The 108,956-nt window shown below is 63.7% G+C and carries 120 protein-coding genes and 2 tRNA genes (1 of these 122 running past the window's edge); 54 read left to right on the top strand and 68 right to left on the bottom strand.

All coding sequences use genetic code 11. The annotated features are described in order from the left end of the window. The 8 genes in view from NUH86_RS16450 to NUH86_RS16415 are tightly spaced (at most 13 nt apart) and all read right to left on the bottom strand, a layout consistent with a single transcriptional unit that may run on beyond the window. Positions 1 to 686, bottom strand: the 5' portion of a protein-coding gene (locus NUH86_RS16450) for a flagellar hook-length control protein FliK (RefSeq protein WP_267250486.1). Its footprint begins 1,093 nt before the window's first position; only the first 686 of its 1,779 coding nucleotides appear in the window; the start codon lies at positions 684 to 686; its stop codon lies off the left edge, out of view. After that, positions 679 to 1,104, bottom strand: coding sequence for a hypothetical protein (locus tag NUH86_RS16445; RefSeq protein WP_267250485.1), 426 nt, complete (start codon positions 1,102 to 1,104; stop codon positions 679 to 681). Before NUH86_RS16445 ends, NUH86_RS16450 begins: the two co-directional genes overlap by 8 nt. Continuing rightward, positions 1,101 to 2,429: a FliI/YscN family ATPase gene (locus NUH86_RS16440; RefSeq protein ID WP_267250484.1), complete on the bottom strand. Its 1,329-nt coding sequence runs from the start codon at positions 2,427 to 2,429 to the stop codon at positions 1,101 to 1,103. The genes NUH86_RS16445 and NUH86_RS16440 overlap by 4 nt, the downstream gene beginning before the upstream one ends. Then, positions 2,426 to 3,058, bottom strand: a complete 633-nt coding sequence (locus tag NUH86_RS16435) for a flagellar biosynthesis protein (protein ID WP_267250483.1) — start codon at positions 3,056 to 3,058, stop codon at positions 2,426 to 2,428. Before NUH86_RS16435 ends, NUH86_RS16440 begins: the two co-directional genes overlap by 4 nt. After that, entirely contained in the window at positions 3,045 to 4,055 is a 1,011-nt protein-coding gene (gene fliG, locus NUH86_RS16430; RefSeq protein ID WP_267250482.1) for a flagellar motor switch protein FliG, read from the bottom strand. Before fliG ends, NUH86_RS16435 begins: the two co-directional genes overlap by 14 nt. Beyond that, the gene (fliF, locus tag NUH86_RS16425) at positions 4,048 to 5,790 is read right to left on the bottom strand and encodes a flagellar basal-body MS-ring/collar protein FliF (protein WP_267250481.1); all 1,743 of its coding nucleotides are present in this window, start codon (positions 5,788 to 5,790) and stop codon (positions 4,048 to 4,050) included. The genes fliG and fliF overlap by 8 nt, the downstream gene beginning before the upstream one ends. Before the next feature lies 1 nt (position 5,791). Next, a complete protein-coding gene (fliE, locus tag NUH86_RS16420) occupies positions 5,792 to 6,151 on the bottom strand; it encodes a flagellar hook-basal body complex protein FliE (protein WP_176596689.1) in 360 nt (119 codons plus the stop codon). A gap of 13 nt (positions 6,152 to 6,164) precedes the next feature. Continuing rightward, the gene (locus tag NUH86_RS16415) at positions 6,165 to 7,448 is read right to left on the bottom strand and encodes a sigma-54 interaction domain-containing protein (protein ID WP_267250480.1); all 1,284 of its coding nucleotides are present in this window, start codon (positions 7,446 to 7,448) and stop codon (positions 6,165 to 6,167) included. A 337-nt stretch (positions 7,449 to 7,785) separates the two neighbouring features. Here NUH86_RS16415 and NUH86_RS16410 point away from each other — a divergent pair, with 337 nt between their 5' ends. From NUH86_RS16410 to mdoH, 3 genes are all read left to right on the top strand, one after another. After that, entirely contained in the window at positions 7,786 to 8,652 is an 867-nt protein-coding gene (locus tag NUH86_RS16410) for a flagellin (RefSeq protein ID WP_267250479.1), read from the top strand. 235 nt (positions 8,653 to 8,887) lie between these two features. After that, entirely contained in the window at positions 8,888 to 10,372 is a 1,485-nt protein-coding gene (locus tag NUH86_RS16405; protein ID WP_267250478.1) for a glucan biosynthesis protein, read from the top strand. 72 nt (positions 10,373 to 10,444) lie between these two features. Beyond that, complete coding sequence (mdoH, locus tag NUH86_RS16400) at positions 10,445 to 12,343, top strand: glucans biosynthesis glucosyltransferase MdoH (protein ID WP_267250477.1); 1,899 nt, start codon at positions 10,445 to 10,447, stop codon at positions 12,341 to 12,343. Positions 12,344 to 12,407: 64 nt separating this feature from the next. Here mdoH and NUH86_RS16395 read toward each other — a convergent pair whose 3' ends face one another. From NUH86_RS16395 to NUH86_RS16360, 8 genes are all read right to left on the bottom strand, one after another. Continuing rightward, positions 12,408 to 13,052 (bottom strand): FliA/WhiG family RNA polymerase sigma factor, encoded by a 645-nt coding sequence (locus NUH86_RS16395; RefSeq protein WP_416365371.1) that lies wholly within the window; start codon positions 13,050 to 13,052, stop codon positions 12,408 to 12,410. 105 nt (positions 13,053 to 13,157) lie between these two features. Then, a complete protein-coding gene (flhA, locus tag NUH86_RS16390) occupies positions 13,158 to 15,290 on the bottom strand; it encodes a flagellar biosynthesis protein FlhA (protein WP_267250475.1) in 2,133 nt (710 codons plus the stop codon). Between the two features lie 9 nt (positions 15,291 to 15,299). Next, positions 15,300 to 16,121 carry a lytic transglycosylase domain-containing protein gene (locus NUH86_RS16385; protein WP_267250474.1) on the bottom strand — a complete coding sequence of 274 codons (822 nt, stop codon included), beginning with the start codon at positions 16,119 to 16,121 and terminating at the stop codon, positions 15,300 to 15,302. Between the two features lie 159 nt (positions 16,122 to 16,280). Beyond that, positions 16,281 to 16,589, bottom strand: a complete 309-nt coding sequence (locus tag NUH86_RS16380) for a hypothetical protein (protein WP_267250473.1) — start codon at positions 16,587 to 16,589, stop codon at positions 16,281 to 16,283. A 5-nt stretch (positions 16,590 to 16,594) separates the two neighbouring features. Beyond that, positions 16,595 to 16,876, bottom strand: coding sequence for a flagellar biosynthesis anti-sigma factor FlgM (flgM, locus tag NUH86_RS16375; RefSeq protein ID WP_267250472.1), 282 nt, complete (start codon positions 16,874 to 16,876; stop codon positions 16,595 to 16,597). Positions 16,877 to 16,921: 45 nt separating this feature from the next. Then, the gene (locus NUH86_RS16370; protein WP_267250471.1) at positions 16,922 to 17,470 is read right to left on the bottom strand and encodes a flagella basal body P-ring formation protein FlgA; all 549 of its coding nucleotides are present in this window, start codon (positions 17,468 to 17,470) and stop codon (positions 16,922 to 16,924) included. A 63-nt stretch (positions 17,471 to 17,533) separates the two neighbouring features. Continuing rightward, positions 17,534 to 18,019, bottom strand: a complete 486-nt coding sequence (locus tag NUH86_RS16365; RefSeq protein WP_267250470.1) for an OmpA/MotB family protein — start codon at positions 18,017 to 18,019, stop codon at positions 17,534 to 17,536. After that, positions 18,016 to 18,684, bottom strand: a complete 669-nt coding sequence (locus NUH86_RS16360; protein ID WP_267250469.1) for a MotA/TolQ/ExbB proton channel family protein — start codon at positions 18,682 to 18,684, stop codon at positions 18,016 to 18,018. The genes NUH86_RS16365 and NUH86_RS16360 overlap by 4 nt, the downstream gene beginning before the upstream one ends. A gap of 262 nt (positions 18,685 to 18,946) precedes the next feature. Here NUH86_RS16360 and flgB point away from each other — a divergent pair, with 262 nt between their 5' ends. From flgB to NUH86_RS16285, 15 genes are all read left to right on the top strand, one after another. Beyond that, positions 18,947 to 19,315 (top strand): flagellar basal body rod protein FlgB, encoded by a 369-nt coding sequence (flgB, locus tag NUH86_RS16355; RefSeq protein ID WP_267250468.1) that lies wholly within the window; start codon positions 18,947 to 18,949, stop codon positions 19,313 to 19,315. A 2-nt stretch (positions 19,316 to 19,317) separates the two neighbouring features. Further along, a complete protein-coding gene (flgC, locus tag NUH86_RS16350; protein ID WP_267250467.1) occupies positions 19,318 to 19,728 on the top strand; it encodes a flagellar basal body rod protein FlgC in 411 nt (136 codons plus the stop codon). Beyond that, positions 19,725 to 20,381, top strand: coding sequence for a flagellar hook assembly protein FlgD (locus NUH86_RS16345; protein WP_267250466.1), 657 nt, complete (start codon positions 19,725 to 19,727; stop codon positions 20,379 to 20,381). The genes flgC and NUH86_RS16345 overlap by 4 nt, the downstream gene beginning before the upstream one ends. A gap of 36 nt (positions 20,382 to 20,417) precedes the next feature. Continuing rightward, positions 20,418 to 21,260 (top strand): flagellar hook-basal body complex protein, encoded by an 843-nt coding sequence (locus NUH86_RS16340; RefSeq protein ID WP_267250465.1) that lies wholly within the window; start codon positions 20,418 to 20,420, stop codon positions 21,258 to 21,260. 144 nt (positions 21,261 to 21,404) lie between these two features. Then, positions 21,405 to 22,145: a flagellar basal body rod protein FlgF gene (locus NUH86_RS16335; protein WP_267250464.1), complete on the top strand. Its 741-nt coding sequence runs from the start codon at positions 21,405 to 21,407 to the stop codon at positions 22,143 to 22,145. A gap of 67 nt (positions 22,146 to 22,212) precedes the next feature. Beyond that, complete coding sequence (gene flgG / locus NUH86_RS16330; RefSeq protein ID WP_267250463.1) at positions 22,213 to 23,001, top strand: flagellar basal-body rod protein FlgG; 789 nt, start codon at positions 22,213 to 22,215, stop codon at positions 22,999 to 23,001. A gap of 167 nt (positions 23,002 to 23,168) precedes the next feature. Continuing rightward, complete coding sequence (locus NUH86_RS16325; protein WP_267252168.1) at positions 23,169 to 23,783, top strand: flagellar basal body L-ring protein FlgH; 615 nt, start codon at positions 23,169 to 23,171, stop codon at positions 23,781 to 23,783. Between the two features lie 14 nt (positions 23,784 to 23,797). Next, complete coding sequence (locus tag NUH86_RS16320; RefSeq protein ID WP_267250462.1) at positions 23,798 to 24,895, top strand: flagellar basal body P-ring protein FlgI; 1,098 nt, start codon at positions 23,798 to 23,800, stop codon at positions 24,893 to 24,895. After that, a complete protein-coding gene (locus NUH86_RS16315) occupies positions 24,895 to 25,209 on the top strand; it encodes a rod-binding protein (RefSeq protein WP_267250461.1) in 315 nt (104 codons plus the stop codon). Before NUH86_RS16320 ends, NUH86_RS16315 begins: the two co-directional genes overlap by 1 nt. Next, positions 25,206 to 26,546 (top strand): flagellar hook-associated protein FlgK, encoded by a 1,341-nt coding sequence (flgK, locus tag NUH86_RS16310; protein ID WP_267250460.1) that lies wholly within the window; start codon positions 25,206 to 25,208, stop codon positions 26,544 to 26,546. Before NUH86_RS16315 ends, flgK begins: the two co-directional genes overlap by 4 nt. A 17-nt stretch (positions 26,547 to 26,563) precedes the next feature. Then, complete coding sequence (locus tag NUH86_RS16305; RefSeq protein WP_267250459.1) at positions 26,564 to 27,409, top strand: flagellin; 846 nt, start codon at positions 26,564 to 26,566, stop codon at positions 27,407 to 27,409. A gap of 222 nt (positions 27,410 to 27,631) precedes the next feature. Continuing rightward, positions 27,632 to 28,495 carry a flagellar motor stator protein MotA gene (gene motA, locus NUH86_RS16300; protein ID WP_267250458.1) on the top strand — a complete coding sequence of 288 codons (864 nt, stop codon included), beginning with the start codon at positions 27,632 to 27,634 and terminating at the stop codon, positions 28,493 to 28,495. A 3-nt stretch (positions 28,496 to 28,498) separates the two neighbouring features. Then, on the top strand, positions 28,499 to 29,554 hold the full coding sequence (locus NUH86_RS16295) for a flagellar motor protein MotB (RefSeq protein ID WP_267250457.1): 1,056 nt from the start codon (positions 28,499 to 28,501) through the stop codon (positions 29,552 to 29,554). A gap of 444 nt (positions 29,555 to 29,998) precedes the next feature. Further along, positions 29,999 to 31,114, top strand: a complete 1,116-nt coding sequence (locus NUH86_RS16290; protein WP_267250456.1) for a GNAT family N-acetyltransferase — start codon at positions 29,999 to 30,001, stop codon at positions 31,112 to 31,114. After that, positions 31,111 to 31,971: a cupin-like domain-containing protein gene (locus tag NUH86_RS16285; protein ID WP_267250455.1), complete on the top strand. Its 861-nt coding sequence runs from the start codon at positions 31,111 to 31,113 to the stop codon at positions 31,969 to 31,971. Before NUH86_RS16290 ends, NUH86_RS16285 begins: the two co-directional genes overlap by 4 nt. Here the strand turns inward: NUH86_RS16285 and NUH86_RS16280 are convergent. The 3 genes from NUH86_RS16280 to NUH86_RS16270 all read right to left on the bottom strand — a co-directional run bounded on the left by NUH86_RS16280 (position 31,949) and on the right by NUH86_RS16270 (position 34,543). Then, positions 31,949 to 33,004, bottom strand: coding sequence for a GNAT family N-acetyltransferase (locus tag NUH86_RS16280; RefSeq protein WP_267250454.1), 1,056 nt, complete (start codon positions 33,002 to 33,004; stop codon positions 31,949 to 31,951). The genes NUH86_RS16285 and NUH86_RS16280 overlap by 23 nt on opposite strands. A gap of 136 nt (positions 33,005 to 33,140) precedes the next feature. Continuing rightward, a complete protein-coding gene (locus tag NUH86_RS16275; protein ID WP_267250453.1) occupies positions 33,141 to 33,506 on the bottom strand; it encodes a DUF962 domain-containing protein in 366 nt (121 codons plus the stop codon). A 65-nt stretch (positions 33,507 to 33,571) separates the two neighbouring features. Next, positions 33,572 to 34,543, bottom strand: a complete 972-nt coding sequence (locus tag NUH86_RS16270) for a serine hydrolase (protein WP_267250452.1) — start codon at positions 34,541 to 34,543, stop codon at positions 33,572 to 33,574. Between the two features lie 79 nt (positions 34,544 to 34,622). On the opposite strand from NUH86_RS16270, the gene ung reads away from it, so the two are divergent. The 6 genes from ung to NUH86_RS16240 all read left to right on the top strand — a co-directional run bounded on the left by ung (position 34,623) and on the right by NUH86_RS16240 (position 42,802). Beyond that, entirely contained in the window at positions 34,623 to 35,321 is a 699-nt protein-coding gene (gene ung / locus NUH86_RS16265) for a uracil-DNA glycosylase (protein ID WP_267250451.1), read from the top strand. Next, positions 35,318 to 35,581, top strand: a complete 264-nt coding sequence (locus NUH86_RS16260; RefSeq protein WP_087575341.1) for a hypothetical protein — start codon at positions 35,318 to 35,320, stop codon at positions 35,579 to 35,581. The genes ung and NUH86_RS16260 overlap by 4 nt, the downstream gene beginning before the upstream one ends. Before the next feature lie 38 nt (positions 35,582 to 35,619). Next, positions 35,620 to 36,051 (top strand): DUF488 family protein, encoded by a 432-nt coding sequence (locus NUH86_RS16255; protein ID WP_267250450.1) that lies wholly within the window; start codon positions 35,620 to 35,622, stop codon positions 36,049 to 36,051. A gap of 66 nt (positions 36,052 to 36,117) precedes the next feature. Beyond that, entirely contained in the window at positions 36,118 to 39,447 is a 3,330-nt protein-coding gene (locus tag NUH86_RS16250; RefSeq protein WP_267250449.1) for a DUF2126 domain-containing protein, read from the top strand. Further along, on the top strand, positions 39,444 to 41,915 hold the full coding sequence (locus NUH86_RS16245) for a circularly permuted type 2 ATP-grasp protein (protein ID WP_267250448.1): 2,472 nt from the start codon (positions 39,444 to 39,446) through the stop codon (positions 41,913 to 41,915). Before NUH86_RS16250 ends, NUH86_RS16245 begins: the two co-directional genes overlap by 4 nt. Next, the gene (locus NUH86_RS16240) at positions 41,912 to 42,802 is read left to right on the top strand and encodes a transglutaminase family protein (protein WP_267250447.1); all 891 of its coding nucleotides are present in this window, start codon (positions 41,912 to 41,914) and stop codon (positions 42,800 to 42,802) included. Before NUH86_RS16245 ends, NUH86_RS16240 begins: the two co-directional genes overlap by 4 nt. 98 nt (positions 42,803 to 42,900) lie before the next feature. On the opposite strand, the gene NUH86_RS16235 is transcribed toward NUH86_RS16240, so the two are convergent. The 8 genes from NUH86_RS16235 to NUH86_RS16200 form a co-directional block, all read right to left on the bottom strand. Continuing rightward, positions 42,901 to 43,731, bottom strand: coding sequence for a sulfite exporter TauE/SafE family protein (locus NUH86_RS16235; RefSeq protein ID WP_267250446.1), 831 nt, complete (start codon positions 43,729 to 43,731; stop codon positions 42,901 to 42,903). Positions 43,732 to 43,977: 246 nt separating this feature from the next. Further along, positions 43,978 to 45,339, bottom strand: a complete 1,362-nt coding sequence (locus NUH86_RS16230) for an ATP-binding protein (protein ID WP_267250445.1) — start codon at positions 45,337 to 45,339, stop codon at positions 43,978 to 43,980. After that, complete coding sequence (locus tag NUH86_RS16225) at positions 45,336 to 46,055, bottom strand: response regulator (RefSeq protein ID WP_267250444.1); 720 nt, start codon at positions 46,053 to 46,055, stop codon at positions 45,336 to 45,338. Before NUH86_RS16225 ends, NUH86_RS16230 begins: the two co-directional genes overlap by 4 nt. Positions 46,056 to 46,127: 72 nt before the next feature. Further along, entirely contained in the window at positions 46,128 to 46,745 is a 618-nt protein-coding gene (locus NUH86_RS16220; protein WP_267250443.1) for an EF-hand domain-containing protein, read from the bottom strand. A 137-nt stretch (positions 46,746 to 46,882) separates the two neighbouring features. Beyond that, the gene (locus NUH86_RS16215) at positions 46,883 to 48,100 is read right to left on the bottom strand and encodes an argininosuccinate synthase (protein WP_267250442.1); all 1,218 of its coding nucleotides are present in this window, start codon (positions 48,098 to 48,100) and stop codon (positions 46,883 to 46,885) included. 160 nt (positions 48,101 to 48,260) lie between these two features. Beyond that, positions 48,261 to 49,121: a hypothetical protein gene (locus tag NUH86_RS16210; protein WP_267250441.1), complete on the bottom strand. Its 861-nt coding sequence runs from the start codon at positions 49,119 to 49,121 to the stop codon at positions 48,261 to 48,263. Positions 49,122 to 49,323: 202 nt separating this feature from the next. Beyond that, entirely contained in the window at positions 49,324 to 49,518 is a 195-nt protein-coding gene (locus NUH86_RS16205; RefSeq protein WP_267250440.1) for a DUF4169 family protein, read from the bottom strand. A 28-nt stretch (positions 49,519 to 49,546) separates the two neighbouring features. Next, positions 49,547 to 49,620: transfer RNA gene (locus NUH86_RS16200), tRNA-Gly, on the bottom strand. Positions 49,621 to 49,730: 110 nt separating this feature from the next. Here NUH86_RS16200 and NUH86_RS16195 point away from each other — a divergent pair. The 4 genes from NUH86_RS16195 (at position 49,731) to NUH86_RS16180 (ending at position 55,133) form a co-directional block, all read left to right on the top strand. After that, positions 49,731 to 50,651: a LysR family transcriptional regulator gene (locus tag NUH86_RS16195; RefSeq protein WP_267250439.1), complete on the top strand. Its 921-nt coding sequence runs from the start codon at positions 49,731 to 49,733 to the stop codon at positions 50,649 to 50,651. 127 nt (positions 50,652 to 50,778) lie between these two features. Next, positions 50,779 to 52,893, top strand: coding sequence for a TonB-dependent receptor domain-containing protein (locus NUH86_RS16190; RefSeq protein WP_267250438.1), 2,115 nt, complete (start codon positions 50,779 to 50,781; stop codon positions 52,891 to 52,893). Between the two features lie 105 nt (positions 52,894 to 52,998). Continuing rightward, positions 52,999 to 54,114, top strand: a complete 1,116-nt coding sequence (locus NUH86_RS16185; RefSeq protein WP_267250437.1) for a DUF47 family protein — start codon at positions 52,999 to 53,001, stop codon at positions 54,112 to 54,114. Positions 54,115 to 54,131: 17 nt separating this feature from the next. After that, a complete protein-coding gene (locus NUH86_RS16180; RefSeq protein ID WP_267250436.1) occupies positions 54,132 to 55,133 on the top strand; it encodes an inorganic phosphate transporter in 1,002 nt (333 codons plus the stop codon). A 61-nt stretch (positions 55,134 to 55,194) separates the two neighbouring features. Here NUH86_RS16180 and NUH86_RS16175 read toward each other — a convergent pair whose 3' ends face one another. Continuing rightward, entirely contained in the window at positions 55,195 to 55,362 is a 168-nt protein-coding gene (locus NUH86_RS16175) for a hypothetical protein (protein WP_267250435.1), read from the bottom strand. Between the two features lie 123 nt (positions 55,363 to 55,485). Here NUH86_RS16175 and NUH86_RS16170 point away from each other — a divergent pair, with 123 nt between their 5' ends. The 3 genes from NUH86_RS16170 to NUH86_RS16160 all read left to right on the top strand — a co-directional run bounded on the left by NUH86_RS16170 (position 55,486) and on the right by NUH86_RS16160 (position 59,043). Next, a complete protein-coding gene (locus NUH86_RS16170) occupies positions 55,486 to 56,889 on the top strand; it encodes a helix-turn-helix domain-containing protein (RefSeq protein ID WP_267250434.1) in 1,404 nt (467 codons plus the stop codon). A gap of 371 nt (positions 56,890 to 57,260) precedes the next feature. After that, entirely contained in the window at positions 57,261 to 58,151 is an 891-nt protein-coding gene (locus NUH86_RS16165) for a type IV toxin-antitoxin system AbiEi family antitoxin domain-containing protein (protein WP_267250433.1), read from the top strand. Further along, positions 58,144 to 59,043, top strand: coding sequence for a nucleotidyl transferase AbiEii/AbiGii toxin family protein (locus NUH86_RS16160; protein ID WP_267250432.1), 900 nt, complete (start codon positions 58,144 to 58,146; stop codon positions 59,041 to 59,043). The genes NUH86_RS16165 and NUH86_RS16160 overlap by 8 nt, the downstream gene beginning before the upstream one ends. Before the next feature lie 122 nt (positions 59,044 to 59,165). Here the strand turns inward: NUH86_RS16160 and NUH86_RS24760 are convergent, their stop codons facing one another. Beyond that, positions 59,166 to 59,996 (bottom strand): cold-shock protein, encoded by an 831-nt coding sequence (locus NUH86_RS24760; RefSeq protein WP_323748995.1) that lies wholly within the window; start codon positions 59,994 to 59,996, stop codon positions 59,166 to 59,168. A gap of 245 nt (positions 59,997 to 60,241) precedes the next feature. Between NUH86_RS24760 and NUH86_RS16145 the strand changes: the two genes are divergently transcribed. The 3 genes from NUH86_RS16145 to NUH86_RS16135 are packed head-to-tail and all read left to right on the top strand — an operon-like array spanning position 60,242 to position 62,073. Next, positions 60,242 to 60,859: a ribonuclease D gene (locus NUH86_RS16145; RefSeq protein WP_267250431.1), complete on the top strand. Its 618-nt coding sequence runs from the start codon at positions 60,242 to 60,244 to the stop codon at positions 60,857 to 60,859. Positions 60,860 to 60,865: 6 nt separating this feature from the next. Then, positions 60,866 to 61,513 (top strand): LPS export ABC transporter periplasmic protein LptC, encoded by a 648-nt coding sequence (locus NUH86_RS16140; protein WP_267250430.1) that lies wholly within the window; start codon positions 60,866 to 60,868, stop codon positions 61,511 to 61,513. Next, positions 61,513 to 62,073, top strand: coding sequence for an LptA/OstA family protein (locus NUH86_RS16135; protein ID WP_267250429.1), 561 nt, complete (start codon positions 61,513 to 61,515; stop codon positions 62,071 to 62,073). Before NUH86_RS16140 ends, NUH86_RS16135 begins: the two co-directional genes overlap by 1 nt. Positions 62,074 to 62,110: 37 nt before the next feature. Here the strand turns inward: NUH86_RS16135 and NUH86_RS16130 are convergent, their stop codons facing one another. From NUH86_RS16130 to NUH86_RS16115, 4 genes are all read right to left on the bottom strand, one after another. Then, positions 62,111 to 62,701: a histidine phosphatase family protein gene (locus NUH86_RS16130; protein ID WP_267252167.1), complete on the bottom strand. Its 591-nt coding sequence runs from the start codon at positions 62,699 to 62,701 to the stop codon at positions 62,111 to 62,113. Positions 62,702 to 62,712: 11 nt separating this feature from the next. Beyond that, positions 62,713 to 63,525 (bottom strand): 3-deoxy-manno-octulosonate cytidylyltransferase, encoded by an 813-nt coding sequence (locus NUH86_RS16125; RefSeq protein ID WP_267250428.1) that lies wholly within the window; start codon positions 63,523 to 63,525, stop codon positions 62,713 to 62,715. Positions 63,526 to 63,574: 49 nt separating this feature from the next. Then, positions 63,575 to 64,582, bottom strand: a complete 1,008-nt coding sequence (locus tag NUH86_RS16120; RefSeq protein WP_267250427.1) for a KpsF/GutQ family sugar-phosphate isomerase — start codon at positions 64,580 to 64,582, stop codon at positions 63,575 to 63,577. Between the two features lie 298 nt (positions 64,583 to 64,880). Then, on the bottom strand, positions 64,881 to 65,882 hold the full coding sequence (locus tag NUH86_RS16115) for an NAD-dependent epimerase/dehydratase family protein (protein WP_267250426.1): 1,002 nt from the start codon (positions 65,880 to 65,882) through the stop codon (positions 64,881 to 64,883). 193 nt (positions 65,883 to 66,075) lie between these two features. Between NUH86_RS16115 and bla the strand changes: the two genes are divergently transcribed. Further along, entirely contained in the window at positions 66,076 to 66,969 is an 894-nt protein-coding gene (bla, locus tag NUH86_RS16110) for a class A beta-lactamase (RefSeq protein ID WP_267250425.1), read from the top strand. Between the two features lie 107 nt (positions 66,970 to 67,076). Here bla and ald read toward each other — a convergent pair whose 3' ends face one another. Next, positions 67,077 to 68,192, bottom strand: a complete 1,116-nt coding sequence (gene ald / locus NUH86_RS16105; protein ID WP_267250424.1) for an alanine dehydrogenase — start codon at positions 68,190 to 68,192, stop codon at positions 67,077 to 67,079. Positions 68,193 to 68,371: 179 nt separating this feature from the next. Between ald and NUH86_RS16100 the strand changes: the two genes are divergently transcribed. From NUH86_RS16100 to NUH86_RS16080, 5 genes are all read left to right on the top strand, one after another. After that, a tRNA-Ser gene (locus NUH86_RS16100) sits at positions 68,372 to 68,462 on the top strand. 157 nt (positions 68,463 to 68,619) lie between these two features. After that, entirely contained in the window at positions 68,620 to 69,894 is a 1,275-nt protein-coding gene (locus NUH86_RS16095) for a tyrosine-type recombinase/integrase (RefSeq protein ID WP_267250423.1), read from the top strand. Between the two features lie 682 nt (positions 69,895 to 70,576). Beyond that, complete coding sequence (locus NUH86_RS16090) at positions 70,577 to 70,930, top strand: hypothetical protein (protein WP_267250422.1); 354 nt, start codon at positions 70,577 to 70,579, stop codon at positions 70,928 to 70,930. A 5-nt stretch (positions 70,931 to 70,935) separates the two neighbouring features. After that, a complete protein-coding gene (locus NUH86_RS16085; RefSeq protein WP_267250421.1) occupies positions 70,936 to 71,478 on the top strand; it encodes an ImmA/IrrE family metallo-endopeptidase in 543 nt (180 codons plus the stop codon). A 390-nt stretch (positions 71,479 to 71,868) separates the two neighbouring features. Next, positions 71,869 to 71,994 carry a hypothetical protein gene (locus tag NUH86_RS16080; protein WP_267250420.1) on the top strand — a complete coding sequence of 42 codons (126 nt, stop codon included), beginning with the start codon at positions 71,869 to 71,871 and terminating at the stop codon, positions 71,992 to 71,994. A 79-nt stretch (positions 71,995 to 72,073) separates the two neighbouring features. Here the strand turns inward: NUH86_RS16080 and NUH86_RS16075 are convergent, their stop codons facing one another. The 3 genes from NUH86_RS16075 to NUH86_RS16065 all read right to left on the bottom strand — a co-directional run bounded on the left by NUH86_RS16075 (position 72,074) and on the right by NUH86_RS16065 (position 76,322). Continuing rightward, positions 72,074 to 72,496: a hypothetical protein gene (locus NUH86_RS16075; RefSeq protein ID WP_267250419.1), complete on the bottom strand. Its 423-nt coding sequence runs from the start codon at positions 72,494 to 72,496 to the stop codon at positions 72,074 to 72,076. Between the two features lie 2 nt (positions 72,497 to 72,498). Continuing rightward, the gene (locus NUH86_RS16070; protein WP_267250418.1) at positions 72,499 to 73,098 is read right to left on the bottom strand and encodes a hypothetical protein; all 600 of its coding nucleotides are present in this window, start codon (positions 73,096 to 73,098) and stop codon (positions 72,499 to 72,501) included. A 197-nt stretch (positions 73,099 to 73,295) separates the two neighbouring features. Then, positions 73,296 to 76,322 carry a tape measure protein gene (locus tag NUH86_RS16065; protein ID WP_267250417.1) on the bottom strand — a complete coding sequence of 1,009 codons (3,027 nt, stop codon included), beginning with the start codon at positions 76,320 to 76,322 and terminating at the stop codon, positions 73,296 to 73,298. Positions 76,323 to 76,418: 96 nt separating this feature from the next. On the opposite strand from NUH86_RS16065, the gene NUH86_RS16060 reads away from it, so the two are divergent. Further along, positions 76,419 to 76,634: a hypothetical protein gene (locus tag NUH86_RS16060; RefSeq protein ID WP_267250416.1), complete on the top strand. Its 216-nt coding sequence runs from the start codon at positions 76,419 to 76,421 to the stop codon at positions 76,632 to 76,634. A 308-nt stretch (positions 76,635 to 76,942) separates the two neighbouring features. Here the strand turns inward: NUH86_RS16060 and NUH86_RS16055 are convergent, their stop codons facing one another. The 24 genes from NUH86_RS16055 to NUH86_RS15940 all read right to left on the bottom strand — a co-directional run bounded on the left by NUH86_RS16055 (position 76,943) and on the right by NUH86_RS15940 (position 93,997). Continuing rightward, entirely contained in the window at positions 76,943 to 77,299 is a 357-nt protein-coding gene (locus NUH86_RS16055; RefSeq protein ID WP_267250415.1) for a hypothetical protein, read from the bottom strand. Beyond that, complete coding sequence (locus tag NUH86_RS16050) at positions 77,299 to 77,739, bottom strand: phage tail tube protein (protein ID WP_267250414.1); 441 nt, start codon at positions 77,737 to 77,739, stop codon at positions 77,299 to 77,301. Before NUH86_RS16050 ends, NUH86_RS16055 begins: the two co-directional genes overlap by 1 nt. A gap of 13 nt (positions 77,740 to 77,752) precedes the next feature. After that, positions 77,753 to 78,145, bottom strand: coding sequence for a tail completion protein gp17 (gene gp17 / locus NUH86_RS16045; protein WP_267250413.1), 393 nt, complete (start codon positions 78,143 to 78,145; stop codon positions 77,753 to 77,755). Then, positions 78,145 to 78,651 (bottom strand): HK97-gp10 family putative phage morphogenesis protein, encoded by a 507-nt coding sequence (locus tag NUH86_RS16040; protein ID WP_267250412.1) that lies wholly within the window; start codon positions 78,649 to 78,651, stop codon positions 78,145 to 78,147. Before NUH86_RS16040 ends, gp17 begins: the two co-directional genes overlap by 1 nt. Beyond that, positions 78,651 to 78,911, bottom strand: a complete 261-nt coding sequence (locus NUH86_RS16035) for a hypothetical protein (RefSeq protein ID WP_267250411.1) — start codon at positions 78,909 to 78,911, stop codon at positions 78,651 to 78,653. Before NUH86_RS16035 ends, NUH86_RS16040 begins: the two co-directional genes overlap by 1 nt. After that, positions 78,908 to 79,072: a hypothetical protein gene (locus tag NUH86_RS16030; protein ID WP_267250410.1), complete on the bottom strand. Its 165-nt coding sequence runs from the start codon at positions 79,070 to 79,072 to the stop codon at positions 78,908 to 78,910. Before NUH86_RS16030 ends, NUH86_RS16035 begins: the two co-directional genes overlap by 4 nt. Further along, entirely contained in the window at positions 79,069 to 79,389 is a 321-nt protein-coding gene (locus NUH86_RS16025) for a head-tail adaptor protein (protein WP_267250409.1), read from the bottom strand. Before NUH86_RS16025 ends, NUH86_RS16030 begins: the two co-directional genes overlap by 4 nt. Beyond that, positions 79,386 to 79,670 (bottom strand): phage head-tail connector protein, encoded by a 285-nt coding sequence (locus NUH86_RS16020; protein ID WP_267250408.1) that lies wholly within the window; start codon positions 79,668 to 79,670, stop codon positions 79,386 to 79,388. Before NUH86_RS16020 ends, NUH86_RS16025 begins: the two co-directional genes overlap by 4 nt. Then, complete coding sequence (locus NUH86_RS16015; RefSeq protein WP_267250407.1) at positions 79,670 to 80,224, bottom strand: hypothetical protein; 555 nt, start codon at positions 80,222 to 80,224, stop codon at positions 79,670 to 79,672. Before NUH86_RS16015 ends, NUH86_RS16020 begins: the two co-directional genes overlap by 1 nt. Then, entirely contained in the window at positions 80,217 to 81,584 is a 1,368-nt protein-coding gene (locus NUH86_RS16010; RefSeq protein ID WP_267250406.1) for a phage portal protein, read from the bottom strand. The genes NUH86_RS16015 and NUH86_RS16010 overlap by 8 nt, the downstream gene beginning before the upstream one ends. Beyond that, on the bottom strand, positions 81,581 to 81,814 hold the full coding sequence (locus NUH86_RS16005) for a hypothetical protein (RefSeq protein WP_267250405.1): 234 nt from the start codon (positions 81,812 to 81,814) through the stop codon (positions 81,581 to 81,583). Before NUH86_RS16005 ends, NUH86_RS16010 begins: the two co-directional genes overlap by 4 nt. 50 nt (positions 81,815 to 81,864) lie before the next feature. Further along, complete coding sequence (locus tag NUH86_RS16000) at positions 81,865 to 83,277, bottom strand: phage major capsid protein (protein ID WP_267250404.1); 1,413 nt, start codon at positions 83,275 to 83,277, stop codon at positions 81,865 to 81,867. A gap of 17 nt (positions 83,278 to 83,294) precedes the next feature. Beyond that, positions 83,295 to 83,825 carry an HK97 family phage prohead protease gene (locus NUH86_RS15995; RefSeq protein WP_267250403.1) on the bottom strand — a complete coding sequence of 177 codons (531 nt, stop codon included), beginning with the start codon at positions 83,823 to 83,825 and terminating at the stop codon, positions 83,295 to 83,297. A gap of 126 nt (positions 83,826 to 83,951) precedes the next feature. Continuing rightward, complete coding sequence (gene istB / locus NUH86_RS15990; RefSeq protein ID WP_067739292.1) at positions 83,952 to 84,812, bottom strand: IS21-like element helper ATPase IstB; 861 nt, start codon at positions 84,810 to 84,812, stop codon at positions 83,952 to 83,954. Beyond that, positions 84,809 to 86,071, bottom strand: a complete 1,263-nt coding sequence (istA, locus tag NUH86_RS15985; RefSeq protein WP_067739295.1) for an IS21 family transposase — start codon at positions 86,069 to 86,071, stop codon at positions 84,809 to 84,811. The genes istB and istA overlap by 4 nt, the downstream gene beginning before the upstream one ends. Before the next feature lie 224 nt (positions 86,072 to 86,295). Beyond that, entirely contained in the window at positions 86,296 to 87,972 is a 1,677-nt protein-coding gene (locus NUH86_RS15980; RefSeq protein ID WP_267250402.1) for a terminase large subunit, read from the bottom strand. After that, entirely contained in the window at positions 87,972 to 88,532 is a 561-nt protein-coding gene (locus NUH86_RS15975; protein WP_267250401.1) for a hypothetical protein, read from the bottom strand. Before NUH86_RS15975 ends, NUH86_RS15980 begins: the two co-directional genes overlap by 1 nt. A gap of 236 nt (positions 88,533 to 88,768) precedes the next feature. Then, positions 88,769 to 89,149, bottom strand: coding sequence for a hypothetical protein (locus tag NUH86_RS15970; RefSeq protein ID WP_267250400.1), 381 nt, complete (start codon positions 89,147 to 89,149; stop codon positions 88,769 to 88,771). Next, complete coding sequence (locus tag NUH86_RS15965) at positions 89,146 to 89,493, bottom strand: HNH endonuclease (RefSeq protein WP_267250399.1); 348 nt, start codon at positions 89,491 to 89,493, stop codon at positions 89,146 to 89,148. Before NUH86_RS15965 ends, NUH86_RS15970 begins: the two co-directional genes overlap by 4 nt. A gap of 398 nt (positions 89,494 to 89,891) precedes the next feature. Next, complete coding sequence (locus tag NUH86_RS15960) at positions 89,892 to 90,788, bottom strand: hypothetical protein (protein ID WP_267250398.1); 897 nt, start codon at positions 90,786 to 90,788, stop codon at positions 89,892 to 89,894. Positions 90,789 to 90,951: 163 nt separating this feature from the next. Continuing rightward, on the bottom strand, positions 90,952 to 91,458 hold the full coding sequence (locus NUH86_RS15955; protein WP_267250397.1) for a hypothetical protein: 507 nt from the start codon (positions 91,456 to 91,458) through the stop codon (positions 90,952 to 90,954). Beyond that, positions 91,448 to 92,272 carry a DUF1376 domain-containing protein gene (locus tag NUH86_RS15950; RefSeq protein WP_267250396.1) on the bottom strand — a complete coding sequence of 275 codons (825 nt, stop codon included), beginning with the start codon at positions 92,270 to 92,272 and terminating at the stop codon, positions 91,448 to 91,450. Before NUH86_RS15950 ends, NUH86_RS15955 begins: the two co-directional genes overlap by 11 nt. After that, positions 92,265 to 93,674: a replicative DNA helicase gene (locus NUH86_RS15945; protein WP_267250395.1), complete on the bottom strand. Its 1,410-nt coding sequence runs from the start codon at positions 93,672 to 93,674 to the stop codon at positions 92,265 to 92,267. Before NUH86_RS15945 ends, NUH86_RS15950 begins: the two co-directional genes overlap by 8 nt. Positions 93,675 to 93,685: 11 nt before the next feature. Next, a complete protein-coding gene (locus tag NUH86_RS15940) occupies positions 93,686 to 93,997 on the bottom strand; it encodes a hypothetical protein (protein WP_267250394.1) in 312 nt (103 codons plus the stop codon). Between the two features lie 85 nt (positions 93,998 to 94,082). Between NUH86_RS15940 and NUH86_RS15935 the strand changes: the two genes are divergently transcribed. The 10 genes from NUH86_RS15935 (at position 94,083) to NUH86_RS15890 (ending at position 101,519) form a co-directional block, all read left to right on the top strand. Continuing rightward, positions 94,083 to 94,856 carry a helix-turn-helix domain-containing protein gene (locus NUH86_RS15935; RefSeq protein ID WP_267250393.1) on the top strand — a complete coding sequence of 258 codons (774 nt, stop codon included), beginning with the start codon at positions 94,083 to 94,085 and terminating at the stop codon, positions 94,854 to 94,856. A gap of 169 nt (positions 94,857 to 95,025) precedes the next feature. Continuing rightward, positions 95,026 to 95,532: a hypothetical protein gene (locus NUH86_RS15930; RefSeq protein WP_267250392.1), complete on the top strand. Its 507-nt coding sequence runs from the start codon at positions 95,026 to 95,028 to the stop codon at positions 95,530 to 95,532. 284 nt (positions 95,533 to 95,816) lie between these two features. Further along, positions 95,817 to 96,239: a hypothetical protein gene (locus NUH86_RS15925; protein WP_267250391.1), complete on the top strand. Its 423-nt coding sequence runs from the start codon at positions 95,817 to 95,819 to the stop codon at positions 96,237 to 96,239. A 342-nt stretch (positions 96,240 to 96,581) separates the two neighbouring features. Beyond that, complete coding sequence (locus tag NUH86_RS15920) at positions 96,582 to 96,980, top strand: hypothetical protein (protein WP_267250390.1); 399 nt, start codon at positions 96,582 to 96,584, stop codon at positions 96,978 to 96,980. Next, positions 96,977 to 97,333: a hypothetical protein gene (locus NUH86_RS15915; protein ID WP_267250389.1), complete on the top strand. Its 357-nt coding sequence runs from the start codon at positions 96,977 to 96,979 to the stop codon at positions 97,331 to 97,333. Before NUH86_RS15920 ends, NUH86_RS15915 begins: the two co-directional genes overlap by 4 nt. 136 nt (positions 97,334 to 97,469) lie before the next feature. Then, positions 97,470 to 99,521: a hypothetical protein gene (locus NUH86_RS15910; RefSeq protein ID WP_267250388.1), complete on the top strand. Its 2,052-nt coding sequence runs from the start codon at positions 97,470 to 97,472 to the stop codon at positions 99,519 to 99,521. Next, on the top strand, positions 99,487 to 99,741 hold the full coding sequence (locus NUH86_RS15905) for an AlpA family transcriptional regulator (RefSeq protein WP_323748994.1): 255 nt from the start codon (positions 99,487 to 99,489) through the stop codon (positions 99,739 to 99,741). The genes NUH86_RS15910 and NUH86_RS15905 overlap by 35 nt, the downstream gene beginning before the upstream one ends. Before the next feature lie 8 nt (positions 99,742 to 99,749). After that, entirely contained in the window at positions 99,750 to 100,208 is a 459-nt protein-coding gene (locus NUH86_RS15900) for a hypothetical protein (protein ID WP_267250387.1), read from the top strand. 254 nt (positions 100,209 to 100,462) lie between these two features. Continuing rightward, on the top strand, positions 100,463 to 101,125 hold the full coding sequence (locus NUH86_RS15895; RefSeq protein WP_267250386.1) for a tyrosine-type recombinase/integrase: 663 nt from the start codon (positions 100,463 to 100,465) through the stop codon (positions 101,123 to 101,125). Next, positions 101,094 to 101,519: a tyrosine-type recombinase/integrase gene (locus tag NUH86_RS15890; protein WP_267250385.1), complete on the top strand. Its 426-nt coding sequence runs from the start codon at positions 101,094 to 101,096 to the stop codon at positions 101,517 to 101,519. Before NUH86_RS15895 ends, NUH86_RS15890 begins: the two co-directional genes overlap by 32 nt. Here NUH86_RS15890 and NUH86_RS15885 read toward each other — a convergent pair. The 3 genes from NUH86_RS15885 to NUH86_RS15875 are packed head-to-tail and all read right to left on the bottom strand — an operon-like array spanning position 101,474 to position 103,557. After that, the gene (locus tag NUH86_RS15885; RefSeq protein ID WP_267250384.1) at positions 101,474 to 102,070 is read right to left on the bottom strand and encodes an isochorismatase family cysteine hydrolase; all 597 of its coding nucleotides are present in this window, start codon (positions 102,068 to 102,070) and stop codon (positions 101,474 to 101,476) included. The genes NUH86_RS15890 and NUH86_RS15885 overlap by 46 nt on opposite strands. A 30-nt stretch (positions 102,071 to 102,100) precedes the next feature. Beyond that, complete coding sequence (locus NUH86_RS15880; RefSeq protein WP_267250383.1) at positions 102,101 to 102,775, bottom strand: glutathione S-transferase family protein; 675 nt, start codon at positions 102,773 to 102,775, stop codon at positions 102,101 to 102,103. Positions 102,776 to 102,798: 23 nt separating this feature from the next. After that, positions 102,799 to 103,557, bottom strand: a complete 759-nt coding sequence (locus tag NUH86_RS15875; protein ID WP_267250382.1) for an SDR family NAD(P)-dependent oxidoreductase — start codon at positions 103,555 to 103,557, stop codon at positions 102,799 to 102,801. A 167-nt stretch (positions 103,558 to 103,724) separates the two neighbouring features. Between NUH86_RS15875 and NUH86_RS15870 the strand changes: the two genes are divergently transcribed. Further along, positions 103,725 to 104,624 carry an AraC family transcriptional regulator gene (locus NUH86_RS15870; RefSeq protein WP_267250381.1) on the top strand — a complete coding sequence of 300 codons (900 nt, stop codon included), beginning with the start codon at positions 103,725 to 103,727 and terminating at the stop codon, positions 104,622 to 104,624. A gap of 42 nt (positions 104,625 to 104,666) precedes the next feature. Here NUH86_RS15870 and NUH86_RS15865 read toward each other — a convergent pair whose 3' ends face one another. After that, entirely contained in the window at positions 104,667 to 105,089 is a 423-nt protein-coding gene (locus NUH86_RS15865) for a nuclear transport factor 2 family protein (RefSeq protein WP_267250380.1), read from the bottom strand. Positions 105,090 to 105,132: 43 nt separating this feature from the next. Then, positions 105,133 to 105,813, bottom strand: a complete 681-nt coding sequence (locus NUH86_RS15860) for a nitroreductase (protein ID WP_267250379.1) — start codon at positions 105,811 to 105,813, stop codon at positions 105,133 to 105,135. Positions 105,814 to 105,903: 90 nt separating this feature from the next. Between NUH86_RS15860 and NUH86_RS15855 the strand changes: the two genes are divergently transcribed. Next, entirely contained in the window at positions 105,904 to 106,341 is a 438-nt protein-coding gene (locus tag NUH86_RS15855) for a MarR family winged helix-turn-helix transcriptional regulator (RefSeq protein WP_267250378.1), read from the top strand. Between the two features lie 32 nt (positions 106,342 to 106,373). Next, positions 106,374 to 107,054: a glutathione S-transferase family protein gene (locus NUH86_RS15850; RefSeq protein ID WP_267252165.1), complete on the top strand. Its 681-nt coding sequence runs from the start codon at positions 106,374 to 106,376 to the stop codon at positions 107,052 to 107,054. 120 nt (positions 107,055 to 107,174) lie between these two features. Here the strand turns inward: NUH86_RS15850 and NUH86_RS15845 are convergent, their stop codons facing one another. Further along, positions 107,175 to 107,915 carry an SDR family NAD(P)-dependent oxidoreductase gene (locus NUH86_RS15845; RefSeq protein ID WP_267250377.1) on the bottom strand — a complete coding sequence of 247 codons (741 nt, stop codon included), beginning with the start codon at positions 107,913 to 107,915 and terminating at the stop codon, positions 107,175 to 107,177. After that, positions 107,912 to 108,583 (bottom strand): TetR/AcrR family transcriptional regulator, encoded by a 672-nt coding sequence (locus NUH86_RS15840; RefSeq protein WP_267250376.1) that lies wholly within the window; start codon positions 108,581 to 108,583, stop codon positions 107,912 to 107,914. The genes NUH86_RS15845 and NUH86_RS15840 overlap by 4 nt, the downstream gene beginning before the upstream one ends. Positions 108,584 to 108,956 lie beyond the last annotated feature (373 nt).

Below are 108,956 nucleotides of genomic sequence, written 5' to 3'. Positions count from 1 at the left end.
AGCGGAAGCGGCGCGGCTTCGGCCTGTTCTTTCGGCTTGTCCTTGTCGCCCTGATCGGCCTTCACCGGCTCATCGGTCGCAGGGGCTTCGGGCAGTTCCAGCTTGGCATCCTTGATGGGACGGACTACCTTGGGCTGCTCTGGAGGCTTGATGTCGGGCAGTTCCGGTGCGTCGACTTCGCCATCCTCTACAGCCACTGGCACTGGCGCGGGCGTTTCCACGGCGACCTCTTCGACAGGCTCGCCATCCAAAACAGGTGTCGAAACAGCATCGACAGGCTCAGCGGACGCTTCGATTTTCCTGGCAAGGCCGGGCGGAAGCGGCAGCGTCTCCTTGCGATGGCTCTGCACGGCCTGCAAGGCGTTCGCCAGGCCGAAGGGCAAGGGAGCGGTTTCAACCTCGCCCTTTTCGGCCTTGGTGGGTGCGCCGCTCGCGCCTTCCATCTCCTCGTCTTCGACCGCAACACCATCAGCCGCGACAGTCGGGGCAGCTACCTGCGGGAGGCTCGGCACCGCCGCCTGCTTTCCTTCGGGCGCGGCTTCCATCGTGCCGTTCAGCAGCTTGGCGAAATCCACCGCGCCTTCTCCCGGCACAGCAAGCGCGCCCGCGCCATCGGCGGGAATTTGCGTCGATGCCGACGAAAAGAGCAGCGCCTTGAGGCTGGTCATCATGTTCACGTCAGACATCTCCTGTCCTCTGCATCCGGCGATAGCGCGGCAGGGCCGCGAGTTTATTCTCCCGCCATTCCTCCAGGTCCGCGCGGGCGCGATCCTTGAGCTTCACGGCGATTTCGCGATCCCGATTGGCCGCGAGGGAAAGGCCTTCCTTGACCTCCACCTTGCGGCGCGCATCGTAGAGCGCACCGTCCAACTGACGCCCCGCCTGTTCCAGACGGCCCGCCAATTCCTGCATCGCTGCAAAATTCGCGCCAGTTGCGACGCCCTGCCCGGTAAAAAGATCATCGCGCACGTTGCGCAGCCTTTCGGCGTTACGGGCAATGCCCTCTGCCTCATCGCGGGCGCGGGCGGTTTCGGCCATGGCCATGGCATGCTGCACATGGCGGACGCGCAGCACGCGCTGGCGACGGGCGACCTCTCCCTTCACGCGCCGAACTCGGCGATCAGGGCGTTGGCGCTGGTATCAAGGTCGATGAAGCTCTTCTGATCCTGCCGGATGAAGTCGAGGATATCCTGGCGGCGCTGCACGGCTTCGTCGATCACCGGATCGTTGCCGGGGCGATAGGCGCCCATCAGGATGAGGTCGCGATTTTCCTCATAGGCGGCCCAGAGGCGGCGATAGGCGGCGGCGGCCATGCGATGCTCGTCCGGCACCACATCGGCCATGACGCGGGAGAGCGACTTGCCGACGTCGATGGCGGGGAAGATCGCCTGCTCCGACAAATGGCGCGACAGGACGAAATGGCCGTCCACGATGGCGCGCGCGGCGTCAACGATGGGGTCGTCGGTATCGTCGCCGTCGGCCAGCACTGTATAAAGCGCGGTGATCGATCCGCCGCTCCGGCTATCGACGCCAGCGCGCTCCACGAGGCGCGGGATCAGCGCGAGGGCGGAGGGCGGATAGCCCTTCATCGCGGGCGGCTCGCCCAGGGCAAGGCCGATTTCGCGCTGGGCATGGGCGCAGCGGGTCAGGCTGTCGATCAGCAACAGCACCTTCTTGCCCCGCGCCCGGAAATATTCGGCGATGGCGGTGGCGCGGGCGGCGGCGCGCAGGCGCAGCACCGGCGGATGGTCGGCGGGCACGGCCACGACGATGCTCTTGTGCATCGCGCCTTTCAGCTTGGTTTCCAGGAAGTCGCTGACCTCGCGGCCACGCTCGCCGATCAGGCCCGCGACGACGATGTCGGCTTCGGCGCCCTGGATCATCTGGCCCATCAGGACCGATTTGCCCACGCCCGAACCCGCGATGATGGCGATGCGCTGGCCGCGCCCGGCGGTCAGCAGCGCGTTGACGGCGCGGACGCCCAGATCGAAGGGTTCGGTCACGCGGCCGCGGTCGAGCACATTGCCCTTCACGCCGTTGAGCGGCCACGAACCGCCCGCGATGATCGGCCCCTTGCGGTCCAGCGGCTGTCCCATGGCGTCGATGACGCGGCCGATGAGGCCGTCGCCGACCTGCACCATGGTCGCCTGGCTGTCCGGTTCCACACGCGCCCCATTTTCCAGCGGCGCGTCGGCGTCGAGCGGCACCAGCAAAGTCTTGTCGCCGCGAAAGCCCACCACTTCGGCACGGCAGATCGTCCCGTCCGACGCGATCAGCCGCGCTCCCGCGCCGATGGGGCGGCGGAATCCGGTGACTTCCAGCATGCCCGCATCATGGCTGACCAGCCGGCCCACATGGCGGGGCGCGCGGTTCTGCACCTGCATATGGTCGAACAGCGTCTCCGCCTGGGCCAGCGCGGCGCGGATCATGCCTTTCCTTCCATGTCGTCGAGCAGCGATCGCAGGCGGGACAGGCGCACATCCGGGCCATCCTCCACCCAGCCGTCGGCGGTTTCCAGGCGCACGCAGCCGCGCTGCATGGCCTGGTCCGCGACCAGCTTCACGCCGATCTCCTCCCCTTGCAGCAGTTCGATATCGCCCGGATGCAGGTGCAGCGCGCCTTTCGCGTCATTTTCCTCGATGAAGGCGGCGACGCTGTCGCAGCGCTGGACCAGCCGTTCGATGTCGATCTCCACCTCGCCCACAATCTGTTCGACCAGCCGCACCACCGTGGCGGAGAGCATGGTGGAGAGCATGCCGCTGGGCGCCGGAGCGAGCAGTTCCAGCGCTTCGGCCAGCCGCTGGCGCGCTTCGCCGTCCGCCGCATTGGCCTCCGCCGTCACGCGGCTGCCTTCGTCGAAACCCATGGCGAAGGCCTCTATCCGGGCCTGTTCCAGCACGTCTTCCTCGGTTTCCGGCACGCTGTCGTGCACCGCATGGCCGGATGGGGAACGCATCGGCGCGAACAGGCTGCGGAAGCCCCCGCTCGTCACCTGACCCATGCCGCCCAGGGGCACGCTGGCGACGTCCGCATTGGTCCAGAGCTTAGACAAAATCATTCCCCTTGCCGCCCAGCATGATGGTGCCCGCGTCCGCCATGCGGCGCGCTGTGGCGATGATCAGTTTCTGCGCGTCGATGACTTCGGCCAGGCGGATCGGCCCGCGTTCCTCGATCTCGTCGGCGATGGCCTGCGCGGCGCGGGCGGACATGGAACCGAAGATCTTCGCCTTCAGCATGTCGTTCGCGCCCTTCAGCGCCACGACCAGCACGGCGCTGTCGACGGTGCGCATCAGCGTGCCCATATTCTTGTCGTCCATGTCGATCAGGTTGTCGAAGACGAACATCTCCTCCTCGATCGTCTGGGCGACCATCTTGTCCCGCTTGGCCAGCGCCTTGATGATGCGCTGCTCATTGTCCTTGCGGACATTGTTCATGATCGCCGCGGCCTCCACCGTGCCGCCGCGCTGGGAAGCGCCGCCCTGCTTCTTCGCCATGTTGCCGCGCAGCAGCAGTTGTTCCAGATCGTCCAGCGCCTCGTTCGACACGGGGCCGAGCGTGGCGATGCGATAGACGATCTCCTCCTGATATTCGGTCGGCAGCAATTGCAGCACGTCGGCGGCGATCGGCGCCTCCAGATGGGCGAGCACGATCGCCATGATCTGCGGATGTTCCGCCTCGATCAGCGAGGCGATCTCCCTGGCGTCCATCCATTTCAGCATTTCAAGCTGGGTCGAACGGGTCGGCGGGGTGATGCGGGCGAGCATATTCTCCGCCCGCTCCTCGCCCAGCGCCTTGGTCATCGCGCCGCGAATATGGCGGGTCGCGCCGTAACCGATGGTGGTGCGCTTCTTCGCCTTGGTAACGAAATGGTCGAGCGCCTCGTTGACTTCCTCCACCTGCACGTCGGCCACGTCATACATGGCGTAGCCAAGCTGGCGGACCTCGTCGGGTTCCAGGCGGGAGAGGATCTGCGCGGCTTCATCCTCATCGAACAGCATCAGCAGGACGGCGGCGGCGGCGCTGCCCTTGAGCGCCGGGGTGGCGGCTTCAGGCATTTTCCTTCTTCCCTTCCTTCAGAAGGTCGCGGACGACCAGGGCGGCGCGGTCGGGATCCTGCTTCACGAAATTGCGGATCAGGTCGGCGCGCTGGGCATAGTCATAGGTGGAGGAGATCATGTCGAGCGTGACCGGCGTCGACCCGTCGGGGTTGACGGTCGCCTGTCGGGTGATCTCGGTCGAGATTTCGCGGCCGATCTTCTGGCCGACGACGGCGGTCTGTTCGGCGGCGGCGGCCTGCGCGGCGGCGCGGCGTTTCAGCAGCGGGCGGCCAATGCCGAAGATCACCAGCAGGGCGACCAGCAGGGCGGAGACGTTGCGCACCAGCGGCGACACCCATTCGGCCTCATACCAGGGCGCCTGAACCACTTCCTCCTTGGCGAAGCTGCGCGAGGACAGGGCCACCACGTCGCCACGGGCCTGGTCGAAACCGACCGCACCCTTCACCAGAGCCTCCAGAGCGGCGATTTCCTGCGCACTGCGCGGCTTGCCGTCCGGGCCGTTGTCCAGCGCGACGGCGACCGACAGGCGTTTCACCGTGCCGATGGCGTCCTTGGTCACGGAAACTTCGCGCCCCAGTTCGAAGCTGCGGTTGAAGGTCTCTTCCGTCTTCATCGGCGGATTGGGCGGCGTGCCGGGCTGGGCAGCGGCGGCAGTGCCCTGGGCGACGGCCTGACCGTTGGGATTGGTCTGGGTCACGGTCGGGTTGACCGGCGCCTGGTTGCTGAGCGCGCCGGGAATGCCGCTCGCCTCGCCACCGGCGCCCTGGCCGCGCGGGTCGGACTGCCAGCTTCCGGTTTCGGTGCGCAGGCGCGCCTCGTCCTGCGGATAGGTTTCGCGGGTCGCCTGACGCTCGGCAAAGTTGAGTTCGGTATGCACCTCGGTCGAGAATTTGCCCGCGCCCAAAATCGGGGTCAGCAGCGCGATCACCGACTGGCGATAGCGGTCCTCCATCCTGGTCTGGACGGCAAGCTGCCGGTCGTCGGCGGCGTTGCCGTCATTATTGCTGATCAGGCGGCCATTCTGGTCGACCACCGAAATATCCTCCGGATTGAGTTCCGGGATGGAGGAGGCGACCAGATGCACGATGGCGCTCACCTGCGCGTCGGTAAGCTGGCGGCCCTGGGCCAGACGCAGCATCACAGAGGCGGACGGCTTGGCCCGTTCGCGCAGGAACACGCTGGGCGGCTCGACCGCCAGGTGGACCTTGGCGCTCTCCACGCTGTCGATCGCCTCTATAGTGCGGGCCAGGTCCATTTCGCGGGCGGAGCGCAGCTTTTCGCCTTCCACGGCGCGGCTGGCGCCCATGGGCAGGCTGTCGATCATGCTGTTGCCGTCGGGCGCGCTCTTGGGCAGGCCTTGGGCGGCGAGCATCATCTTCGCCTTGAAATAATCGTCCTCGCCGACGGTCATGCCGCCGCTCTTGTCGAAGTCGTAGCGTATGCCGCTCTGGTCCAGCACCTGCGCGACGGCCGATTTGTCGGCATCGGGCAAGGCGCGGAACAGGTCGCGCTGCGGCGGTTCGCGCAGCGCCAGCCAGGCGGCGCCCGCCGTGGCGACGACGCCCAGCAGGCCCAGCAGCGGCAGGCTCTTCGCCACGGCGGGCTGCCTGATGAAGCCGGTGAAGCGCGCCTTCAGCGCGTCGACGCCCTTCGCACCGCCAAAAGATGCAGGGCTGGTGGCGGGGAGAGCGGCGGCGCCGCCGATGGAGGGGGTGAGTGCGTTCTCGCTCATATTACACCGGCATGCTCATGATGTCCTTGTAAGCGGACAGCAATTTGTTGCGGACCTGAAGGGTGGCTTCGAAACTGACGGAGGCCTGCTGCTTGGCCAGCATGACCCCGGCAATATCGGTGGTTTCCCCCCGTTCGAACGAGGCGGCTGCTTCACCCGCCTGATTTTGCAGGCCGTTGACCTGCTCCAGCGCCGATTTCAGCGCGTCGGTGAAACCGCCCGGCGCGGTGGCGCCGTTGGTGCCGACGGCGGCAGGGCCGCCGGTGTTGCCGGTCTGCGCGACATCGCGCAGCGCGGCGTTCTTCTGGAGGATGGCGTTGCGGATCGCCATCACGCTGTCGGTCGGAGAAATGCCGGTCATGCCCTATTTCCCCTCAAGCGGCCAGTTCGCGCATCTCGGCAAGCCGATAGCGAAGCGTGCGTTCTGAAATGCCCAGCTTGCGGGCGGCGGCGGCGCGGTGGCCGTCCGTCTCGCGCAGCGCGGCGCGGACAGCCTCCAGCTTCGAATGATGGGCTACGTCGCGCAGGCGGATCGGATCGGCGGGCGCCAGAACCTCCTCCACGATGCGCAACTGCGGCGCGCCGGTGATGTGCAGGTCGTGGGCGTCGATCCGGTCGCCGTCCCGCAGGACGACGGCACGCTGGAGGACATTGCCCAGTTCGCGGGCATTGCCGGGCCAGACATGGGCGGTCAGCTTTTCCAGAGCGGCGGCGGTCGGCCAGACGAAGGCGTCCTTCGCCATATCCCGATGCCGCAGCAGCATGGCGGCGGCGATGGCGGTGATGTCGCCCGGACGCTGGGCCAGCGGGCGCAGGTCCAGCGGCATGACGTTGAGGCGCCAGTAGAGATCCTCGCGGAACCGCCCGGCGGCGACTTCGGCGGCAAGGTTGCGGTTGCAGGCCGCGATGATGCGAACATTGACCGGCACCGGATGAGTCGCGCCGACGGGCAGCACTTCGCCTTCCTGAAGGGCGCGCAGCAGCTTCGCCTGAAGGGCAAGCGGCAGTTCCGCGATCTCGTCAAGGAACAGCGTGCCGCCGTCCGCCGCCAGGAACAGACCTTCCGAAGCATTGGCCGCGCCGGTGAAGCTGCCTTTCTTGTGACCGAAGAGCATCGCTTCCATCATGGTTTCGGGCAGCGCCGCGCAGTTGACGGCGATGAAGTCATGGGCGATGCGGCCCGACTGGGCATGGAGGAAGCGCGCCATGCCTTCCTTGCCGGTGCCGGTGTCGCCCTGGATCAGCACGGTGGCGTCGCTGCGGGCCACGCGGCCCGCCAGCGTCATCAGGCGGGTGCTGGCATTGTCGCCCACCGCCGGAACCGCAGCCGGGCGGGCCAGCTCCGCGATCAGCGCGAAGGCGAAACCCATATCTTCCAGGCCGAATGCCACGCGGGCGGGCAGGCCGTTGGCGGCGGGCGCCAGCGAAGGCGCGCCGTCCACCAGATTGATCAATATGTCGCGATGGGTCGCATGGCCGATCTCCGTCGCCAGCAGGACGCGGCGCCTGTCCCGTTCGGTGCTGTCCCGTGCAGCGCCTTCCCGCTCACGCGGGCTTTGCGCATCCACGATACGGACGGTAAAGAACGCATTCTCCAGCCAATGCTGCAGGCCCGGAACGAGCGCGCAGACTCCTCGGCTCACGTCCAAAGATGACATGAACTTGTCCCCATGTTTTGGCTGGCTTGTGCCCCCGCACGCCCCTAACCCTTCGATAGTTAAAGGACTGCCCGAATGTGGTTATCATATGGTTAATGCGGCAAACCCCTTGCCGTATAACGGCAATTTTTTTCCGCCTTGCCGGAACCTTTTGGCGGCAATTGTATATCAACCCGCCCGGACGCACTCATCAAAGCCCGATTTCCGGGGCTTTTCCGAAAAATTCCAGAAAAAATCACGTCGGCCCTAAAAGCTTTTTTCGCCGCGCCGTTATCCCCTTTCGAGGCCGCAAGCAGCCTGATGGCAGCGACCTGATAGTGAACGGAAAGGGATTATCATGACTGTTATCGGAACCAACTCTTCGGCGCTGCGCGCCACCAACGCTTCGGCCGTTTCCAGCAAGGCGCTGAGCACCGCGATGGAACGCCTGTCGACCGGCAAGCGCATCAACTCGGCCAAGGACGACGCCGCCGGCCTCGCCATCGCCTCCACCATGACCGCGCAGATCAAGGGCATGACCCAGGGCATCCGCAACGCCAATGACGGCATCTCGCTCGCCCAGACGGCGGAAGGCGCGCTCGGCGAAGTCAGCAACATGCTGCAGCGTATGCGTGAACTGACGGTCCAGGCTTCGAACGACACCAACGGCGCCGATTCGAAGGCGAACATCAAGTCGGAAATCGACGCGCTCAGCACCCAGATCGGCAAGGTTCTGACCAACTCCAGCTTCAACGGCATCAAGCTGTTCGACGGCACCGGCGGCGCGGCAGCCGACGGCGTGATCAACATCCAGGCCGGCGCCAACTCGGCCGATGCGGTGACGATCAACCTCGGCGACCTGACCGCCGCCGCCAGCGTGACCGCCGTGCTGACGCCCGCCACCGGTGTCACCACCGCCGCCATGGACGTCACCGCCGCCGCCTTTTCCTCGGCGACCGCGCTCACCAACTATGACAATGTCCTGAAGGCAGTCGACACGGCCCGTGCCGGCCTGGGTGCGGCGCAGAACCGTCTGGAATCGACGGTCAACACCCTGACGGCCAACGTCACCAACCTGACGGACGCCCGCAGCCGCATCGAGGACGCGGACTTCTCGACCGAGACGACCGCTCTCGCCAAGGCCCAGATCCTGAGCCAGGCTTCGACCGCGATGCTGGCCCAGGCCAATCAGAGCCAGCAGAACGTCCTGAAGCTGATCAGCTAAGCTGGGATACAAGATTGACCGGCTGGGGTCTTGGTCACCTCAGCCGGTCATGTCGCCCCCGGCGCATTTACAGTCCCCACCGCGCCGGGGGTAAAAACTTCGATGAAACGACCAGTTCAACGAAGCCTCCGTCCCCCCGGGCGGAGGCTTCATCGCATTTGCCGACCGGCCATTTTCCAGTTAGTGCGGGATCGAAACGCTTGCATTGGCGGTTGTCGCATCCATGATAACGGCCATGAACAAGATTGATCGGCGCGCGATGATCGCCGCCTCCGGCGCGGCGCTGCTGTTTCCCCTTTCGGCCCTGGCGCAGAACCGGGCGGAATCCTTTTCCTGGAACAGGGTGATCGCCCGCGCGCAGCGGCTGGCCCGCGCGCCCTTCGCCGTGACACCCTTTTTCCCCGGTGCGGACAAGATCGGCTATGACGCCTTCAACCAGGCGCGCTTCCGCGACGAGCGGACGATCTGGAACGACAAGGGCGACGACACCGGCATCCGCCTTTTCCCGCTCAGCAGCACGGTGCAGCAGCCGGTCGAGATCGCGCTGGTGGAAAGGGGCCAGGCCACGCCGCTCCGCTACGATCCCGACATGTTCGACGCCCCGCCCGGCAATGCGGTGCGCGATCTTGGCCCCGGCGCGGGCTTTGCCGGTTTCCGCATCATGAACGCGGCGCGGGACGGCGACTGGCTGTCCTTCCTGGGCGCGACCTATTTCCGGGCGCCAGCCGAAAAGCAGTTCGGCCTGTCGGCCCGCGCCGTCGCGATCAACACCAGCATCGCGGGCAGGGAGGAATTTCCCCGCTTCACGCATTTCTGGCTGGAACGCACCGGGCGCAGCAGCGTCACCGTCTATGCATTGATGGACAGCGCGTCGCTGACAGGCGCCTTCCGCTTCGCCAACGAACTGACGCCGCAGGGCGTGCGGCAGGATGTCGATGCCGTGCTGTTCGCGCGCAAGGCAATCGGCGAATTGGGGCTGATGCCGATGACCAGCATGTTCTGGTACGATCAGGCCGACCGCGCCAGACGCACCGACTGGCGTCCGGAAATCCATGACAGCGACATGCTCTCCATCGCCAGCGCCGACGGCACCGTCCATTGCCGCCCGCTGGTCAACCCCTCCGCGCCCCGCGTCGACGTCTTTGCAGAGCGCAATCCCAAGGGTTTCGGCCTGCTCCAGCGCGACCGCGATTTCGATCATTATCAGGATGACGGCGTCTTCTACGAACGGCGGCCCTCGCTCTGGGCGACCAGCCGCAAACCGATGGGCGCGGGACAGGTCAGGCTCTACGCCTTTCCGACCGACAGCGAATATACCGACAATGTCGCGGCCTATTGGACCCCCGCCGCCCCGACCCGCGCAGGCAGCCGGATCGAGGCCAGCTACCGGCTGGACTGGTCGGCGGCGCGCACACCCGGTTCCAGCGGCCTCGCCACGGTCGAGAATATATGGACCGGGCAATCAGGCGAAGCGGGGGTCGACCGCTTCCTGGTCGACTTCGCCGGAGTTCCAACCGGTGCGAAGCCCGACATCTGGGTCGACTTGTCGGGAGGAACGCTGGTCAAGAAGGCGGGCTATCCCGTGCTGCACCAGAAGGACATGTTCCGGATGGTCCTGGATATTCGTCGGGAAGGCGGCAGGCCGACCGACATTCGCGCCCAACTTCGCGCTGGCAATCGCCCGTTCAGCGAATATGTGCATTACCCACTGGGCGCCTGAAAGCAGGCGAAGGGAACCGGCAGGGCTATGAGGCGGTTCTGGTGAAGGTTTCCAATCCAAAATGGGACAGGCATGAAAGCAACGGGCGGCATGCATAGCGATCAGGCGAGCGGATCGGCGCCAGGCCGGGCGTTCGAACATCTGCCGCCGGAAAGGCCGTTGGCCATGCCCGTGCAGGATTTCGCCGCGCCCCCCCGCGACGTGCCGCATCGCCCCTTCAACATCGACCTTTGGTCCCGGCGGACGCTGGTCGTGCTGCTGGCCCTGCTGCCGGCATCCATGGCGGCGCATGAGATGCGTCGATCGATCGGCCTGGACGGCATTTCAATGTGGGAGGGGGTTTACCTGGCCCTGTTCATCCCGCTGTTCGCCTGGATCGCCTTCGGCTTCGCCACCAGCCTGATCGGCTTTCTGCTGCTGACCATGGGCAAGGGACAGGGCGTCCGCCCCTATCGCGCACGTCCTGCGACGCCGCTGCGCAGGCGGACCGCCGTGCTGCTGCCGGTCTGCAACGAGGATTTCCAGGGCGTGCTGGGCCGCCTGTCGGTCATGGAGCGCTCCCTGGCGCAGGTGATGGGCGGGGAACGCTTCGAATTCTTCATCCTGAGCGATTCCAACGCCGACAATGGCGAGATCGAGCGCACCGCCTATCTGAAGATGCGCAAGGGCTTTTCCCGTCCCGTCCATTATCGGCGGCGCGCGCTGAATATCGGCCGCAAGCCGGGCAATATCGCGGAATGGGTGCAACGCTTCGGCGCGGCTTACGACACTATGATCGTGCTGGACGCTGACAGCGTGATGAGCGGCCAGACCATGGCGCGCCTGGCATCCGATATGGAGCGGCATCCCCATGTCGGCCTGATCCAGACCGTGCCGTCGATCGTCGGGGCCACGACCTTCTTCGCCCGCTGGCAGCAATTCGCCAGCCGCCTCTTCGGCCCGATCTCCGCCGCCGGCATGATCTGGTGGGCGGGATCGGAAGGCATGTTCTGGGGCCATAATGCGATCCTGCGGACCAAGGCCTTCGCGCAGAGCTGCGGCCTGCCCGAACTGCCGGGCCGCGCACCCTTCGGCGGCCATATCATGAGCCACGACATGGTGGAGGCCGCACTGCTGCGCCGTCGCGGCTGGGACGTGCATATCGTCATGGCCGACGACAGTTTCGAGGAATTTCCACCCTCCCTGCCCGATCTCGCCACCCGCGACCGGCGCTGGTGCCAAGGCAATATCCAGCATGTTCCCCTGCTCACGAAGATCAAGGGCATGCACCCGGTCAGCAAGTTCCAGCTTTTTGTCGGCGCTTCGGCCTATTGCACCTCGCCGCTCTGGCTGGCGCTGATGCTGGTGGTGCTGGGCGGCGCGGCGTCGGGCGTCTGGCCGCCAAGCGCGATCCTGCCCTCCGGCGGATTGCTGGCGCTGACCGCCGTGCTGCTGTTCGGGCCGAAGCTGCTGGCGCTGCTCTGGGCGCTGGCCGATCCGGCGCGGCGCATCGGCTTTGGCGGCGGCGTCAGGATGGTGCGCGGGGTGATCGCGGACATCGCGCTGTCGATCCTGATGGCGCCCGTCAGCATGCTGACCCAGACCATCAACCTGTTCGGCATAGCGATGGGCCGCAAGAGCAGTTGGAACGGCCAGACCCGCGACCGCGACGGCATGGCGATACTGCCCGCGATCTGGCTGTTCAAATGGCATATAGTGCTGGGCGCGGGGCTGACGCTGCTGGCGGTCAAGTCCGGCACGTCGCTCGGCTGGATCATGCCGGTGGTGGTTGGGCTGGCGCTGGCGCCCCTATTCGCTGCCTTCACGGCACGCAAGGATCTGGGCGCGCATGTCGCGAAAAGCGGGCTGTTCCAGGTGGCTGAACCCTGGTGGCGGACGCAGAATTATCAGAAGACGCGCTATCGCCAGCTTCAACTGGACAATGCGAAGCCGCCCTTCGATGGATTGTCCAACCCGGCGAACGATAGCTGACCGTTAGAAGATCATGTTCCTGCGAAGGCGGGAGCACGGTGCGCTTAATGGCTCCGTCGAAAATTCAATCCCAATCGCGCAGCTTCTCGCGCAATTTGTCCAGCGCCGCCTTCTTGATCTGGCAGACCCGCGCCGCGCCGATGTCCAGCGTCACGCCGATTTCGTCGAGATTGAGTTCCTCGACGAAATAAAGCTGAAGCACCAAAGCCTCGCGCTGCGGCAATTCACCGATGCATTTGGCCAGCGCGCCTTTGAGCGACTCCCGCTCCATCACATCGTCGGCGCGGTCCTCGACATCGGCGAACCACATGGACTGGTCGGAATAGACCTCATCCATGCTGGTATGCTGCACCATCTCGCAACTGTCGGCCACTTCGCGATAGGCGGCGGCGTCCAGCCCCATCTCCACGGACATTTCCGATTCCAGCGGCACACGGCCCAGCTTCTGCTCCAGCCGGTTGCGAATGCCCGCCAACTGCTTGCGCTGCGCCATGGCTGATCGCGTCATGGTCGCATGGCGGCGCAGATGGTCGATCATCGCTCCCCGCACGCGCATCTGCGCATAGGAGGCGAAACCCAGGCCGCGATCCTCGAAGCCATTGGCCGCCTCGACCAGCGCGACCATGCCGATCTGGAGCAAATCCTCGATCTCTATGGCGCTCGATACGCGGCCATGGACATGCCAGGCGGTCTTGCGCACCAGGGGCATATAGCGGCGCGCGAGCTGTTCGGGGGAATTGGCATTACCGGTGCGGCCATAGGTGTTGGCATCGGAACCGGCGACGACCCTGTTCATATACATTGGTCAGGCTCCTCAGGCGACGCGCTCGCGGGCGGCGGACTCTCTGGGCAAGGGATCGTGGCGCGGCGCGGGCCGCTGCTCGCCGCCGACCACGGCGACGACTTCCACGCCCTTGCCATCGGGGATTTCCAGGAAGGACAGTACCGGCGTCTCCGGCAGATGCGGCTTGAACAGGCGGGCCAGCGCGCGGCGCGCGACCGGCGACGTGACGATGGCGAAGTTGCGCGCCTGCCCCAGCAGCGGGCGGGCCGCCGTCACCACCGCCTCTATGATGCGGTTGGCGAGCGCCGGTTCGATCGGGTGACGGGCATCGCCCGCGACGCGCATCGCCTGCGCCAGCAGCGCTTCCAGATCGCCGTCCAGCGTGATCACCGGCAGCGGCATCTTCACCGGCACGAGCCCCTGGATGATGAGCGAACCGATGCGCTGGCGCACCGCTTCGACCAATTGGTCGAGGTTCATGTCCGGACGAGCCGCGTCGACCATCGCCTCGCAAATGCGGCGGAAATCCTTGAGCGCGATGCCCTCCGCCAGCAGGGCGCGGCAGAGCGCGCTGATCTGCGTCAGGTTCAGCAGGCCCGGCGTCAGGCCGTCTACCAGTTGCGGCGCGGCGTCCTTGAGGTTGTCGAGCAGCTTGCGCGCTTCGTCCAGGCCGAACATCTCGCTGGCGTTCATGGCGATGAGCTGGTTGAGATGGGTGGCGACGACCGTCGGCGGATCGACCACGGTATAGCCCGCGACCACCGCTTCGCTGCGCTTGGCGGGCGAAATCCACACGGCGTCGAGGCCGAAGGTCGGGTCTTTGGCTTCACGGCCGGACACCGTGCTCTCCAGCGCGCCGCTGTCGAGCGCCAGCAGATCGTCCGGAAAAATCTCATCCTCGCCCACGACGACACCCGCGATGGTGATGCGATACTGATTCGGCTCCAGCGCCAGATTATCCTTCACGCGGACCATCGGCACGACGAAGCCCAATTCCTTCGAAAGCTGGCGGCGGATGCCGGTGATGCGGGCCATCAGCGGCGCGCCCTTGCGCTCGTCCACCAGCCCGATCAGGCCATAGCCGATCTCCAGCCCCAGCACCGCGCCATCCGACACGTCATTCCATTCGATCAGCGCCGGGTTCGGCGGCGGAGCGGCGGGTTCAGGCTCGGCAGCCTTGCGCTGGCTCGATTTGCGGAGCTGCCAGGCGATGCCTCCCGCGACCGCGGCGGCGGACAGGATGATCATGTGCGGCATGCCCGGCAAAATGCCCAGGAAAGTCAGGATCGCCGCCACCGGGATCCAGGCCTTGCCCGATCCGAACTGGCTGGTGATCTGGCCGCCCAGATCCTGTTCGCTGCCGACCCGGGTGACGATGGCCGCCGCCGCGATGGAAAGCAGCAGCGCCGGAACCTGCGCGACCAGCGCGTCACCGATGGCAAGAACGATATAGGTTTGCGCGGCGTCTCCAATCGACAGGCCGTGGCTGACCACGCCCAAGATGATGCCACCGACGATGTTGATCGCCAGGATCAGGATGCCCGCGACCGCGTCGCCCTTCACGAATTTCGAGGCGCCGTCCATGGAGCCGTAGAAATCCGCCTCGGTCGCGACTTCGCGGCGGCGGACCTTGGCTTCTTCCGGGGTCAGCAGGCCCGCGTTCAGATCGGCGTCGATCGCCATCTGCTTGCCGGGCAAGGCGTCCAGGGTGAAGCGCGCCGACACTTCCGACACGCGGCCCGCACCCTTGGTGATGACGACCAGGTTGATGATCATCAGGATCGCGAAGACGAAGATGCCGACGACATAGTCGCCGCCGATCAGGAAATGGCCGAAGGCTTCGATGACATGGCCTGCCGCGTCCGACCCTTCATGCCCCTGCACCAGCACCACGCGGGTCGAGGCGACGTTCAGCGCGAGCCGGAGCAGCGTCGCGAACAGCAGCACCGTCGGGAAGCTGGAGAAATCGAGCGGTTTCGCGGCGTTCAGCGCCACCATCAGCACGGCCAGGCTGATCATGATGTTGGTGATGAAACCGATGTCCAGCATGAACGCAGGCACCGGCACCATCATGAACAGCACGACCATCAGCGTGGCGATGGGCAGCACCGCCCCCTTGGCGGCGCTCATCCAGATCTTCGCTTTGACTTGGGCGGGTGTCATATCGGGCCGTTACCTTCCGAGGGTGGCGAGCATGAGATAGGCGAGGCGCGCCGTCTGCGGTTCCGGCCGGACGGTGACGTCGGCGGCGGTCGCAAGGCGCTGGGTTTCGATCCGCACATAGTCGGCGGGCTGCACGGTCTTCGCGCCGGAGGGCAGCGCATTGTCTACATATTGAATGTCGCCGCCGTCGATCGAATCGACACCCTTCTGAAGCTTCGACGCAAAGCGGTCGCGGATTTCGGCGAAGCTGCGGGCATTGCCCTGACGGTCGTAGAAGATCGAACGGTTGGCCCGCGCCGCCGCCGGGAACATCGATGCGGCGGACGCACCGGGCGCGCGGTCGTTCATGGCAAGGAATTTGCTTGCCCCGCCAACCCCCAGGAAATGCGCCATGTAGAGATCGACCGGCTCGGCCTCGCGGCCCAGGCGCTGTTCCAGAGTGGCCTTGTTGTCGGCGGCATGTTCGGCGGCCATGACGGAGGCGGTTTCGGGATGCTTGCGCAGGTCCAGTATCTGCTGGCGGAGATCGGGGTCGGACACATGATAATGGCCGTTGCTGCCCCGGCTGATCGCGTCGGCGGCCCAGCCCAGGCCATATTCGCTGCCATGCCGGTCGATGACCGCCAGCCAGCTTTGATCGACGAACTGGTACAGCCCGGTCGCGGACGAAGTCGTCGCGCGGGCGGTGGGGTTCAGGCTGCTCTCGATCTTGGCCTGCCCCAGCAGATAGGCGAAGTCCACGCCCGTCCTGCGGCTGGCCATGGCGATTGCGTTGGTCACGCGATTGCCCGCCGAAGCGCCTGTTGCGGTGATGTCTGCGAAAGCCGACACTGGTTGCTCAAATCCCCGTTGCTATCGGGGGTCTTTAGAGCAAGGGACGTGCCAAGATTTGGTTAACGCGCGCTCATAATTCACTTTTCCGCATTCGATACGACGCAAAAAAGGCGCCCATGGGCGCCTTTTCGGAAACATGCGGAAAATGGCGGTTTTTTAGCGGCCGTAGACCAGCGGCGCGGTTTCCGCGCCCTGAGCGGCGAGAATGGTCAGCCGCTGATTCGCATGATCCGCGAGCAGGTTGGTGCGAATCCGCGCGGATTCGATCAGGGGCTGCAAAGCCTTCAGCCGTTCGCGCACCGCCGCATCGGAACGCCACACGCCAATGGCGCGGACGGCGGAGGCGGCAGCGGCGATCCGGTGGGTCGCGCCCTCTATCGCCGCGACGTCCGTGCCGTCCAGCACCGCCCGCAGCTCCTCGAAAGCCGCGTCCAGTTCATCCAGCGCTGCAAGGCCGAGCGGCATGGAATTCAGTCCGCGACCGGCAGGTCGAGCGCGATCATACGGTCGGCAATGGCCGCCGGATCGACCGGATAATTGCCCGACGCAATCGCAGCCTTGATGGCGGCCACGCGATCCATGTCGACCGGCGCGCCTTCCGCCGCCATGCGGGCAGCGGGGCTGGCGGAACTGGCCGAGGCAGATGCGCTGGCCGTCGAACCGGCCGACGAAGCGCGCGTCGTCTTGCCGCCTTCCTTCAGGCGGGTCGCCTCCAGGGCGGCGCTGATATTCTGGCCGACAGACTTAATCATGATTCCATTCCTTCACTCGTCCCGCACAGCTATATACGGACGAGTTCAAAAATTATTAAATCCCGGAACACGAACTATTCCCATTTCCACCACCTGCGCCAGAATCGGCGCGGCTTTCTTGTCCTCGCGCACGCGGATCGTCTGACCCACGGCACCATCCTCGTCCGCGACCATCATGCGCGAGACGCTGAAACTGGCATTGCCCGCCATCAGTTGGACGGGGTCGCCCTTCTTCACGACGGCTTCCCTGGCGATGGGACGCGCAGCGGGAGCATAGCGGGCGACCGGCCCGGCAGCAGCCGCAGCCCCACCCGCCACCAAAGGCACGCGGATGCGCCAGCCCAGGGCATCGCATTTGACGATGGCCGCGCCGAAGACCGGGCCGTCGACGCCGGGCGTCGTGGGGCAGGCGGCCAGACGCAGCCGCCGGTCCACCGGAGCGATGGGGCCGCCCGGCTCGCCGATATTGGCGCCGACGGTCATCGCGACCAGACTGTCGATACGGTCCAGATTCTCGAACTTCTGCTGCGCCAGCGCAGGATCGGACGCCGATATGGACAGCGCCAGAAGGAGGATCTTGGGGAAATTCGTCACGGTTTCTCTCCGATGAAGCGGACAGCGTTAACCACGACTTACGCAACTATCGTGCCAAATAGCCTACTTATCCGGCATGACGCGGAGGACCTGCCCCTTGCCCGAAGCGCCATCGCGCTGGTCCAGCCCCCGAATGACCAGCCGGTCCCGGTCGACGCCATGGCTCTTCAAGGCCCGCGCCACCGCGCCCAGCCGCGCCGCCGCCAAATCCCATGAATCGAAGCGCTGCCGGCCCGGATCGGTCCCCTGGCTGCTGACCTCCAACCGAGTCCGGCCCGAAGCGAAGCGCCCCGCCAAGGCCGCCAGACGCGCCTCTCCCGCTGGCGTGAGCAGCGCCTCACCCGGCAGGAACAATTCGGACGCCCGTATTTCCGTGGCCTTGGCAGGCGCTCGTCCGCCGAACTGCTGACGCACCTGCACCAACATCGCGTCCCGGCGCTGTCCACTGGCCTGGAGCATCACGAAAAAACCGAGCAGCAACAGCAGCAGATCGGCAAAGCTGATCGCCCAGCGGCTGCGCCGGGCGCCGGAGAATGCCTGGATATTCATGCAACCTCGCGGATCGAGGCGCGGCGCGTCGGCACATTTTCCCGCCGGGCAATCGCCGCCATGCGGTCCGCCACTTCCTTCTGCCAGGCCAGTTCACGCTCCGACAGGTCGGCCAGCCGCGCGGCGATAGGAGCGGCCACGATATTGGCGATCACGACTCCGTAGAAAGTGGTGAGCAGGGCCAGCGCCATGGACGGCCCCAGCTTGGCGGGATCGTCCATGCCCGCGAACATGCCGACCAGCCCGATGATCGTCCCCGCCATGCCCAGAGCGGGCGCGGCATCGGCAATCGAAAGCCAGACGTTGCGGGCGCTCGCATGCCGCTGCGCCCGGTCGGCCAGGGACTGCGCCGCCCATAGCTCGAACTGATCGGTCTTCTCGCAATTGGCGAGCTTGCGCGCCGCCTGGGTCAGGAAGGGATGGGCGGTCTTGACCCGATCCGTGCAGGCCAGGCCGCGCAGTTGCGCCACCTGATCGATCCTGAGCAGCGCCGCCCGCGCCGCGTCGCGATCCCTGGCCGGATCGGCGCTCAGCAATGGCGCCAGCGCCGCGAAGGCGCGGCCCAGCGCCCGCCCGCCATTCTGGAACAGCGCAACGATCCCGATGCCGGCCATCATCGCCAGCAAGGTCAGGGGATCGAACAGATGCGCCAAGATACCGACCATATCACCGTCCCCAATTCGCCCTTCCGGCCATGCGGCAAAGCCCTGCCACCGACCGGCAAATTTCTGCCGCCCTTGCCGTAATGCCCATGCGACCCCCCGGATTTCCGCCATTTCCGCCTTGCCGATGCGTCACCCACGCAAATTGGCACGGCTTTTGCGTATATCGGACTGGATCAGCCGCGGTTCACGCCATCAGGCCTGAGAACGGCGGCTGGATTGGAAGTTTTAGGCCCGGCAGGGCGAAAAAACGGAAAGATTTGAAATGCCGCTGGAAGACGGATTGTTCGGGATACATGGAAAGGCGCTGGCGCTTCGCTCGCAGCGGCTCTCCCTGCTCGCGTCCAACATCGCGAACGCCTCGACCCCCGGCTACAAGGCGCGCGACATCGATTTCGAGTCCGCGCTGAAGGAAGCCACCACCCGGCAGGGCAAATCCGCCGCCGACGTGTCGCAGGCTGTCGACGACAGCATGGGTTACCGCGTGCCGCTCCAGTCGAGCCTGGACGGCAATACCGTCGAACTCAGCACCGAACAGACCTTGTTCGCGGAGAACGCCGTCAAATATCGCACGACCCTCTCCTTCCTGGAGGGCCGCATCAACACCATCAACCGCGCCCTGAAGGGAGAATGAGCATGAGTGGCTCCGGTCCCATGAACGTCTTCGACATCGCTGGCCGCGCCATGAGCGCGCAGTTGGTGCGCCTCAACGCCACCGCGTCCAACATGGCGAACGCGGGCAATGTCACCGGCAGCGCGGCGGAGGCCTATCGCGCGATCAAGCCGGTGTTCCAGTCCGTCACCGACAGCCCCGGCGTCTCGACCGTCAAGGTCCAGAATGTCGTCACCACCAATGCGCAGCCCACCAAGCGCCACGACCCCAACCATCCGCTGGCCGACGCCAATGGCGATGTATGGGAAGCCGCCGTGGATAGCAGCGCGGAACTGGTCGACATGATCGAGACCGCCCGCATGTACCAGAACAACGTGCAGGTGCTGAACACCGCCAAATCCCTGATGCTCGAAACCATAAGGATCGGCAAATGACGACCACGACCGCCACCGACAGCGCGGGCCTGTCCGTCTATAACCCCTATGCCAAGGTCGGCACGGGCAAGTCGGAAATGGGCCAGGCGGATTTCCTGCGCCTGCTGACCGCGCAGATGCAGACGCAGGATCCGTTCGAACCGGTCGATAACGCGCAGATGGTCGCTCAAATGGCGACCATCACCAACAGCAGCGGCATCGCCGAAATGAACCAGACGCTGAAGAATCTGGCTTCGGAAATGAGCGGCAGCCGTTTGGGCGACGCGGCAAGCTGGATCGGCAAGTCCATGCTGGTGCAGAGCAATATCGCCGCGCCGGACGCCGCCGGCCAATATATGGGCCAGGTCAGCTTCGCCGCCCCCACCAGCGGCGCTTCGGTCGACCTGATCGACGGCAACGGCAATGTCCTCAAGACCATCGACCTGGGCGATCAGCCCAAGGGCGACATCAATTTCTATTGGGACGGCAAGGACGAAGCCGGAAACACCATCGCCACCGATGCGCTGAAGATCAAGGTCAACGGCGCCAGCCCCAGCCGCGTCGCGAGCTGGGCCACCATCGCAGCCGTCCAGTCACCCGCTGACGGCAGTTCATCGAAACTCATCACCCCATTGGGCAGCTACAGCCCGTCCGACGCCATTTCTCTCGCCTGATTCAACCCAGTATCCTTTCACCCAAGGAGCAACGCCATGTCCTTTTACATCTCGCTTTCCGGCCTGAAGGCCGCCCAGACCGACCTGTCGACCACGGCGAACAACGTCGCCAACGTCAATTCGACCGCCTTCAAGAAGAGCAAGGCCGTGTTCGGCGACATCTTCGCCGCCGCACCGATGCAGACGACCACGCAGGTCGCGGGCCAGGGCGTCCGCACCCAGGGCATCAGCCAGCAATTCACCCAGGGCACGATTGAAACCACCGACAAGACTCTGGACCTCGCCATCACCGGCGAAGGCTTCTTCACGGTGAAGCGCAGCGCGGACGACCAGATCGGCTATACCCGCAACGGCGCTTTCTCGGTCGAGGAAGACCGCTATGTCGTCGACACCACCGGCGCCCGGCTTCAGGTCATTCCTCTCGATCCGACGACCGGCGCGCCTACCGTGACCGGCACGCTCACTCCCGCGTCGCTCACCGACCTCAAGATTCCGACCAACTGGCCTGATGGCGGCACCGGCAACCAGTTGACCAGCGTCGGCGTGTCGGAAGAAGGCAAGATCACCGGCGTCTATGCCGATGGATCGACCGCCTATCTGGGCGCGACCGCCATCGCCGCCTTCAACAGCCAGGAAGGGCTACGCCAGAGCGGCGACGCCCACTGGACCGCCACCAACGCCAGCGGCGCGCCGATGCTGGGCACCGGCAACAGCGGCCTGTTCGGCTCGGTTCGTTCGGGCGCGCTGGAACGTTCCAACGTCGACATCACCGAAGAACTGGTCAACCTCATCTCCGCCCAGCGGAACTTCCAGGCGAATTCGAAGGCGATCGAAGCGGCCAACACGCTGTCGACCACCATCGTCAACATGCGGACCTGATAATTTTCCGTTCGGGCTGAGCGAAGTCGAAGCCCGCCGCTGAGCAAGGCGAAGCGCTTCGGCGCCGCCTCAGCAGTGCCCTTCGACTTCGCTCAGGGCGAACGGGTTGGATTAACGGTCACCCGCAAGGAACAGGACTCACCCATGGACCGGCTCGTCAATACGGCACTCACTGCGATGCGCGGCGCGATGGCGCGGCAGGCGGCGATCTCCAACAATCTGGCGAACGTCAACACCACCGGCTTCCGCGCCGAAATCGCCAATGCCGAGACGCGCTGGATCAAGGGCGACAGCCTCAACACGCGGGCGCAGGCATCCGAACAGGTGGTCGCCGCCGACATGGCGCAAGGCGCGGTCACCGAAACCGGCAATCCGCTGGACGTGGCCATGAACGGCGATGCGATGCTCGCCGTGCAGGGTCCGGACGGCGGCGAAGCCTATACGCGCCGGGGCGACTTGAAGATCACGGACAGTGGCCTGCTGACCACCGGCGACGGCCTGGCCGTGCTGGGCGAAGGCGGCCCCATCACCCTGCCGCAGATGGACAGCATCTCCATCGCCAGGGACGGCAGCATCTGGGGCGTGCCGCAGGGCGGCGACCCCGCCAATCCGCAGCAGGTCGACAAGCTGAAGCTGGTCAGCCCGGTCGGCTCCAGCATCGCCAAGGGCACGGACGGCCTGTTCCGCGAAGTGAATGGCGGCGCGCTGCCCGACGATCCGCTTGCCAGCGTGACCGGCGGATCGCTGGAAGGATCGAACGTCAACGCCACATCGGCGCTGGTGCAGATGATCGAGGCCAGCCGCGCCTGGGAAACCCAGGTCAAGATGATCGACACCGCCAAGCAGTTGGATGACGGCGGCGCTTCGCTGATGCGCCTGGATTGATGGTTAATATTGGCACGGCTCTTGCTTTTCAATGAGCAAGCCTGACGGCCCTACGGAGATTTGAGCCATGACCAACGCAGCCCTTCACGTCGCCCGCACCGGCCTTGACGCGCAGAACACGAAGATGCGCGTGATCGCCAACAACCTCGCGAACGTCAACACCACCGGCTTCAAGCGCGACCGCGCCGATTTCGAGACGCTGGCCTATCAGCAGATCGTGGCGGCGGGCGCCAACAGCGACAGCGAGAACAAGTTCGCCACCGGCCTCAATCTGGGATCGGGCGTCGCGTTGCAGGGCACCAGCAAGATCAACGCGCAGGGCACGCTGAACCAGACCGGCAACACGCTGGACATGGCGGTCGAGGGGTCGGGCTATTTCCAGGTGCAGCAGCCCGACGGCTCCATCGCCTATACGCGCGCGGGCAATTTCACGACCACGGCGGAAGGCGTCGTCGTCACCAGCGAAGGCCTGCCGCTGATCCCGCAGATCACCGTGCCGGAAGGCGCGACCAGCATCACCATCGGCAATGACGGCACCGTCTCCGCCACGCTTCAGGGCCAGACCGAACCGACCCAGCTTGGCCAGATCGAACTGGCCAGCTTCATGAATCCGGGCGGCCTTCAGTCGGTGGGCGGCAATCTGCTGAAGGAAAGCGCCGCCAGCGGCACGCCGCAGGTCGGCGTCGCTGGGCTGGACGGCCGGGGGGCGATCCGCTCCGGTTATCTGGAAACATCGAACGTCAATGTCGTGGAAGAGCTGGTCGACATGATCGAAACCCAGCGCGCCTATGAGGTCAATTCCAAGATGATCAAGGCGACCGACGAAATGCTCCAATACGCCAACCAGCAGTTGTGAGCCTGACGATGCATAACCCCATCCAAGCGTTCGGGCTGAGCCTGTCGAAGCCTTCCACTGAGCCTGTCGCAGTGGCCTCCCTCTCGGTCGGCCGCATCCTTCGACTTCGCGCAGGACGAACGGCAATTGCCGGCGTCCTGCTCTGCGCCCTCGCCGCCGCCCCAGCCATGGCCGGCAAGAAGCGCGATGCCGAGCGGCAATTTTATGCCCCCTCGGTCGTTGCCGCTCCTGCCGCCCCGGCGGCGAACGGATCGATCTTCCAGGCGTCGATGGGCTATACCCCGCTGACCAGCGGGGCGCGGGCGACCAGCGTGGGCGACATCATCACCATCGTGCTGGTCGAACGGACGCAGGCGACCAAGAGCAACAGCGCCGACACCAGCCGCGACGGCAGCATCGCGCTGACGCCGCCCAGCACCGGCCCGCTCTCCAAGCTATTCTCCGCCAGCGACATCGGCTCCAGCGGCAGCAACGCCTTCACCGGCAAGGGCGCCGCCACCCAATCCAACGCCCTGAATGGCGAGATCACCGTGACCATCGCAGCGACCTATCCCAACGGCACGATGCTGGTGAAGGGCGAAAAGGCGCTGACGCTCAACCGCGGCGACGAATTCATCCAGATCAGCGGCCTCGTCCGTCAGGCAGACATCGGCCCGGACAACCGCATCGCATCGACCCGCGTGGCCGACGCGAAGATCATCTACACCGGCAAGGGGGAAATCGCCCGCGCCAGCCGACAGGGCTGGTTGCAGCGCTTCTTCTCCATGATCAGCCCCTTCTGATGGACATGCACGCCATGACCCGCCTGTTTCGTTTCCTCCTCCCCCTGCTCGCGCTGCTTGCGGCTCCCGCCCATGCGGAGCGGATCAAGGATCTGGGCACATTCCAGGGCGTGCGTCCCAACCAGCTCACCGGCTACGGCATCGTCGTCGGCCTTGCGGGCACGGGCGACGACAGCCTGGACTATGCGACGCAGGGCATGAAGGGCGTCGTCTCGCGCTTCGGCCTGACGCTGCCGCCAGGGATCAATCCGGCGCTCAAGAACGCGGCGGCGGTGCTGGTGACGGCGGACCTGCCCGCCTTCGCCAAGCCCGGCCAGCGGCTGGACGTCACCGTCTCGGCGCTGGGCAAGGCCAAGTCGCTGCGCGGCGGCACGTTGATCATGACCCCGCTGCGCGGCGCGGATAACGAGATTTACGGCATGGCGCAGGGCAACCTCGCCGTCGGCGGCCTGGGCGTTTCCGGCGCGGACGGCAGCCAGGTGTCGGTCAACATTCCCTCGGCGGGCCGCATTCCAGGCGGCGCGACGGTCGAACGCGCCGTCGCCACCGGCTTCGACACCGCCCCAACCCTCACCTTCAACCTGTCGGAAGCCGACCTCACCACCGCCCTGCGCGTGGCGGACGGCATCAACCGCACCTTCGGCGATCGTCGCGCCAGGGCGACGGACGCGGTTTCGGTCTCCATCGACGCAGCGCCGGGCGCGACCGACCGCATCATGATGATGGGCCTGATCGAGAATATCGAAGTCTTGCCCGCCGATGCGCCCGCCAAGGTCATCGTCAACGCCCGCACCGGCACCGTCGTCATCAACGGCGCGGTGAAGATCCACCCCGCCGCCATCGCGCACGGCAAGATCACGGTCAGCGTCAACGAATCGCCCCGCGTCGTCCAGCCCGCCCCCTTCTCGCGAGGGCAGACGGCGGTGGAGCAATCCAGTTCGATTTCGATCGATCAGGAAAAGCGGCCGATGATTAATTTTAAAGGTGGCGCCTCTCTGGCCGATATAGTCAAGGCGGTGAATGCCATCGGCGCCTCCCCCGCGGACATGGTCGCGATCCTCGAAGCGCTCAAGCAGGCAGGCTCGCTCAAGGCTGAACTGGTGGTGTTGTGATGCAGATTGGTGCGACCTCGGCAACGACGGCCCGGACGGGCGGCGCGCAAAGCAAGGCGAGCCTGGAAAAGGCGGCGCAGCAGTTCGAGGCGATCTTCCTGCGCCAGATGATGGGCGCGATGCGCTCGGCCAGCCTGGCCGAGGGCATCAGCGATTCCAGCGCCACCGATCAATTCCGCGACATGGCCGACGCCCGTACCGCCGACAGCATGGCAGGCCGGGGCACGCTGGGCATCGCCGAGATGCTGATGCACCAGTTCGGGGCCAGGACCGGCGCATCCACGCCCGCCAGCCCCACGGATAAGGCGGAATGAGCGACCTCTTCATCATCGGCGCCTCCGGCACAAAGGCCTATCGCACCGCCATGGCGGCAGTGTCGGAGAATATCGCCAACGCCAGCACCGAAGGCTATTCGCGCCGGTCGGTGACGACGGTCGAGTCCGGTTCCTCCACCGCGACCATGGCGGTCTATATTTCCCGCGCCAATTTCGGCGGCACCGACGTCAAGAGCATCAACCGCGCCACCGATCCCTATCTCGACGCGACGGTGCGCTACACCAACACGCAGCTTGGCAGCGCGGTGGCGCGGATGCGCTGGCTGACCGATTCGGAAACGGCGCTGAACGACACGGAAACCGGCGTCGGCCAGCTCATGACCGGCATGTTCCAGAATATGGACAAGCTGGCCGCCAGCCCGAACGACAATTCGCTGCGCGTGACGACGCTGGACAGCATCAGCCGCGTCGCCCAGGCCTTCAATCAGACGGCGGCGGACCTGACGCAAGTGTCCAGCGGCATCTCGACCGAGGCGCAGGCGTCCGTGACCACCATCAATCAGGCGCTCTCCGCACTCGCCGACATCAACAACAGCCTGTTGCGCGCGCAACCGGGCACCTCGGCCTATGCGCAACTGCTCGATGGCCGCGACGCGGCGCTGGGCACGCTGTCGTCCAACCTCAATATCGACGTCAGCTTCGGCGCGCATGACCAGGCGCAGGTGACGCTGAACGGGCAGACGCTGGTGCAGGGCGACAGCGCCACCACCCTGGCGCTCACCACCAATGCCAACGGCACGCTGACACTGGCGACGAGCGGCGGCACCGCCCTTGCCGCGCCGACCAGCGGCGCGCTGGGGGGGCTTTTTTCCGCCGCCGTTACGGTGGCCGATCGCCGCGCCAGCCTGGACACGCTGGCGCAGCAGTTCGTGACGAATATGAACGCCTGGCATGGACAGGGGCTGACCGACGGCAATCCTGGCACGGCCGGCGCGGCGCTGCTGTCCGGAACCAGCGCCGCAACCGTCACCGCGCTGATCAGCGCCCCCGCCCAGCTTGCCGTCAAATCGTCGGACGGCACGCCGAACGGCAATCTGCTGACCGTATCGACCGCATTGCGCGGCAACGGCAGCGTCGAACAGGGGTGGACCGCGCTGATCGCGACCCACGCCAACCTCCTCTCCTCCACCAAGGCGGAACAGACCACGGCGCAGAGCCGCAGCGACCAGGCCGTCGCCGCGCGCGAAACGGTCAGCGGCGTCGACCTGGACATGGAGGCGGCGGACCTGCTGCGCATCCAGCAGGCCTATTCAGGCTGCGCGAAAATCCTTCAGGTGGCGAAGGAAACCGTCGACGCGATCCTGCAGATCATCTGAAGGGCAAGGAACCGAACATGGTAGGCATCACCAACAAGACCCTTCTGGCGGAAATCCGTCGTCAGCAGCAGCTTTCCCAGGACATTGTTGATGGCCAGACCGCCATTTCGACCGGCAAGACTCTCACCAAGCCGTCGGACAACGCGCTTGCCTGGGTGCAGGTGTCGGACATCGGCCGGGCGCAGGCGCAGCAGGCCGCATGGCAGTCCAATGTCAGCACGGGCGCGGCCCGCGCCAACACGGCCGAAGCCAATCTGGGCGAGATGAACGCGCTGCTGACCCGCGCGCAGGAATTGATGACCCGCGCCCGCAACGGATCGCTCAACACCAACGACAAGACGGCGATCGTCCAGGAAATGACGACGATTCGCTCAACCATCGATTCGCTGCTAAACCAGGAAGACTATAGTGGCGTCCCCGCCTTCGACGATGGGCAGAGCGTGCTGGTTCCGGTGAGCCGCGGCCTCAACCTGGCGGTGGTCGGCACGCGGCAGGAAGTGTCCGAAGGGATCATGGTCAACGGCACGCCCATGACGCTGGACGCCATATTGGCCCAAAGCATCACGGCGCTGCAAAGCGGCGTCGACGCCGACGTCGCCACCGCGCTGGACGCCATCAAGGCGGGGCAGAACCATGTCGTGCTGGAACAGACCAAGCAGGGCGTGCGCAGCGACCGGCTGGACGTGATCGCCACGCGCCTCACGGATGTCGACATCGACCTCAAGGAACGGCGCGACGATCTGGAAGCGACCGACCTGACCGAAGTCATTTCCTCGGTTTCCGCCAAGCTGCTCCAGTTGGATGCGGCGCAGTCCGCCTTTGCCCGGATCAACCGGCAGACGCTGTTCGACCTGATCAAATAAGCGAAGTTCCCAAGCGCCCCGTGTTCCTGCCTTCGCAGGAACACGCTGCACTTTGGACGAACTGGCTGAAAGGGAAGCGTTTCCGGTCGAAAACATCGCCACCCTTTTTTCGACCGGCGCCCTAAATCACATCCTGACCAAGCCGTATTAACCAATCGAGAGCGTCGTTCATGCGATGCTTCGATCAAGACGGCGCCTTCGGGCAGAATTTCGGGGATAATCATGTTCGCAATCATCGGCCTGGTCGTGCTGCTCGCCATGGTGTTTGGCGGCTTCATCTTTACAGGCGGCGACATCGGCCCGGTTCTGCACGCCCTGCCCCACGAAATGCTCATCATCGGCGGCGCGGCGGTCGGGGCGCTCATCATCGGCAATTCCGGGGCGGACCTGAAGGCGCTGGTCGGCGGCCTGGCCAAGGTGTTCAAGGGGCCGAAATACAAGAAGCAGGATTTTCTCGACTGCATCTTCCTCGTCTCCAAGCTGATGAAGACGTTGCGCGTCGAAGGCCCGGTGGCGCTGGAACCGCATATCGAGGATCCGGCCAGCTCCGCCATCTTCTCCGAATATCCGCGCCTGATGGGCGACAAGACGCTGATCCACCTGATCAGCGACACGCTGCGCCTGGTCGTGGTGTCGTCAGGCACGCTCGACCCGCATGCGGTCGAGGAGGTGATGGATAATGCGCTCAAGACCCATCATCATGAATCGCTGAAACCCGCCGACAATCTTCAGGGACTGGCCGACGCGCTGCCCGCGCTGGGCATCGTCGCGGCGGTGCTGGGGGTGGTCAAGACCATGGGCTCGATCGACCAGCCCCCGGCGGTCCTGGGCGCCATGATCGGTTCGGCGCTGGTCGGCACATTCCTGGGCGTGTTGCTGGCCTATGGCATGGTCAATCCCTTCGCCAATCGCTGCCGCGCCGTGATCGAGGCGGACGGGTCCATGTACCATGTCGTGAAGCAGATCATCGTCGCGTCGCTGCATGGCCATCCCCAGCCGCTGGTGATCGAAGCGGCGCGCTCCAGCCTGACCCATGCGAACCAGCCGGCCTTCGCCGAAGTGTTCGACGGCATGCGGGGCAAATAAGCCATGGCGGACAAGAAACGCGGCGCGAACGAGCCGGAACCCCGGCCGATCATCGTCAAGAAGATCGTCGTCGAGGGCCATGGCGGCCATCATGGCGGCGCGTGGAAGGTCGCCTATGCCGACTTCGTGACGGCGATGATGGCCTTCTTCCTGCTGATGTGGCTGCTGGGCGCGACCACGGAAAAGCAGCGCAAGGGGCTGGCCGACTATTTCACGCCGACGCTGGTGCAGGTGAAGGAAGGTTCGGCCGGGTCGAACGGCATGTTCGGCGGCGACAGCATGACGGCGAAGGAAAATTATCCGACCACGGGCGGTCAGGGCAATCTCGCCATCACCATCCCGCGCGATGCCAGCGGCACGAAGGATCAGGGCGGCAAGGCCACCAAGGCGGCTGACCGCGCCAAGTTCGAATCGATCAAGAAGGAACTGGAGGCGCGCATGGCCAAGCGTCAGGGCATGGCCAGGCTGCGCAAGAATATCCGCTTCACGGAAACCCGCGAAGGGCTGCGCATCGACCTGATCGACGAGGCTGACTTCGCCATGTTCGCCATGGGCACGGACCGCCTGCTGCCGCAGGCCCGCGGACTGGTGGACGAGGTCGCGAAAACGATCCGGACCATGCCCAATCCGCTGATCGTGCGCGGGCATACGGACGGCCTGCCCTACAGTTCCGGGCAGACGATGAACAACTGGATGTTGTCGTCCGCCCGCGCCGAAGCGACGCGCAAGGCGCTGGCCGCCAGCGGCATCGGCAATGACCGCTTCGCCCGGATCGAGGGCGTGGCCGACCGCGAGCCTTTCGCGAAGGGCGATGTCTATGACCCGCGCAACCGGCGCATGTCGATCATCCTTGGGTGGAGCCGTGGCGCGGGAGGCGGCGCTTCGGACGAACAGGCCGACGCGGAAACCAGGGCGGCGATCAAGGAACGCGACAACCCGCTGACCGTGGCCCAGGCCGAATCGCAGAAGCTGGACATGGGCGGAACGGCCCTGCCGGCGGGGGCGCAGTTGATCAATCCCACGGCCAAGGGAACATCGAGCAAGCCGGGCAAGCATTGAGGGTGAATGACGGCTTGGGGTGAAAAGCGACCCTCTCCTGTTCCTCCCCATCAAGGATGGGGAGGGGGACCGCGCGAAGCGTGGTGGAAGGGAAATACGCAGGTCGTGCCATTTCCCCTCCACCAGCCTTCGGCCGGTCCCCCTCCCCACGCTTCGCGTAGGGAGGATTTTGATAAACCCCACTCAAAATAGGTGGCCCGCCAGCAACAGCCTCCCCAAAAAACATCCTATTCCTCCGACAGGCGTCCATTTCGGCCTGTCCTATTCCACCCCACCGCCCTATCCCCCACCCCTCTTTGAAACGTGCGATGAAAATCCGCCTCGCATACGCGCGCCCAGGCACGCGCGCGCATATGGTGTGAACTTCGACGCAAAACCGCCAAATTTTCCCCTGTTCGCCTGCAATTAGCCTTTCCCTAATCATTGCTGGATATGGCCGGAACCATGGACATGGCTTCCCATCCTGCCCTGACAAGCGCGCACGCCTATGCGCCGGTGCAGCGCGCGCGCTGGGCCGCGCTGGCGGACGAGGCGGCGGAAGCCAATGCCTTCTACATGCCCGAAATGCTGTGCGCGGCGCTGGATCATCTGGCGGGCGGCACGACGGTGCGCGTGCTGGAGGCGCAGCGGGACGGCGACCTGATCGGGCTGATGCCGGTGGTGGTCGCGCCGCGGCATGGGCGGCTGCCGCTACGCTGCGTCACCAACTGGATGCACGACCATTGCTTCTTCGGCGCGCCGCTGATCCGGCGGGGCGAGGAAGTCGCGGCGTGGCGCAGCCTGCTTGGACAGTTGGACGAGGCCCCCTGGGCACCCGGCTTCCTGTATCTGCGCGGGCTGGATGCGGCGGGGGCGAATGCGGCGGCGCTGGAGGCGCTCTGCGTCGAACAGCGGCGCGGACGGCATGAGGTGCATCGCTACGACCGCGCGATGCTGCGGTCGGAACTGGATGCCGACACCTATTGGGAAACCCATGTGCGGGCCAAGAAGCGCAAGGAATTGCGGCGCCTGCAGAAGCGGCTTGCGGAACTGGGCAGGGTCGAAAGCCGGTTGCTGGTCGATGGGGCGGAACTCGCGGCATGGTGCGGGGAATTTCTGGCGCTGGAGGCTTCGGGCTGGAAGGGCAGCGAAGGATCGGCATTGGCCTGCAAGGTCGATGACGCGGCTTTCTTCCGCACCGCCTGCGCGGCGGCGTTCGAAAGCGGACGGCTGCATTTCCTGCGCATGGACCTGGATGGCCGGGCGATCGCGATGCTGGTCAATTTCCGGCATGGCGAAGGCGCCTTTTCCTTCAAGATCGCCTTTGACGAGGCGCTGGGACGCTTTTCGCCGGGTGTGCTGATCGAGATCGCCAATCTGCAAGCGGTTTTGAGCGATCCGGGCATCGGCTGGATGGATAGCTGCGCGGCGGTGGACCATCCGATGATCGACAGCCTATGGGGCGAGCGGCGGACCATCACGCAATATCGGATCGCGCTGCGCGGTGCGGGGCGGAGCTTGGCCTTTGCATTGGCCAATGGCGTGGAGGCGCTGGGGCGTCGACTGAAGGGGCAGATATGAACGCGGTAAGCACCATCGAGGCGGCGGTGTTTCCGGAAGGGGCGCGGGCGGCTTTTACGGCGGCTTATCCTGACCGGGCGGCGAAATTGAGCCATGGGTTGGCGGGGCATGCGTTGCTGACGCTGGAGGCTCTGGCCAGCCTGGCGGAACGGATGCCTGCCGCGTCTGTGGAATATAATCTGGGCAAGCTGCCGCTGGGCGTGCGGGCGGAGGATACGCCCTCCAACGGGCTGACCCTGGGCGAGACGATCCGCACCATCGAGACCAACGGCAGCTGGGCGGTGCTGAAGAATGTAGAGCGGGATGCGGCTTATGGCGCGCTGCTGGACCGGGCGCTGGCCGAACTGGCCCCGCTGGTGGAGCGGGAGACCGGGCCGATGCTGCATCGGGAAGCCTTCATCTTCCTCTCCTCGCCCGGCAGCGTGACGCCGTTCCACATGGACCCGGAGCATAATATCCTGCTCCAGATCAGGGGCGAGAAGACCATGACCGTCTTTCCGGCGGGCGATGAGCAACTGGTGCCCGCCGTGCAGAGCGAGGCGTTCCATGCGGGCGGGCATCGCAATCTGGACTGGCGGGACGGGTTTCGGGACCGGGGCATGGCGGTGACGCTGCTGCCGGGCGACGCCATCCATGTGCCGGTGAAGGCGCCGCATTTTGTCGAGAACGGGCCGTCGGTGTCGATCAGCCTGTCCGTCACCTGGCGGTCGGAGCGGAGCGTGGCCGAGGGTGAGTTGCACAGCCTGAACGCGATGCTGCGGCGGCGCGGGCTGCCGGTCGGGCGGATCGGTGCAAGGCCGGAGGCGCAGGGGATGCGGCGGATGGCCTATCGGATCATGCGGAAGCTGGGCGTCTGAGGAGTTTCCGGAGCCACGCTTCGGCTTCGAGGCGGGGGCTGAACCGGTCGATCTGCCACCATTCCAGCACCTCCTCGCCGGTGGCGAGGCTTTGCTTGTAGCGGTCCTTGCCGGCCAGCAGGGAATAGAGGTGGAAGCCGCGTGCCGCATAATGATCGACGGCGGCGGCGTGGCAAAGCAGGCCGGGCTTGTCCTTGGCGGTGCGAGGGGCGGCGAAGGCGGACTGATAGTTCATCGCCGTGTCGTCGTGGAGGAAATTGAGGAGCAGGCCGACTGTTCCGCCGCTGTCGGTGAAGCGGAGGAGTTCGACAGCCCCCCCCCGGTTTGCGAGCGTGGCGGCGAAGCGGCGGAAGGCGGGGTCATCCCAGGCATTGTCGGCGTGGCGACCGGCGTTGAGGGCCTGCATTTCCTCCAGCCATGGCGCGATGTCGGCTGGGGTGGCCCTGGCGATGCCGGGAAGTGCGCCGCCATGGTCCTTGATGGCGCGGCGGATTTGGCTGCGGCTGTTGGAACTGAGCAGCGACAGATAGTCGGAGGCGCGGACGGCCTCGAGATCGACCTGATAAACAGGAGAGCGGTCGATGCGGGTCTTGCGACGGGCGGGGATTTTAAGAAGCGGGGAGTCCGGGGCGATGCCGCCGAGGCGGAGGGAGCGCCAGTCGTTGCGTTCTTGCAAAGCCTTGAGGGCGGCTTCGGTCGCTTCCTTTTCATGGCCCTTGGCAATCAGCAGGCCATTATATTCGATGAAGGGGCGGTCGGCGGAGGCGTCGCCCGACTGGTTGAGCGACAGGGTGGCGATGCGGCCCAGCAGGCGGGGCTGCATGATGTGGCCGAACAAGGCGAGCGCGATGTCCTTGCCTTGCCCATCGGTGACGGCGAGCAGTTCGGGGCGGACGCCGTAGCTTTCCAGCCAGGCGCCGGTCCAGGTCCAGCCGAGGAAGAAGCTGGCGGCGGCGCGGGATTCCAGCGCCTGCCAGCGGGGGGCCAGGCTCGCCAGGTCGGGCAGGCGGGTGAACTGGGCGGTAAGGGCCATTGCGAGGCCCCTTTTGGCAGAGCGGCGGTGGGGGTCAAGGCTGGGGCTGGCTCGGGAGTTGGGCGGAGGGTGCGCATTTCCCCTCCACCACCGCTTTCAGCGGCGGTCTCCCTCCCCATCCTTGATGGGAAGGATTTTAGAGTTGGCGGCGGAGGGCGGGGTCGACGGTACCGTCGGGGCGTATACCGGCGCGCTTGAGGTCGCGGGCCATATGGCCGGTCAGGAAACGGAACCACATTACAAAATCGGCGCGGAGCGACCAGAATGGGTAACGGAGGGTCGCTGGACGATTATGTTCGATCAGGCTGTGACCGGCCCAGGCAAAGCCGTAACCCGCGAGGGGAAGCGCGGGAACCATCCACCATCTTCCCGCAACAGGCAGCGCCGCCAGCAGCAGCACGACCAGGCTGGTGCCCGCATAATGCATGGCGCGCGTGCCCGCACGGGCATGTTCCTGGAGATAATAGGGCCAAAAGTCCCGGAATGCAGCCTTGCCGTCCATCGCACTCCCCTCCTCCATGGCCTTTCAGCCTATCGGGAAAGGTGATCGAAGTTAAGGTCGATGCGTCAGACCGTGTGCCGATCGGGGGCGAACAGGAAATAATCATAAGCGGCCCGCGCCGCTTCGGCCATGATGCGGTCTCGCATCTCATGCCCCTTATAATCCTTCATCACGAAGACCGAAATGACGAACATGCGGCCATCGGGCAAGGTGACGATGCCCGTATCGTTGCCAAGGCCGTTCAGCGTCCCGGTCTTGTGCGCGATGCGCGTGCCGGGGGGCAGCATGGCGCGCAGCCGCGCCTTGCCGGTCTTACAGCGTTCCATGATCGACAGCATCAGCGCGGTCGTCTGCGGTTTCAGCACCTTGCCCAGGCGGATCGCGGCGAGCAGGTCGTCCATCGCGCGCGGCGTGGCGGTGTCGCGGGGATCGGCGGTGAAGCCGATATTGGGCATGTCGCGCGCGTCGCGCTGGGCGGCGGAAAGGACGGACTCCACGGCCGCTTCATCCCCGAAGCCCACGCCCGTCACCTTGGCGCGGGCGAGCAGGTCGCGGGTATTGCTGTCGACTCGCAAACCCTTGATCCCGGCGGCGTGGACCCAGTCGTTGACCGCCTGCGGGCCGCCCGCGCGGGCGACGAGGGCGTCGGTCGCCTCATTGTCGCTGAGCGTCAGGCTCATGTCGAGCAGCGTGCGCACCGGCAGCGGACGGCCAAGGCGGAGGAGCGGTTCGTCGAGGCTGAGGCTGCCCGCGTCGAGCAGCGAGAGGATCTTGGCCGCGACCGCCACCTTGTAGGTGCTGGCCATCGGGAACAGCGTGTCGCCATTATAGGCCAGCGTTTCCCCGGTGCCCAGGTCGCGCACGGCGATGCCGACCGTGCCGTCGGTCAGCGCCGCGAAGCGGGCGAATTCGGCCATCAAGCGGGATTGCGCGCTATGCTGAACCGGATTGGGAGTCGGACCGAAGGCGTCGGCGGTGGGCAAGGGGGCGAGGAAAAGCCCCAGAAAGGCGATCAGCTTGGTACGAAGGCGCGGCATCTCGCTTATTTTCCCGATTCGCGGAGCCAGGGCAAGTCTTGTTGACAGCGGATTGCCCGGCGGTTCATCACGCCGGGCCATGAGCGATACGATCAAGCTGGACGAGAGCTGGCGCGCGCCGCTGCTCCAGGAATTCGAAAGTCCCTATATGCAGGGGCTGAAACGCTTTCTTCAGGAGGAGAAGGCGCAGGGGAAGCGCATCTTCCCCAAGGGCGGCGAATATTTCCGGGCGCTGGACCTGACACCGCTCGACAAGGTGAAGGTAGTCGTGCTGGGGCAGGATCCCTATCATGGCGAGGGGCAGGCGCATGGCCTGTGCTTTTCGGTGAAGCCGGGGGTGCGCACACCGCCGTCGCTGGTCAATATCTACAAGGAATTGCAGAGCGACCTGGGCCTGAAACCCCCGCGCCACGGCTTTCTGGAGCATTGGGCGCGACAGGGCGTGCTGTTGCTGAACAGCGTGCTGACGGTGGAGATGGGCAAGGCCGCGTCGCACCAGAAGCAGGGCTGGGAACAGTTTACCGACGCCATCATCCGGCTGGTCAACCAGAAGAGCGAGCCGGTGGTGTTCCTGCTCTGGGGCGCCTACGCCCAGCGCAAGGCGGAATTCGTTGACCGGACGCGGCATCTGGTGCTGAAGGCGGCGCATCCTTCTCCGCTGTCGGCGCATAACGGCTTTCTGGGCTGCCGCCATTTTTCGAAGGCCAACGCCTTTCTGGAGGAGAAAGGGCGCGGGGCGATTGACTGGGGCCTGCCCGAAACGGTTCCCGCACCATGAATTTCGACGATCAGTTGCACCGTTATTTCGGAGTGCGGGACGTGGACGCGCTGACGCCCGACGCGCTGGCGGCGGGGATCGAGCATATGCGGGTCGACTTCGGGCTGGAGACGGACGGGCGGCGGCGCTTTGCGCTCTGGTCGCTGATGTTCCTGCTGGGCGACGCGCCCGATCTGGACGAGGCGTTCGCGGACCCCGCCGACCGGGACGCGGCGCGGGATTTCATGGAGATGATGGAGCGGGCGGAGGGGGACGGGTAGCGTTTGCCGCTCCGCAGGAACACGCTATCCTGTCGGGCATGCGAATCTTCACCATCGGCTATGAAGGCGCGACGCAGGACGAGGTGATCGCGGCGTTGCAGGCGGCGGGCGTCACGCTGCTGGCCGATGTGCGGGCCGTGCCCCTGTCGCGGCGGCCGGGCTTTTCCAAGAATATCCTGGCCGCCGGGCTGCGGGAGGCGGGGATCGACTATGCCGGGTTGAAGGCGCTGGGCACGCCTGCCGCCGGACGCGAGGCGGCGCGCAAGGGCGATCGCAAGCGGCTGGAGGAGATTTATGAGGGACAATTGGCGTTGCCCGAGGCCATGGTGCAGGCGGCGCAACTCATTGAAATGGCGCAGGAGCGACCGACCGCGTTGCTCTGTTTCGAGCGGGATGCGGCGGCCTGCCACCGCTCGCTCCTGCTGGACGCAGTGATGCCGGACGCGGAGCGGGTCGATTTGCTGCCCTGACAGAATCTTTCGGCGCGAACCGATTGTATATTGCATTGCAGCAGGGGGTGGCGTTTCATCGCCCTCATGCTGAAGGCCGCGCTCCACCACCTGACGTCCTATCGCTACAGTCGGCCGATCAGGCTTGGGCCGCAGGTGATCCGATTGCGGCCCGCGCCGCATAGCCGGACGAAAATTCCCAATTATGCCTTGAAGATCGAGCCGTCGGGGCATTTCCTGAACTGGCAGCAGGATCCGCATGGCAATTGGCTGGCGCGGATCGTCTTTCCCGATCCGGTCGATCATTTTTCGGTCGAGGTGGACCTGCTGGCCGATCTCGACATCATCAATCCCTTCGACTTTTTCGTGGAGCCTTATGCGGAGGATTATCCCTTCGCCTATGACGAGCAGCTTCGCACCGACCTTGCCGCCTATTTCGAGGTCGAGGATCAGGGACCGCTGTTCGAGGCTTTGGTCGAGAGCCATAGGGGTTTTACGGGGCGGACGATCGACTTTCTGGTTGAGGTGAACCGGCAGCTCCAGCAACGGGTCGGCTATGTGATCCGCATGGAAACCGGGGTGCAGGGGCCGGAGGAGACGCTGGAGATCGGCACCGGATCGTGCCGGGATTCGGCCTGGCTGCTGGTGCAGTTGCTGCGGCGGCTGGGCTTTGCGGCGCGGTTCGTGTCGGGCTATTCGATCCAGTTGGTGGCCGATGTCGAGCCGCTGGAGGGGCCGAAAGGCGTGTCGCAGGACGTGGTCGACCTCCATGCCTGGGCGGAGGCCTATGTGCCGGGCGCGGGCTGGGTGGCGCTCGACGCGACGTCGGGCATGTTCGCGGGCGAAGGGCATATTCCGCTCTGCGCGACGCCGCATTTTCGATCCGCCGCGCCGATTACCGGCATGGCCGAACCGGCGGAGGTGGATTTCCATTTCTCCATGGGCGTCAGCCGCATTGCCGAGGCGGTGCGGATCACCAAGCCGTTCACCGACGCGCGCTGGGATGCGGTGATGGCCCTGGGCGCGCAGGTGGACGCCGATCTCATCGCGCAGGACGTGCGGCTGACCACCGGGGGCGAGCCGACCTTCGTGGCCGAGAATGGCGGCGATGCGGGCGAGTGGAACGGCGATGCCGTGGGACCGACCAAGGCGGGCTATGCCGACCGGCTGATCCGGGGGCTGCGGGAGGCTTTCGCGCCGGGCGGGATGCTGCATCATGGGCAGGGCAAATGGTATCCGGGCGAGAGCCTGCCGCGATGGGCCTATGCGGTGTACTGGCGGCGGGACGGGGTGCCGATCTGGCGGAATGCCGGGCTGATCGCGGATGAGGTGGCGGCGGACGATGCACGGACGGTGACGGCGCAGGATGCCGAGGCCTTTCTGGCGCATATGGCAGGCGCGATGGGCTTTACGCCGGAGCATATCCAGCCGGTCTACGAAGACCCGGCGGTGTGGGCGGTCAAGGAAGCGGACCTGCCGGTCAACACCTCGCCCGACGATCCCAAGATTGCCGATCCGGAGGCGCGGGCGCGGATGGTGCGCGCCTTCGAGCGGGGGCTGGACCAGCCGGTGGGTTTCGTGCTGCCGGTGCAACGGTGGCAGAGCCAGGTGCCGACGCCACGCTGGCAGAGCGAGATCTGGCAGTTGCGGCGCGGTCGGCTGTTCGCGGTGCCGGGGGATTCGGCCCTGGGCTACCGCTTGCCCCTGGGGTCGCTGCCTCATGTGCCAGAGGCGGCCTTCCCCTATATCCATCCCCGCGATCCGAGCGAGCCGCGTGGACCTTTGCCGGATTTCCGCGCCACGCTGGAAGAGGTCCATGCCCAGCCGATGCAACGGGTGCCGGATGCGCCGGGCGGGACCGCCGCGCAGGAGCGTGTCGAGCAGTTCCATATCGAGGGCGCGGTGCGGACCGCCGTGACGGTCGAGCCAAGAGGGCATTTCCTGTCGATCTTCCTGCCGCCGGTGGAGGCGCTGGAGGACTATCTGGAACTGGTCGCGCAGGTCGAGGGCGCGGCGGAGGCGATGCGGATTCCGGTGCGGATCGAGGGCTATGCGCCGCCGCCCGATCCGCGATTGCAGGCGCTCAAGGCCACGCCCGATCCCGGCGTGATCGAGGTGAATGTGCAACCCGCCGCAAGCTGGGGCGAGACGGTGGAGATCACCGAGCGGCTCTATGCGCTGGCGCGGACCTGCGATCTGACCGCCGACAAGTTCATGGTCGACGGGCGATCCGTGGGCACGGGCGGCGGCAATCATATCGTGCTGGGCGGGCCGAGCCTGAATGATTCGCCCTTCATCCGGCGGCCCGATCTGCTGAAAAGCTTCGTGCTCTATTGGCAGCGGCACCCCTCGCTTTCCTATCTGTTTTCCGGCCTGTGCATCGGGCCGACCAGCCAGGCGCCGCGCATCGACGAGGCTCGGCATGACGGGCTTTACGAGCTGGAAATCGCGCTGGCGCAGGTGCCGCCGCCCGGCGAGGGTGATGCGCCGCCGCCCTGGCTGGTGGACCGGCTATTCCGCAATCTGCTGGTCGACGTGACGGGCAACACCCATCGCACCGAAATCTGCATCGACAAGATGTTCTCGCCGGACGGGCCGACCGGGCGATTGGGGCTGCTGGAGTTTCGCGGCTTCGAAATGCCGCCGGAACCGAAGATGAGCCTGGCGCAGCAATTGCTGTTGCGGGCGCTGACGGCATGGTTCTGGCGGCAGCCGCAGCAGGGCAATCTAGTGCGCTGGGGGACGGCGCTGCATGATCGTTTCATGCTGCCTCATTTCGTCTGGGCGGATTTTCTGGAGGTGCTGGGCGACCTGAAAGGCGCTGGCTACGACTTCGACCCCAACTGGTTCGAGGCGCAGCGGCAATTCCGCTTCCCCATCCACGGCGCGGTCGACGCGGGTGGCGTGGGGCTGGAGATCGCCCATGCGCTGGAGCCGTGGAACGTGCTGGGCGAGACCGGCGCGATCGGAGGCACGGTGCGCTATGTCGACAGTTCGACCGAGCGCTTGCAGGTGCGGGCAACGGGCCTTGTCGCCGGGCGGCATGTCGTCGCCTGCAATGGCCGTCGTGTGCCGATGACGCCGACCGCCGTGCCGGGCGAGGCGGTGGGCGGCGTGCGCTACAAGGCCTGGGCGCCGGCGGCCTGCCTGCACCCCGCCCTGCCGGTCAATGCGCCCTTGATCTTCGATGTGCTGGATAGCTGGAGCGGGCGGTCGCTGGGCGGCTGCGTCTATCATGTCGCGCATCCGGGCGGACGCCATTACGACACGCTGCCGATCAACGCCTATGAGGCCGAGGCGCGGCGCAAGGCGCGGTTCCAGGATTATGGCCATACGCCCGGCCCGGTCGACATGCCGCCCGCCGAGGCGGCAAGCGAGTTCCCGATGACGCTGGACCTGCGTTTCCGGCATCCATGACCATGGCCGACGCCCTTCCCGTGGACACGTCCGGTTGGGCCGAATCCTATCTGGCGCGCGCGCCCGAGGGCGACCTGTTCGCAGGGGCCAGCCAGGAGATGGCCGGCCATTGGCGCGCCATGCTGGAGCGGCTGAACCTCCAGGCGCAGGGCGATCCGGCGGTGCTGGCGGGCAATGTCGGGCGGCAGGCGGTCGATCTGGGGCTTGCTTTTCGCCTGACCGGGGATCAGCAGGAACGGCCCTGGCCGCTCAGCCCCGTTCCGCTGCTGATCGGCACGCGGGAATGGGCGCATATCGAGCAAGGCCTCGTCCAGCGGGCGCAGTTGCTGGAGCGCGTCATCAGCGACATATACAGCACGCAATCGCTGGTGCGGAACGGCAAGCTGCCCGCCAGCGTCATCACCGGCAGCCCGCATCATTGGCGGGTGATGACCGGCGCGCCGCCGCCGCATGGACATTTCATCCATTTCTACGCCGCTGATCTGGCGCGCGGGCCGGATGGCGAATGGCGGGTGCTGGCGGACCGGGTGCGCACGCCCGTGGGTGTCGGCTATGCGCTGGAGAACCGGCTGGCCCTGTCGCGGGCGACCGGGGATTTGCTGGGCGCGCTCAATGTGCGGCGGCTGGCGCCGTTCCTGAGCGATTTGCGGCGCGGCCTCGCGGCGGATTGCGAGCGGAGCGATCCGCGCATCGGGCTACTGTCGCCGGGACGCTTCAACCAGAGCTATGCCGAACAGGCGCATCTGGCGCGCTATCTGGGCCTGTTGCTGGTCGAGGGTGAGGATCTGATCGTGTCCGACGGGCAATTGTTCGTGCGCACGATCCAGGGGTTGAAGCGGGTCGATGGGCTGTGGCGCTGGATGGACAGCCGCTTCATCGATCCGCTGGCCTTCGACGCGGAATCGCGCATCGGCGTGCCCGACCTGTTCGACGCCTGCGTGAAGGGTGGGCTGATGCTGGCCAACTGGCCCGGCGTGGGCGTGATCGAATCGCGGGCCATGGCGGCCTTCCTGCCGGGGCTGGCGCGAGAGGTGCTGGGGGCGGACCTGATCCTGCCCAATATCGCGACATGGTGGTGCGGGCAGAGCGCGGAGCGGGCGCATGTGGCCGATGCGATGGACGATTTGGTGGTAGGATCGGCCTTCGACCGCGACGTGGCGGGGCTGACGGGCACGCGCTTCCTGCCCGGATCGGCCATGGATGCGGCGCAGCGGGCGGCCTTGCTGGACGCCATGGCGCGGCGGCCGATGGACTATGTGGGACAGGAGGTGGTGCGGCTGTCGACCACGCCCGCGATCGTCGAAAGGAAGCTGACCCCCCTGCCCTTCACCCTGCGCGTGTTCGTGGCACGGGATGAGCTGGGGCAATGGCGGATCATGCCGGGCGCCTTCACGCGGCTGGCGGCGCATGGCGACATTCGCGCCGCGCTGATGGGCGAAGGCGATCTGTCGGCGGATATGTGCGTGCTGGACGGCAAGCCGGTGCCGCAGGACGGGCTGGCGGCGGCGGCGCCCGCCATAAGGCGCGTGGGGGGCATGCTGCCCGCCAAGGCGGCGGACAATCTTTATTGGCTGGGGCGCTATATCGAGCGCATGGAGATGACGGCGCGGGTGATCCGCTCGATCGTCGGCGGGTCGATCGAGGCCGATCTGGGACCGGCGGTTGGATCGCCCACCATGGATCGACTGATGGGTCAGCTTGCCGTTTGGGGCGCGATTCCGGGCAGTGCGGGCGCGGTCGGGCCTTTGTGCGCGCAGGCGCTGGGCGACGGCGCGCAGCCGGGGAGCGTGCGGGCGTTGCTGGCGGCGGTTGCAGGGATCGGCGAAGGGCTGCGCGATAGGCTGGCGGTGGATTATTGGCGGCTGGTGCGCCTGCCCTTGCCCGAATTCGACGGCGTGGTGACGGAGACGTTGCTGGAAGCCTCTTCGCGGATGATCGAGCGGATTTCCGCGCTGTCCGGGCTGGCCGCCGAGAATATGGGACGGACCGAAGGGTGGCGCTTCCACGATATGGGGCGGCGGATGGAGCGGGCGATCAACGGCTGTCGCCTGGCGATGCTGTTCGGGGCCGATTGGGCGTCGGCGGACGACCTGACCGTGTTGCTGGACCTCAACGACAGCCAGATCAGCTATCGCAACCGCTATCTCGCCGGGCCTGCATTGGCGCCGGTGCGCGACCTGGTGGCGCTGGAGCCGCAAAATCCGCGCTCCATCGTCTATCAGGCGCAACGGCTGGCGGAGCATGTCGCAGAGCTGCCCGCGCTGCATGGCGACGGCATGCCGGAAGAGCCGCAACGGCTGGCGGCCATGCTGGCGGCGCGTTTGGCGCCGCTGACGGGGGATGCGCTGACCATGGCGGATCTCAGCGATGCGGAAAGCCGGCTGCTCGGGCTTTCGGACGCCATCGGTCAGCGCTATTTCCTACAGCGGCGCAAGGAAAAGAGCGAGGCCGTCAGCCTGCTGTCATGATCTACCGCATCCGGCATCAAACCATCGTGCATTATGATGCGCCGGTGCAATTGGCGCGCTTCAACCTGCGGCTGCGGCCTGCGCCATGGCCGGGACAGTGGACGTCGGATTATCATCTGGCGGTAGATCCCGTACCTTCCTCCATCGAATCGCGGCCGGGGGCCTGGCCGGTGAATGTGGCGCGGATAGAGATCGACAATCCACTGCGCCGGATCAGCATCGAAAGCAGTTTCCGCGCTGGGATTCAGGGCAGCCCGCCAATCGAGCCGCAAGCGGATGATCCCACCATCGGCGCCGTGGCGGAGGCGGCTTTGGCGGCGCGGGACATGGGATCGGCGGGGCCTGCCCATTATCTCCACGCCTCACCGCGTGTGCCCATGGCGGCGGAGATCGGGGCCTGGGCGAAGGATTTGCTGGCCCTGGATCGGCCGATTGTGGCGGCGGCGCTGGAACTGGCGCGGCGGATCAAAGGCGAATTCGCCTATGTGAACGGCGCGACCGACGCAGCGACGCCGGTGGCGGAGGCCTTTGTGGCGCGCCATGGGGTGTGCCAGGACTTTGCCCATGTGATGGTGGCGGCGTTGCGCTGGTTCGGTCTGCCGGCGGCCTATGTCAGCGGCTATTTGCGCACCGATCCGCCGCCGGGCATGGCGCGGCTGGTCGGCGCGGACGCGATGCATGCCTGGGTGATGCTCTGGTGCGGGCCGACACGGGGCTGGATCGGCTTCGATCCGACCAATGGGGTGATTGCGGGCGACGGGCATCTGTTCGTCGCCATGGGGCGGGATTATGCCGACGTCGCGCCGATGGACGGGCTGTTCGTCGGTGGCTCCGGGCAGAATGTCCAGGTGATGGTGGACGTCATGCCGGAGCAGGAAGAGGCTTGAACCCTGCTCCCGCCCGTCCTGAATCAAATAATATCAATATATTGCACAAAATCCGCCCGTAGCCTGTGCAGCGGCCACGGGCGGTCAGGCAAGCCAAGTCACATCTTGATGGCGTTGCGGAACATCACGAAGGCGATGACGACCAGATAGATGCCGAAGAACTTCTTGAGCGGCGCCGCAGGAAGGCTGTGCGCTGCCGCCACGCCCAGCGGCGCGGTGAGGATCGACATGGAGGCGATGGCCAGCGTCGCGGGAATGTTGACATAGCCCAGCGATCCCCAGGGCAGACCCGTTTCCTTGAGGCCGATCAGCGCGAAGCCGATGGCGCTGGGAATGGCGATCAGCGTGCCGATGCCCGATGCGGTGGCGATGGCGCGATGGATGGAACGCCCGCACAACGTCATCACCATGATGGCGATGGTGCCGCCGCCGATGCCCAGCAGCGCGGAAAAGGTGCCTAGGCCCCCAGCGATGCCAACGCGGGCGATGCCGGACGGCATGGTGTCGCTGATCACCTTGCCACCGACCTTGGGCAGCAGGAAATTGAGCGACATCAGGAACACGCCGACCGCGAAGATCATGGTCAGGATGTGCCCGTCCACATGACCGGCCAGCAATACGCCGACGCCGTCGCCCAGGATGATCCACGGCGCCCATGTCTTGAGCACTTCGAACTCCACCGCGCCGCGCTTGGCATGGGCGAGGAGCGAGCGGATCGACGTCACGATGATCGTCGCGGCGGACGTGCCGATGGCGACATGGGCGATGGCCTCATGCGTGCCCCCCAGCAGCGGCAGCACCACGAACAGAGCGGGCACCACCACGAAACCGCCGCCGATCCCGAAAATCCCTGCCGCGAAACCGGCGAACAGACCCGCGCCCAGCATCGCGACCAGCGGTACGAGCCAAGTCATCATCTCCCCCTGCATCAGCGGCGCTCCTCCGCCACTGTGGCGCGGGCGGCGCTATCGGGGAAGATGCCTTTATGGATCAAGGCGGCGGAAGCTGTGCAATCGAACATGATGGAAACCCATGCCTCTCTTCGGCGGAACAGTATGCGGCGGGGGCGATCAATAACCCCTACATCTTCGCAAGACGAACGAAGCCGGGGAACCCGCAAAGAGAGAGAGCAATATTATGGGGATGGGAAATGCCAATGTCCGCTCAGGGTCGTTTCAGGCGGGCAAGACCAGGCTCGCTTCCAACCCGCCCTGCGGCCGGTTGGCAAGCTTCAACGCGCCGCCATGTTCGGCCATGATCGCCCGCACCAGCGCCAGCCCCAGGCCCGCGCCGCCCGTCTCCCGATTGCGCGAGCCTTCCAGACGGGTGAAGGGTTCCATCATCTCCTCCATCCGGTCTTCGGATATGCCGGGGCCGTCATCCGCGACGATCAGGCGGATCGTCCCATCACCCCGCTCCACCGAGACATGCGCCCGCTCGCCATAGACGATGGCGTTTTCGATGAGATTGCGCAGCGCCCGGCGAATCTGCTGCGGGCGCACATCGGCCACCGCCCGCTCGCTATCCGCCAGATCGACTGGCGAACCCAGTTCCAGAAAATCCTCGACCACCGCGTCGGCCAGCGCCGACAGGTCGACCTTCTGCTGCGCCTCGCTACTGCGTCCGGCGCGGGCCAGCGACAATATGTCCTCCAGCATGCGGTTCATTTCCTCGATCGTTTCGGACATGCGGGCGCGCTCGCCCTCGTCCTCGACCGATTCGGCCCGCACCCGCAGCGAGGCCAGCGGCGTGCGCAGGTCGTGACCGATCGCGCCCAGCATCCGGTCCTTCTCGCTCAACATCGCGAAGATACGGCTCCGCATCGCATTGAAGGCCATGGTGAGCTGACGCACGTCGCCGGGGCCGCGTTCCTCCACCGGGTCGGCCGATCCGGTGCGGGCGAATTGCTCCGCCGAACGGGTCAACTGCTTCAACGGCCGCGCCAGTCTGCCCCCCACCCACAGCAACGGCAGCAGCACGATCACGTAGAGGATCAACGTCTGCCCCACCAGCCATCCGCCGAAGCGCGGCTGCCGGTCCCCGATGCGCGTCTGCGTCAGCGCCCATTTGCCCGGCTGATATTCGACCGCCATCGCCAGGCGCGTCATGCGCAAGGGGCCGTGCCGATCCCGGTTGGCCCGTAAGCGAAAACTGTCCCAGCGCCGCAGGGGCAGCGCCTGGCTCTGTTCGACCGCATGGATCGAGCGGACAGAAAAGCCCACATCTTCGAACATCGCGCTGGCACGGCGCTCAACATCCGGCCGGGCAACGCCCTGCAAGACCGGGGCAGCATCCAGGAAGCGAACCCGGCCCCGCCGGTCGGCATCACCCCCATCACCCCCATGCCGATCGGGCCGGTTGTCGAGCGCGTCCACGATCCGGTAGACGCCGGGCGCGGTCTGGGCCGTCAGTTCGATCCGCTGGCGTTCGCGCAACAACAGGGCGAAATTGATCGCCTGCGCCACGAACAGCGCCAGCGCGACCAGGACGATGATCTGGCCGACGATGCTTTGCGGCCAAGGGCGCAGCCGCCTCACAGCTTTCGCACGTCCGCGGACAGGGTATAGCCGCCGCCCCAGACGGTCTTGATCAGGGTCGGATTTTTGGGGTCCGGTTCTATCTTCTTGCGCAGGCGGCTGATCTGGTTGTCGATCGCCCGGTCGAAGGCGTTGGCCTCCCGTCCCTGGGTGATGTCCAGCAACTGGTCGCGGCTCAGCACCTGATTGGGCCGCGTGGCAAAGGCCATCATCAGATTATATTCCGCCGTGGAGAGCGGCAGCGCCACCCCCTCGCTGTCGACCAGCGTGCGTTCCTGGGTCTTCAGAAGCCAGCCCGCAAAGGCATAGGTGGCGCCGTCGGGCGCGGTCACGCGCTGGCCGCCGGTCGCGACCCGGCGGAAGATCACCTTGATGCGGGCGACCAGTTCGCGCGGGGAAAAGGGTTTCAGCACATAATCGTCCGCGCCCATTTCCAGCCCGACGATGCGGTCGGTCTCTTCCGATTTCGCCGTCAGCAGGATGACCGGAATCTCGCTGGTTTCGCGGATATGGCGGCAGAGCGACAGTCCGTCCTCGCCCGGCATCATGATGTCCAGTATCACCAGATCGATGGCGTTGGCGTTAAGGCGTATCCGCGCCTCCGCCGCATTTTCGACAGCCGTGACGCGAAAGCCGTTGCGGACGAGATATTGCGCCAGCGGCTCGCGGATCGAACGCTCGTCGTCGACGAGCAGCAGATGGGGTCGTTCGCTCATGGTCCGGTTCTTGTCATGGGCTCGCGCCGGTTGAAAGGGCGAAGGCCTGCAAATCGACCTTCGCCCTTATTCTCAGTTGGTGGGCGGCGGGGGCGCCTTGCGATCCTTCCAACCGTCGCGGAAGGCCTGCCGCGCCGCCTTCATCTCATCGGCGGTCACCTTGCCGTCATGATTGGCGTCGGCCTTGTCGAACCGGGCGAGCGGGTGGGCCAGGAACTCGGCCTTGGTGACGGCGCCGTCTTTCTTCATCTCACCGCCCGGACCGCCACGCATCCCATGACCCCAGCCCCGGCCGTCCATCCCGCCGGACTTGCCCATGCGGTCGTGCATGCCGTCCCGGCCCTGATGCCCGGCGGCGAATTCCGCCTTGCTGATCAGGCCGTTCCTGTCGGTATCCAGTGCGGCGAAGCGTTCATCGAGTCGCTGCTGGCGGATGATGTCGCGATCCGCCTGGTCGATCTTGCCATCCTTGTTGGCGTCCAGCCTGACGAAGCGAGCTTCGAGTGCGGCGGTCAGTTCCGCCTTCGTGACGGCGCCGTCCTTGTTGGCGTCGGCCCTCATCAGCATGCCGCCGCCTCGCGGCCCGGCGCGATCAGATCGGCCATCCTGAGCGAAAGCAAGGTGCGAGGCAGCCAGCCCGCCGACGAACAGCGAACCCAGCGCCACTGTGGTCATGAATTTGCGGATCATTGGATTTTTCCTTCAAAGCATCTGTCACGAACGGCGTCATGCCATCCCTTGAGGACGCTTATCGGGGAGTTTTGTCCCGCAATTTTGTCACGTCACCCGATAAAATGTCGCAATTTGTATCGGGTGACGGAAGATTCTCAGCGGTCGCGCCGCCCCAGCAGGCGCAAGCGAAGCGCGTTGAGCTTGATGAAGCCAGCCGCGTCACGCTGGTCGTAGGCGCCCGCATCGTCCTCGAAAGTCACGACCTTCTCGCTATAGAGCGAGTATGGCGACTTGCGGCCGACGACATAGACGCCGCCCTTGTACAGCTTCAGGCGGACGGTGCCGGTCACCTTTTCCTGGCTATGGTCGATCGCGGCCTGGAGCATCTCGCGCTCCGGCGAGAACCAGAAGCCGTTATAGATGAGTTCGGCATAACGCGGCGCCAGTTCGTCCTTGAGATGCGCGGCGCCCCGGTCGAGCGTCAGTTGCTCGATGCCGCGATGGGCGAGATGATAGATGGTGCCGCCCGGCGTTTCGTACATGCCGCGCGACTTCATGCCGACGAAGCGGTTCTCCACCAGATCGAGGCGGCCGATACCATGCTTGCGGCCATATTCGTTGAGGGTTTCGAGCAGGGTCGCAGGCGACATGCCGACGCCGTTGATCGCCACGCCGTCGCCACGCTCGAAATCGACGGTGATATATTCGGGCGCGTCGGGCGCGTCCTCCGGGTTCACCGTGCGCGAATAGACATAATCCGGGGTTTCTTCCCACGGATTTTCCAGCACCTTACCCTCGGAACTGGTGTGCAGCATGTTCGCGTCGGTCGAGAAGGGGCTTTCGCCGCGCTTGTCGCGGGGAATTGGAATCTGGTGCTTTTCAGCGAATTCGATCAGCTTCGTGCGGCTGGTCAGATCCCATTCGCGCCAGGGGGCGATCACCTTGATGTCCGGGGCGAGGCCGTAATAGCCCAGTTCGAAGCGGACCTGGTCGTTGCCCTTGCCGGTGGCGCCATGCGACACGGCGTCGGCCCCGACCTGTCTGGCGATCTCTATCTGGCGCTTGGCGATCAGCGGACGGGCGATCGAGGTGCCGAGCAGATAAAGCCCCTCATAAAGCGCGTTGGAGCGCATCATCGGGAAGACATAGTCCTTCACGAATTCCTCGCGCAGGTCGTCGATGAAGATATGCTCTTCCTTGACGCCCATCAGCCGGGCCTTGGCGCGCGCGGGTTCCAGTTCCTCGCCCTGGCCGAGATCGGCGGTGAAGGTCACGACCTCGCACTGATAAGTCTGTTGCAGCCATTTCAGGATCACGCTGGTATCCAGCCCTCCCGAGAAGGCAAGGACGATGCGGTTGATCTTGTCGGACATGGTTCGGGCGACTTTCCTTGAGGCTGAAGGGCCATGAAATTACCGGCGGGCCGGTATCAGGCAAGGCGCATCAGTGCAACCGAATCAACCGAACTAATCCACGGCAAAGGGGACGCCGGACGGAACCGACGCCCCATTTTTAATGCAAATCCAATCGGACTCAGCTTGTCCGGGGCTTGAAGACGGTTTCGCGCCGCCGGTCGGACCCGAAGCGGTAAACCGTCTGTCTGGACTCTGGCCCCATGGACTCTGGCGGGCGAAAGTCGGCAGGAGCCATGACCGGAGCGGACGGGGTTTCCGCCCGCTCCTGCTGCTGGGCGAGCAGGAATCGGGCGCGCGTCATCCGCTTGGCATGCGTGCGAAACGGGTTTTCCGGGCTGGGCGGCGCTGCCACCATTGCCTCAAGGCTGCGATCCTCGTCACTTCGCGCGGGAACGATCGCTGCGGGCGGAGCCATGAGCGGCACGGGCGAAGCAGGTCTCGGCGCGGGTTCGACGGGGACCGCCACGCTCACCTCTTCCACCCATTCCTCTTCCGGGCGATTGCGCCTGCGTAGCAGCGCGGCGCCCGCCAGCCCGGCAAGCAGCAGGGATCCGCCGCCCAAGGCCCACAGGAGAGCCGGATCGATCCCGGCTTCGGATGGGGAAACAGGTGCACGAGTTACAGGCGGCAGCGGTTCAGCCGGCACGACGACTTTGGCGGGCGGCGGTGGGGGAGAGGATACGGTACGCTCCACGGGCGGGTCGGCGCGATATGCGGGCGCGGCAGGCTCTGCCGCCCGCGCCATCGGCCTAGGCGCGGGCTTGGGCGCGGCGCGCTTCTCCACAACAGGCGGGGCGGCCTCGACATTCTCGGCTTTGGACGCCGCAATAGCGGCATCCAGCCGCTGCTCGACCGAAGGCGTCGGTTGGATCACCGGCTGCGTCGGCGCAAAAACCGGAGCAGGTGCGACGGCCTGCGGCTCCGCCTGGGGAACCGCGACAGTCGTTTCCACCGACGGCGCGACAGTCTGCGCGGACAAGGTGGGAGCACTGAGGGCCAGAACAGCGGCAATCGCGGCCCTGGCTGGGCGAATTGAGCGAATGTTTCCAGTCATAGGCAGGTTGAACCCGCGATATTCCCGATTCAGCGCACAGGTTTTTCGCGATTCAGGACCAATCGGGCAAAAGTGCCGACGAATTGACTGAAGCAAAGACGATATTAACAGCTGTTCATCGTAACCGTTAGTTGGGTTCTTCGCCCTTATTGTCGCGAAGCGCTCCTTCGATATGCCGGTTCTTTCGTTCTTCTTCCAGGGATTGGGCTTGGCGTTCAGCCTTGGTGCGGCCAAATTTGGCGCGATTGCGCTGCGCCAGACGATCCTTGTCCGCCCGCGCCCTGGCTTTGCGCGCCTGCCGAAGATTGATGACATCGCCCATAGGCAGGGACGGGCCCCTAGGAGGAAAATGGAGCGGGTAGCGGGGATCGAACCCGCATCACAAGCTTGGAAGGCTAGTGCTCTACCATTGAGCTATACCCGCCCGTCAGGTGGAGCGCCCTGCCATCATCAGGTGGGGTCCGTCAATATGGCAAAGCGATGTCAGGCCAATATCCGCCTTAACCCCGCACGATATTTGCACTATCAGGGGCCATGGACACGCCTTCCCTGCGCCAGTTGGATATATTCGCGCAGATGGTGGCGTCAGGCAACCTTTCGCGTTGCGCCCGCGATCTGGGCACCACCGCCGACGATGTGGCGCGCGATCTGGCGTCGCTGGAGTTGCGCCTGGGCTATCGCCTGTTCGATGATCTGGCCGGGGACGCCCGCCTTACCGCCGCGGGACGAAAAACCGCGCAGGCCATGACCCTGTTGTCGCAGGATCGACCCGGCAACTGGCAAGTGGATCAGGCCGACGACATCGCGCCACCGCCGTCCGGCGCTTCCCCGCAACCCCCTGCACCCTCGCGGGAGACCATCGTCCTGGCCGCGCCAGCGCCGGTCTTCGGCCATTTTCAGGAGGCCCTGGCGGCTTTCGAGGCAGCGAACGACGATATCGCCATCACGCTCGACCTGACGGTCCATCTGGCCGACGAAGCGGCCTGGGCGCTGCATCGCGGCAAGGCGGACATCGCCTATTTCTATGCCCTGGGCGAGACGGACGATCTGTCTTCCCGCTATGGCTGGTCGGAACAGATCAACCTCTATGCCGGACTTGGCCATCCGCTCGCCCGGCGCGACAGCGTGGCGATGACGGAACTGGCCGCCTTGCCGACGCTGGCCATGGAGCCTCGCAACGGCCTGCGGCTGATCATAGACGAGGCGCTGATGCGCGGCGGCGTGCGGCTGGGCGACCCCGTGCTGGAAACCGACAATCTGTTCGACATCATGACCATATTGCGCGAAGGGGCCGGCTGCTTCGCGGCCTTCGGCCCGCTGGCGCGCGATCTGGGGCGCATGACAGGGATAAGGCGGATCGCGCTGGAACGGCCCCTGCCCGCCATAGAGGTGCGGCAGGCCATCCGCCCCCAAAGCCCAGCCGCCGCCGCCCTGGCCGAATTCCTCTTTCTTTAACGACGGCTCGCGGCTGGATGGGGCGATTTCACGATCAACGTTGATCCATGCGTCGAAACGGTATTGATATGCTATATCATTCTATATAGGAGAGCCCATCTCCTCCCGATTCAAGGATGACGAGCCGATGTATCGTTCCGCGCTGTTGCGTGCCGGTTGCGCCCTGTCCGCACTTTCCGCCGCCTGTCCCGCCCTTGCCCAAGACGCCGCCAGCAACGCCGCTCCACAGGCCTATCACGATCAACGAGCGGACATTGTCGTCACCGCCATCATCCCCCGGCGGCAGGGCGACATATTGTCGGGCACTTCGGTGGTTTCGGGCCAGGAACTGACCCGCGATCTGCGTCCTACCATCGGTGAGACGCTGGCCCGCCAGCCGGGCGTTTCAGCGACATCCTTCGGACCCAACGCCTCCCGCCCCGTGTTGCGTGGCTTCCAGGGTGAGCGCGTGCGCATTTTGACCGACGGCATCGGCAGTTTCGATGTCTCCAACACCTCCGTAGATCATGCCGTGGCGATCAATCCGCTGACGGCCGCCCGGATCGAGGTGCTGCGCGGACCGGCGGCGCTGCTCTATGGGTCATCGGCCATCGGCGGCGTGGTCAATGTGATCGACGGCCGAATCCCGCGCCGCGTGCCCGATGAGGCGATCCATATCGACGGCATCGCCACCTATGGCAGCGCCGCCAATGAACGCACCGGATCGGGCGAGATCGAAGCGCCGATCGGCGACAAGATCGTGGTCCATTTCGACGGCAGCTATTCCAAGAGCGGCGACCTGGACACCGGCAGCTATATTCTGACCCCTGCCCTGCGCGCCCAGGCCGCCGCCAGCGGCGATCCGGCGATACAGGATCTGGCCGTTCTGCGCGGCAAGCTGCCCAACAGCGCGGCGCGGACCTGGGAAGTGGCGGGCGGCGCGGCGCTGATCACCGACGGCGGCAATCTGGGCTTCTCGGTCGCACATACCGACAATTTCTATGGCGTGCCGGTGCGCTATTCGCTCGGCCCCGATGGGGAGGCGGAGCAGGTGCGGCTGCATATGAAGCAGGATCGCGCCGATCTGCGCGCCGAGGTGCCGGTCAATGGCGGTTTCCTGGAATCCATCCGCCTGCGGGCCGGTTTCGCCGATTACCAGCATCAGGAGATCGAGGAAGACGGCACCGTCGGCACGACCTTCTACAACCAGTCGATCGAATCGCGGCTGGAACTGGTGCAGGCCAAGCGGGGCGGCTGGGACGGCGCGATCGGCGCGCAGTTCTTCGCCCGCAACTTCCATGTCGTGGGGGAGGAGAAGTTCCTGCCGCGCAACCAGACCGAGCAATTGGGCTTCTTCACGCTGCAATCCTTCGATCTGGGCGCGACGCGGGTCGAACTGGGCGGGCGTTACGAACATACGCGGGTCAGCGCGGATGCCGACGAGACGCTGTTCAACCCGGCTTATCATCGCAGCTTTGACGCGCTGTCCGGGTCTTTGGGAATCAGTCAGGAAATCGTCCCCGGCTGGCGCGCCGGGCTGAACCTGTCCCGCACCGAGCGCGCGCCGTCGGCGGAGGAATTGTTCGCGCGCGGCAACCATGCGGGGACACAGGCCTTCGAACTGGGCAACCCGGATTTCGGGCTGGAAAAAAGCTGGGGCATCGAAGGCACGCTGCGCGGCCAAGGCAAGGGCTATACGTTCTCGCTGTCCGCCTATCACAACTGGTTTGACGGCTATATCTATGACTCGCTGGCCGATGACGGCGTCTGCATGGCGGTCAATGGCGGCGAACCGCTCGACTTCCCCTGCTATCAGAACCTCCAGGCCAATGCCCGTTATCTCGGCTTCGAAGCAGAGGGCACGCTGAAAGTCGGGCAGATCGGCGGCTATGCCGTCAGTCTCGACGGCGTGGCCGACTATGTTCGCGCCACCATCCGGGGGACTGGCCCGGCGCCGCGCATTCCGCCGCTTCGCCTGCTTGGCGGCGTCGAATTGCAGGGCGACCGGCTGAACCTGCGGGGCGAGATCGAACACAGCTTCGCCCAAAACCGCATTGCCGACACCGAGACGCCGACCGACGGTTTCACGCTGGTCAACGCCTCGCTTTCCTTCAAGCCCATCATGGGCAATGACCGGACGACCATCACCCTGTCGGCCAACAACATCTTCGATGTCGAGGCGCGGCGGGCCGCCAGTTTCCTGAAGGATTACGCTCCCCTGGCGGGACGGGACATCCGCGTCACGGCGCGCCTGTCGATCTGACGAGCGGATCGATTGCGCAATGTGACGATTTTGTTACAAGGCGCCGGTGATTCAGGGGTGGCCATTCATAAGTCATGCACGCCTTTCGGCGTATGAAGGCGGCTGATGCGTCAGATCGCCGCCCTTCCCTATGCGACCGATCCGGACGGGTCGATGCGCATCCTGCTGATCACTTCGCGGGATACGCGGCGCTGGGTGATCCCCAAGGGCAATCGCATCAAGGGCATGGCAGGGCACCGCGCCGCCGAACTGGAAGCCTTTGAAGAAGCGGGCATTCACGGCATCGCCTGCCCGGCGCCACTTGGCCGCTACCGCTATGACAAGAAACGGCGGCGGGGCGACACCAAGGAAGCCACGGTAGAGGTTTTCCCGCTTGCAGTGACCGGCCAGTTGCCGCAATGGCCCGAACAAGGGCAGCGGGAACTGCGTTGGTTTCCCGTGGCCGAAGCTGCAAAGGCCGTCGACGAACCCGATCTGCAATCCATCATCGCCGCCTTCCGCGAACCGCCCAAAGATCCGGGCCTGTTCGTGCGGACGTTGCTGCGGGTCAGGGAATGGCAAACCGAAAGGACTGGAATGCTGCGCTGGTTTCACGCGCTGATGCCCAAGCAGGGCCGCTTTTTCGAGCAGTTTGAGGATCATGCCGTGACTTTGGTCGCCGGCGCCGATGCTCTCGCCAAGCTGCTGAAGGGCGGGCCGGACATCGATGCCCATATCAAGGAAATCTCGGACCGCGAACATGAGGCGGACGACATCATCCGCGACGTGCTGCAGGACGTCCGCCGCATCTTTGTCACTCCCTTCGACCGCAGCGCCATCACCGGCCTGATCGGCGTGATGGACGACGCCATCGATCAGATGAACCAGACGGCGAAAGCGATCGCCCTGTTCGAGGTGAAGGAATTTCCTTCCCAGATGCAGGATATGAGCGCCCTGATCGTCGAATGCGCGCGAATCACGGCGGAGGCGATGCCGCTGTTGCGTTCGCTGAACCTGAATTCGGCGCGGCTGCATGACCTGACCGAGCGGCTGGTGAAGCTGGAGGGCCATGCCGACATCCTGCATGAAGCGGGCCTGAAGGCGCTCTACGCCCAGGCGCGGCAGGGCAATCCGATGGACTTTGTCGTCGGGAACGAAATCTACAGCCATCTGGAAAAGGTGACTGACCGGTTCGAGGATGTCGCCAACGAGATTTCCGGCCTGGTCATCGACCACGCCTGACGCGCCAGAGCAGACAGATGGAAGCCCATATCGCCTTACCGCTGCTGGTCGCGCTGATCGGCGTCGCGCTGTTGTTCGATTTTCTGAACGGGCTGCACGACGCCGCCAACTCCATCGCGACCATCGTGTCGACGCGGGTGTTGAAGCCGCAATATGCGGTCGCCTGGGCGGCGTTCTTCAACTTCATCGCCTTCCTCTTCTTCGGCCTGCATGTGGCGGAGACGGTCGGTAAGGGCATTGTCGACGCCAGCATCATCGATCCGGCGGTGATCTTCGGCGCGCTGATGGGGGCGATTGCGTGGAACCTGATCACCTGGGGGCTGGGCATCCCCTCCTCCAGCAGCCATGCGCTGATCGGCGGGTTGCTGGGCGCGGGAACGGCCAAGGCGGGGCTTTCCGCCGTGGTGTGGAGCGGGGTGTTCAAGACCAGCGCCGCCATCGTGCTGTCGCCCGCCATCGGGTTGATGCTGGCGTTGCTGCTGGTGCTGATCATAAGCTGGATATTCCGCCGCTTCACGCCGCAGGGCGCGGACCGGGTGTTTCGCAAGTTGCAGCTCGTCTCGGCGTCGCTCTATTCGCTGGGCCATGGCGGCAATGATGCGCAGAAGACCATGGGGATCATTGCCGTGCTGCTCTATTCGCAGGGCATGCTGACCGGCGGTTTCCATGTGCCCTTCTGGGTGGTGCTGAGTTGCCAGGCGGCGATGGGTCTGGGGACGTTGCTGGGCGGATGGAAGATCGTCCATACCATGGGGTCGAAGATCACGCGGCTGTCACCGGCGCAGGGTTTTTGCGCGGAGACCGGGGGGGCGCTGACTTTGTTCATGGCGACGCATCTGGGCGTGCCGGTGTCGACCACCCACACCATCACCGGCGCGATCGTGGGCGTCGGGGCTTCGCGGCGCTTGTCGGCGGTGCGGTGGAACGTGGCATCCAGCATCATCGTCGCCTGGGTCGTGACCCTGCCTGCCGCCGCGATGATTGGCGCTGCCTTCTACTGGCTGACGCGGTTCTTCTGATGCGATGAGGGCGCGGTCGGTTGCCCGCCGCGCCCTTCCTCTCCTGACCCCTTGGAAATGTTCAGCTCACCCGGCCGAGGCGGTGGTAGAGATTGGCGTATTTGACAGATTCCGGCTTGTCCTGAACTTCGCGCAGATAATGGGCGATGGCAGTTCGGATCAGGCCGAAATCCTCCTGGGAGAAAACCGCGCGGGAACGGGCGGGTTCGCGGGTTTCGGTCGTTTCCATTGGTCTTCCTTTCCGTTGAGATGACACCAAAGACCATGAATGAAGTCGCGGGGTAAGGGCGATTAGTGGGGCGGTGTCATGGGGTGACTTGTTCATACTGTCATTTTTTGACATAGTGACAGTATGGCGGATGATCGGAAACTTTATCTGGGGCCGAAGCTGCGGGTTTTGCGGCGGGAGTTGGGGCTGAACCAGACGCGGATGGCGGAGGAATTGGGGGTTTCGCCCAGTTACCTCAACCATCTGGAGCGCAACCAGCGGCCCTTGACGGCGCAGATGCTGCTGCGGCTGGCCAATGTCTATGACATCGACATTCGCGATTTCGTCGCCAGCACGCAGGAGGGCGCGGCGAGCGCGCTGGGGGAGATATTGTCCGACGCGCTGGTGCGCGACATCGGGGTCGCCCGCGACGAGGTGCTGGAGGTCGCGGAAAATTATCCGGGGGTCAGCGAAGCGATAGGGCGATTCTATCGGGCGCTCAGCGATTTGCGGCGCTTGCCGGAGCAGGTCGCGGCTGGTCCGGGGAGCGCGGCGCCACTGCATGCGCCGATCGACTGGCTGCGCGAGACAATTGCGCGGGCGGGCAATCATTTCGCGGAGCTGGACGCGGCGGCGGAGGTGCTGGCGGGGGAGATGGGGGACGATCCTTCCGCTTTGCAGGCGGACATCAGGGCGCGGCTGAAGGCGCGGCATGGCATGGCCGTGCAGTTCGTGCGGGAGGATGTGCTGGCGGGCACGCTGCGCCATTATGACATGCACCGGCGGCGGCTGTTGCTGAGCGAACGGCTGGCTTCATCCGGGCGGTTGTTCGCGGTCGCGTACCAGCTTTGCGCGCAGGAACTGGCGGACGCCATCGCCGCGCAGGTGGCGCGGGCGGGGCCGCCGGACGAGGACAGCCGCCGCCTGGCGGGTATCGCGCTCACCAACTATGCGGCGGCGGCGCTGATCATGCCCTATGACCGGTTCGCCAGGGCGGCGGAGCAGAGCCGGCACGACCTGCCGCTGTTGCGGGCGCGGTTCGGGGTGTCGATGGAGCAGCTTGCGCATCGCCTCACCAGCCTGGGGCGGACGGGGGCGCGGGGCGTGCCCTTCTTCATGGCGAAGGTGGACCGGGCGGGCATCGTCTCCAAGCGGTTCGACGGGGAGGCGTGGCCCTTTGCGCGGCTGGGGGGCACCTGTCCGCGCTGGGACGCGCATGAGCGGCAGGAGCCGGATGTCGTGCATCCGCAACTGATCGAGACGATGGACGGGCGGCGCTTCGTCAGCCTGACCGTGGGGTTGCCGAGTGAGGGCGGTGCGCGGGGGCGGTCCGTGATCGCGCTCGGCTGCGAGGCGAAGCATGGGGCGCGGATCGTGCATGCCGACGGGATCGATTTCGAGAAGGGCGCGGCTACGGAGGTGGGGCCGACCTGTCATTTGTGCGAGCGGCGGGGGTGTCCGGACCGCGCCCTGCCGCCCGTGACGCGGGCGCTGGATTTGCATGGCTATGAGCGGACGGTGGCGCCGTTTCCGTTTCGGCGGGTTTAGGGGGGATTGATGGCTTATCCTGTTTAAGCTGCGGAGTGTTCCTGCGAAGGCAGGAACATGTTGAGCTTCGACCGGATCAGGACAGACTTCAGGCCGTAAGCGGCGGTCGGTCTGCAAGGCCGCTTGAAACCCGTTAACCGCCGTCCCGGGTGCTCATTTCAAAGCAAGGGCGCTGATGAGCGTTTGCCGTGGGATGTTTAAGGCATATATATATAGCTGTAACATGCCTCATATGCTTTACGTCCTTAGGACGTAAAGCATATGAGGCTGTATCGCAATCCCTGTACGTTTTAAGACCGGATCAGGCACGCCTACTTGACAAAACCAGTATTGAACTCCATACGTCCTTAGGACGTATGGAGTTCAATACTGTGTCACTTTACCTTAGTCAGGCGATCGTGAAAAGGCTGGAGCAGGCCAACGCACCGCTCGTCACCGAATATAGCCTGAACCAGCATGTCAAACCTCTCTTGGCCACCGGTCAATATGAGGGAGAGAAAATACTCCGCCTTCCGGCCTATTGGGGACACTCTCAACTTCGAGCGATGATCCGTACGCTCGTCAAGCGGCGCATTCTCGTACCTGACGAAGACTTCAAGGCCGGTGTCTGGCGCGTCGTTCAGGCTGCGGACGCGCCCACCGCCGAAGAGGCGATATGCCTGGTCGATCCATTTGCCTATATCTCGCATCTGTCGGCAATGCAGCGATATGGCATTACCGACCGTTCCCCCGAAGCATTGCATATGACGACCCCATCGCGCACGCTTTGGACACAGCTGCGCAATATCCGGATGGCGGAGGATTATAAGGACGAGCCAATGCCTTCCCTTCAGCCGCAGCTCAGCCGCATCGGTATTCGCGAGCATGTCCGGCGCCGCCATGTCATCGTTCACGAAACGAAGCATCCGGCCGATCCGACACCTATTGCCGGCAGCGTCAGCCGGATTGCCAAGATCGGCCGGGTTTTCGTCGATATGCTGGATCAGCCAGCGCTGTGCGGCGGTATCCGGCATATTCTCGATTGTTACGATCGCCACGCTGAAGACTGGCTGGAGGATATCATCGTTGCGGTCAACACCACCGATAACCCGATAGTGAAAGTGCGCGCCGGTTATATATTGGAAGAAATGCTAGGCCTTTCGGATCCACGCATCGGCGGATGGGCCGCCTGTGCGCAGCGGGGCGGTTCCCGTAAGCTCGATCCCCAAGCGCCATATGGCCAAGTCTTTTCTGCAAAGTGGATGATCGCGATCAATGCCTGATTCTGATACGCCTGTCGAAACCGTGGATGTCGATATTCGCGCATGGGTCGAAAGCGCCCGCGCCGATCCGCAACTGTTCCGCGATCGCCAGGTTACCGAGATCGTACTGGCCGCGATAGGCCTGTCTCCGTCCCTCCATCAAAGCCTGGTTCTTAAAGGAGGCGCATTGATGGCGCTCGCCTTCGGGTCGCGACGGGTCACCGGCGATGTGGACTTTTCGGCGACGGTGCAGCCTGACGGTTTCGACGGGTTGCTCCGCGAGGAACTCGACGCGAAGCTGCCGATCGCGGCCATAAGGCTGGGTTATCTCGACCTTGTATGCCGGGTACAGGGCGTGAAGCGGCGTCCCAGGCCCGCGCTGTTCGAGGGCGCCGAATTTCCCGCGCTCGAATTGCGGATCGGATCAGCCGAGCGCGGCTCGAAACAGGAAGCCGCCCTGGCAGAAGGGCGAGCGGGCCGCATCCTCTTGGTCGAGATCAGCTTTCGCGATCAGGTCTATGCGTTTCAGGAGCTTAATCTGAGCAATGCCGATGTCGGGGTTCAAGCCTTTACGCTCGAAGAACTGATCGCCGAAAAGCTGCGCGCGCTCCTTCAACAGCCGATCCGCAATCGCGCCAGGCGCCAGGACGTCTACGACATCGCATTTCTACTGGACAACAACCCGGTTGACGACGGCGTTCGTCAAACAATGCTTGCCACGCTGGTCGAAAAGTGTCGAACGCGGGGTATCGAACCGAACCGGCATTCGATCGATGACCCGGAGATAGCCGCCCGCGCCCAACGCGACTGGGCAACCCTTCGGCTCGAACTCGCGGAACTTCCGCTGTTTGAAGAACGCTTCGCAAAGGTGCGCGATCTGTACCACTCGCTGCCCTGGCCAGCGGATCAATAAGCCGGCTCGACCAGTCCGGGTCTGGCGCGGAGGAACGGCGGACACCCGCCGTCCCAACAAAAAGGGGCCGCCGGGCAGGCGACCCCTTCTATCCTCTCCCTAAAGCGGGCAGGTCTGCTTTTTTAGTCGGCCTTCGTCTGAAGGTTGACGGCCGCGTATTTGCCGCGGCGGTCGACTTCCAGTTCGAAGTCGAGGCGATCACCTTCATTCAGCGCGCTCATGCCGGCGCGTTCTACGGCGCTGATATGAACGAATGCGTCGGGCTGGCCGTCGTCGCGCTGGATGAAGCCGAAGCCCTTCATGGCATTGAAGAACTTGACCGTGCCGCTGGCGCGTTCGCCGGTAAGCTGGCGCTGCGGGCCGCGGTCGCCGCCCGGGGCGCCGAAGCCGCCTGCGCGGGGTTCGCGCGGTTCGCGGGGACGATCCGTGACCGGGAGCGGTTCGCCCTCGATCTTGAGATCGGTCGCCGAAATCTTGCCGCCGCGATCGACCAGCGTGAAGCCAAGCTGCTGACCCTCGGCCAGGCCGGTCAGGCCAGCCTGTTCGACAGCGCTGATGTGGACGAACACGTCTTCCGCGCCATCGTCACGGACGATGAAGCCGAAACCCTTCTGGCCGTTGAAGAACTTGACCACGCCAGTGCCTTCACCGACGACCTGGGCAGGCATGCCACCGCCGCCACCGCGGCCGCCGCCGAAACCACCGCCGCCGCCGAAGCCGCCGCCACCGCCGCTGCGGAAGCCACCGCCGCCACCGCCGCCGAAGCCGCCGCGATCACCGCCGAAGCCGCCACCACCGCCGCCGAAGCGATCACCGCCGCCGAAACCGCCACCGCCGAAGCCACCGCGATCGCCGCCGAAGCCGCCACGACCGCCTTCATAGAAACCCTCGTCGCCGAAACCGTCGCGCTTATCCTTGCCGCGCCCGCCGCGGCGACCTCTATCAAAACTCATGCCCTGTTGGTCACTTTCGCTTCGCCCCAGACTAAACCAGACAAGCATGTCGGGCGAATGACATGCAGAATCCACCGCAAGCACGCGGTTTGGGACTCACTATATCAGCTTTTCAGGGGAGCGCGAATGATTTTTAAGGCGGACAAATGCCGCGAAATGGCGGCTTTGGGAGGGGTTGAGCGCCTTTCGTTCTCCATTGCCAAGCGGCGATTGCGAACTGGCGGCTTTGGCCATAGAGGGGAATCATGACCGTCCATTTCCATGAAGAGGATCTGCCGCAGGGCGTCCTTGCCCCCGGCCCGATCGCCGTCGACACCGAAACCATGGGGCTGATCACGCCCCGCGACCGCCTGTGCGTCGTGCAGATCAGCGACGGCAAGGGCGACGAGCATCTGGTGCGCTTCAACCCCGGCAGCGATTATGCCGCGCCCAACCTGCGCGCCGTGCTGGCCGATCCGGAACGGTTGAAGCTCTATCATTTCGGGCGGTTCGATATTGCGGCGATTCGCCATTATATGGGCATCGTGGCCGCGCCGGTCTATTGCACCAAGATCGCTTCGCGGCTGGTGCGGACCTATACCGACCGGCATGGGCTGAAGGAACTGGTGCGCGAACTGCTGGGGCAGGAATTGTCCAAGGTGCAGCAGTCGAGCGACTGGGGCGGGCCGGTGCTGTCGGACCCGCAGAAGGAATATGCGGCGTCCGACGTCCGGTACCTGCATGCGTTGAAGGCGGAGCTGGACAAAAGGCTGGTGCGCGAGGGGCGGATGGAACTGGCGCAGGCCTGTTTCGATTTCCTGCCGCACCGGGCCGAACTGGACCTGGCGGGATGGCCGGAGATCGATATCTTCGCGCATATGTGAGGGTGCATGTCGTTACAGGCCGAACAGCAACGCGATGCGCGCCGACACTGGGCGCGGCCGGGGGGGCGGCATGACCGGCTGGTCGGGCTGCTCAAGAACTGGCTGCCCGCGGCGGTGGGCGTGCTGGCGGCTTTGCTGGCGACGGCGCCCTTTACCGGCGGGGACAAGGTGAGCTTCGTGCTCGACAAGAACAAGGTCGAGGTGGCGAAGGAGCGGATGCGCGTGACCGAGGCGCTCTATCGCGGGGAGGACAGCAAGGGGCAGCCCTTTTCCCTGCGGGCGGGATCGGCGGTGCAGAAAAGTTCGCGGGAACCGATCGTGGACCTGAATGACATGTCGGCGCGGATATTGCTGTCCGACGGGCAGGCGTTGCTGCGGGCGCAAAAGGGGCGGTACGACATGGATACGGAGCGGGTCGCCATCGACGGGCCGGTGCAGTTCCAGTCGGAGGGCGGATACAGGATGACGACGCGGGATGTGGGCGTGGACCTCAAGACGCGGCGGATGCAAAGCGCGGGGCGGGTCGATGGGCGGATACCGATAGGGACGTTCAGCGGCGACCATCTGGAGGCCGATCTGGGCGCGCGGACGGTGACGCTGAACGGGCGTGCGAGCTTGCGTATCGAGCAAAATGGCCTCAAAGGGCAAAGGTGATGAAAAAGCCCCTTCTTTTGGTGTCGTTGAGCGCTTTGGGTGCGGCCGGACTGGTCTATGCCGGGGCGGACGCGCAGGTGTTGAAGAATCATGACAGCAATGCGCCGGTGAATTTCACCGCCGACCGGATCGAGGTGCAGGACCGCGCCGACCGCGTGATCGTGTCCGGCCATGTCGAGGTGACGCAGGCGGGCATGACGTTGAATGCGGCGCGGATGACGGTGGCTTACCGGAACCGGCCGGGGGGCGGGACCGGGACCAACGGGGTGGAGATCGACCGGATCGACGCTTCGGGCAATGTTGTCGTGACCAAGGGGGATCAGACGGCGAAGGGCAATGTCGCCATCTATGACCTGAACAGCAGGTTGATCACCATGTTGGGCAATGTATCGCTGACGCAGGGGACGAACCGGCTGACCGGGGGGCGGCTGGTGATCGATCTGACCAGCGGGCGGTCGACCGTGGATGGGCGGGCGGCCGGTGGCGGCGGTTCGGGCGTGTCCAGCGGGGCTGGCGGGCGTGTGTCCGGGACTTTTTCGGTGCCTCAGCGGAAGGAGTGAGGGCGGGATTGCCTGTGCGCAGGCCCCTCCTTCCTCTTTAAGGGCGTTTGTCCCAGTGGACGAGTCGGGGAGCGCCTGTTTCGTCGATGGTCAGTTCGCCGAAGGCTCCGGTGCGGAGTTTGAGGTTTTTGAGCGGCAGGCCCAATGCGAGGAGCGCGAAGCGGGCGGCGCCGTTGCTGGTGACGAGCAGGTCCGTCCCCTCCCCTTCCTGAGCGAACCAGTCTTTCCAGGCGGCGATGCGGGATTGCGCGTCGACCCTCCAGTCCTTGGGCGCGATGCCCTGTTCGTCCCAGGCGGTGAGCGCGTCGGCGCCCAGGCGGGCGAGGACTTGCGATTCGGGTTGGCCTTCGTCGGGGCCGTGGTCGATCTCGTTGAGCCAGGGGAGTGGGCCGTCGAGCGGGTGGCCGGTGGCGGAGGCGATGGCGGCGGCGGTTTCGCGGGCGCGCCGGAGCGGGCCGCTGTGCAGGCGGCGGATCGGGAAGTCTTGCGCGGCGAACCAGGTGGCGAGGCTATCGGCCTGGGCGCGGCCGCTTTCCACCAGCGGGATGTCCGTGCCTGCGCCGATGCGGCGGGCCTGCGCGCTGCTTTCGAAGGTGTTGCCGTGGCGGATGATGAAGATGCGGCGCATCGGTCCGGGCATCAGGGCGTCGGGTCGCCGTGGGTGGCGATCAGGGCTTCGACGCGGGCGATGTCTGCTTCGGTGTCGATGCCGGAACTGTCGAAGAGGGGCGGGGATACGGCTACGGTGGTGATGGGGATGCCGAGTTCGAGCAGGCGGAGTTGTTCCAGGCCTTCGAGATTTTCGAGGGTCGTGGGGGGGGCGGCTTCGAAGCGGGTCAGGGCTTCCAGCGTGTAGCCGTAGAGGCCGACATGGCGCCAGACCGGGGAGAGCGGCTGGCTTTGGCGCAGGGCATCCTCGTTCCGGATGGCGGGGATGATGGTCTTGGAGAACCAGAGGGCGCGGCCGTCCGGCGCGCGGGCGCAGGTGGTGCCGCTGAAGGGCGAGCGCGTCTTGTGGTCGCGCAGGGCGTCGAGCGCGGGCCAGTCCAGGGCGATGACGGGGGTGGCGACATCCGCCCCGCCCTCCAGCGCGGCGATGACGGCGCGGAGCGCGCCTTCCGGCTGGAAGGGACTGTCGCCCTGGAGGTTGACGATGAAGCGGGGTTCGCCCTCGCGCTGGCGGGCGGCGGCCAGGGCGCGGCCGGAGCCGGTGGCGATGCCGCTGTCCGTCATGGCCGCGTCGCAGCCCGCGGCGCGGGCGTGGGTGGCTATTTCCTCGTCATCGGTGGCGACCAGCAGGTGCGCGTGCGGGAGGTTCGCGGTGGCGGCGCGGGCCATGGCGATGGTCCGGTGCAGCAATGTGCGGCCCGCGATGAGGCGCAGCGGCTTGCGCGGCAGGCGGGAGGAGCCTGCGCGGGCCGGGATGACGATGAGGGTGGACGTCGCGGACATTCCGTTCAGGCCGAATGGATCATGCTGGTCCCTGCGCGCCCGGCGCCATTCAGGCGACGCCCGCGTGCAGCAGGTCGTGCATGTGGAGCGCGCCGACCAGACGATCCTTTTCGCAGATGAAGAGGAGGGTGATATTATGGTCGTGCATCAGGCGCAGGGCTTCGGACGCCAGCTCCTCCGGCCCGACCGACAGCGGCTCTGCCGTCATGTAGCGGCCCACCGGTTCGTTCATATGGCGGGTGCCGGTGACAGTGCGGCGCAGGTCGCCGTCGGTGAAGGCGCCGATCAGCGCACCTTCCCTGTTGACGACCGCCGTGCCGCCGAGGCGCGCGCGGGTCATTTCGATGGTGGCGTCCAGCAGCGAGGCGTCCTCCTCCACGCGGGGCACATCGTCGCCCGACGCCATGAGTTCGCGCACCTTGACCAGTTGCGCGCCGAGCCGGCCATTGGGGTGGAATTTGTGGAAATCGTCCGCCGAAAAGCCCCGCATCTCCATCAGCGAAATGGCGAGCGCGTCGCCAAAGGCCATCTGGATCGTGGTGGAGGTGGTCGGCGCCAGCGCGTTGGGGCAGGCTTCCTTCACGTTCGGCATCAGGATGCAGATGTCCGACGCCGCCGCGACCGTGCTGTGCGAGCGCGTCGTCATGCCCAGCAGGGGGATGGCGAAGCGCTTGCAATATTGGATGATGGGGCCGAGTTCGCTGGACTCGCCCGAATGGGACAGCATCAGCACGACATCGTCCGGCGTCACCATGCCCAGGTCGCCATGACCGGCGTCCGCGGGGTGCAGGAAGATGGCGGGCGTGCCGGTGGAGGTGAGGGTCGCCGTCATCTTGCGCGCGACGATGCCGCTCTTGCCGATGCCGGTGACGATCAGGCGGCCCCGGACATTCATGATGGCGCCGACCATGCGCAGGAAGTTGGCGGAAAATTCCCGGTCCGCGAATTTCGCTTCCAGGGCGTTCAACCCCTCCGCCGCGATGGACAATGTGCGGCGCGCGGATTCAGCGATCCGTCCGCCTGAGCCGAATGGCACGATCTTCGTTACTGTCGACACGCGTAAGCCCTTTTTTCCGCCATCGCCGCCGGTTGTCGTTCCGGCTGACCATAGCGGCGACGAACCACCGCCCCACGGTGTTCCGCCCTTACCTCATTCCGCGACCCGACCGATTGAAGCAATCGGCACCCGGCTGTCGTGGATGGCGTCTTCCATTGTTTTTAGCAATCTATTTCGCAAGTGCGAATGTTGATTTACGCGCCATTAACGCCACAATGGACCAAAAAGCGACGAGTTGCTCAATAAGGCGGACCGATGGCGGAACCATTTATCGTCGCAGCGATTGTTGACGCCCGCGTCACCCCAGCTTGTGATAGGCGCGATACCAGTCGACGAAGCGCGGCACGCCCGTTTCGATGCCGGTGGTCGGCGCGAAGCCGATGTCCTGCGCGATGGCGCTGATGTCCGCGAAGGTCGCGGGAACGTCCCCCGGCTGCATTGGCTGGAAGTCGATTTCCGCCTTGCGCCCGCAGGCATCCTCCAGAACGGAGATGAGGTGCATCAATTCTTCGGGGCGGTTGTTGCCGATATTGTAGAGCCGGTGGGGCGAGCGGCTGCCCCCCGCCTTGGCCGCGCCGTCATCCTCCGGCGCATGGTCCAGGCAGCCGATCACGCCGCTGACGATGTCGTCTATATAGGTGAAGTCGCGCTGCATCCGGCCATGGTTGAACACCGGGATCGGATCGCCCGCCAATATCTTCGATGTGAAGATCCACATCGCCATGTCGGGGCGGCCCCAGGGACCGTAGACGGTGAAGAAGCGCAGGCCCGTCATCGGAATGCGGAAGAGATGGGCGTAGGTTTCGCTCATCAGTTCGTCCGCCCGCTTGGTGGCGGCGTAGAGCGAGACGGGGTGGTCGGCGCGGTCCTCCACGCGGAAGGGCAGCGTGTCGTTGCCGCCATAGACGGAGGAGGAGGAGGCGTAGACCAGGTGCCGCACCCGCCGTTCCCGCGCCACTTCCAGCATGTTGACATGGCCCGCGAGGTTGGAGCGGACATAGGCGTGGGGGTTGATCAGCGAATAGCGCACGCCCGCCTGCGCGCCCAGATGGACGATCGCGTCGATGGGGTGGTCGTGCAGCGCCGCCTGGAGCGCGTCCATGTCGGCGAAATCGAGTTCCGCGAAGGTGAACAGGCCGCCATGGCGTTCATGCAGGGCGGCGATCCGGTCGCGTTTCAGCGAGACGGGGTAATAGTCGTTCATATTGTCGATGCCGAACACCGCCCGGCCCTGCGACAACAGACGGTCAGCGACGGCCATGCCGATGAATCCGGCCGCGCCGGTCACGAGGATTGTCATGGTGCGGGTTCCTGTCCTTGGCTGTACGCTGGGTACTTCACAGACAATCCCGTGCGGGATGTAAAGGGCTTTCCCCATAAGGGCCGCGAGGGCGCCTGAATTTCATTCGGAATGGGGGTGTCGGGCGGAGGGCGGATGACAGGCGCCATCCAACGATGATGCAAAAATGAAAAGGATAATATACTGCCAATTCATGATCGATCGGCGCGACTTTCTATCTGGTATCGGCGTCATGCTCCTGTCCGGTTGTGCTGGCGGGCGAGCAACGACATTTGATCCGATCGCCCGCCTTCGCGCCATTGAACAGGCGGCGGGCGGCAGACTGGGAGCGTTCTTTCTCGATACCGGCAGCGGACAGAGCTTTGGCTGGCGCGCCGATGAGCGCTTCTGCCATTGTTCGACGTTCAAATTGTCGCTTGCGGCGATGGCGCTTCGAGAAAGCGATGCCGGTCGCCTCGACCTGAAGCAAATGCTCCCCTTCGGCCAGTCCGATATCGTCGCCTATTCGCCTGTCGTCGAAAGGAATCTTGCCGACGGCGTCTTGCCGATCCTGACGCTGGCCGAAGCCGTGCAGGTGACGAGCGACAATGCCGCTGCGAACGTGCTGATGCGTCGGCTTGGCGGACCGCAGGCATTGACGCGGTTCTGGCGCGGGATCGGGGATGATGAAAGTCGGCTTGACGGCTATGAGCCAGACATCAACGTCATACCGCCCGGCACCGAGGAGAACAGCACGACACCAAGGGCAATGGCCGAAACGGTACGGCGGATTGTGCTGGGCGACGTGCTTCGCCCGCACAGTCGAAACCGCCTGCGCGACTGGATGGCGGCAACGAAAACCGGAATGAACCGCATCAGGGCCGGAATTCCCGCGGATTGGCGCGCTTTCGATAAAACGGGCACTGGCATGCGCCCAGGCATCGGCAACAAGACCAACGACCTGGCTATCCTGGTTCCACCCAATGGTGGCAGCCCGTTGGTCGTGACTGGCTATTTCGAGACCGCGTCCTTCTCCGAAAATGTGCGTCCGACGGACGAAGCCGTTCTCAAAGCGCTCGGAGAGGTCGCGGTGGCCTGGGCAGGCTGACCTGTTCATCATCGCGGATCGTCGTCCACGGTTCGACGCATCGCAGCGGGCAGGCGCTGTCAGGCGCGATCCGCGCATTCGCGGGGGTCAAACCGGTCGAACCTGGCCTAGCGGACGGCTTGTTCCGCCGGAGTGAAGGGGAGGTCCAGCGCCTCCGCCACGGCCTGGTAGGTGATCTGGCCGTTCCACACGTTCAGCCCTTCGCGCAGATGCGGGTCGGCACGCAGCGCTTCCTTCCAGCCCAGGTCGGCGATGCGCAGCGCATGGGGCAGGGTGACGTTGTTGAGCGCGTAGGTGCTGGTGCGCGCCACCGCGCCGGGCATGTTGGCGACGCAATAATGGACGATGCCGTCCACGATATAGGTCGGGTCGTCATGGGTGGTGGGGTGGCTGGTTTCGAAGCAGCCGCCCTGGTCGATGGCGACGTCGACCAGCACCGCGCCCTTCTTCATGGTCTTCAGCATGGCCGCCGACACCAGTTTGGGCGCGGCGGCGCCGGGGATCAGCACCGCGCCGATCACAAGGTCCGCCTCCTCCACGCATTCGGCCAGATTGGCGCGGTTGGAAAAGCGCGTCTTGGCCCGCGCCTCGAAATGGATGCCCAGCCGTTCCAGCGCTTCCGGGCTGCGGTCCAGGATGGTGACGTCCGCGCCCAGGCCCGCCGCCATCTGCGCCGCGTTGAAGCCGACCACGCCGCCGCCGATCACCGCGACCTTCGCCGGGAGGACGCCGGGCACCCCGCCCAGCAGCACGCCCCGTCCGCCATGCGCCTTTTCCAGCGCGGTCGCCCCGGCCTGGATCGCCATGCGTCCTGCGACCTGGCTCATGGGTTTCAGCAGCGGCAGACCGCCATGGGCGTCGGTCACCGTTTCATAGGCGATGCCGATCGCGCCCGACGCCATCAGATCCCGCGCCTGATCCGGATCGGGCGCCAGATGCAGATAGGTGTAGAGGATCTGGCCGGGGCGCAGCAGGGCGCGTTCTTCCGGCTGGGGCTCCTTGACCTTCACGATCATTTCCGCCGCCGCGAAGATGGCGGCGGGGTCGTCCACGATCTCCGCCCCGGCGCGGGCATAGAGGCCGTCATGCGCACCGATCCCCTCCCCCGCGCCGCTTTCCACCAGCACGCGATGGCCGTGGGCGGTCAGCTCATGCACGCTTTCGGGCGTCAGGCCGACGCGATATTCGTGATTCTTGACCTCTCTGACGGTGCCTACGATCATGACCTTGCTCTCCATCGTTGCCGGCGGGGCTTCAATGTCCGGTAGATAGGCATCGTTCCGGCAATTTACCCGTTTTTGCGGGATGGAGCCTCAGCGTGTCTGCCGGATGGAAAGTAAAGTAAAGCATCCCCTTGCCTAGCGCGCCGACCCACGATAGGGAGCCGCCTCCAGTGCAATGCGGAGCGGTGGCCGAGTGGTCGAAGGCGCTCGCCTGGAAAGTGAGTATACGTCAAAAGCGTATCGAGGGTTCGAATCCCTCCCGCTCCGCCATTTTCTCCATTCATCAGGGTTCATTAACCCCCATTCCCTTCGCTTTTCTCCCGTTTTTCGGCTATGAACCTTCCCATGGGTTCCCATCGGAATGCCCCCAATCGCACAGCAACAGGGGGCATAATGGGGGCATGGCTTTTGGAATATGGGGGCATCGATGCTTACCGACGCTCAGGTCCGCAAAGCGCTGCCGCGCGAGAAGGACTATAAGCTGGCCGACGAAAAGGGGCTCTACCTGTTCGTCACGACCAAGGGATTTAAGAGCTGGCGCTATAAATATCGCCATGCTGGCAAGGAGCACCGACTGACATTCGGGGCCTATCCAGAGGTCTCCTTGGCTCAGGCGCGTGACAAGCGCGACGCTGCCAGGCGGCAGCTGCGCGAGCACCAGAACCCAGCCATGGAATTGCGCAAGGCGAAACTCGCCAGCATCGAGCGCGCTGGCCTTACCTTCGAAAAGCTGGCCCGCGCATGGCATGAGAATGAGAAAGGCCGCTGGGCCGAGGTTCATGCCTATGACGTCCTCAACAGCCTTCAGCGCGACGTCTTTCCTGAGATCGGCAGCATGCCCATTCAGGAGATCGATGCCCCCACTGTGCTGGCGACCCTCCGCAAGATCGAACGACGCGGCTCTATCGAAACTGCCCGGCGCATCCGGCAGCGCATGTCCGCAGTCTTCGTCTATGCCATCTCGGAAGGCATCGGGGACAGTGATCCAGCCGCGATCGTCACCAAGGCGCTCAAGCCGCTTCCCAAGAAGGGCAAGCAGCCTGCCCTCACCAACATTGAAGAATGCCGCCAGCTGATCATGGACAGCGAGGCGTCGGGCGCTACGCCGGTCGTGAAGCTGGCTTCACGCCTGCTCGCCCTCACATCGGTGCGGCCCGGCGTCGTGCGGGGCATCGGCTGGGATGAATTTGAGGATCTGGAGGGGGATGAGCCGATCTGGCGCATCCCAGCCGCTCGCATGAAGCTGGCGCTGCACAAGAAGGACGAGGAAGCGTTTGAGCACATCGTGCCCCTCTCTCGCCAGGCGGTGGACGTCATTGTTCAGACGCGGCGGCTGACCGGGCGCTGCCCTCTAGTCTTCCCCTCGATTCGGCACAGCCACCAGCCGATGAGTGAGAACGCGATTGGCTATCTTTATAACCGGGTCGGTTATCATGGCCGTCATGTCCCCCACGGCTGGCGCGCGGCGTTCAGCACCATCATGAACGAACTGCATGACCGCGCGTGGCGAGCGGCTGGGCATCAGGATGCCTCACCCGATCGTGCCATCATCGACTTGATGCTGTCGCACGTCCCGCAGAACAAGGTGGAGAGCGCCTATAACCGCGCCGCTTATATGCCCCGGCGCCGCGAAATCGCGCAGGAGTGGGCCGACCTGCTCATGGATGGCGTGATGAGTGCGAAGAACCTGCTGAAGGACTAGAATGAAGAATGCCCCCAAATCTGGGGGCATCTCGGGAGGCATCCCCGCATCGGGGGAGGTTCCAAGAAGACTATCGCCGCGGCGATATGGGAATTGCAATATCGGTATTCCGATATCGCCGCCGACGAAACTCATCGTCTGTCGCTGAGCTGATCGAAGTGATCCGTCCCTGCAGATTAGCAGGGACCTGATGCCGGTTCGAACTAGCGCAATTTTTGCACTAGTTCGAACTGTCCGGGATTTCCGGACAGTTGCCCGGCGGCCGCGCCAATAGCCTGAACAAGATCCGACGTGGCAATTCCCATATCGGTATCCCGATATCGCTGACCGCCGACGAAATTCGTCATCAGTCGCTGGGCGGAACGAAGCGATCGGTCCCTTGGAAATCCATGGGGCCGGTGTCGCTTCGAACTACCGCACTTTTTGCGGTAGTTCGACGTGTCCAGGATTTCCGAACAACTGGACCTGAGCCAACCAGCGATGGGAACCGTCTCACCGCATCAACTCAGCGCAGAGGCGTTGCATTATATGGGCACGCTCCTAAGAGCGCGCTGGTTGAGGCGAGAAACCCAACATGCATTTTTATCAACCTAGGGGGTTGAACGGTTGCACCTTCGTGACTATGTAGGGTCAACAAGGAGGTAACCTGATTCACGCTGCAAGGGGAGAAGGGACTGTCAACATGATCACCGAACTCGGAAAGGAGCTTCGTAAAATTCGGATCGACCGGGATGAACGTCTCCTCGATATGGCGGATAAAATCCAAAAATCAGCCGCTTTTGTTTCTGCGGTTGAGGTTGGAAAGAAATCGCCGCCTTCGGGCTTCGAGGAAATGATCATCCGGGCATATGGCCTAGCCAATGATGCAGCAGATGCGCTGCGTTCAGCGGCAGACCGGGCCCGTAAAGCTTTTACCATCGAACCGAACTCTCTGTTGGGAAGAGACACTGCCGGGCTTCTGGCTCGACGGATGAACGACCTTTCGGAAGATCAACTTAGGGATATTCAGAACATTTTGAGTAATAAGCGAAGGTAGTAGGAATGAGTGGGCAAAACTTCATAGTTCCGCCTAGGAATTGGAATGCTATAGAAAAATCCGCGCAGGACTGGCGAGCAGCATTCAAACTGGAGGATGTTGCCCATACTCCCATAACTGACATGCTGGAGAAGGTTCTCGATCTTAGATTGGGTGTTTTCAATCTGGTTATTGAAGAAAGCAGCGTGATGGGTTCGGCTGAAGGATATACCGATCCTAACGGCGAGTTCATCATGCTGCGGGAGGACGTTTATAGGGGCGCTTGTGCTGGCGACCGTCGGGATCGCTTCACTGCCGCGCATGAGTTCGGCCACTGGGCCATGCACACAAATGTACCACTGGCCCGAGCCACCTCAGACCGAAAAATAGAGCCGTATAGGTTGAGCGAGCCGCAAGCGAACCACTTCGCCAGCGCGCTTCTTATGCCGGCCCAGTTCTTCAGCGCCTGGGACACTCCGCAGACGGTCATGGACCGTCATGGCGTGAGCTATCAGGCTGCTTGCCACAGATTAGATTATCTTAATCGAAAGGGGATGATCAAAAAATAAAGACCCGAGCAATGCTCAGGCCTCAAGTTTTCCTCATCGGGCTCACAGGGGCTTGCCGGTGAGGAAGCCCTGCGCAGGAACCGAATCGGACGTGTGACAACGCCGCGCTATAAGCAATCGGTTCTCCTGTCAAGGCAAACAGCGCCCCTCGGAGACGTGGCATGGCAACGGGATCCCTCCCGCCGGCACCACCCGGGTATCGCTACATTTTCCGCCCTTGGCGGAAGTGTGCGCATACCGGCAAGGTGCTTTATGCCAAGGCCTTTGGTCTTAGAGCATGGCCTATCCTAATCCCGGTCTGATCGGGAAGAGGCTGGCGGCAGGCTTCGGCCTGCCGCCAGAGGCAGCTTCGGACCGCGTCTCTTCACCTGAAACGAAAAGGAGAATGACGTGAGCAAGAATGAACCCAAGAAGACCGTATATCGTGACTCAGACAGCGGCCAGTTCGTGAAGAAGAACTACGCTGACAAGCACCCGAAGACCACAGAGCGCGAGCGCGTTCGCACCGGGCGCTAATACATGATCCGCACGCCCAGCCTGGGCGTGCGGATACGCCTTAGTAGGCGGGGTTCCGATTGGGAGCTGTCCATGAGGCTCAGGACAGCGCGCCTAGTCCTAACGCCGTGATCGATCCCAGCGCGAGCAAAACGCCTGGCAGATAAAAGACATTGCCAACGATGACGGCTCGGCGCTCACGAACATAGTCGGATGACATCTCGTGCTGGCAGGCGAGCACGAAGAAGTGCTGCGACATGAAGGCGGCAGCAAAGGCGAGAAGCGCTGCGATCAGCCCGACCCCGAAGGCATGGTCGCCGAACAGGACGATGCCGCCTGCATTCAGCGCCAGCAAGGCCAGTAGCAGTTTCTCTGCCAGCGAAGCCTGAATCTGCATCCGGACGAGCATTTCCGCGGACGACGCGCCGTGCGGCGACGATCGCTCCAGCGCCGCTGCCATCGGCGAGCGGGAATCGTCATCGAAGTACGCGCCCGGTTTCACCTTGATCTCGCTTGCATCCATGCTCAGGCACCTTCCGCCAGTGTAAACGAAAAACTGGCAAGCCGGTCAACGGAGATCTGCCACGAGATCTCATCCCCCGGAGAGACCAGGCCCTCCATGCGCGCTGGCATCTCCACGACATCGTTGTTCGATAGGGGCGTGCGCAATAAAGGCCAGATGGCAGCCGATAATGTGCCGCCCGCTCCCACCGTGCCATCGGCGGCGAAGATGTGGTCATAGCGACGTCCAGCATGGACAAAGGTCAGAAACTGCCCCTCCTTCACCTGCGCTCCTGGCGTCATCCCCTTCAGGGGAACAGCCGTCCCGCTGGCCACGGCCGCAGCGACCAGTGGAGTGCCGATGCTGCCCACCTCTAAGTCCGGCTGGGGCACCTCCATCAGCAATCGATCCTCCCGAGCCCTAAGCAATCTGCTTTGGACCACCAGCGCCCGATCGCGCGTCGGCATGGGCGGAAGCGTGATGCGCATCCCGAACCTAGTGCCCAGCCGGTTGATGCGCTGCTCTGGGCCACCCAGAAAGGGAGTGAGGACAGTGCCGAAGTCGCGCAGGAAGATTTCGGCCGCACTAGGGACAACCCAGTCTGGCATGGTGATCACTGCCATTTATGAAGCCTTTGAAGTCTGGAGGGCGAGGCGAAGGGCGTGCCTTTTTCCTAGTCGATTGATCCTCTGCTCAGGGTATCCAAGGAACGGGGTTAGTGATCCGGAATAGTCGCGCAGAACTGCGCTGGCCTGGACCATGGATTCGGTCCTGACGTCCTCTTCGGTGCTCGATTTCTCCAGCCGCTCTGATTTCATGCTCACCTCCCTGGAATGCGGCGGCGGCTCGCCCGCGCCATGTCTTGTCCCGCCGCGCTGCGGGCCTGCACCGAACCAGCGACGGCCATGGGAGCGGCGACCGCGGCGGATCGCTCATCAACGATCACATCGAAGTAGGGCGACGGAACGATATGGGCTACGCCGCCGCCTCCCTGATCCTGCCCCGGCCGGCGAATATCCACCATTTCTCCACGAGACGCCTTGAATGCGATCACGTTCTTGTCGATGCCTGGCGCGCCCCCGACGCGGAAGCTGCCGCCAGTGTTGAACTTTGGTAGCCCTGACATAGCGCGGGAGATTGCGCCGGTGTTGATCACGGGGCCTGCGCCCCCCGTCGCGCTGCCTCCGCCGCCCAAGATCCCTCCAAAGACATTCGAAAGGCCGCCGACGATCGCCTTCTGAAGCTGGATGCGGATCAGATCGGCGATGATCTGGTTCGTCACTTGCTTGAACACATCGCCCAGGGAACGCGCCCCGGTCGCCGCATCAGCAAGGCCGTTCACAATGCCGTCAATGCCATCCACCTGCACACGCTCTAGCGCTTCGCGGGCGTCTTCAGCGCTCTTGGGCAGCCGATCCAGATAGGCTTCGAGCGGCCCCTGCGTGCTGCGTTCAGCCCGCGCGGTCGCTGCTTCCCGCATCGCTGGCAACTGTTCCAGCCGCAACCGGGCAGCCGTCGCTTTCTCCAGATCCGTCGACAAGGCCTCCAGCCGCAGCCGGCTCTCTTCCTCGTTGAATTGCGCTTCGAGGATCCGAAGCTCCACGGCGCGTCGCTCCCGAGCCGTGCGAGCGGCGTCGGCCGACAGCTGCATCAGTTCAATGGCAAGGTCATTCCGCATCTGCTCAGCGCGGATGGTCCGGTCGCGGATTGCCTCGTCCGCCTGCTGCCGGGCCAGCTGCTTGCGGGATTCTGCATTCTGATTGTTGAGCTCGACCAGCTGCTGCTTTTTGGCGGCATCGATGTCTTCATCTGCGCGGACGGCGCGCTCGCGGATCATGCGCTCGGTTTCGATCTGGTTGATGTCGGCGTCCCGCTGCGCCTCGATCGTGCCAGTCAATTCGGCAGTGGTCGAAATCAGGTCCGCGTTTTCGCGGGCAAGATCATCGGTGAACCGGCGCAGGGCCTCAGCGGCACGCTCCGCTTCACGCTGGGCACGTTTGCGCGCTGCCTCCGCTGCTCGCTCGGCCGCCTTGTCCGGCTTGCTGATCCCGCCGCCGCCGCCAGCGGTCGCCTCGGGTAGATCGCCGCGCCCGATGGGAGTGTTTTCCATCCGGTCAATCTCGCTTTCGAGCACACCAGCGATGCGGCTGGCGTCCTGGAAGTCGCGATGGCCCTCCCTCCCGGTGCGACCGCCCGAGAAGAAGTTAGAGGCTCCTGAAACCATTCCGCCCCAGAGCTTACCGACACCGCGAACGACATCGCCCCGCTTGAAGGCGTCGCTCATTTCTTGGCCGAGTAAGCGGCGGCCATCGGGCGTCGCGTTCAGCGCGTCATTCTGACGCTGTCTGGTTTCGGCCAACCTCTGCTTCGCAAGCTCCAGCCGGGCGGCGCGTGCGGCCTTCGCCTGTTCCCAAAGACTTTCCGTGAGGCCGTCGACGCTCTTCTTGAAGCCCCACATCTCCGGTTCAGCGCCAGCCGCCGCCGACCCAAGGCCCTTCTGCTCGCGCGCGGCATTGGCGGCCTGAGTAGAGGATGCGTCCAGGGCAACGCCCAGTTCGGTTGCCGCGTCCGCATTCGCCAGCAAGCGATCTTCGCCTTCACTGCTGACGGCGCTGAACACTTCGAAGCCCATAGCGATGGCGGTGATGGTCAAGGCCATGGGGCCGAGCGATGCCATCAGCGCGGTCGCTCCTCTGCCCGCGACACCCATGGCGACGCTTAGCCTAGTCACAGACGCGGAGGCCGCATTGGCAGCGACAGAACTGGTGGTGAACAAAGGCCCCAGGCGGGCCTGTGCGGCGGCGAGGGCGGCGGCGGACTGCGTGGCCCGCACATCGGCCGCCACCTTGCTGACTGTAGCGGCGGTAGCGAGGCCAACCGACGCCACATAGCGCGCGCCGATCGCCGTTCCGACCACGGCCAGCGCAGGGATGATCGTGTCGAGATTGTCCCCCAGCTTGCTGAGCGCTGATGCGAAGGCCGCCGAAACGCCGTTCGCCTTGTCGGCCTCGCCGAAGTAAACCATCAGCCGACTGTTCAATGCTTCGAGGGCGCCGGACAGCGTCAGCGTGGCGCGCGATGCCTGACCCTCTAGCCCGCTCGCTCCAGCAAGGATGGCGGCGAAAAACTCCTGACTGCTGACCTTGCCGTCCAGGACGGCGGCGCGCAGCTTCGCCACGGACCCGCCGAACTTCTCGGAGTTCGCAGCAGCCTGTAGCAGGGGGCGAAGGCCGCCCTCATTGATCTGGTTAAATTCTTCTGCCCGGACGGTTCCAGCCGCAAGCGCCTGCGTCAGCCCGAGGATGGCCCCAGATGCCTGCGTCGCGTTCGTGCCTGTGATGAGCAGCGCCTGACTGGTGGCCTCTGTCAGCTGCACGATCTGCTGCTGACCCGCCCCGAGTTCCTGCCCCGCCTGCGTAGCGTTGCCGAACAATGAAGCGAGGGATTCCAGCCCGACGCCATAGCGCGACGATAGGTCGAGCAACTGCGACTGCACGGCGGCGAGGTTCTTGCCTTCCAGCCCCGCGACCTTCAGCGAGTTCTGCACGCGAGTGAAGCCATCCGCGAGCTTCATCAATTCCTGGCCGGTGAAGTAGGTGGCGAGCGATGCCGCCAGCCCCTTCATCGACTGATTGATATTGGTGGCGGATTGCCGGATCTGGCGCTCCACACCCTGCACGTCCTTCGCGACGATGCCCATGCTGCGGGACACCGTCTGGACCGATTTCTGGGAGCGCTTGATCCCGCTTTCAAATTGAGCGGAGTCCAGCCCCAATGTGACGCGCAGTGCGCCTACGACCGACTTAGCGATGGGAGTTCTCCAAAGTATCGCCGTCGCGTGACGCACGGCCCATCTTAATCATTTCTGGACATATTTTCGGGATGACAGCATCCGATGCTTGCGGGCCACAGGGTGGTGGAGCCGCTGCCGAAAGGGAAGACTATGATCCAGATCGCGATATGGCTGCTGTGCGCCTACTTGGTTTTCAAAGGAAAGGAGCTTCAGTTCATCGCAGCTTCGTCAACTCACGAAAGCCGTGATGAAAACCTGAAGTCAGCGAAGACGTGGGCCCGGGCAGCGTACGCTGTCGCTGTCATCTTCTTCATTCTCTCGATCGCCCAGGGCAATTCATTTCCGACGCCGCCGTCCAACTTCTGATGCGATGAAGAGGGAGGGCTTACCCTCCCTCAATCACGCACTCGATCGGGCTAACGACTGCATAGCTGCCAGCATCTCGTCGTGAGACTGCACCAGCACCTTAGGGCGGTCGCCCAGCACCTTGTCCAGCGCAGGGATCTTCTTCACCCTGTTGAACGCCGCACCATGCCAAGCCGCCGCCATGCGGTCCCGATGTTGCCACCGTATTCTCTGGCCATAGCCGTCGATCGCCGCCCTCACGAGGCGCGGCGTCTGCCTCCAGAATGTGTCGGGATCGAACCCGGCTTCGCACCAGAGCTCAAAGAGCTTTAGCCAGCGCCATCCGCTTTCTTCGTCCGATCCCGCTTCGGAGGGTTTGCCGTGTAAGGCTCCGGCAGCGCATTGGCCATCGCCCGTTCGATCGCTTCCTTCGTCGCCGCCACGCCCGCCTGATTGACGATGCGCCCAGCCTCTTCCAGCGTGCAGGGGTGCGATCCCCGCAGCGCCGCCCACATAAGCGCGCGGGTCATGGTGAGGCTCGCTCCCGTCGAATATTGAGCAAGGATCAGGTCCGTCGTCAGATCCAGCTCTGCCTCAAGCGCGCAGAACGCGTTGACATCGAGCAGCAGCGAGAAGGACCGATCCCCAACCTGGAAATCGGTCTCTCCACGAATTGCGTTCCCCATTATGGGGTCACCGGATTGGTGCTAGACTGCGTGACGGCGCCGTTCACCCGCATGGTGATGGTCGCGGTCTGGCGGTCATCGATCGGGATTTCCTTCTCGTAGCCTTTGATGATGGCCGAGAACTCGAAATACTGGAACGAAGCGCCCGCAGGAATGGCAACCACGACATCGCGGGGTTCGCCAGCTTCCAGCGCGTCATTGATCAGCATATCGCTAGCGCTGCCAGCGATATAGTTGATCCCGAACGAGACTTCGCCCTGGTCGATGAGGCCAGCGACATATTCATTCGAGCGGCCCGGCGACTTGAAGTGTGTTGCGACGACATCATTCTGCTGCGGGTTCGGCAGGGCGATCGAGATCACCTCCGCGATTTCGGTGAGCTCGTCGGTATCATCCGCGATCCAAAGCCCGGCACCATAGCCGATCTTTACGTTAGCCATTGCATTCAACCTTTCAGAGAGGGTGGCTCCAGATGAGGAAATCCGCGCTGGTGCGGTAAATCGTGCCTTCCCCGGGCACTTCTTCGAGGCTGTCCCGCTCCGACTGGAGAAAGGACATGCCGAACTGTGTCCCGCCGACTGCGGCAGGTTTTTCTAATGCGTTGAGCAGTGCAGCCATTATGGCCTTTGCGGCGGCCACAGTCCTCGCCCAGATATCGAACTGGAACAGCCCGCCCGCAGAATCGTCCGGGCCGTCGAACGTGTAGGAGCGCCCTGAGCTCACCTTCATCAATGTGATGGCTGGCAGGTCCTCTCCATCCACCCGGGACAGCGGGTTTACCCTGTTACCGACGAGCGACATCAGCCCGCTGTCAGCCAGCAGGCGAGCGATAAGATCAGCTTCCATTATTGCCCTTTCGGAGCCCTCGCGGCTGCCTTGGCGATCTCAATCCCGAGCGTTGCGCCGATCAGGTCGAGCGCGGTCATGCGCTCGGCTTCCCACGCTGGCCGCATGAATGGCTGGGGAGCCGTTCCGGGGTGGGCAACCTGATATCCGAAGATAGACGTGCCCGCAGCCAGAACACCGCCCGCCTTCGCCTTGATCCAGTGCGGGGCCGTGCCAAACTCCATGGCGATCGCTTGCGGATGCTGACCAGGGCCGACATGTATTTCCAGTGGCGCGACAGCGCCCTGGTCTCCGCGCTGGGAACGGGCGAGCGATGTGCTGACACCGATGCTTTCGCGCAGGTCGCCATGATCCACCGGAACCATCGCGCGCGCCGCTTGCGCAACAGCCTCGCCGCCAGCCCGCAGGGCCTTGAGGCCGACGCGGCGACGCTTGGGCACATCCCCGATCTGGGCAAGTGCTTGCTCAAGCTCCTTCATGCCGGTCAGCTTGAACGTCTGCCCCATCAGCCTGCCGCCCACTCACTGCCATCCGCGTAAATGACCTTCGCCACCTCCCGGATACCACCCTCGGTCGGATGCTCTGAAAAGAGCTTCAGGACACCCTCGGCCTCAACCTTGGACATGATGACCTGAACGTCGAGACGGCAAACATCATCAACAGCAGCGGTCCACTGAATGTGCGTTATGCCTCGAAGCTCGCCACCATCCTCTAAGATGACTTTCGTGCCGAAAGCCTTACCGCCGCTGATCACCTTTGCGTTCACGGCCGAATATCCATTTCGACATTGCAGCCCATTATGGCAGCAGCGAGCATCATAACCTTACAACCAAGCCAGATGCGGATGCGCGTACGGCGGACGCCTGTAACGGTCGCTTCGATTGTAACCTGAGACATGACCTTTGGCATGGTAATATCTGCCTTCATGACGCTGCCCTCACCGCATTGATCTTGATGCCGTCCCGGCCCATCGGAGCGACCGAGCGAATATCCCACAAGCCGTTGAAGCTGATCCGGTCCATCACGCTGATCTCCCGCGTCTTGCTGTTCGCCAGCACCTCAAACGAGGCGGGCAGGGATGCGCCTTCCTGCGCCGCCTGCCGCTGTTCCGCGCCGGTGCCGTAATAGACGGCGGCATAGGCTTCGCAGTAGGGCGCCCAAGTCTCGATGACCTCGTTGTAGGCGTTGCGCGTGGTGGTGAAGCGCTCGACCGTTATCCGGTGCGGGCGGTTGCGGGCCTTCATGCGATCGCCGGGTCCCGGTCGCGGCGAAGAACGGCCTTCACCGCCTCGCTCAGAGGATCAGTCTCCCCGAAGAACAGGCCGCGCAGGACGAGAATCGCGGCAGCACGGATCCGAGCGGGAGCAGACGCCGCGTCCCAGCCGAGCTCAGCGGCATCCTTTTCGATGTAGCCCATGACTATATCGCTAGCCATTTCGATCTTGAGCGTGATGTCGGCATTATGATCGTCGTCCAGAACGCCAAGATCGCCCTTGGCCTGGTCGAGGGTGATGAGGGCGACCATCAGCGTGCATCCTTTCCGTCGCGGCCGCGCTTAACAGCGAGCCGCCAGCCGCTGTCGGCGCTGTCGGGCTTTTGACTGGTCGAGCGCTGGGCGATCCAGAGGCTGCCGCCCCACGTCACCGCGTCACCTTCCTCATAGTCCTTTCCTTCGGCGAAGACGCCGCGATCCAGCACCACGGGGAATGGAATGTTGAACGCGAACTCCGTCTCGCCTTTGGTGAATGCCATGCGGACGGTTCGGCCGTCTTCCAGCAGTTCCATACTGAGATCGTCAGGTCCCATGCCGTCCCGGCCATCTTTGCCGACGACGCGCCCGAGAGCCTTCATGCGCCCATCAGTAAAGGTCGCAACCAATCCGCCTTCGCGGTCGATCACAAGGTCAGCAATACCCGCCCCATCTTCACCCTTCACGGTTTCAGGTGCAGGTCGGGCCTCCAAGGCGGCGATGCGCTCAACCAGCGCATCCCTTTCAGCCAGCACCGGAGCCAGCGCCTTGTCGACATGCTCGCGCACGATCGTGGCGGTTGCGGCGGCCAGCGCCTTGGTATCAAGCATTCAGTGCCTCCCGCAGGTCCTTTTCGAAGAGTGCCACCATGGCGCGCTCTGCCTCTTCCTGATCTTCCGCCGATGGTTCCGGCAAAGCCGCTGGCGGAGGCTTCGGCTGACCAGCCGCCCACGGATCCTCCTGCGCGTCCCGCTTGGACAGGGCCGCCAGCGAATAGTTCTGCTCCTGGAGGTAGGGGCTTTCACCGCCCGCCACGGGCTTGCGATCAATCTTCGCCCGGGCTTCGTTCGGCGACAGGATGCCAGCGCCGACACCCTCTTTCAGCGCCGCCATCTGGGACACGCTGTCCATCCGCAGCAGGTTGTCGACATCGAACTCCGTGCCGATCCCGTCCGCCATGCCCAAGCCTTCGTCCAAGCAAAGCTCCATGGCCTCGATCAGGATCTGCAGGCACTGGGAATAGTATTCCGTGTTGAGTGCCTGCACGTTGTTATAGGTGGGCTGCGCACCGATCCCGACCTTGTAGGGCGGGACGTGGAACGTCGAACAGACAACTTCCGCCGACCATTTCAGTTGCTCGACCAACTGCGCGTCCGTGGACTTCATGGCCATCGCTTCGAACTTCAGGCCGTCGCCCAGCACGGCCACCTTGCCCGCGTTCTCGCCGGAATAGTTGTTGTCCCAATGCTCCTTTAGGCGCTGGGCCGTCGGCTCGCTGATTTCGCCGGGAGCGGTGAGAATACCGCTCGGCCGCGCGCCGTTCAGGAAGAGGCGGGCGCTGCTGTTCTGGATCGCGAGACCCTGCGTCGCTGCCAGCCCGTTCGCGAAGATGGGCGACAGTCCGACCAGCGGGTGAAAGAGGCAGTTAAAACGATCGTGGATGATCTCGCTGGCGGGAGCGATCACTTGTGTCGAAACGCCCGATAGCGGGTCCGCATGCAGATCATAGAAGACGGTGCCATCCGATGCGACCAGCGGGGTGACGCGGTCGGGATTCAGCACATAGAGCGCAACTACCACGCCGCGCCCGTCGCGCTGCTTCAGGATATAAGCGTTGCCGCGCTGGAGCTTGGACAGCACCCAGCTTTCGATGAACTGGATGCGCGATTGGTAGTGGTTCGGCTTGCGCAGGACGGGGCTATAGGCCGGGTTTTTCACCTCGGACCAGATGCCGTCGCTATCCTGGGCGACGAGGCGCACACGTAGCTTCGCGATGTCCCCGGCGATCAGCGTCTGACAGGCGAAGACCGCATGATGCGCGACCACGTTCTCCGCCTTTACCTCGACATTGTGCTGCCATGCGCCCGCGAACGCCTCCCGGACGACCGGCCACCAGCCGCCGCGATTGTCGACGGACGATAGAGCCGTGGGGGCTTTAGCACGCGAGATGGTCAGCCCAAGAAATCTCATCCGCCGTTCGCCTTCTTCTCAGCGATTTTCGCGCTCAGTGTAGCCGCGTCCCAGCCGTGATATGGGCGCTTGCCGACGACTTCCTGATAGAGAGACCTGAGCGCTTCCAGATCCGGCTCACCGTCGTCAGCGACGATCTGCGTCGTGTCATAGCCAAGCTTGCCGAAAATCCGAGCATAGCGGCGATCCCCGGCCTTCATGGCCCGGGTATAATAAGACTGATGCTTCATCGTTGCCTCCGGTCAGTTTGGGCCGGGGGGTATGCCCCGGCCCACCCCTGTTAGCCCCAGTTGACGCCGGCCAGCGCCGCCACTGCCGAAGCACGGCGCTTCGCCCAGTTGATGGTGCGCTCAGCACGGAACGCGACGCTGTTGGTCTGGAACATCGAGACCAGTTCCGTCGCGGTCGGCGTGGCCGAGTTGTTGGTCGGCGCATTATCCATCTGGAGCGAAGCTTCCTGCGACATGTCGACCGACACTCCACCTTCATCAGCCAGATAGATGTCGCTGGCGTTAACCAGGGCGACCACCGCGCCAGCCGCGAAGTCGGTGCCAGCACCATCCGCATCATATGCCGTAGGCACATACTGCGAGACGATCACGGGCAGGCCGAACAGGGTGCCACCGTTCATAGTGATCCCCGGAAACTCAGGCTGACCCATCGGGTTGAACATCAGCGAGAGGGACAGGGCCACGGTTGCTGGCATGATCCAGACGCCCGAGGTCGGGGCATTGTTGGCCGCGATGAACGCCGCGAACAGAGCCTTGATGTCGGCGCGCACCGCGTCTGCATCGGTGCCGGACGCTTCGATGAAGGTCAGGCCGTTCGTGATCGATGCGGGAGACACGCCAGCCGACGCTGCCTTGGCCGGATTGATGAAGTCCGTGTCCAGGCGAGCCACCAGAGCAGCCGCCAGCTGGTCGCGGATGATCGCTTCGGCGGAAGGCGAGCTATCGCGCAGCGTCTCCATCGTGGCGACCGCGATGTTCGCGACCTTCAGCGGATCCAGCGTGGTGCGGGTGAAGTCAAACCTCGTCAGGGGCTTCGCAGCACCCTCACCCACCCAGTAACCGTCGCCACCGGACGACTGGCCAATTAGGGGAACCCGGAACGGAACGCGGCGGAGCGACGGAACGCCGTTCGCGCCGAACTTGCCGAGGATTGTCTGCGGGCGCAGGAACTCGACGAAATCAGCAAAGGCGCTGGTCTCGTCGCCTACAAGCGGACCCGCCCACGTCGCGCCGGTCGTGGTAGCAGCACCAACGGCAGCCTTGGCGAAGACGCCATAGGTCTCACTGTCCTCGCCATACAGCTGACGGGCCGTCTCTCGGACACCTTCGCCGCCAAGCTTCGCCAGAGCCTTCACACGAGCGATGCGCGCGAACGCGATGCCCGGCAGAAGCTTCGGCTGCGACTTCACGGTGATGCCTGCGCGCGAGTCACTGCCTTCGCGGGCATTCTGCCCGGCGACGGGCGTGGCCTTGGAAGCGAGCGCGCTTTCCATGCCCTTCAGGCGCTTCAGGTGCTTGTCGATCGCCTCGATGTCAGCCTGATTGCCGTCGAACTCTTCTTCCTGCTGTTCGTCCAGCGTGGCGCCGTCGTCGGCTGCCTTGGTCATGATGCCTTCGTTCGCGGCGACGAGCGTTGCTCGCTTCGCCTCAAACGCGGCGATCTGCTCTGCAATGGCTACCATTGCGCATTCCTTTCTGATTAACGGTTCCGCTTTATTTCGCGGATGACAAAGGGCTTCGCCCCATCGCGGGCAGGTGCATCCAGTTTGACGACGCGCGCTTTAGATGCCTGACGCGGCTTACGCGGGTCGAAAACAGGAATATGTTTCATCGGCTGCTCTGGATCAGGAACGCCAGCTGCCTTCCGCAGTCCGGCGTCGATCGACTTCACAGAGGTGATGGTGGCTTCGGCCTGGGCGGGGATGGTTACGGCGCTGAGCTCGAACCAATCCCACTCTTCAAAATCGACGCCGCCATCATTGATGTAGGAATATTTCAGCGGGCGGAAGCCGATTGATACCGCCGCGACCAACTGCATCTTGAGACACTGCCAAGCGAAGTCGAGCAGATCCTTCAGCTTGCCCGGCTCGTCGGTCTGGGCGATCTTCGCCTTGAACTTGATACCCTGCTTCGTCGGCGTTGCCTCGATCACATGGCCGATCGGCTCATCGTGATTGTGCTGCCAGAGAAACGGCAGGGGCAACGCGAACTTCGCGCCCAACGGGTTCACTATGTCGCCAACGCGGTCGGGCGCCGGGGTCGTCGCGATCCCTTCGATGATGTCAACGGGCGCCGAAGATTCCGCAAAAGTGGGCATCTAAAATTCCCTAGTTTGGCGGGACGGTTGTGTCGGTGATCAGCCGTGATGGAGATCGGGATTTTCCTTTGCTGGCGGGCGGCCACGCCGTTTGGGCAAGGGCGGCGGGTTGATGGACGGTGCCATGCGCGCATGCTCGGGCAGCAGGTCAGCGTGCTGTCGCATGCGATAGCTGGAGCCCTCGATCTGGATGACCACCGCGTGGTGAAGGAGGCGGTCGAGCAGCGCGGTGGCCACCACCGGATCGCCAAAGACATCACCCCATTCGGCAAAGCCGCGGTTGGATGTCAGGATCATAGCGCCCTTTTCGTATCGGGCATTGACGAGTTGGAAGAACAGGTTGCCACCGCCCGGCGTAACAGGGAGATACCCGATCTCGTCTACGACGAGCAGCGCGGATCGGCATAGGAAGCGGATCCTTTCGCGCAGCGTGCCCTCCCGTTCCGCCTTGGTCAGTGAAGCGATCAGATCGGCGAGCGGGATGAAGTAGACGCTCTTGCCCGCCTTCACGGCCTCGACTGCAAGAGCAGTGGCGATATGGCTTTTTCCGGTACCGGGCGGACCCAACAGATGCACCACCTCGGCCCGGTTGATGAAGTCCAGGCCAGCGAGCGCCAGGATGCGGTTCCGGTCGAGCGATGGCTGGAAGGAGAAGTCATATCCGTCCAGCGTCTTGATGATCGGCAGCCTTGCCATGCGCAGGGCCGCCTTGATCCTGCGGTTCTCCCGGAGCGATAGTTCTTCGTTCAGCAATATGTCGATGGCCTCGATGCCATCGATTTTGCCCTGCTCTATGCCGCGCAGGGTGGCGTCGAGCATCTCCAGAGCGCGTGGCATTTTGAGATGGACCAGGCTGCGGCGGATATTATCGACGCGGGATGCGGCACCCCCTTGGTTCATGGCCGTTCTCCCCGCGCCAGTTGGCTGCCGATCGCCTGATAGATGGCCAGGGAGCGCACAGCGACATGCTCGCCTATACGACCGATGGCGATTACCTCTTTGCCATGGATACGGCGCTTGGCGCCGCTGCCGCCTGTCCGATGCGCAGGATCGATCCTACACTGCCGACGCCCCTCAAGAACCGGGTGCTCGGCAATGACCTGGCCCAGGTCTACGATCCTGATCTTGTCAGGCAACTGCTGGATTTCGACGACGCGCCGAGTGCGATCGGGAACGCTGTAGTAATTGCCGCCGACAGAGACCATCCCATCATGGCTGACGCGGCGCTCCAGCTTCAGAACGGCGTCAAAGCGACCCGCCGGGAGCAGCTGCAACTCAGGCTGCTCGGCGGCGAAGGCTTCAACAATAATCCGCTGCGTCGTCCCGTGGACACGGACATTGGCGACGGTATCGAGCCAGTCGATTAGCTGGACATTGAGATCGTCCAGATTGCGGAAGCTGCGGCCCAGGAAGAAGTCCTTGCGGATATAGCTGAACGGCCGCTCGACCTTTCCCTTGGTCTTGGCCCGATAGGGACGGCAGGCGCGTGGCACGAAGCGGTAATGCCCCGCCAGGGCCAGCAATGATCGATTGTAGATGATATGGCCCTGATCATCTTCGCCGGTTACGGCGGTTTTCATGCGATCGTAGAGGATTTCGATCGGGACGCCACCGAGCGCTTCAAAGGCCTGCATATGACAGCGCAACAGAGTTTGGAGATCCTGGTGCATGACGTAGCGTGCAAACAGGAAGCGCGAATGTCCCAGCACCAAGCTGAATAGCCAGACGATCCGGCTGACGCCGGGCTCATCGGTAAATTCGACGACGAACCGGGCAAAGTCGACCTGTGCCTGCACGCCAGGCGGCGTCTCGAACCGAACCTCGAAGGGCTTGGGGCCGTTTTCCGGTCGAATCGCTGCCAGGAACCGCTTTACCGCAGTATAGGCGCCCATATACCCCAGCTCACGGATTTCCCGCGTCAGACGCGCCGCCGTCAGATCGGGAAAGGCCACCACTCGCTCACGCAAAAATTCTAGATAGGGTGCCAGTTTGTTCGGTCGACCCAGCATGCGTGGGCCGTAAACCGGGGCCTCGACACCCCGTTCGATATATTTTCGGATGGTCTTGGGATCGCGACCAGTGCGTCGGGCAATGGCGGATATCGATACGCCCTGCCGATGTAATTCGAGGATCATCATCAATTCTCCAAGTCGGATCATCGGCCCCGTCTCCGCGTCTGCAAAGGAGATGAGGACAATGTCGGCTCATCTCATTCTGCCGGGGCTAGCCCCGGCAGAATGAGATGAAGGGGCCACCAACTAGGGAATTTTCAAAGCCCACTTTTGCGGAGAATTGCATGACCGATGACAGATGACGCGCTCTTGCTCGTCCAGCGCCTTGATGGTGATGAACGAATAGGCTCGATTCTGCATGGTCACTCCAATCAGACGATAATCATCTGGTAGGCCTTCTCGGTCTTGGCCTCGGGGTTGCGCGCCATCAGCATGACGGCGTTGAACATGGCGGCGAGAGGGTCGATCTTCGCCCGCCCTGCCGCCTGCTTCGTGATGAGCACAGCGCTGCCGCGCATCTCGACCTTGGCATTGCCCACGCACCAGGCCATCAGCGCCTGACCCGCATGCCACAGCGTGCCGTCCTTCAGCTTGCGCTCTGCGCCCAAGATGGCGCCGTTGAGCTTATAGCCCTGCTGGACTGCAACGACCTGCTCGCCGCCGATGCCTCGGGCTGCGAGTTCGTCCACGATCGCAGTGATCCCTGCTGCGTCGACGCCGACGCCCGCAATGTCAGGCAGGAGGCCGCTGTCTTTCACATGCTCCACGATATCGGCTACATCGATGACGTCTTGCGTGGGCATGTCGCAGATCACCATCTCACCGGCGCTGACGAAGTCACGCAGCTTCGGCGCGATTTCCTTGCGGCGCTCCAGAACGTCCGCATGGGCCCAGGCGCGCGACCAGAGCAGCCAATCGCGGGTCACCTTGTCACGGCCGAGCACTGCCAAGCCGAGCAAATCGTCCAACCCACCCCCGTCAATCCCCACCACGACCACTTCGGAGCGGGACAGCAGCGCTTCGAGCGAAACCAGTTCAGGATCCGCCGCATCTTCCCAGTGCCGGGCGCCCGCCCAGGCGTCGTTGCTGAGCGCTAAACCAATCTCGACATTGAGATGCTTCGCGAAGAAGACCTGCCGCGAACCATCGTCCGCGTTCGCGATCTTCCGATACTCGTCTTCCAACCATTCCTGATCGACCGAAAGGCCGAGGTTGGGATTTGTGACGTAGAAGTTGGACGGCTTCAGGAACTCCCGGCGCTCCACCATCTCTTCCGGAAACTCATAGAGGACGCCCAGGCTTTTGCGATCCTTGATTTTGCCGTCCCGAACGTCGCGGAAATATTGCAGCTTTGTCTTGAACACCCCGGCAGGCGCTTCATCCGCCTGCGTCGTCAGGTAGATCGTGAAGCCTTCCGGCCGCGATACCTGGCCGCCCGTCGCCTCCCGAAGCATAGCGTCGGCGCGGCTGTTCTTCCCCAGCAGCCACAGTTCATCGATCAGGACGCCGGTCGCCTTCTTGCCCGACACAGTGTTGCTGTCGGCGGCTACAACCTTCAGCGTTGCGCCGGTCTCCCGGTGCTCGATCGTCCGCAAATGGTCGCGGGTGTGAAGAAGATCCCGCAAGATCGGGTCCGCCTTCACCATGTCCCGCGCTGGACCGTAACTGTTGTTGGCCACTTCGATCGTCGGTGCAAGGATCAGGAACTCCGCCGACCGGCGCTCATTCCGGATGAGCTCGGTCAGCATGATCGCCGCGGCGTCCGTCGATTTGCCGTTCTTCTTGCTGATGAGCATGAAGAACTCGCGAATCTCCCTGCGGCCCGTCTCCGGGTTCAGCGCGCCGAAGATGCTCGACGCGAAGTCACGGACCCAAGGGCGAGCAGCCTCACCCATGGTAGGCTGGCCCGGCGCGTCCACGATTCGCAGCGCGTCGAACACGTCCATTGATGCCGTCGCCTCTTCGGGGAACAGCGGCGGGCACGGGATCAGGCTCTCCCTGGCCACGATGCGCTCGCGCCAGTCGGGACAGGCAGTCGTCCAGTCCATCAGCCGTTATCCACGACCAGCTTCGGCGTGCGGCGGGGCGCGAACCGTCCAGCCGATGCGATCTCCTGGGCAGCTTCCGCCTGCTGCTCCTTCTTCCCCTTCTTCCCGCCAGCGCCGCTCTCCTGCAGCGTCTTGAATGCGGTCGCCAAATTCCGGGCAACACCAGCGCGCGAACTCAGGCTGACAGCCTTCAGCATCGCGTCGCGCCGCTTGTCGTTCTCGTCGCTTTCCGTTTCGGCGAGGATCATCTCCTCGATCTCGCCATAGTTCGCCGTCACCGATGACAGCTCGTCCATCAGCCGTCCGACTATGTCTCGTCCCCGGGTTACCAGGTCTTCAGGCTCGGATGACGCGGGGGTCGACAGGGCTTTGGCGGCCGTTCGAACCTCCTTATGCGCAGCCCGGACCTTCTTCATGTCGGGGCGGGTCCACCCTTCCTGCTTCGCCCGCTTACGGATCGAAGCCTCGGGGACCCCGTGCTGGCGCCCGATTTCGCGAACGCTCTTGCGGGTTTCGCGATAGTCGCCCTCGACGGCGACCCAATCAGTCTGTGCCGTCATAACGCTCCTGTGCGCATGTCTCTGTGCGCACTCCATTTGCGCACGTTGGAAAAAAATCTCTGCATGCCGGGGACGCCGGTGTCTGAAAGCGCGCCCTTTTTCTGATCGAACCTACCCCCCCTTCCCGGCACCGCCAGGCACCTGAGAGGTCCATCGACATTCCGATGGACCTGCGGATGAGCATCAGCCGCCCACTCCCTCGTTGCACCTATGCCTGAACATGTTCGCCACCTATTTCACCGGCTGGTCGGGCCGGAGATGGCACGACGGATCAGATCTCCGTTGTCGCAATCGCCAGTGCGGAAATCGGCTGGCCTCTTGCGCTCTGGATCACCCACGATGCCTGCCCCATATGCAACCGCGTCGGCGATCAGCTCTCGTGCCCAAAACAAGGAAGCCTCATGCTCAAATGAAACCATGACCTTGCCGTCATCGAAGGCGATCTGCTTGCCGTCGATGACGAACTCGACGCTGACTCTGGACAAATCCGCGGGCCCAGACTGGTTGAGCGACAGGGCTACCTGGTTCGGCAGGCTCTCTCCTCTTTCATCGCACAACAGAAGGGCCCGGCCTCCGGGCGCACCCGCAGCGTCCACGATCTTGACGATGAGCTTCATATCAGGCCTTGCTCCTCGCGCTGCTTCGCCCCGTCATGGCAGGGCTTGCACAGCGTGGTCAGATTGTCCTCATCCCAGAACAGCGCCTCGTCACCACGATGCGGGCGCTTATGGTCAGCCACCAACTGCGACGTGTCATTCTCCAGCCGGCCGCACCGGGTGCATGTGAACAGGTCTCGCACCAGCACTGCCCAGCGCAGCTTCTTCCAACGAGCGGTGTGATACCACTTGCGCCAGTGCTGCTGATCGCGATGCCGGTCGTATTCGCGCTCATCCTTCGGCGCGTACGCTACTGTGCTGGGCAGCGACGGCAGGGCGGAGCGGAGAGCCTTCAGCTTGCTCATACCCTGCTCCTTAAAATCGTGGGTGACGGCCGGTCCCCATACGGTGAACTTGTACCGCCACCCGGCTACGAGGGCACTTAGCGGGCGTCCCTCTGTAGTTGCCCCACCCAGCCCACTTGTCAGGCGCAGGCGGTTCCGCCTTCGTGATCAAGAGTGGCGCAGCAACTGCCTAGACTATGGCAGTCGGACAAGTACAGGTCTGCCCGCGCAAGCGCGCCGCGCCACTATCAGCGACTACCTTCTCGATTGCAGCCGCCGATTCCTTAAATAACAAACGCCCGAAAGCCGATTGGCTCCGGGCGCATTTGTTGATGGTGTTGAGGTACCTATATCTAGTGCCCCCGTCAAGTGCTCGGCTGGTCAATGTCTCCAGTTTTGAAGACATTATTCGATGATCTCTAAGCCGCGAGTTCTTCAGCTTCCAAGCTTTTAAGTCGATCCTTCTCGGCCGACTTGAGCGCGTCGATAGCGCCAGCCGCAGAGGAGAACATGAGATCATCTCCGTGAAGCCGATGCAGTTCGCCCATGATCATGTCCACCAATTCGGGATCGCCCCAACACCAATAGGTGCCCTGTGGTGCAATCGATCCGCGGCGGATGCGCGCCTTTCCATCCTGGAGCGGCTGTACCCATATCTCCTCGATCGCGCTGCGCGCCACCATGCCACGTACTGTCTCAGCCAAACTACGAAGCCCCGAAAGAAACTCTTGCCGAACGATTTCCCGATGGCGGCCGGACTTGGGCAGGATCCTCTCCTGATGTTCGCCGCGCTGGCGAGCAGCCCTGTCCATGTGCCTGGCTGGCTTCACAATGCGCGACCCGAACCGCTCAATCGCAAGGTCACTGAAGGACTTGTCGGCGAGCACTACGCCGCGCATCGTCTCCAATTCCTTGCCGAAGCTGTTCTCGCAAATCCTCAGTCGCTTCTTTGCGTCCAGCATAGACGGCGTTGCATGGAAAAGCGCATGGGCGGGGCTGCTCGAGCTAACACCGGATATGTTGAGCGCGCACTTCACCGGCGACCGTTCGCACCGATCAAATGCGGTGCGATAGAAACGCAGCACAGCCAGCTCTTCCGCGCTGATCATGTTTCGCGCTGCCATTGTCTCGATCAACGGCGTCCTGCGATAGGCCAACCCGAGCACCTGCCCTGCCTCTGTCGTGACCTGGCGAACGGAGAAGTTGACGCGATGCTGAAGCTCTTCCGTCGGAGCCTCGATGCCCGGTGCCGCAGCCTTCTTTTTCTGCTCAGCCTTTCCAGCCGCAGCTGCTCGTCGACGATTGCGATTTTTCACCGCAGAATGCTCCCTAGGTCACTGATGATGTCATCGATGCGCTCACAGGCATCGCGTTGGATTTCGCGCTGAAGCGTCGGCATTGCGCCGTTCATGCCTTTGATCAGCAGCTTCACGGCCGCGAGTGAGGCGACGATATCGGCTGGCGCTGGCCTCCTCCTCCTCACGCCAACCCCCCATCGCCTGAGTGCGCTGCACGCATCGCCATCTCTTGGCGGCGCGTCTCCCGCTCCGCGCTCGCTGCGGGGTCCTCAAGCGCAGCCTTCATGGCTGATAGCCGTTCGATGTACTTGGCGCGCTCAATCAGCATTGGCTTGGCGAAGGATCGTATTTCGCCAACGCTCGGAAGAAACCCGTGGCAGCTATGCTTGATCGCTTCGTCGAGCGATGCTGCCAGAATATCATGGGGCAGATCCGCGAGCAGGCGTGCTGTTTCAGCCATCCAGATGGTCAGCGCTCGGGGATCCGCACTCCTTGCCGCCATGAACATCGTCCAGAGAACCGGCAGCCTCTGGCCAAACCAGCGGCTGGGCGCCGGGGAATTGGCGCGATGCAGGGCCTCGAGTGCGGCAGTGATCTCACCCTCAACACCCAGCTTATCGGCGTGATCAAGCGCCCGCTCCGGGCGCCACTTTGGTCCGCCGTCGAAAACAAACTCGCTATCGGTCAAGGCCTGAAGCAGAGATTGCGAAACTGAGGGCATCGATGGGGCTGTTTCGAACAGCGAGCCTCCCACCTGAGCATGTTGCAGCTGGCTCATCGTAATTTCCTTCCATCACTTTGCGCAGGTTTTTGGGTTCGAGCAGCCAGTCGATTGTCGCGACCAGGCCGCTGCGGGATTTCTCCCCACGGAGGAACGGGGAGCGCCGGACAGCGCTGAGGACGTCGTCCCACTGGCGAAGTCCCCCGATCTCACCCAACCGAAGAGCTAGTTTCTTGCGGCGGTCTGCCCCCAGTTGCAGCGGGCGGGCGCCGTGGACGATCTCGCGCCGCATGGCCTCGTATGCGCCGAAGGCCTCCGAAACGTGATCAGGGGCTGGCGGACGAGAGGAACCGATAGGTTCCTCTATAATAACTGTGGGTGTGGGTGTGGGTGTGGGGGCATGCTCGGGGCATTCGTCCGGCAATGCCACGGCATCGGCTTTTTTGGCTTTATTCCAACGCTTTGCTGCTTTTTCCTTCTGGGACTTGCTCTTCTTCCGAACATACTGCTTCTCTTTCGAAAGCCGTTTTTGTGTCCAAGTTTTGCTGCGACGGTCGAGCTTCCAGAGGGACATGATCACGGGCTTCACGGCCGCCCAATCAGCAGCATCAAGGCCGGCCAGCCGGGCCAGCATTGCGTCGTCGTCGGGCAGCGAACATGTCGGGCGTCGCCACGCCTCCATCATCAGAAGGAAGTATGCGCCATGTTCCAGCGTGGACAGGTGCCGCGTGTCAGCCAGGTATGCATCGGTCCAGATGGGCAGCGCTGGGAACTCAGCCATCGTGCCCACTCCTGTAGAAATCAGAATTGCGGATTGCTTGGCGGGCGCCGAAGAAATAACCTTTCCGCCGCGTTAGCTCGCCATTCCGGTTCTTCGCCGTGTATATCTCGACGCGATCGCGCGCGGCCTGCATATCCAGCTCCCATTGGCTCCGCTTCTGCGCGTCGGAAGGGTCAGGCTCAGCGCGCTGCAGGTAGTATTCGTCGCGATAGACAAACACGATGATGTCGGCGTCCTGTTCGAGCGAGCCGCTGTCGCGCAGATCGGAGAGCTGAGGTCGCTTATCCTCCCTTTGCTCAACAGCCCGGCTCAGCTGCGAAAGCACGACGATCGGGATACCCTGGGCCTTGGCGATGCTCTTGATCGTCCGACTGATCGCAGAAACTTCCTGCTCGCGGTTGCCCTTCTGCGGTGGGTCGATCAGGCCGAGATAGTCGATGATGACCATGGCGAGTTCCTCACCGCGCCGCTGGAACGCCTGCCGATGACGGCGGATCAGTGGACCGATTTGCCCCAGGCCCAAGTGCTCTGGGTCATCGATGACGAGCGGCCAGCCGTCTACTTCCCGCTTAGCGCGCCAAAGGCGTTGAAGGTCAGCATCATCCACATTGCCCGCCTTGACGTCGGACATTCCAGCCCGCCCGCCCTGCTCGAACAGGAGGTCTGCAACCATGCGCTCCATCAGCGCAGGCGTTTCCATTTCACGACTGATGTAGAGCACACCCTTTCCGGCCTGTGCCGCCCGGCGGGCCAAGCCGAGCGAGAGCGCGGTCTTGCCCATGCTAGGACGGCCGCCGATCAGGACATAGTCACCAGGACGCATGCCCCCAGTGAGATCGTTCCAGTCCGACCAGCCGTAGACCTTGAGTCCCGGATCAACATCACCGCGGCGAATGGCCTCAATCCGCTCAATGGCGTCGCCATAGGCGTCACCGAGGCGGCGGGTGCGCCGTCCGAACTCTGCCGGCATGGCGTCTGCCAAGCCCTGCTCCACCATCTCCATCGTGTCATTCAGATCAACGGACAGATCCGAGGCGGACGAGCTCGCTGCCTGGAGCGACTGTAGCAGCAAGCGGCGGCGTGACTGGCTAATCAGGTCGTCGGCAAAGCCGAGTGCAGCCATTACGTACGGCTGGTTCGCTAGCTGGATCCAATAACGGTGACCACCAAGGTCCTCGAACGATGGTTCGCCTGCCATGGCTCGAGACATGGTGAAGACGTTTATTGCTTCCCCAGCGTCTGCGAGCGCGCCCATTTCCTCAAACATACGGCCGAACAGGGGCTCGGAAAAATGATGCGGCCGAAGCTTGGCCGCCACTCTATCATATCCCCCCTCGATCATCATGATCGCAGCAAGGATTGCGGCCTCCTCATCGGCCGTTGATGGGAGATTGGGCGTCATCGGCAACGCCTTCAAACGGAGGTAGAGCCGAATGCTTCACTCAGCGGCTGCCCCGCCTTCACCGGGCGGCCAATGCCAGCGAGGACGTCGGCAGCGTCATCAGGAACCACGCCTTCCGGCCAGTTCGCAGCGTCGCTGAAGTAGGCTGCGAACTTGTCCAGGTTGCGGACGGTGCATGTCGCTCCCCGCTCAAGGCGATCAAAGAAAGACCCATGATTGACTACGATGGTTGCAACCCGCGCCAGCGACTTGCCTCCTCGGGCTGCCACAGCACGCACGTAAATGCGTGATACGGCCAGCAATGACTGTTCGAATGTGCTCATGCCGCATCAATACGGTATATGTCCCGCACAAACAACGGGATATTTACCGCATGATTTCTTAACTTCTATGCGGTACATATCCCGCATGGACACCAGCGAAATACTGCGGGAACGCATCCAGAAGATGCTCGACGTGCTTCCCATCACCGCGCGTAAGGCATCAATGGAAGCAACTGGCAAGCCGGATGCCATCCGCTTCATCCTGAGTGGGCGGTCGATGCCTTCAGCGGAGCGCCTGGAAGCGATCGCGCGCGTTCTGATGACCACGCCGAGCTATTTATTAGGCGCAACCGACGATCCTTCGCCGTTAGCTGAGGTCTTCACGAAAGCCAAAGACCGTCGGATCGGCGTTTTTCCTCCCGACGAGAAATCCAATGAGTACACAATTCGTCCGGTCGACACCGTCGATGGTATCAGTATCTATCAGGCTGACGACGTTCCGGCAGATAAGCGCAGTGCTGTAGATGCCCGCGACGACATGCCTTATTTCAACATGCCTCGTGTCTTCATCTCGTCAATCCTGCCCCTTCCAGCTGGCCTTTCGAACCGGAAGATGATTTACGGTTTCTACGCTACGGTATCCGCCTTGGCGCCCCGTTATGATATCGGGGATCTTGTAATCGTCGACCCCGCTCGACCTGCCGCCGTGCGAGACTATGTCGTGGTTTATCGCCACTACATATGGGAGAACATGCAAGATGATCCGGTGAAGCCTGCGATCATCGGCCGCCTGCTTGATCGCACGCGGGATGAGGTGACTATCGAGCTGTTCGAACCACGGGAAACCTTGAGCATCGCGGCTCACAGGGTGCGGGAAATCCACCGCATTGTCCCAACTGCGGAAATGCTCGGGGGCTAGTGCGGTAAATATTCCTTAATAGATGTTGACGCGGTAATTATACCGCACTATCTCTGCCTCATCACCTGATCGCCTCCGGGCCGAAGACGGTGAAGCAGGCAGGAATAGTCGCGGCATGACGATGTAATAGCCCCGGCCGATCCTGTTATTGAGCACAGGAGACCCCGATATGGCCAACGCCACCAAGGCGCGGAGCGATGACGCTTCGCGGAACGAAGAACTGCGCCCGGCAGATGCCGGCTCTTCCATGATGACCATGGCAGCCCTGTTCGGCAGGGTGGATGCCATTTTCACCGACGCGGACATCCTGGCAAGCACGCGCAAATGGCCAGCTTTTCGCATCCTTCAGGATGCAGCGCTGGATCTGCTGTCGAATAGCAATGCTGCCATGTTTGACCTCATCCCTGAAGATGATGGGCAGGACCTTATGATCTTGGCAGGGTTCACTGCGTCTCTGGCGGACCAGCTGCCCGACATGGTGGCAAAGCACGACAAAAGCGGGCGCAAGTTGTGCGAAGGCATTGCGCAGGCGCTGACAACCATCAGCGCCACCCTCGCTCGGCGATCCCCGCAAGCGGTTGACAGCGTGGCCACACTCTATCCCGACCTCGCTCGGTCTATTCGCCGCGACATCATGATTACCGACGCCCGCCGTGCTGACATGGAGGGCTGCTGAGATGAGCAATACGCGCAACCCGGCTCTCGCTTTCGGCGAGTATGCTGATGGGCCGCTCCACTATGCGCGGGCCATACTCAGGATGATGTCGGCCTCTTGGCATGCCGAGTGCCTAGTACAGGACTTTGGCTCGCCAGGCGGGGTCAAGACAGATTTCGCGCTGCTTTCGCCGCGGGTTCATGCTGATACGCTTGAGGCGGTCCAGAACCTGATCGACCTTTCCGAGCTTCTCCCACGGGATCCAGCCGCATCAAGTGCGACTATCGCCGCGGAGGGCTGCTGAGATGATCATGTCAGATGCCCCGCTTTACGGAGCCACTGAGCACGGCGCTGGCTCGCTGTTCCTGGTGAAGGTGAGGTGGCTTTTCGCCCGCTGGCGATATGAAAAAACATTGGCGGCCGAGCGGACGTTCCATCAGCGCTCTTGGTTTCCAGCATACCAGAATGCGAAGAGCACCTCGGGTGATCTTTGCCCGGTCACCCCTTTCGATGACGAGATGGACCGGCTTGCCGACGCTCGGTACCAGGCCGAAGGCCAGCTCCTGAACACTCCTTCGCCTGACCTTTCGGCTTTCGCGATAAAGTATCTCATCTGCTTCGCTAACGGTCGCGATCTCAACGACCAACAAGAAGGGCTGAGCGGCGAAGCAAAGCGCCTTCTCGCCGAAAACGGCTACGATCCCGCAGCTCTGGTTCTGCCGCAATGATCAAGTTCTTCCAGACCTGCAACAACTGCCGTCATTGGCGCCAAGGGGCACCGGCGGACATGAGGAAACCTGCTTCTGCGATCGACACGTCAGACGTCGGCGCCTGCGAGATGGAACCCCTGACCATGAGAGAGATCGAGGGCGAATGGGTCGCTCTCCAGGCTATCACACATCACAGCAGGTCCTGCGCTGATTTTCAGCCGTCGCCTCACGCCCACCTTCCTGACGACGACGATGATCCGGATGACCCAGACGACGGTGAACGCCAGCCGTCACCAGCCGAAGGCACGGTCCACCAGCTTTTCCCCACCAACCGCTCGCGCGTAGCTTGAGGATTGCGACATGACAGTCATGACCACCGTAAAACTGGAAGGCACGAGCGCGGAAGCGCAGGCGGCCTATAACCGCTACATAGATGCCATAGCCACTCACACCATCGCATGCGCCGATCCGAAGATGTCGGCTGAGGATCGCGTATCAGCGGCGCTCGACATCACGGATCGTTGGCGCGAATTCCTGAAATGCACCGGTATACCCGACCTTACGGAGGGCAGCGCGCTGTCCCGGCTCCGCGATCTCATGCAGGCGGCTCGGAGTGCCCATGCCATGATCCTGGGAGCGAACGCGATCGGCCAGGGTTTCGGACGGGCGCTCACCGTCAACGAGCACGCCGTGGCCGCGCTGATGGCTGACGCTGAGGCGGTCCTTTGCAATGCTCTTGGTGAGGCGCTGGCGGAATGAGCGAGACGATCATCAAGAAGCGCGAGAGCTACGCTTTCATCGTATGCCGCAACAGCGGCGGCAAGCTCCCGCGCTTTCGGCACTCTTCTGCTGATGATGCAATCGAGGATGCGGCTGCTCAGAGTATGCGACGGCCGGGTAGCACCTTCCTGGTCCTGCAGGAGATCGCTCGCGTCGGCACGAAGTCAGGTCCAGCCGTCGGCGAAAAAGGAATTGAGCAGTTGTCCGGCGATCGCGGACAACTGTTGATGCGGTCTGCCGAAGCGGGCCCGGTGGCGGCGATCAGCGCAAACTGGGATCAAACGCCGGCCGCGGATCCGAATGCACCGAGCGTTAAACGGGCGAGCCGATGAGCAATCTCTGCGTGGTCTGCCGCGGGTCCGGAAACATCGGCGTGTTTCCCAATATCTGGCAGTGCCATCCTTGCGGCGGCGCTGGCGTCAAGGTGCAGCATGGGCCTGCAAAGATTGCCGCTGGAGGCAAAAAGTCATGAACCTGCCGACCTATGGCGACGCCCTCTTGCGCGAGGTTGCGCGAAGGATGGCCGCCGGAGAAGGGTCGAACGCGATTGCGCGCGCCGTCGGGATAAAGGACAGCGCCGCTGCAAAGCTGTGCCGCAAGATTTCCAAGGCAACTGGCATACCGACCAGCACCGAGCGCCGTAAGCGCGTCTGGGCAGACATCACGGCACGCACCGCGGCCGGCGAGCAGCCCCGGGAAATTGCCGAAGCTATTGGCCGAAAGGTCCAATATGTTCAGTGGGTGCTGAACAGGCTGATGCCGCTCTCTACCCGCCAGATCAATGTCACCGCACCGGAAGCTTCCGAGATCAAGCGCCGGGCGGCCCTCGGCGAAAGCGCCAGGCAGATTGCTCGAGCGCTTGGCCTCAGTGAGGCTACAATCAGGAGGCATGCTCAGGATGAGCTGAGAGCGCAGGCGGCCGCTGTTGCGTCGCGCCCACCTTGCGACTGCGGCAAGCGAAATGGCCATCCTGGTGCTTGCTCACCAGCGTCGGAGAAGGCGATCAGATCCCTCATCCTTGCTGGCAAGCAAGCGTCTGAGATGTCGCGGAGCTTAGGCTGCAGTTTGGCCGCGCTCCGGTCGAGGCTGTCTACTGTTCGCGCTGCCATGATCGAAGAGGGCCTGCTTTGCTCGTGCGGGCTACCGGCAGGGCATGAGGGGCCGTGCGAGATGAGGCTTCGCCCTGAGTTTCGAGAGAAGACTATCACCGCGATGAGCGAACTGCTCCAACGGGGATGCAGTGCCCGTGAAGCAGGTCGCCAGCTGAACTTGTCGCCTCTGACCGCCATCAGAACAGCGCGAGAGATATTCCGGAGCTCGGAGGCAGGCGGGAAGGCCAAGCTTGAAAAGCAGGTGCTGAAGCTGCTCCGGGTCGGTCACGGCGTCCGGACTGTGGCCCGCATGCTCGAGCTTTCCAGGGATATTACTGCCACCATCGCCCGCAAAGCGCTGGCCTCTGGGGAGCGGTTCGCCGACTGTCCGTGCGGCCGACAAGCCGGGCATGCAGGCCCCTGCGCAGCGCGGCGGGCACGGCAGGCAAAGAAGACCATTCAGCGAGGAGCGTGGAATGATGTCACATCCACCCTGCCCCAGCCGACGCTGCGGCGAATGCGCAGGATGTTCTCGTTAGGCTATTCGACTTCCAGCATCGCAAAGAAGGCTGGCGTGTCGAGCGGCACAGCAAAGCGGATTACCGCTCATTGGCGCGGGCGGGGCGGCGGCCCAGTGCATTCCTGCGTCTGCGGGAAGCCCATCGGCCACGCCGGTGGATGCATCAAGAACACTCCAGGGTCTCTTGGCAAGCGATGGACCAGGAGGATTGAGCAGATGCTTATGGAAGGCCTGACCGTGAGCGACATTTCGCGGGAGTGCAGCATCAACGCCGATACGGTGCTCAGGCATGCGGTTATAGCCCGCTCGCGCATCGCCCAGCGTGGAGACGCGTGCGAGTGCGGACGGCTGAAGGGGCATGCCGGAACATGCTCTGCCACCTGGGAGCGTGGCGCGCGCAGGCGAGGTCCCAAGCCGGTGGACACAGGCCTGAGTGAGCGGGTCCGGGCTCTCTTGGTGAATGGAGAGGGCGCCGACCAAATTAAGCTGATCACGGGCGCGCCCGCCGCCACCGTTTTCCGTATCAGGGGACAGTTGTCGGCCGACGACAAGGCCACGCGCCGGGCGGCATTGGCTCATCGCCGCGCTTCGAAGGATGATCCTCATGCTTTGATCATCAGCGAGGTTCAGGCCGCTGTCAGCCGCTCGATTGATCCGTCGATCAGGGACGAGGTTGTGGCCGAGCTCTGTCTCGCCATCCTCGAAGGACGGCTGGAGATGGCGAAGCTGAGGCCAGCCGCGCGCACCTTCACAAGCAGGGCATTCACTCGCTGGGCAAGCATGTTCGGCCCGCGCTCTCTCGATGGGACTGTCGGCAGCACAGATAGGAACCTCGCAGACGTGATCGGCGACGGAACTGCAGGCGACATCATTGATGAAATCCAGATCGGAGGTGACAGAAATGGGTAATTCGACACAGACCATGAGCAGTTCCGCGCGGCACGGTTCCGCATCTGCGGCTGACCGCATCATCCGTCTGCCTGAAGTTCTGTCACGAACTGGCTTGAAGCAGAGCACTGTGTACCGAAAGATCGCAGACGGTTCATTTCCGAAGCAAATCAAGCTCAGCCGCAATTGCGTGGGCTGGCGCGAATCACAGATCAATGATTGGATTAGCGCGCCACAATAGGAGAAACTATGCTGAAGCTCGGTGCTCGTTACGTTCCGCTTTCATCCATCCAGCAGGCGCGCCAGCGTCTGATCGAGGAGAAATGGCTGGTTGAGGTTGACCTGGTCGACAATGATCGGTTCACCGTCGAGCTTTCGGTATGGGAGGATGCTTTGGCACGGACGCCGCAGCAAATGATCCCTGCGCAGAGCGGCACCTATATGCTTAGCCCCTGCTTCGACCCTCCGTTTGAGATCGTGAAGGAGCCGGTGATCGCCTGGGCGCTTTCCGCCGACGGCATCATGGCCCCCATCACCAATAACGGCATCAATGATGGTGGCCCGGGGAATGAGCCGATCCTGTTCCCGACTGGAGAGGTTCGCAGTCCAGTCGCCAACTGGAACACGTATGGAGAATATGAAGCCGAGCAGCGTAAGGTGTTCGGCGCCCAGCATCAGGACAATGCCCCCATTCCGACAGACGGGTAGGCGCAAATTAAAGAGGGGGCATTCTTGGGGGCATCGAAACGCAAGGATCGCCGATAACGACGCAATTCCGCCATTTGTTGCGGTCTTTTCGACTGCCTCCCGCTCCGCCACCAACCTGTCCTTTCGCATCCGTTCCGAATCACTAAAGCCCAGCATTTCTGCGGCTTTCAGCGTGATTCGTATCCACTTGCATCCCTGCCCGTCCACCGGTGATCGATTGGAAATGTGGGAAAGAATGTGGGAGAATTTGCGGCATGGGAAAGCTCTCCGCTACCGCTGTGAAAGCAGCAACGCGCCTTGGGCGGCTCGGCGATGGCGACGGCCTGTTACTTATGATTCAGCCCGGCGGCGGCAAGAGCTGGGTGTGTCGGGTGCAGAAGAATGGCAACCGGCGCGACTTTGGTCTGGGCAGTGTATCCAAGGTTTCGCTGGCGACAGCCCGGGAACGCGCTCGGGAAATCCGCACTTGGGTTGAGCTTGGCCTGGACCCGATATTTGAACGGCGCAAAGTGCGGGGAATTCCCACTTTCCGGCAGGCTTCCGCCAGAGTGATTGCCGCCCACAGCAAGACATGGCGGAACGAGAAGCATGAGAAACAATGGCTTCAGACGCTCGAAGCCTATGCGTTTCCTCAGATCGGCGACTTACAGGTTCATGAGATCACCGGCCCGATGATCCGGAACCTGTTATCCGACATCTGGCTCACCAAGCCAGAGACAGCGCGACGGGTCCGGCAGCGTATCGGCACCGTTCTCGATTGGGCTTACGCTTCGGGCTATCGTGACACAGAAAGCGCCGATGCGCGCGATCACGAAGGGGCTTCCACGACAGCCCAAGCTGGATGGGCACTTCGCGGCTATGCCTTATACGAAGGTATCCGCGTTCATGGTGAAACTGACGGAGCGAGAATCCTTTAGTCGGCTTGCACTGCGCTTTGCCATTCTCACGGCCGTGCGATCCGGCGAAGTTCGAGGCGCGGTATGGGAAGAATTCGACCTGGGCGAGAAGCTCTGGACCATACCGGCAACACGCATGAAAGCGTCGCGCGAACATGTCATTCCCCTGTCTGCACCGGCGCTTGCAATTCTTACCCGGTTCATTCGCGCGCACTGCGGCGACCTGCACCGCGAAGGCACGCTCGAAGTCATCGCCACTGCCGGGTGTGATAGTGAGTTCGACCGTTATTCCGATCATCGCCTGTCACCTCGATTAGCTCGTAAAGGCCGTGCCCGGCGTGGGGCGCGCCGGGCACGGATCGCGGCGGCTTACGCCTGGGCCACGAAGTCCCTGGTCGTGATGGCATTGGCGTAGAATGGCGCGATCTCGGTCAGAAAATCGTCCTGCTGTTTGCGGGTGTAGCCCGCCGATGCGTCATAGATGACGTTGGTGTGGTAGCCGAGGTCATGCGCGTTGCGCATCGAGGATTCCACGCACTGGCGCAGCGAAAAGCCCGACAGATAGATGTCGAAGATGCCGTTGTTGCGCAGATAGCCGTCGAGCGTGGTGCCGACGAACACGCTGCTGCCGCCGGCGCGTTCACGCACGACATGCTCGCCTTCGGCCGGCTCGAAGCCGGGGAAGAAATCGGCCTGTTCACCAAGGAACGAGCCATAGGAGCGCATCATGGCGCGCAGGCCGTATTTGCCCTCGCCCAGTACCTTGTAGGTCGGCTCGAACTTCAGCGAAGCGTGGATCACGTGCATGCCGCGGCGGCGCGCCTCGGCCAAAGCGATCTTCGAATTGGCGATAGCGGTGTCAACCTGCTCGCGGTCCTGGAACTGCGGGTAGATGCCGCCGGTCGGCGAGAGCCAGTCGTTGACATATTCAATCAGGATCAGCGCGCTTTTGGATGCTTCGGTCATGTCATGGTTCCTTTCTGTATTGCGTGGATTTCAGGCTGCGACCAGCGCGCCGTGCTGGCGCAGATGGTCGCGGAAACGGTCGGCATAGTCGGCGACGACCGCGTTGCGGACACTGGGACGCTCGGCGAGCGCGGCGCGCCAGGCGTTGGCGCGCGGCAGGCCGTCGAAGATCGGCTTGGCCGCCGCGGAATCGATGATGCCGAAGTAGCGGAACATCGGCGCAAATACGGCATCGACCATGCCGAAGTCGGCGCCGGCGAAATAGGGGCCGTCGCCCAGCTCCGCTTCAAGTTTGCGCAGCTTGTCCCGGAAGGCGCTGCGACGGGTTTCGGCCGTGGCAGAATCGACGGCGTGGAGGAACATCCAGCCTTCGGTCTGCGTCTGCGTGGCAAATTCGATCCAGGCCCGTTGCCTTGCGCGAGACAGCGCATCGTCGGGATACATCGGTGCGCCGGTCTGCGTCTCGTCCAGATATTCGCAGATCACCATGCTTTCTAACAGAATGGCGTCGCTGCCGTCCGGCTGGCGAACTTTCAGCAACGGCACCTTGCCTGTCGGCGACAGCGCCAGGAACCAGTCGGGCTTGGCCGACAGGTCGACGTTGATCCGTTCAAACGGCACGTCCTTCTCGAGGAGCAGGATAGCGGCGCGCTGGACGAAGGGACACAGCGGGTGGCTGATGAGGGTGAGGGTGGTATCGGTCATGGTCAGTCTCCGATGAAAGGCGTTCAGAGCGACTGGCCGCCCGACACGTCGAAGGTCGTGCCGTTGGCCCAATGCAGATCGTCGGAGAGGATCGCCGCGACTGCGCTGCCGATGTCGTCGGCCTGGCCGACACGGCCCAGCGCGATGCTCTGAGCGATGAAAGCATTGACGCCCTCGTCGTCGCGCACGACGCCGCCGCCGAAATCGGTGGCAATCGCGCCAGGTGCGATGGCGTTGACACGGATGCCGCGAGCGCCAAGCTCGATCGCCATGAACTTGGTCAGCGTCTGGATTGCCGCCTTCGCCGAAGCGTAGAGCCCGTATCCCGCCATCGTGAAGCGCACGAAGCCCGACGACACGTTGAGGATGCGCCCGCCGTCGTTCAAGATCGGCAGCAACTTCTGCGACAGGAACAGCGGCCCGCGCAGGTGCATGTCGATCATAGCGTCGAGCTGCGCCTCGGTGGCCTCAGCGACGGGAGCATAGACGCCCTCACCGGCGTTGTTGACCAGATAGTCGAAGCGCTCGACACCGAAGCGCGTCTTCAAAGTGTCGGCGACGCTGGCCGCGAAGGCGGAAAAGCTGGATGAATCCGCCACGTCGAGCTTCAGCATCGCGACCGTCCCGCCCGCTGCTTCGATCTCAGCGACCAGCGTTTCGGCTTCAGCCGCACTGCTGCGATAGGTTCCGATGACGCCGACGCCGCGACGGGCGAGGTGGAGTGCCATGTTGCGGCCGAGGCCGCGGCTGGCGCCAGTGATGATTGCGATCTTCTGGGTCATGGGGTCATCCTTTTTGAAGCGGGTGCGAGGGCGACACCACCCGGCGTCCTCTCGATGTCATCCAGATAGGCGATGGGCGTGTTCAACGCCCCGCCGGATGCTCTCAATTCTTTGCCTGATTGTCTCACGCACTTTGCAGAGGTGAAGAATGATGCCATACATAACTGATGAACGAAGACCTGACCCCGCATCGCGACATAGCGCTCCGCCACGGGCGGCCCGGAATGAGTTTGACGTCCATCCCGCGCCTGGAAATCGGCATCGGACAGGCAACCTCGGGAACGTCACCCTGTCTCTACCGCTCGATGATCTGTTTCATTCTGCAGGGATCGAAGGAAGTTGCCATCCACGACAACCTTCTGCGTTACGATGCATCGCAGTATCTGATCAGCGCCCTGGATCTCCCGTTGAGCGGGCAAATCCATGATGCCGAGGACGGCAGTCCTTATGTCGCGGTGTCGCTGGTCCTCGACCCCGCGCTGCTGGCGGATGTCGCAGCGACGCTGCCGGCGGCTCGCGATGCCGAAACCTTGGACAGTGGGATCGCCATCAATCCGTTGACGCCTCCGCTGCGCGACACGCTGTTACGTTTGCTGGCATTGCTCGACACACCCGGGGACATCCCGGCGCTCGCGCCGATGGCTGAACGCGAACTGCTCTATCGTTTGCTGCAGGGTCCACAGGGCCGACTGCTGCGCCACATCGCGCAGCCGGAAGGCGCGCTTGGACGCATCCGCCGCGCGGTCGAATGGATTCGTGACCATCACAATGGGCGGCTGCGCATCGAGGCACTGTGCGCAGCGGCGGGCATGAGCCGCGCCAGCCTCCACCGACACTTCGTCGCGCTGACTGGCCTCAGCCCGATCCAGTATCAAAAGCAGCTGCGTCTGCAGGAAGCGCGGCAACTGCTGCTCGCGGGCGATCACAGCGCCTCGGACGTGGCCTATGCGGTCGGCTACGAGAGCGCCTCGCAGTTCAGCCGCGAATATCTCCGCCAGTTCGGCGCCCCCCCGGTCCGCGATGTGCGGCAGCTCAGGCAATCGATCGGCCACCTGGCAATGAGCTGACAATCGATAAGCGACGGTAACGCGAACTGAGGAAGGTTTTACCTATGCCTGTTCGCCAAAGCCCTCTTCCTTCACCCGGAAAGGATGCTCGACGCCCTCTATCATGCGGGGGTTGTCCTTTAGCAGAGCAGTATTGAAATATATCTGTTTGATGCGCCGGTGCGCAATGCGCCAGCCGTCGCTCGTGCGCTTCCAGGTGTCGAACCAGTAACCCACCGCCGATCTACTCCCTGTCGAGTCTTTCGTTTCGTGCGTATTGATGTGGAGAGACACACTGGATGCCCGATCGCCCTCAATCTTTATCCGGACGGGATGCTCCAGATGCGCCCAGACGCGAAAATCCGCGTCAAGACCTCCACCAGCACCATCCTTGCCCCGCATCATTTCAATGTAGCCGCCAGCGTAAAGGTGGTGCCGGGCAGTACGTCGCTGACATCGATCTCGGCATGGCTGACTATCCTTCATTCGATGGTTCCTAATGGAGAGGACCGATGGATTTGATGGTCCCTCATTGCCAATGGAACGTAACGCTCTCTTCGAGCGGCGCCTTGCCGATCCGATAGCTATTGGCGTCAGATGACTCATCGGGATAACCAAAGGAAATGCCGAACAGCATCTTCAAAGACGGATCGATCCCAAGCGACTCCCGGATCGTCTCGGCGTAGAAGCCGAGCATGGTCTGGGGAATTCCGCCAAGGCCATGCGCGGTGAGCGACAACAGGAACGTCTGCGCATACATGCCGATGTCGCCAGCGACGCGAACGGAGTCGCCAAACGCCGGCATGAAAAGAAGGGCGACATGCGGCGCGCCGAAGAATTCCAGGTTGAACAGCGAGGCGGTACGGCGCTCATCGAAGGCGTCTCGCGACACGCCGATTGCCTGGTAATAGGCAGCTCCCTGCGCTCTGGATCGCTCACTATAGATGCCGTGAAAGTCAGCCGTCGCGAAGCTGAAATCGGGCGTCCACCGCCCCGCTTCGTCGGCGGCGAGCAGGGCCTGGCTGAGGGTATCTCGCGCGCCGCCAGATACGATGTGAACCTGCCAGGGCTGGGTATTGCAGTTTGACGGGGCGTGCTGGGCATCCTCGACCACCCGGCGGATCACCGCATCGGAAACCGGAGTCGGCAAAAAGCGGCGAACGGAATGACGGTCACGCACAACGTCATGGAACAGCGGGGATTGGGGCATCTTGCAGATTTCCTGTCGAACAAGGGGAAGCGAATCAACGCAATTGCATTTTACCTAGCGCGCAAGATGAATGTGCGCTAGGGGTTCCGCATGGACGCCGAAAGAAACCGTCGTAAAGCCGGAAGGCATCTGTCGTTTTCGCTGTACGGGGCGGCCAACCGGATGATCCGGTTGCACAAGCCGTTTCTCGCGCCCCTCGGCCTCACATTCCCGCAATATCTGGTGGTCCTCGCTTTGCTGGATGATACACCATGCTCCGTCGGCGCGCTCGGCGCTCGCACCGATATGGATACAGGAACGATCACGCCGCTGGTGAAGCGCCTCCAGGCTGCCGGCATCGTCACGCGGACGCGCGACGCGGATGACGAGCGCCGGGTGCTGGTCGACCTCACCCCTAAGGGACGCGGACTGGAAGCGGAAGTTCGGGCCGTGACGGGCAAGATCAAGTCCGCTTGTCAGCTCACTGACCGGGACATGGATGACCTTAGCCATACGCTCGACGCGCTGGCACGCGCGGCGCAGGAGTGAACCTCATTGTTGGAAGGACCGTTTCATGAAAAATCTACGATCGAGAAGGAGGCCCTCACCCGGCGCGTGTTCGTATCGTGCTCGCGGAAAAGGGGCTTGAGGATCAGGTCGAGTTCGTCAGCGTTGATTTGATGGCGGCCGAGCAGAAGCAGGGCGCCTTTTTGGGGATGAACCCGATCGGCAAGATTCCGGTGCTGGTGCTCGATGATGGAACCATCATCTCCGAATCGACCGCCATCACCATGTATCTCGACAATCTTGACGGCCACCCCACGCTCACCGGCGTCTCGCCGCGTGAGAAGGGGCTTATTCATATGATGCAGCGCCGCGCAGAGATGATGTTGATCGACGCGGTCGAAGATTATTTTCACTACGGCACCCGAGGGCTCGGCCCGGCGCTACGTCCATGGCGGATGCCTGACTGGGAAGGCGCCCGCGAGTGGGGAAAACGGCGCGGTGACTATGCCGTCAAGAACATGGCCTATTTCAATGAACTTCTGTCGCGCCAGCCCTTCCTTGCCGTCGATAGTTTTTCGATGGCCGATCTCCCCCTCTATTGCGGTCTCTACTTTGCTGATCTCGTCGGCGTGCCGATCGCCGACGATCATACCGCGCTGCTGGAATGGCGGACAAAGGTCGCAGAGATCCCCTCTGTGAAGTTTCACGGCGGACAGCAGTTCCGACCTGAAGATGCAGCCCGCCGGCCCGGGTGAGGGCCTGTCAGATATGGCGCCGGAAAATTGCGTCTCTCAGCGCATTTAAGATAGAAGAGCGTCCCAGCATCCTGACTACCTATGTGGTGCAATAACACCTGTGATATCCGGGTTGGGTATTCACAGGTGCATCCCGCCATTGGCCTGAATAAGTTGCCCGGTGATCCACGCGCCCGCAGGGGATGCAAGGAACGTGACGACGCGCGCGATATCATCGGGCGTACCCAACCGGCTCAGGGCCGTCGCGCTGATGATGCCTTCCATCGCGCTTGGATAATCCTTCACGGAAGCGATAAAATCGGTGTCAGTTGCGCCAGGCAGGACAGCGTTTACCGTGATCTTCCGCGAGCCAAGTCCTGCGGCGAGAGACCGGGTGAAGCCATTTATCGCCGTCTTAGACATGGAATACACGATCAGGTCGGGATATGCGGCGATCGACACCGTGGACGAGATGTTGACGATGGCGCCGCCATCGTTGATCTTCGCCAGAAGCGCTTGGGTCAGGAAGAACGTCGCTTTGACGTTAGTGTCGAAAACGTTGTCATACGCTGCCTCGGTCGTTGAGGCGAGGTCGCTGCCATCCGCGATGCCGGCATTGTTGACCAGGATATCCAGCTTGTCGATCTGGGCAGCCAGGCCCCCGATCGCTGCCTTGTCGCGCAGATCCGCCTGAACGGCGCGAGCCCTGCCGCCGGAATTGGTGATCTTCAACGCAGTCTTTTGCGCCGCCGCTTCGTTCTTCGCATAGTGGACCAGAATTTCGGCACCAGCCTCGGCAAGGTGGGTGGCGATCGCCTGCCCGATACCGCCTGATCCGCCCGTCACTAGCGCAATCTTTCCGTCGAGGATTCGCTCGGTCATGAAACTGCCTTTCTATGAATGTTGTTTATGACATTGCCGATTGCGCCCGGCGCAACTCCTGCGAGAAAGATTGACACGGACTGTTCGACGTGTGCGCGCAACTGCGCGTGATCAATCGGAACACCCAGTCCGCAGATCGCGCGCAGGTGGATGTCACCGCGTACCAAGGCGATGAATTGCTTCGCTGCTATAATGGGTTCGGGGCAGCTTATCTGCCCAGACGAGTGGAAGTAGGCCAGCCTTTCCGCGACGGCTGCATAGGCTGGATCGAGGCCGTTTACATAGAAGATGCGAGCGATCTCTGGGTGCCTGGCTCCCTCACTGAAAATCAGCCGGCTGATGTCTAGTGCGCTTCCTTTCAGCATTGCCGCCAACAGTCTCGATCCAGCCTCGATCAGATAGGTCCGGACATCTTCCTGATTGAAGGAAGCCGACTGAAAATCAGCGAACAGACCCTTGCAGCATTCCAGCATGACCGCCTCGAACAGCGGCTCCTTAGCGTCGAAATATTTGTACAGGGTCGCCTTTGAGCCGCCGAGCGCGGCGGCGATCCCCGACATAGATGTACCGCCATAGCCATCCCGGGCGAAAACCTGGTGAGCCACCTCTATAATATTTGTGCGTCGATCTTCTTTGGACAGCCGGCGGAGGCGGGAGTTAGTGACCATTCAGTACACCTAGCGTAGGCCAGCGCGGCATGCAAGCGATGAGCGATTCGAATGATATGAGAGGTCCTCGGCACATGCCCCTCGACATTGACTACGCAGATATGCGTTGTCTTATCACTCGCATCCAATCCTTGAGTAGATCGACATCGGTCCTCCTCCATTAAAGCGCCAAGGCGACTTCGCGCTATGCACGAGGGTGGCTAAATCAATTACGCAGTGTCCCAGTTCTCACGGCTTTTTTCAGCAATTGGGCCTATTGGAAGAACCGAGGTATCCAGCGAGTAGGTGCATCGCCTAAAACAGCGGGCGGAATGGAAATGTTCAGTCAAATGTCCGAATTGGCCGCCGTTAGCCACCCAAATGCCGCCGAAAC

Source organism: Sphingobium sp. JS3065, assembly GCF_026427355.1.
In the GTDB taxonomy this organism is placed as follows: Bacteria; Pseudomonadota; Alphaproteobacteria; order Sphingomonadales; family Sphingomonadaceae; genus Sphingobium.
The sequence above is the reverse complement of the archived record's forward strand: the minus strand, read 5'-3'. Positions and strand labels throughout refer to the sequence as shown.

What these genes read in the sequence shown, in the direction of transcription:
- NUH86_RS16225 (WP_267250444.1), bottom strand. Translation starts at nt 46,055, where the DNA reads ATGAGCGAACGACCCCATCTGCTGCTCGTCGACGACGAGCGTTCGATC.
- NUH86_RS16250 (WP_267250449.1), top strand. Translation starts at nt 36,118, where the DNA reads ATGCTGAAGGCCGCGCTCCACCACCTGACGTCCTATCGCTACAGTCGG.
- bla (WP_267250425.1), top strand. Translation starts at nt 66,076, where the DNA reads ATGATCGATCGGCGCGACTTTCTATCTGGTATCGGCGTCATGCTCCTG.
- NUH86_RS16070 (WP_267250418.1), bottom strand. Translation starts at nt 73,098, where the DNA reads ATGGCAGTGATCACCATGCCAGACTGGGTTGTCCCTAGTGCGGCCGAA.
- NUH86_RS16115 (WP_267250426.1), bottom strand. Translation starts at nt 65,882, where the DNA reads ATGACAATCCTCGTGACCGGCGCGGCCGGATTCATCGGCATGGCCGTC.
- fliG (WP_267250482.1), bottom strand. Translation starts at nt 4,055, where the DNA reads ATGCCTGAAGCCGCCACCCCGGCGCTCAAGGGCAGCGCCGCCGCCGCC.
- motA (WP_267250458.1), top strand. Translation starts at nt 27,632, where the DNA reads ATGTTCGCAATCATCGGCCTGGTCGTGCTGCTCGCCATGGTGTTTGGC.
- NUH86_RS16060 (WP_267250416.1), top strand. Translation starts at nt 76,419, where the DNA reads ATGATCCAGATCGCGATATGGCTGCTGTGCGCCTACTTGGTTTTCAAA.
- NUH86_RS16345 (WP_267250466.1), top strand. Translation starts at nt 19,725, where the DNA reads ATGACGACCACGACCGCCACCGACAGCGCGGGCCTGTCCGTCTATAAC.
- NUH86_RS15915 (WP_267250389.1), top strand. Translation starts at nt 96,977, where the DNA reads ATGAGCGAGACGATCATCAAGAAGCGCGAGAGCTACGCTTTCATCGTA.
- NUH86_RS16000 (WP_267250404.1), bottom strand. Translation starts at nt 83,277, where the DNA reads ATGGTAGCCATTGCAGAGCAGATCGCCGCGTTTGAGGCGAAGCGAGCA.
- flgB (WP_267250468.1), top strand. Translation starts at nt 18,947, where the DNA reads ATGCCGCTGGAAGACGGATTGTTCGGGATACATGGAAAGGCGCTGGCG.
- flgK (WP_267250460.1), top strand. Translation starts at nt 25,206, where the DNA reads ATGAGCGACCTCTTCATCATCGGCGCCTCCGGCACAAAGGCCTATCGC.
- NUH86_RS15965 (WP_267250399.1), bottom strand. Translation starts at nt 89,493, where the DNA reads ATGAGCAAGCTGAAGGCTCTCCGCTCCGCCCTGCCGTCGCTGCCCAGC.
- NUH86_RS16135 (WP_267250429.1), top strand. Translation starts at nt 61,513, where the DNA reads ATGAAAAAGCCCCTTCTTTTGGTGTCGTTGAGCGCTTTGGGTGCGGCC.
- NUH86_RS16130 (WP_267252167.1), bottom strand. Translation starts at nt 62,701, where the DNA reads ATGCGCCGCATCTTCATCATCCGCCACGGCAACACCTTCGAAAGCAGC.
- NUH86_RS15980 (WP_267250402.1), bottom strand. Translation starts at nt 87,972, where the DNA reads ATGGACTGGACGACTGCCTGTCCCGACTGGCGCGAGCGCATCGTGGCC.
- NUH86_RS16380 (WP_267250473.1), bottom strand. Translation starts at nt 16,589, where the DNA reads ATGCCGCTCGGCCTTGCAGCGCTGGATGAACTGGACGCGGCTTTCGAG.
- NUH86_RS15880 (WP_267250383.1), bottom strand. Translation starts at nt 102,775, where the DNA reads ATGACCGATACCACCCTCACCCTCATCAGCCACCCGCTGTGTCCCTTC.
- NUH86_RS16315 (WP_267250461.1), top strand. Translation starts at nt 24,895, where the DNA reads ATGCAGATTGGTGCGACCTCGGCAACGACGGCCCGGACGGGCGGCGCG.
- NUH86_RS16145 (WP_267250431.1), top strand. Translation starts at nt 60,242, where the DNA reads ATGACCGTCCATTTCCATGAAGAGGATCTGCCGCAGGGCGTCCTTGCC.
- NUH86_RS16320 (WP_267250462.1), top strand. Translation starts at nt 23,798, where the DNA reads ATGACCCGCCTGTTTCGTTTCCTCCTCCCCCTGCTCGCGCTGCTTGCG.
- NUH86_RS16290 (WP_267250456.1), top strand. Translation starts at nt 29,999, where the DNA reads ATGGACATGGCTTCCCATCCTGCCCTGACAAGCGCGCACGCCTATGCG.
- NUH86_RS16245 (WP_267250448.1), top strand. Translation starts at nt 39,444, where the DNA reads ATGACCATGGCCGACGCCCTTCCCGTGGACACGTCCGGTTGGGCCGAA.
- flhA (WP_267250475.1), bottom strand. Translation starts at nt 15,290, where the DNA reads ATGACACCCGCCCAAGTCAAAGCGAAGATCTGGATGAGCGCCGCCAAG.
- NUH86_RS16030 (WP_267250410.1), bottom strand. Translation starts at nt 79,072, where the DNA reads ATGAAGGCAGATATTACCATGCCAAAGGTCATGTCTCAGGTTACAATC.
- fliF (WP_267250481.1), bottom strand. Translation starts at nt 5,790, where the DNA reads ATGAGCGAGAACGCACTCACCCCCTCCATCGGCGGCGCCGCCGCTCTC.
- NUH86_RS16090 (WP_267250422.1), top strand. Translation starts at nt 70,577, where the DNA reads ATGATCACCGAACTCGGAAAGGAGCTTCGTAAAATTCGGATCGACCGG.
- NUH86_RS15930 (WP_267250392.1), top strand. Translation starts at nt 95,026, where the DNA reads ATGGCCAACGCCACCAAGGCGCGGAGCGATGACGCTTCGCGGAACGAA.
- NUH86_RS15905 (WP_323748994.1), top strand. Translation starts at nt 99,487, where the DNA reads ATGAAATCCAGATCGGAGGTGACAGAAATGGGTAATTCGACACAGACC.
- NUH86_RS16040 (WP_267250412.1), bottom strand. Translation starts at nt 78,651, where the DNA reads ATGGGGCAGACGTTCAAGCTGACCGGCATGAAGGAGCTTGAGCAAGCA.
- NUH86_RS15920 (WP_267250390.1), top strand. Translation starts at nt 96,582, where the DNA reads ATGACAGTCATGACCACCGTAAAACTGGAAGGCACGAGCGCGGAAGCG.
- NUH86_RS16275 (WP_267250453.1), bottom strand. Translation starts at nt 33,506, where the DNA reads ATGGACGGCAAGGCTGCATTCCGGGACTTTTGGCCCTATTATCTCCAG.
- NUH86_RS15945 (WP_267250395.1), bottom strand. Translation starts at nt 93,674, where the DNA reads ATGACGCCCAATCTCCCATCAACGGCCGATGAGGAGGCCGCAATCCTT.
- NUH86_RS16085 (WP_267250421.1), top strand. Translation starts at nt 70,936, where the DNA reads ATGAGTGGGCAAAACTTCATAGTTCCGCCTAGGAATTGGAATGCTATA.
- istB (WP_067739292.1), bottom strand. Translation starts at nt 84,812, where the DNA reads ATGAACCAAGGGGGTGCCGCATCCCGCGTCGATAATATCCGCCGCAGC.
- NUH86_RS15940 (WP_267250394.1), bottom strand. Translation starts at nt 93,997, where the DNA reads ATGAGCACATTCGAACAGTCATTGCTGGCCGTATCACGCATTTACGTG.
- NUH86_RS16395 (WP_416365371.1), bottom strand. Translation starts at nt 13,052, where the DNA reads ATGCCCCTGGTGCGCAAGACCGCCTGGCATGTCCATGGCCGCGTATCG.
- NUH86_RS16280 (WP_267250454.1), bottom strand. Translation starts at nt 33,004, where the DNA reads ATGGCCCTTACCGCCCAGTTCACCCGCCTGCCCGACCTGGCGAGCCTG.
- flgM (WP_267250472.1), bottom strand. Translation starts at nt 16,876, where the DNA reads ATGATTAAGTCTGTCGGCCAGAATATCAGCGCCGCCCTGGAGGCGACC.
- NUH86_RS16125 (WP_267250428.1), bottom strand. Translation starts at nt 63,525, where the DNA reads ATGTCCGCGACGTCCACCCTCATCGTCATCCCGGCCCGCGCAGGCTCC.
- NUH86_RS16340 (WP_267250465.1), top strand. Translation starts at nt 20,418, where the DNA reads ATGTCCTTTTACATCTCGCTTTCCGGCCTGAAGGCCGCCCAGACCGAC.
- NUH86_RS16365 (WP_267250470.1), bottom strand. Translation starts at nt 18,019, where the DNA reads ATGAATATCCAGGCATTCTCCGGCGCCCGGCGCAGCCGCTGGGCGATC.
- ald (WP_267250424.1), bottom strand. Translation starts at nt 68,192, where the DNA reads ATGATCGTAGGCACCGTCAGAGAGGTCAAGAATCACGAATATCGCGTC.
- NUH86_RS16095 (WP_267250423.1), top strand. Translation starts at nt 68,620, where the DNA reads ATGCTTACCGACGCTCAGGTCCGCAAAGCGCTGCCGCGCGAGAAGGAC.
- NUH86_RS16410 (WP_267250479.1), top strand. Translation starts at nt 7,786, where the DNA reads ATGACTGTTATCGGAACCAACTCTTCGGCGCTGCGCGCCACCAACGCT.
- NUH86_RS16285 (WP_267250455.1), top strand. Translation starts at nt 31,111, where the DNA reads ATGAACGCGGTAAGCACCATCGAGGCGGCGGTGTTTCCGGAAGGGGCG.
- flgG (WP_267250463.1), top strand. Translation starts at nt 22,213, where the DNA reads ATGACCAACGCAGCCCTTCACGTCGCCCGCACCGGCCTTGACGCGCAG.
- NUH86_RS16015 (WP_267250407.1), bottom strand. Translation starts at nt 80,224, where the DNA reads ATGCTTGATACCAAGGCGCTGGCCGCCGCAACCGCCACGATCGTGCGC.
- NUH86_RS16415 (WP_267250480.1), bottom strand. Translation starts at nt 7,448, where the DNA reads ATGTCATCTTTGGACGTGAGCCGAGGAGTCTGCGCGCTCGTTCCGGGC.
- NUH86_RS16205 (WP_267250440.1), bottom strand. Translation starts at nt 49,518, where the DNA reads ATGGGCGATGTCATCAATCTTCGGCAGGCGCGCAAAGCCAGGGCGCGG.
- NUH86_RS15860 (WP_267250379.1), bottom strand. Translation starts at nt 105,813, where the DNA reads ATGCCCCAATCCCCGCTGTTCCATGACGTTGTGCGTGACCGTCATTCC.
- NUH86_RS16170 (WP_267250434.1), top strand. Translation starts at nt 55,486, where the DNA reads ATGGCGGATGATCGGAAACTTTATCTGGGGCCGAAGCTGCGGGTTTTG.
- NUH86_RS16025 (WP_267250409.1), bottom strand. Translation starts at nt 79,389, where the DNA reads ATGAAGGCCCGCAACCGCCCGCACCGGATAACGGTCGAGCGCTTCACC.
- NUH86_RS16240 (WP_267250447.1), top strand. Translation starts at nt 41,912, where the DNA reads ATGATCTACCGCATCCGGCATCAAACCATCGTGCATTATGATGCGCCG.
- NUH86_RS16295 (WP_267250457.1), top strand. Translation starts at nt 28,499, where the DNA reads ATGGCGGACAAGAAACGCGGCGCGAACGAGCCGGAACCCCGGCCGATC.
- NUH86_RS16270 (WP_267250452.1), bottom strand. Translation starts at nt 34,543, where the DNA reads ATGCCGCGCCTTCGTACCAAGCTGATCGCCTTTCTGGGGCTTTTCCTC.
- NUH86_RS16185 (WP_267250437.1), top strand. Translation starts at nt 52,999, where the DNA reads ATGCGTCAGATCGCCGCCCTTCCCTATGCGACCGATCCGGACGGGTCG.
- NUH86_RS16160 (WP_267250432.1), top strand. Translation starts at nt 58,144, where the DNA reads ATGCCTGATTCTGATACGCCTGTCGAAACCGTGGATGTCGATATTCGC.
- fliE (WP_176596689.1), bottom strand. Translation starts at nt 6,151, where the DNA reads ATGACCGGCATTTCTCCGACCGACAGCGTGATGGCGATCCGCAACGCC.
- NUH86_RS15870 (WP_267250381.1), top strand. Translation starts at nt 103,725, where the DNA reads ATGAACGAAGACCTGACCCCGCATCGCGACATAGCGCTCCGCCACGGG.
- NUH86_RS16360 (WP_267250469.1), bottom strand. Translation starts at nt 18,684, where the DNA reads ATGGTCGGTATCTTGGCGCATCTGTTCGATCCCCTGACCTTGCTGGCG.
- istA (WP_067739295.1), bottom strand. Translation starts at nt 86,071, where the DNA reads ATGATCCGACTTGGAGAATTGATGATGATCCTCGAATTACATCGGCAG.
- NUH86_RS16195 (WP_267250439.1), top strand. Translation starts at nt 49,731, where the DNA reads ATGGACACGCCTTCCCTGCGCCAGTTGGATATATTCGCGCAGATGGTG.
- NUH86_RS16435 (WP_267250483.1), bottom strand. Translation starts at nt 3,058, where the DNA reads ATGATTTTGTCTAAGCTCTGGACCAATGCGGACGTCGCCAGCGTGCCC.
- NUH86_RS16325 (WP_267252168.1), top strand. Translation starts at nt 23,169, where the DNA reads ATGGCCGGCAAGAAGCGCGATGCCGAGCGGCAATTTTATGCCCCCTCG.
- NUH86_RS16220 (WP_267250443.1), bottom strand. Translation starts at nt 46,745, where the DNA reads ATGATCCGCAAATTCATGACCACAGTGGCGCTGGGTTCGCTGTTCGTC.
- NUH86_RS16190 (WP_267250438.1), top strand. Translation starts at nt 50,779, where the DNA reads ATGTATCGTTCCGCGCTGTTGCGTGCCGGTTGCGCCCTGTCCGCACTT.
- NUH86_RS16255 (WP_267250450.1), top strand. Translation starts at nt 35,620, where the DNA reads ATGCGAATCTTCACCATCGGCTATGAAGGCGCGACGCAGGACGAGGTG.
- NUH86_RS15855 (WP_267250378.1), top strand. Translation starts at nt 105,904, where the DNA reads ATGGACGCCGAAAGAAACCGTCGTAAAGCCGGAAGGCATCTGTCGTTT.
- NUH86_RS16215 (WP_267250442.1), bottom strand. Translation starts at nt 48,100, where the DNA reads ATGTCCGACAAGATCAACCGCATCGTCCTTGCCTTCTCGGGAGGGCTG.
- ung (WP_267250451.1), top strand. Translation starts at nt 34,623, where the DNA reads ATGAGCGATACGATCAAGCTGGACGAGAGCTGGCGCGCGCCGCTGCTC.
- NUH86_RS16305 (WP_267250459.1), top strand. Translation starts at nt 26,564, where the DNA reads ATGGTAGGCATCACCAACAAGACCCTTCTGGCGGAAATCCGTCGTCAG.
- NUH86_RS15970 (WP_267250400.1), bottom strand. Translation starts at nt 89,149, where the DNA reads ATGAAGCTCATCGTCAAGATCGTGGACGCTGCGGGTGCGCCCGGAGGC.
- NUH86_RS16005 (WP_267250405.1), bottom strand. Translation starts at nt 81,814, where the DNA reads ATGAAGCATCAGTCTTATTATACCCGGGCCATGAAGGCCGGGGATCGC.
- mdoH (WP_267250477.1), top strand. Translation starts at nt 10,445, where the DNA reads ATGAAAGCAACGGGCGGCATGCATAGCGATCAGGCGAGCGGATCGGCG.
- NUH86_RS16440 (WP_267250484.1), bottom strand. Translation starts at nt 2,429, where the DNA reads ATGATCCGCGCCGCGCTGGCCCAGGCGGAGACGCTGTTCGACCATATG.
- NUH86_RS15900 (WP_267250387.1), top strand. Translation starts at nt 99,750, where the DNA reads ATGCTGAAGCTCGGTGCTCGTTACGTTCCGCTTTCATCCATCCAGCAG.
- NUH86_RS15935 (WP_267250393.1), top strand. Translation starts at nt 94,083, where the DNA reads ATGGACACCAGCGAAATACTGCGGGAACGCATCCAGAAGATGCTCGAC.
- NUH86_RS15925 (WP_267250391.1), top strand. Translation starts at nt 95,817, where the DNA reads ATGATCATGTCAGATGCCCCGCTTTACGGAGCCACTGAGCACGGCGCT.
- NUH86_RS24760 (WP_323748995.1), bottom strand. Translation starts at nt 59,996, where the DNA reads ATGAGTTTTGATAGAGGTCGCCGCGGCGGGCGCGGCAAGGATAAGCGC.
- NUH86_RS16075 (WP_267250419.1), bottom strand. Translation starts at nt 72,496, where the DNA reads ATGGATGCAAGCGAGATCAAGGTGAAACCGGGCGCGTACTTCGATGAC.
- NUH86_RS15910 (WP_267250388.1), top strand. Translation starts at nt 97,470, where the DNA reads ATGAACCTGCCGACCTATGGCGACGCCCTCTTGCGCGAGGTTGCGCGA.
- NUH86_RS15865 (WP_267250380.1), bottom strand. Translation starts at nt 105,089, where the DNA reads ATGAAGGATAGTCAGCCATGCCGAGATCGATGTCAGCGACGTACTGCC.
- NUH86_RS15875 (WP_267250382.1), bottom strand. Translation starts at nt 103,557, where the DNA reads ATGACCCAGAAGATCGCAATCATCACTGGCGCCAGCCGCGGCCTCGGC.
- gp17 (WP_267250413.1), bottom strand. Translation starts at nt 78,145, where the DNA reads ATGGAAGCTGATCTTATCGCTCGCCTGCTGGCTGACAGCGGGCTGATG.
- NUH86_RS16140 (WP_267250430.1), top strand. Translation starts at nt 60,866, where the DNA reads ATGTCGTTACAGGCCGAACAGCAACGCGATGCGCGCCGACACTGGGCG.
- NUH86_RS15890 (WP_267250385.1), top strand. Translation starts at nt 101,094, where the DNA reads ATGGTGAAACTGACGGAGCGAGAATCCTTTAGTCGGCTTGCACTGCGC.
- NUH86_RS16235 (WP_267250446.1), bottom strand. Translation starts at nt 43,731, where the DNA reads ATGCAGGGGGAGATGATGACTTGGCTCGTACCGCTGGTCGCGATGCTG.
- NUH86_RS16055 (WP_267250415.1), bottom strand. Translation starts at nt 77,299, where the DNA reads ATGGGGAACGCAATTCGTGGAGAGACCGATTTCCAGGTTGGGGATCGG.
- NUH86_RS16010 (WP_267250406.1), bottom strand. Translation starts at nt 81,584, where the DNA reads ATGAGATTTCTTGGGCTGACCATCTCGCGTGCTAAAGCCCCCACGGCT.
- NUH86_RS15975 (WP_267250401.1), bottom strand. Translation starts at nt 88,532, where the DNA reads ATGACGGCACAGACTGATTGGGTCGCCGTCGAGGGCGACTATCGCGAA.
- NUH86_RS16260 (WP_087575341.1), top strand. Translation starts at nt 35,318, where the DNA reads ATGAATTTCGACGATCAGTTGCACCGTTATTTCGGAGTGCGGGACGTG.
- NUH86_RS15845 (WP_267250377.1), bottom strand. Translation starts at nt 107,915, where the DNA reads ATGACCGAGCGAATCCTCGACGGAAAGATTGCGCTAGTGACGGGCGGA.
- NUH86_RS15895 (WP_267250386.1), top strand. Translation starts at nt 100,463, where the DNA reads ATGGGAAAGCTCTCCGCTACCGCTGTGAAAGCAGCAACGCGCCTTGGG.
- NUH86_RS15950 (WP_267250396.1), bottom strand. Translation starts at nt 92,272, where the DNA reads ATGGCTGAGTTCCCAGCGCTGCCCATCTGGACCGATGCATACCTGGCT.
- NUH86_RS16180 (WP_267250436.1), top strand. Translation starts at nt 54,132, where the DNA reads ATGGAAGCCCATATCGCCTTACCGCTGCTGGTCGCGCTGATCGGCGTC.
- NUH86_RS16175 (WP_267250435.1), bottom strand. Translation starts at nt 55,362, where the DNA reads ATGGAAACGACCGAAACCCGCGAACCCGCCCGTTCCCGCGCGGTTTTC.
- flgC (WP_267250467.1), top strand. Translation starts at nt 19,318, where the DNA reads ATGAGTGGCTCCGGTCCCATGAACGTCTTCGACATCGCTGGCCGCGCC.
- NUH86_RS16405 (WP_267250478.1), top strand. Translation starts at nt 8,888, where the DNA reads ATGAACAAGATTGATCGGCGCGCGATGATCGCCGCCTCCGGCGCGGCG.
- NUH86_RS16050 (WP_267250414.1), bottom strand. Translation starts at nt 77,739, where the DNA reads ATGGCTAACGTAAAGATCGGCTATGGTGCCGGGCTTTGGATCGCGGAT.
- NUH86_RS15885 (WP_267250384.1), bottom strand. Translation starts at nt 102,070, where the DNA reads ATGACCGAAGCATCCAAAAGCGCGCTGATCCTGATTGAATATGTCAAC.
- NUH86_RS16335 (WP_267250464.1), top strand. Translation starts at nt 21,405, where the DNA reads ATGGACCGGCTCGTCAATACGGCACTCACTGCGATGCGCGGCGCGATG.
- NUH86_RS15840 (WP_267250376.1), bottom strand. Translation starts at nt 108,583, where the DNA reads ATGGTCACTAACTCCCGCCTCCGCCGGCTGTCCAAAGAAGATCGACGC.
- NUH86_RS16020 (WP_267250408.1), bottom strand. Translation starts at nt 79,670, where the DNA reads ATGGTCGCCCTCATCACCCTCGACCAGGCCAAGGGCGATCTTGGCGTT.